This is a genomic window from Streptococcus sp. OMI750, from assembly GCF_047463895.1.
Classification (GTDB): domain Bacteria; phylum Bacillota; class Bacilli; order Lactobacillales; family Streptococcaceae; genus Streptococcus.
In genome coordinates this window covers 287,933-403,275 of sequence record NZ_JASHCZ010000002.1, presented here as the reverse complement: position 1 = coordinate 403,275, position 115,343 = coordinate 287,933, and the positions used below count along the sequence as shown (strand labels likewise).

General features: G+C 43.5%; 98 protein-coding genes and 3 pseudogenes (2 of these 101 running past the window's edge). 75 read left to right on the top strand and 26 right to left on the bottom strand.

Features of this window, described 5'->3' with window-relative positions; genetic code table 11:
- The 4 genes from QM830_RS06475 to QM830_RS06460 all read right to left on the bottom strand — a co-directional run.
- Nucleotides 1-2,190, bottom strand: partial view of a DEAD/DEAH box helicase family protein gene (locus tag QM830_RS06475; protein WP_414326031.1) — the 5' portion only. 525 nt of this gene lie to the left of the window's left edge; only the first 2,190 of its 2,715 coding nucleotides appear in the window; it begins with the start codon at nucleotides 2,188-2,190; its stop codon lies beyond the left edge, outside the window.
- 155 nt (nucleotides 2,191-2,345) lie between these two features.
- Nucleotides 2,346-3,764, bottom strand: a complete 1,419-nt coding sequence (locus tag QM830_RS06470) for a VWA domain-containing protein (RefSeq protein WP_414326029.1) — start codon at nucleotides 3,762-3,764, stop codon at nucleotides 2,346-2,348.
- Between the two features lie 270 nt (nucleotides 3,765-4,034).
- Nucleotides 4,035-4,844, bottom strand: coding sequence for a Cof-type HAD-IIB family hydrolase (locus QM830_RS06465; protein ID WP_009731623.1), 810 nt, complete (start codon nucleotides 4,842-4,844; stop codon nucleotides 4,035-4,037).
- A 12-nt stretch (nucleotides 4,845-4,856) separates the two neighbouring features.
- A complete protein-coding gene (locus QM830_RS06460; RefSeq protein ID WP_227038189.1) occupies nucleotides 4,857-5,600 on the bottom strand; it encodes a DeoR/GlpR family DNA-binding transcription regulator in 744 nt (247 codons plus the stop codon).
- 177 nt (nucleotides 5,601-5,777) lie between these two features.
- On the opposite strand from QM830_RS06460, the gene QM830_RS06455 reads away from it, so the two are divergent.
- The 10 genes and pseudogenes from QM830_RS06455 (at nucleotide 5,778) to QM830_RS06410 (ending at nucleotide 20,279) form a co-directional block, all read left to right on the top strand.
- Nucleotides 5,778-6,347: a sugar O-acetyltransferase gene (locus QM830_RS06455; RefSeq protein WP_223141625.1), complete on the top strand. Its 570-nt coding sequence runs from the start codon at nucleotides 5,778-5,780 to the stop codon at nucleotides 6,345-6,347.
- Nucleotides 6,344-7,108 (top strand): nucleoside phosphorylase, encoded by a 765-nt coding sequence (locus QM830_RS06450; RefSeq protein ID WP_009731620.1) that lies wholly within the window; start codon nucleotides 6,344-6,346, stop codon nucleotides 7,106-7,108. The genes QM830_RS06455 and QM830_RS06450 overlap by 4 nt, the downstream gene beginning before the upstream one ends.
- A gap of 32 nt (nucleotides 7,109-7,140) precedes the next feature.
- Nucleotides 7,141-8,523: a TrkH family potassium uptake protein gene (locus QM830_RS06445; RefSeq protein ID WP_414326026.1), complete on the top strand. Its 1,383-nt coding sequence runs from the start codon at nucleotides 7,141-7,143 to the stop codon at nucleotides 8,521-8,523.
- 9 nt (nucleotides 8,524-8,532) lie between these two features.
- Complete coding sequence (locus tag QM830_RS06440; protein ID WP_414326024.1) at nucleotides 8,533-9,207, top strand: potassium channel family protein; 675 nt, start codon at nucleotides 8,533-8,535, stop codon at nucleotides 9,205-9,207.
- 345 nt (nucleotides 9,208-9,552) lie between these two features.
- Nucleotides 9,553-9,648: pseudogene (locus QM830_RS06435) on the top strand (CPBP family intramembrane glutamate endopeptidase); the annotation flags it as partial.
- Nucleotides 9,649-9,794: 146 nt separating this feature from the next.
- Entirely contained in the window at nucleotides 9,795-12,026 is a 2,232-nt protein-coding gene (locus QM830_RS06430; protein WP_009731617.1) for a glycoside hydrolase family 31 protein, read from the top strand.
- A gap of 69 nt (nucleotides 12,027-12,095) precedes the next feature.
- The gene (locus tag QM830_RS06425; protein ID WP_009731616.1) at nucleotides 12,096-13,703 is read left to right on the top strand and encodes an alpha-glucosidase; all 1,608 of its coding nucleotides are present in this window, start codon (nucleotides 12,096-12,098) and stop codon (nucleotides 13,701-13,703) included.
- A gap of 311 nt (nucleotides 13,704-14,014) precedes the next feature.
- Entirely contained in the window at nucleotides 14,015-16,264 is a 2,250-nt protein-coding gene (metE, locus tag QM830_RS06420; RefSeq protein WP_414326022.1) for a 5-methyltetrahydropteroyltriglutamate--homocysteine S-methyltransferase, read from the top strand.
- A 71-nt stretch (nucleotides 16,265-16,335) separates the two neighbouring features.
- Nucleotides 16,336-17,211, top strand: coding sequence for a methylenetetrahydrofolate reductase [NAD(P)H] (gene metF / locus QM830_RS06415; protein WP_009731614.1), 876 nt, complete (start codon nucleotides 16,336-16,338; stop codon nucleotides 17,209-17,211).
- Between the two features lie 131 nt (nucleotides 17,212-17,342).
- Complete coding sequence (locus QM830_RS06410; RefSeq protein WP_414326020.1) at nucleotides 17,343-20,279, top strand: AAA family ATPase; 2,937 nt, start codon at nucleotides 17,343-17,345, stop codon at nucleotides 20,277-20,279.
- Nucleotides 20,280-20,422: 143 nt separating this feature from the next.
- On the opposite strand, the gene hutG is transcribed toward QM830_RS06410, so the two are convergent.
- The 8 genes from hutG to QM830_RS06370 form a co-directional block, all read right to left on the bottom strand.
- Nucleotides 20,423-21,415: a formimidoylglutamase gene (hutG, locus tag QM830_RS06405; RefSeq protein ID WP_414326019.1), complete on the bottom strand. Its 993-nt coding sequence runs from the start codon at nucleotides 21,413-21,415 to the stop codon at nucleotides 20,423-20,425.
- Nucleotides 21,416-21,499: 84 nt separating this feature from the next.
- Nucleotides 21,500-23,041, bottom strand: a complete 1,542-nt coding sequence (hutH, locus tag QM830_RS06400) for a histidine ammonia-lyase (protein WP_414326018.1) — start codon at nucleotides 23,039-23,041, stop codon at nucleotides 21,500-21,502.
- A 232-nt stretch (nucleotides 23,042-23,273) separates the two neighbouring features.
- Nucleotides 23,274-24,602, bottom strand: coding sequence for an APC family permease (locus QM830_RS06395; protein ID WP_414326017.1), 1,329 nt, complete (start codon nucleotides 24,600-24,602; stop codon nucleotides 23,274-23,276).
- Nucleotides 24,603-24,623: 21 nt separating this feature from the next.
- Nucleotides 24,624-25,202, bottom strand: coding sequence for a HutD family protein (locus tag QM830_RS06390; RefSeq protein ID WP_414326016.1), 579 nt, complete (start codon nucleotides 25,200-25,202; stop codon nucleotides 24,624-24,626).
- Between the two features lie 15 nt (nucleotides 25,203-25,217).
- Nucleotides 25,218-26,891 (bottom strand): formate--tetrahydrofolate ligase, encoded by a 1,674-nt coding sequence (locus tag QM830_RS06385; protein ID WP_414326015.1) that lies wholly within the window; start codon nucleotides 26,889-26,891, stop codon nucleotides 25,218-25,220.
- 52 nt (nucleotides 26,892-26,943) lie between these two features.
- A complete protein-coding gene (locus QM830_RS06380; protein WP_414326014.1) occupies nucleotides 26,944-27,573 on the bottom strand; it encodes a cyclodeaminase/cyclohydrolase family protein in 630 nt (209 codons plus the stop codon).
- A gap of 12 nt (nucleotides 27,574-27,585) precedes the next feature.
- Entirely contained in the window at nucleotides 27,586-28,485 is a 900-nt protein-coding gene (ftcD, locus tag QM830_RS06375) for a glutamate formimidoyltransferase (protein WP_006595667.1), read from the bottom strand.
- A gap of 81 nt (nucleotides 28,486-28,566) precedes the next feature.
- Nucleotides 28,567-30,597 carry a urocanate hydratase gene (locus tag QM830_RS06370; RefSeq protein WP_009731605.1) on the bottom strand — a complete coding sequence of 677 codons (2,031 nt, stop codon included), beginning with the start codon at nucleotides 30,595-30,597 and terminating at the stop codon, nucleotides 28,567-28,569.
- Nucleotides 30,598-30,797: 200 nt separating this feature from the next.
- Between QM830_RS06370 and hutI the strand changes: the two genes are divergently transcribed.
- From hutI to QM830_RS06355, 3 genes are all read left to right on the top strand, one after another.
- Nucleotides 30,798-32,045, top strand: coding sequence for an imidazolonepropionase (hutI, locus tag QM830_RS06365; RefSeq protein ID WP_414326013.1), 1,248 nt, complete (start codon nucleotides 30,798-30,800; stop codon nucleotides 32,043-32,045).
- A 294-nt stretch (nucleotides 32,046-32,339) separates the two neighbouring features.
- Nucleotides 32,340-34,724: a phosphoketolase gene (locus QM830_RS06360; protein WP_414326012.1), complete on the top strand. Its 2,385-nt coding sequence runs from the start codon at nucleotides 32,340-32,342 to the stop codon at nucleotides 34,722-34,724.
- Nucleotides 34,725-35,115: 391 nt separating this feature from the next.
- A complete protein-coding gene (locus tag QM830_RS06355) occupies nucleotides 35,116-35,655 on the top strand; it encodes a biotin transporter BioY (RefSeq protein WP_009731602.1) in 540 nt (179 codons plus the stop codon).
- 46 nt (nucleotides 35,656-35,701) lie between these two features.
- Here the strand turns inward: QM830_RS06355 and QM830_RS06350 are convergent, their stop codons facing one another.
- Nucleotides 35,702-36,040: a CHY zinc finger protein gene (locus QM830_RS06350; protein ID WP_414326077.1), complete on the bottom strand. Its 339-nt coding sequence runs from the start codon at nucleotides 36,038-36,040 to the stop codon at nucleotides 35,702-35,704.
- A gap of 425 nt (nucleotides 36,041-36,465) precedes the next feature.
- Here QM830_RS06350 and QM830_RS06345 point away from each other — a divergent pair, with 425 nt between their 5' ends.
- A complete protein-coding gene (locus QM830_RS06345; RefSeq protein ID WP_414326011.1) occupies nucleotides 36,466-38,544 on the top strand; it encodes a surface-anchored 5'-nucleotidase in 2,079 nt (692 codons plus the stop codon).
- Between the two features lie 66 nt (nucleotides 38,545-38,610).
- Here QM830_RS06345 and QM830_RS06340 read toward each other — a convergent pair whose 3' ends face one another.
- Genes QM830_RS06340 through QM830_RS06330 form a run of 3 tightly spaced genes read right to left on the bottom strand, consistent with a single transcriptional unit; the run spans nucleotide 38,611 to nucleotide 40,940 of the window.
- The gene (locus QM830_RS06340; RefSeq protein WP_414326075.1) at nucleotides 38,611-39,018 is read right to left on the bottom strand and encodes a hypothetical protein; all 408 of its coding nucleotides are present in this window, start codon (nucleotides 39,016-39,018) and stop codon (nucleotides 38,611-38,613) included.
- Entirely contained in the window at nucleotides 38,999-39,901 is a 903-nt protein-coding gene (locus QM830_RS06335; protein WP_414326010.1) for a phosphodiester glycosidase family protein, read from the bottom strand. The genes QM830_RS06340 and QM830_RS06335 overlap by 20 nt, the downstream gene beginning before the upstream one ends.
- The gene (locus tag QM830_RS06330) at nucleotides 39,888-40,940 is read right to left on the bottom strand and encodes a GtrA family protein (protein WP_414326009.1); all 1,053 of its coding nucleotides are present in this window, start codon (nucleotides 40,938-40,940) and stop codon (nucleotides 39,888-39,890) included. The genes QM830_RS06335 and QM830_RS06330 overlap by 14 nt, the downstream gene beginning before the upstream one ends.
- A 303-nt stretch (nucleotides 40,941-41,243) precedes the next feature.
- Here QM830_RS06330 and rpsF point away from each other — a divergent pair, with 303 nt between their 5' ends.
- From rpsF to QM830_RS06310, 4 genes are all read left to right on the top strand, one after another.
- Nucleotides 41,244-41,534, top strand: a complete 291-nt coding sequence (gene rpsF, locus QM830_RS06325; RefSeq protein WP_006595679.1) for a 30S ribosomal protein S6 — start codon at nucleotides 41,244-41,246, stop codon at nucleotides 41,532-41,534.
- A 20-nt stretch (nucleotides 41,535-41,554) separates the two neighbouring features.
- The gene (locus tag QM830_RS06320; RefSeq protein WP_414326008.1) at nucleotides 41,555-42,052 is read left to right on the top strand and encodes a single-stranded DNA-binding protein; all 498 of its coding nucleotides are present in this window, start codon (nucleotides 41,555-41,557) and stop codon (nucleotides 42,050-42,052) included.
- Nucleotides 42,053-42,093: 41 nt separating this feature from the next.
- Nucleotides 42,094-42,333 (top strand): 30S ribosomal protein S18, encoded by a 240-nt coding sequence (gene rpsR, locus QM830_RS06315; RefSeq protein WP_000068664.1) that lies wholly within the window; start codon nucleotides 42,094-42,096, stop codon nucleotides 42,331-42,333.
- 108 nt (nucleotides 42,334-42,441) lie between these two features.
- Nucleotides 42,442-42,963, top strand: coding sequence for a GNAT family N-acetyltransferase (locus tag QM830_RS06310; RefSeq protein WP_414326007.1), 522 nt, complete (start codon nucleotides 42,442-42,444; stop codon nucleotides 42,961-42,963).
- A 32-nt stretch (nucleotides 42,964-42,995) separates the two neighbouring features.
- Here the strand turns inward: QM830_RS06310 and QM830_RS06305 are convergent, their stop codons facing one another.
- Together QM830_RS06305 and QM830_RS06300 are read right to left on the bottom strand one after the other, a co-directional pair.
- Complete coding sequence (locus tag QM830_RS06305; RefSeq protein ID WP_414326006.1) at nucleotides 42,996-43,673, bottom strand: DUF1129 domain-containing protein; 678 nt, start codon at nucleotides 43,671-43,673, stop codon at nucleotides 42,996-42,998.
- Between the two features lie 27 nt (nucleotides 43,674-43,700).
- The gene (locus QM830_RS06300; protein ID WP_414326005.1) at nucleotides 43,701-44,645 is read right to left on the bottom strand and encodes a magnesium transporter CorA family protein; all 945 of its coding nucleotides are present in this window, start codon (nucleotides 44,643-44,645) and stop codon (nucleotides 43,701-43,703) included.
- Between the two features lie 122 nt (nucleotides 44,646-44,767).
- On the opposite strand from QM830_RS06300, the gene uvrA reads away from it, so the two are divergent.
- The 5 genes from uvrA (at nucleotide 44,768) to nusB (ending at nucleotide 50,358) form a co-directional block, all read left to right on the top strand.
- Nucleotides 44,768-47,593, top strand: coding sequence for an excinuclease ABC subunit UvrA (gene uvrA, locus QM830_RS06295; protein ID WP_414326004.1), 2,826 nt, complete (start codon nucleotides 44,768-44,770; stop codon nucleotides 47,591-47,593).
- The gene (locus QM830_RS06290; protein WP_414326003.1) at nucleotides 47,590-48,657 is read left to right on the top strand and encodes a M24 family metallopeptidase; all 1,068 of its coding nucleotides are present in this window, start codon (nucleotides 47,590-47,592) and stop codon (nucleotides 48,655-48,657) included. The genes uvrA and QM830_RS06290 overlap by 4 nt, the downstream gene beginning before the upstream one ends.
- Before the next feature lie 290 nt (nucleotides 48,658-48,947).
- Entirely contained in the window at nucleotides 48,948-49,508 is a 561-nt protein-coding gene (gene efp, locus QM830_RS06285) for an elongation factor P (RefSeq protein WP_003005479.1), read from the top strand.
- A 36-nt stretch (nucleotides 49,509-49,544) separates the two neighbouring features.
- The gene (locus tag QM830_RS06280; protein ID WP_003005404.1) at nucleotides 49,545-49,934 is read left to right on the top strand and encodes an Asp23/Gls24 family envelope stress response protein; all 390 of its coding nucleotides are present in this window, start codon (nucleotides 49,545-49,547) and stop codon (nucleotides 49,932-49,934) included.
- Nucleotides 49,927-50,358, top strand: a complete 432-nt coding sequence (nusB, locus tag QM830_RS06275) for a transcription antitermination factor NusB (RefSeq protein ID WP_003008602.1) — start codon at nucleotides 49,927-49,929, stop codon at nucleotides 50,356-50,358. The genes QM830_RS06280 and nusB overlap by 8 nt, the downstream gene beginning before the upstream one ends.
- Before the next feature lie 71 nt (nucleotides 50,359-50,429).
- Here nusB and QM830_RS06270 read toward each other — a convergent pair whose 3' ends face one another.
- Nucleotides 50,430-51,395, bottom strand: coding sequence for a LacI family DNA-binding transcriptional regulator (locus QM830_RS06270; RefSeq protein WP_049471835.1), 966 nt, complete (start codon nucleotides 51,393-51,395; stop codon nucleotides 50,430-50,432).
- A complete protein-coding gene (locus tag QM830_RS06265; RefSeq protein ID WP_414326002.1) occupies nucleotides 51,376-52,830 on the bottom strand; it encodes a sucrose-6-phosphate hydrolase in 1,455 nt (484 codons plus the stop codon). Before QM830_RS06265 ends, QM830_RS06270 begins: the two co-directional genes overlap by 20 nt.
- A gap of 134 nt (nucleotides 52,831-52,964) precedes the next feature.
- Here QM830_RS06265 and QM830_RS06260 point away from each other — a divergent pair, with 134 nt between their 5' ends.
- The 6 genes from QM830_RS06260 to QM830_RS06235 all read left to right on the top strand — a co-directional run bounded on the left by QM830_RS06260 (nucleotide 52,965) and on the right by QM830_RS06235 (nucleotide 58,132).
- Nucleotides 52,965-53,171 (top strand): hypothetical protein, encoded by a 207-nt coding sequence (locus QM830_RS06260; protein WP_070675232.1) that lies wholly within the window; start codon nucleotides 52,965-52,967, stop codon nucleotides 53,169-53,171.
- A 37-nt stretch (nucleotides 53,172-53,208) separates the two neighbouring features.
- Nucleotides 53,209-55,128 carry a sucrose-specific PTS transporter subunit IIBC gene (locus tag QM830_RS06255; protein ID WP_049507042.1) on the top strand — a complete coding sequence of 640 codons (1,920 nt, stop codon included), beginning with the start codon at nucleotides 53,209-53,211 and terminating at the stop codon, nucleotides 55,126-55,128.
- Between the two features lie 157 nt (nucleotides 55,129-55,285).
- Nucleotides 55,286-56,185: a fructokinase ScrK gene (gene scrK, locus QM830_RS06250; RefSeq protein WP_414326001.1), complete on the top strand. Its 900-nt coding sequence runs from the start codon at nucleotides 55,286-55,288 to the stop codon at nucleotides 56,183-56,185.
- Nucleotides 56,186-56,277: 92 nt separating this feature from the next.
- Nucleotides 56,278-56,688 carry a peptide deformylase gene (locus QM830_RS06245; RefSeq protein WP_414326000.1) on the top strand — a complete coding sequence of 137 codons (411 nt, stop codon included), beginning with the start codon at nucleotides 56,278-56,280 and terminating at the stop codon, nucleotides 56,686-56,688.
- 218 nt (nucleotides 56,689-56,906) lie between these two features.
- Nucleotides 56,907-57,422 carry a phosphatase PAP2 family protein gene (locus QM830_RS06240; protein WP_414325999.1) on the top strand — a complete coding sequence of 172 codons (516 nt, stop codon included), beginning with the start codon at nucleotides 56,907-56,909 and terminating at the stop codon, nucleotides 57,420-57,422.
- An 83-nt stretch (nucleotides 57,423-57,505) separates the two neighbouring features.
- On the top strand, nucleotides 57,506-58,132 hold the full coding sequence (locus QM830_RS06235; protein WP_414325998.1) for a GNAT family N-acetyltransferase: 627 nt from the start codon (nucleotides 57,506-57,508) through the stop codon (nucleotides 58,130-58,132).
- A gap of 33 nt (nucleotides 58,133-58,165) precedes the next feature.
- Here the strand turns inward: QM830_RS06235 and queG are convergent, their stop codons facing one another.
- The gene (queG, locus tag QM830_RS06230) at nucleotides 58,166-59,293 is read right to left on the bottom strand and encodes a tRNA epoxyqueuosine(34) reductase QueG (RefSeq protein WP_414325997.1); all 1,128 of its coding nucleotides are present in this window, start codon (nucleotides 59,291-59,293) and stop codon (nucleotides 58,166-58,168) included.
- Nucleotides 59,294-59,408: 115 nt separating this feature from the next.
- Between queG and manA the strand changes: the two genes are divergently transcribed.
- The 8 genes from manA to recG all read left to right on the top strand — a co-directional run bounded on the left by manA (nucleotide 59,409) and on the right by recG (nucleotide 70,992).
- A complete protein-coding gene (gene manA, locus QM830_RS06225; protein WP_414325996.1) occupies nucleotides 59,409-60,353 on the top strand; it encodes a mannose-6-phosphate isomerase, class I in 945 nt (314 codons plus the stop codon).
- Nucleotides 60,354-60,634: 281 nt separating this feature from the next.
- Nucleotides 60,635-61,375, top strand: a complete 741-nt coding sequence (locus tag QM830_RS06220) for a MerR family transcriptional regulator (protein ID WP_414325995.1) — start codon at nucleotides 60,635-60,637, stop codon at nucleotides 61,373-61,375.
- A 370-nt stretch (nucleotides 61,376-61,745) separates the two neighbouring features.
- Nucleotides 61,746-63,590: an APC family permease gene (locus tag QM830_RS06215; protein WP_414325994.1), complete on the top strand. Its 1,845-nt coding sequence runs from the start codon at nucleotides 61,746-61,748 to the stop codon at nucleotides 63,588-63,590.
- A gap of 174 nt (nucleotides 63,591-63,764) precedes the next feature.
- Nucleotides 63,765-66,284 (top strand): preprotein translocase subunit SecA, encoded by a 2,520-nt coding sequence (gene secA, locus QM830_RS06210; RefSeq protein WP_414325993.1) that lies wholly within the window; start codon nucleotides 63,765-63,767, stop codon nucleotides 66,282-66,284.
- A gap of 52 nt (nucleotides 66,285-66,336) precedes the next feature.
- Nucleotides 66,337-67,365 (top strand): 3-deoxy-7-phosphoheptulonate synthase, encoded by a 1,029-nt coding sequence (locus QM830_RS06205; RefSeq protein WP_414325992.1) that lies wholly within the window; start codon nucleotides 66,337-66,339, stop codon nucleotides 67,363-67,365.
- An 86-nt stretch (nucleotides 67,366-67,451) separates the two neighbouring features.
- Nucleotides 67,452-67,817 (top strand): holo-ACP synthase, encoded by a 366-nt coding sequence (gene acpS / locus QM830_RS06200; RefSeq protein ID WP_414325991.1) that lies wholly within the window; start codon nucleotides 67,452-67,454, stop codon nucleotides 67,815-67,817.
- Nucleotides 67,804-68,916, top strand: coding sequence for an alanine racemase (gene alr / locus QM830_RS06195; protein ID WP_414325990.1), 1,113 nt, complete (start codon nucleotides 67,804-67,806; stop codon nucleotides 68,914-68,916). The genes acpS and alr overlap by 14 nt, the downstream gene beginning before the upstream one ends.
- A 60-nt stretch (nucleotides 68,917-68,976) precedes the next feature.
- Nucleotides 68,977-70,992 (top strand): ATP-dependent DNA helicase RecG, encoded by a 2,016-nt coding sequence (gene recG / locus QM830_RS06190; RefSeq protein WP_414325989.1) that lies wholly within the window; start codon nucleotides 68,977-68,979, stop codon nucleotides 70,990-70,992.
- Nucleotides 70,993-71,751: 759 nt separating this feature from the next.
- On the opposite strand, the gene QM830_RS06185 is transcribed toward recG, so the two are convergent.
- On the bottom strand, nucleotides 71,752-72,714 hold the full coding sequence (locus QM830_RS06185) for an asparaginase (protein WP_414325988.1): 963 nt from the start codon (nucleotides 72,712-72,714) through the stop codon (nucleotides 71,752-71,754).
- Between the two features lie 62 nt (nucleotides 72,715-72,776).
- On the opposite strand from QM830_RS06185, the gene QM830_RS06180 reads away from it, so the two are divergent.
- The gene (locus QM830_RS06180; RefSeq protein ID WP_414325987.1) at nucleotides 72,777-74,177 is read left to right on the top strand and encodes a Cof-type HAD-IIB family hydrolase; all 1,401 of its coding nucleotides are present in this window, start codon (nucleotides 72,777-72,779) and stop codon (nucleotides 74,175-74,177) included.
- Nucleotides 74,178-74,364: 187 nt separating this feature from the next.
- Here the strand turns inward: QM830_RS06180 and QM830_RS06175 are convergent, their stop codons facing one another.
- Entirely contained in the window at nucleotides 74,365-74,817 is a 453-nt protein-coding gene (locus tag QM830_RS06175) for a universal stress protein (RefSeq protein ID WP_009731572.1), read from the bottom strand.
- 209 nt (nucleotides 74,818-75,026) lie between these two features.
- Between QM830_RS06175 and QM830_RS06170 the strand changes: the two genes are divergently transcribed.
- From QM830_RS06170 to QM830_RS06030, 29 genes are all read left to right on the top strand, one after another.
- Complete coding sequence (locus QM830_RS06170; RefSeq protein ID WP_009731571.1) at nucleotides 75,027-76,241, top strand: pyridoxal phosphate-dependent aminotransferase; 1,215 nt, start codon at nucleotides 75,027-75,029, stop codon at nucleotides 76,239-76,241.
- A gap of 187 nt (nucleotides 76,242-76,428) precedes the next feature.
- On the top strand, nucleotides 76,429-77,217 hold the full coding sequence (gene codY, locus QM830_RS06165; RefSeq protein ID WP_009731570.1) for a GTP-sensing pleiotropic transcriptional regulator CodY: 789 nt from the start codon (nucleotides 76,429-76,431) through the stop codon (nucleotides 77,215-77,217).
- Nucleotides 77,217-77,795: a cysteine hydrolase family protein gene (locus QM830_RS06160; protein ID WP_009731569.1), complete on the top strand. Its 579-nt coding sequence runs from the start codon at nucleotides 77,217-77,219 to the stop codon at nucleotides 77,793-77,795. The genes codY and QM830_RS06160 overlap by 1 nt, the downstream gene beginning before the upstream one ends.
- Before the next feature lie 112 nt (nucleotides 77,796-77,907).
- Nucleotides 77,908-79,131, top strand: coding sequence for a glycosyltransferase (locus QM830_RS06155; RefSeq protein ID WP_414325986.1), 1,224 nt, complete (start codon nucleotides 77,908-77,910; stop codon nucleotides 79,129-79,131).
- A complete protein-coding gene (locus tag QM830_RS06150; protein WP_414325985.1) occupies nucleotides 79,118-80,029 on the top strand; it encodes a glycosyltransferase family 2 protein in 912 nt (303 codons plus the stop codon). The genes QM830_RS06155 and QM830_RS06150 overlap by 14 nt, the downstream gene beginning before the upstream one ends.
- 1 nt (nucleotide 80,030) lies before the next feature.
- On the top strand, nucleotides 80,031-81,314 hold the full coding sequence (locus QM830_RS06145; protein ID WP_414325984.1) for an accessory Sec system glycosyltransferase GtfB: 1,284 nt from the start codon (nucleotides 80,031-80,033) through the stop codon (nucleotides 81,312-81,314).
- Nucleotides 81,311-82,804: a glycosyltransferase gene (locus QM830_RS06140; protein ID WP_414325983.1), complete on the top strand. Its 1,494-nt coding sequence runs from the start codon at nucleotides 81,311-81,313 to the stop codon at nucleotides 82,802-82,804. The genes QM830_RS06145 and QM830_RS06140 overlap by 4 nt, the downstream gene beginning before the upstream one ends.
- A gap of 119 nt (nucleotides 82,805-82,923) precedes the next feature.
- Entirely contained in the window at nucleotides 82,924-83,226 is a 303-nt protein-coding gene (gene gatC, locus QM830_RS06135) for an Asp-tRNA(Asn)/Glu-tRNA(Gln) amidotransferase subunit GatC (protein ID WP_002884769.1), read from the top strand.
- Nucleotides 83,226-84,692, top strand: coding sequence for an Asp-tRNA(Asn)/Glu-tRNA(Gln) amidotransferase subunit GatA (gatA, locus tag QM830_RS06130; RefSeq protein ID WP_009731564.1), 1,467 nt, complete (start codon nucleotides 83,226-83,228; stop codon nucleotides 84,690-84,692). Before gatC ends, gatA begins: the two co-directional genes overlap by 1 nt.
- Nucleotides 84,692-86,134 carry an Asp-tRNA(Asn)/Glu-tRNA(Gln) amidotransferase subunit GatB gene (gene gatB, locus QM830_RS06125; RefSeq protein WP_009731563.1) on the top strand — a complete coding sequence of 481 codons (1,443 nt, stop codon included), beginning with the start codon at nucleotides 84,692-84,694 and terminating at the stop codon, nucleotides 86,132-86,134. The genes gatA and gatB overlap by 1 nt, the downstream gene beginning before the upstream one ends.
- 98 nt (nucleotides 86,135-86,232) lie before the next feature.
- On the top strand, nucleotides 86,233-86,613 hold the full coding sequence (locus QM830_RS06120; RefSeq protein ID WP_009731562.1) for a hypothetical protein: 381 nt from the start codon (nucleotides 86,233-86,235) through the stop codon (nucleotides 86,611-86,613).
- 108 nt (nucleotides 86,614-86,721) lie between these two features.
- Nucleotides 86,722-87,762 carry a 2,3-butanediol dehydrogenase gene (locus QM830_RS06115; RefSeq protein ID WP_414325982.1) on the top strand — a complete coding sequence of 347 codons (1,041 nt, stop codon included), beginning with the start codon at nucleotides 86,722-86,724 and terminating at the stop codon, nucleotides 87,760-87,762.
- A 172-nt stretch (nucleotides 87,763-87,934) separates the two neighbouring features.
- Nucleotides 87,935-91,633, top strand: a complete 3,699-nt coding sequence (locus QM830_RS06110) for a pullulanase (RefSeq protein ID WP_414325981.1) — start codon at nucleotides 87,935-87,937, stop codon at nucleotides 91,631-91,633.
- 111 nt (nucleotides 91,634-91,744) lie between these two features.
- Complete coding sequence (locus QM830_RS06105) at nucleotides 91,745-92,656, top strand: DMT family transporter (RefSeq protein ID WP_009731559.1); 912 nt, start codon at nucleotides 91,745-91,747, stop codon at nucleotides 92,654-92,656.
- Between the two features lie 163 nt (nucleotides 92,657-92,819).
- Complete coding sequence (locus QM830_RS06100; protein WP_414325980.1) at nucleotides 92,820-93,908, top strand: DUF4352 domain-containing protein; 1,089 nt, start codon at nucleotides 92,820-92,822, stop codon at nucleotides 93,906-93,908.
- A gap of 146 nt (nucleotides 93,909-94,054) precedes the next feature.
- Complete coding sequence (locus QM830_RS06095) at nucleotides 94,055-95,200, top strand: amidohydrolase (RefSeq protein ID WP_414325979.1); 1,146 nt, start codon at nucleotides 94,055-94,057, stop codon at nucleotides 95,198-95,200.
- A gap of 120 nt (nucleotides 95,201-95,320) precedes the next feature.
- Entirely contained in the window at nucleotides 95,321-96,148 is an 828-nt protein-coding gene (locus tag QM830_RS06090; RefSeq protein WP_414325978.1) for an amino acid ABC transporter substrate-binding protein, read from the top strand.
- Between the two features lie 24 nt (nucleotides 96,149-96,172).
- Nucleotides 96,173-97,030, top strand: coding sequence for a MetQ/NlpA family ABC transporter substrate-binding protein (locus QM830_RS06085; protein ID WP_414325977.1), 858 nt, complete (start codon nucleotides 96,173-96,175; stop codon nucleotides 97,028-97,030).
- Nucleotides 97,031-97,102: 72 nt separating this feature from the next.
- Nucleotides 97,103-98,476, top strand: a complete 1,374-nt coding sequence (locus QM830_RS06080; protein WP_414325976.1) for a M20/M25/M40 family metallo-hydrolase — start codon at nucleotides 97,103-97,105, stop codon at nucleotides 98,474-98,476.
- Nucleotides 98,469-99,536 (top strand): methionine ABC transporter ATP-binding protein, encoded by a 1,068-nt coding sequence (locus QM830_RS06075; protein WP_195326720.1) that lies wholly within the window; start codon nucleotides 98,469-98,471, stop codon nucleotides 99,534-99,536. Before QM830_RS06080 ends, QM830_RS06075 begins: the two co-directional genes overlap by 8 nt.
- Entirely contained in the window at nucleotides 99,533-100,225 is a 693-nt protein-coding gene (locus QM830_RS06070; RefSeq protein ID WP_129299796.1) for a methionine ABC transporter permease, read from the top strand. The genes QM830_RS06075 and QM830_RS06070 overlap by 4 nt, the downstream gene beginning before the upstream one ends.
- Nucleotides 100,226-100,239: 14 nt before the next feature.
- The gene (locus QM830_RS06065; RefSeq protein WP_414325975.1) at nucleotides 100,240-100,812 is read left to right on the top strand and encodes an MptD family putative ECF transporter S component; all 573 of its coding nucleotides are present in this window, start codon (nucleotides 100,240-100,242) and stop codon (nucleotides 100,810-100,812) included.
- Between the two features lie 17 nt (nucleotides 100,813-100,829).
- Nucleotides 100,830-101,678, top strand: coding sequence for an S-adenosyl-l-methionine hydroxide adenosyltransferase family protein (locus tag QM830_RS06060; RefSeq protein WP_414325974.1), 849 nt, complete (start codon nucleotides 100,830-100,832; stop codon nucleotides 101,676-101,678).
- Nucleotides 101,679-101,691: 13 nt separating this feature from the next.
- A complete protein-coding gene (locus QM830_RS06055; RefSeq protein WP_414325973.1) occupies nucleotides 101,692-102,243 on the top strand; it encodes an ECF-type riboflavin transporter substrate-binding protein in 552 nt (183 codons plus the stop codon).
- A 138-nt stretch (nucleotides 102,244-102,381) separates the two neighbouring features.
- A complete protein-coding gene (locus QM830_RS06050) occupies nucleotides 102,382-102,576 on the top strand; it encodes a helix-turn-helix transcriptional regulator (protein WP_003005328.1) in 195 nt (64 codons plus the stop codon).
- A gap of 26 nt (nucleotides 102,577-102,602) precedes the next feature.
- Nucleotides 102,603-103,082 carry a DUF6773 family protein gene (locus QM830_RS06045; RefSeq protein WP_414325972.1) on the top strand — a complete coding sequence of 160 codons (480 nt, stop codon included), beginning with the start codon at nucleotides 102,603-102,605 and terminating at the stop codon, nucleotides 103,080-103,082.
- On the top strand, nucleotides 103,083-103,574 hold the full coding sequence (locus QM830_RS06040; RefSeq protein WP_009731547.1) for a DUF6773 family protein: 492 nt from the start codon (nucleotides 103,083-103,085) through the stop codon (nucleotides 103,572-103,574). It abuts the gene before it with no gap.
- A 150-nt stretch (nucleotides 103,575-103,724) separates the two neighbouring features.
- Nucleotides 103,725-104,708, top strand: coding sequence for a rhodanese-related sulfurtransferase (locus QM830_RS06035; protein WP_414325971.1), 984 nt, complete (start codon nucleotides 103,725-103,727; stop codon nucleotides 104,706-104,708).
- 99 nt (nucleotides 104,709-104,807) lie between these two features.
- On the top strand, nucleotides 104,808-105,704 hold the full coding sequence (locus QM830_RS06030; protein WP_009731545.1) for a DUF4299 family protein: 897 nt from the start codon (nucleotides 104,808-104,810) through the stop codon (nucleotides 105,702-105,704).
- Between the two features lie 34 nt (nucleotides 105,705-105,738).
- Here the strand turns inward: QM830_RS06030 and QM830_RS06025 are convergent, their stop codons facing one another.
- Complete coding sequence (locus QM830_RS06025; RefSeq protein ID WP_414325970.1) at nucleotides 105,739-107,019, bottom strand: uracil-xanthine permease family protein; 1,281 nt, start codon at nucleotides 107,017-107,019, stop codon at nucleotides 105,739-105,741.
- 399 nt (nucleotides 107,020-107,418) lie between these two features.
- On the opposite strand from QM830_RS06025, the gene QM830_RS06020 reads away from it, so the two are divergent.
- The 6 genes and pseudogenes from QM830_RS06020 to QM830_RS05995 all read left to right on the top strand — a co-directional run bounded on the left by QM830_RS06020 (nucleotide 107,419) and on the right by QM830_RS05995 (nucleotide 112,450).
- Nucleotides 107,419-108,192 (top strand): nucleoside phosphorylase, encoded by a 774-nt coding sequence (locus QM830_RS06020; protein ID WP_414325969.1) that lies wholly within the window; start codon nucleotides 107,419-107,421, stop codon nucleotides 108,190-108,192.
- Nucleotides 108,193-109,044 (top strand): annotated as a pseudogene (locus QM830_RS06015) (DUF3744 domain-containing protein); the annotation flags it as partial. It lies immediately after the preceding gene.
- 72 nt (nucleotides 109,045-109,116) lie between these two features.
- Nucleotides 109,117-109,872 (top strand): annotated as a pseudogene (locus QM830_RS06010) (energy-coupling factor ABC transporter ATP-binding protein); the annotation flags it as partial.
- Nucleotides 109,869-110,699 carry an energy-coupling factor transporter transmembrane component T family protein gene (locus tag QM830_RS06005; protein WP_414325968.1) on the top strand — a complete coding sequence of 277 codons (831 nt, stop codon included), beginning with the start codon at nucleotides 109,869-109,871 and terminating at the stop codon, nucleotides 110,697-110,699. The pseudogene QM830_RS06010 and the gene QM830_RS06005, both read left to right, overlap by 4 nt.
- A 4-nt stretch (nucleotides 110,700-110,703) precedes the next feature.
- Nucleotides 110,704-111,456, top strand: coding sequence for an SDR family oxidoreductase (locus tag QM830_RS06000; protein ID WP_414325967.1), 753 nt, complete (start codon nucleotides 110,704-110,706; stop codon nucleotides 111,454-111,456).
- A gap of 91 nt (nucleotides 111,457-111,547) precedes the next feature.
- Nucleotides 111,548-112,450: a carbohydrate kinase family protein gene (locus QM830_RS05995; RefSeq protein WP_414325966.1), complete on the top strand. Its 903-nt coding sequence runs from the start codon at nucleotides 111,548-111,550 to the stop codon at nucleotides 112,448-112,450.
- A 68-nt stretch (nucleotides 112,451-112,518) separates the two neighbouring features.
- Here QM830_RS05995 and rsmG read toward each other — a convergent pair whose 3' ends face one another.
- On the bottom strand, nucleotides 112,519-113,232 hold the full coding sequence (rsmG, locus tag QM830_RS05990) for a 16S rRNA (guanine(527)-N(7))-methyltransferase RsmG (protein WP_414325965.1): 714 nt from the start codon (nucleotides 113,230-113,232) through the stop codon (nucleotides 112,519-112,521).
- A gap of 70 nt (nucleotides 113,233-113,302) precedes the next feature.
- On the opposite strand from rsmG, the gene QM830_RS05985 reads away from it, so the two are divergent.
- On the top strand, nucleotides 113,303-113,863 hold the full coding sequence (locus tag QM830_RS05985; protein ID WP_009731537.1) for a LemA family protein: 561 nt from the start codon (nucleotides 113,303-113,305) through the stop codon (nucleotides 113,861-113,863).
- Nucleotide 113,864: 1 nt separating this feature from the next.
- A complete protein-coding gene (htpX, locus tag QM830_RS05980) occupies nucleotides 113,865-114,761 on the top strand; it encodes a zinc metalloprotease HtpX (protein WP_414325964.1) in 897 nt (298 codons plus the stop codon).
- A 181-nt stretch (nucleotides 114,762-114,942) separates the two neighbouring features.
- On the opposite strand, the gene QM830_RS05975 is transcribed toward htpX, so the two are convergent.
- Nucleotides 114,943-115,343, bottom strand: partial view of a transporter gene (locus tag QM830_RS05975; RefSeq protein ID WP_414325963.1) — the final stretch only. 820 nt of this gene lie beyond the right edge of the window; the window shows 401 of its 1,221 coding nt (coding positions 821-1,221); its start codon lies beyond the right edge, outside the window — the gene reads right to left on this strand; its stop codon occupies nucleotides 114,943-114,945.

The following is a 115,343-nucleotide window of genomic DNA, read 5'->3' as shown; positions in this document are numbered from 1 at the left end:
AAGAATAAGAGAAACAGTGTTCCTTCCACCTCTATTTGAGTAGTAAATAAGGTTGGCGAAAGAATCAGTCAAAGTAGCGGCCGTCAGCCAGCGAGCGAGCTTTCTGGCATCAAAAAATAGGGCCAGCGGCAGGAAGTGTTTATCCACTTGGACCTCGTTTGCAATCTCCATATTCTCAAGAATCGGAAGAGCTTTTTGCCAGCCATCCCGAAGTTCTTGACGATGAGTGGAGCGCTCTAAGGACTCTTCGTTGAGTTTCTGTAACTGTTTTTTAGTATAGCGGATATTGTCAAAGGCCAGACGCTCGATACCGGATTCGATAAAGGGTTCCTTGTAGTGGAGGCCTAAAAATTGCTTCATCCGTCTCTCTAAGAGCTCCAGATCAGGACTATATTGTTTCAGCTGATCAGTGATGGCTTCGATCTCTTCTTTTTCAAGATCGGACTTTTCATACCATTTCTTTAGGGAAAGGTTGATGGAGACCAGATGCCAGATGTTACTAGTCTTGTCTGGATCCTCAGGCCACACTCGAATGGCACGGCCTCGCATTTGGTTGCTGAGCATAAAGCTACCGACAAAGCTCGCTAGGATCAGGGAGTTGACACAAGGAGCATCCCAGCCTTCTCCCAGAAGAGACTTGGTTCCAATCACGACTTGGATGAGTCCCTCTTGAAAGAGCTGGGTCACAGCTGTCACCAAATCATGTTGAGAACCAACCAAGCGAACCTTGAGAAAGTCATCAGGAGATAATTGGCCGACATTTTGGTAAGTCAGTCGATCCGCTCCTAGAAGCTCTTCTAATCTTGACTTAGCAACTGTTGGGATGATGACGATACTACCTGTTAAGACAGCGATGGCAGGAGGAGTCGTTAGCTCTATGCTTTCCCTGCGAATGGATTCAAAATACGAGAGAACTCCCAATTGAGTGAATTGGGCGTCCGTGTCCCCTAGATGAACTTCAAAGTCTTGGCGAATATAGTCTGTTAAAACCAGTTGGCGCAGTTGGCTTCCAAGAGCCTGGTATTCCGCCTTAAAAATCTCTCGAACCGCATTGAGTTTTCCGAGGGATTGGTTCAGCAGGAGGTCTTGTTTTTTGTTGCGGACCAGTTTAACTTGTTTTCGATCGATTAAGCTCGCTGCTTTTAGTTCATGGAGGACTTGTTTCTCGTATTCCTCTGGTAAATTGTACCAGTGAGGTACCTGAAAGAGCAGGCCTTGCAGAAGAATTTCAAGCCAGTCCATGGTGAAAGCAGGTAGTTTTTTAGCTCCTAAAAGGTCCTGGAAATGGTTGGGAAAGGCGATTCCCTTGCTTCGAAGAAAGATCAGGGTAGCAGAGAGATACTTGGGCTCATTGAGCAATTCATCATCGCTGATCTGATCAGATAAGGCCTGACAGGATTGCAGGTATTGACAAAAGAGGGGATCGGAAGTCAGTTGTTGCAAGAAAGCATTCTTTTGTTGGTTAAAGGCGTCCAACTGAGCCTGCTCTTCCTTTGTTGGAAAGGCGAAGTAGACATAGTCCTGATGAGGACAAAGTGTCTCTTCCTTGACCAATTCGGGAACCGTAATTTCCTCATCAATCTCCCCACACATGCGGATATAGCGATCCCAGAGGGCAGGGTCTCCTTCATAGGGCGGGGTAGCGGTGAGGGAGATCATCTTTAAGTCAGGGAAGGCTTGACGAAAGGCATCCAAGCTCTTCCACCATTCATTGCGCAAGTGGTGACACTCATCTAAACAAAGGGTTCCGAGTGAGATGTCTTTGAAAGTAGTAAAGATATCAAAGCCTTTGAAATCAAATGTTTCAATCTCTGCTTGGTCATCGGTATCTTCAGCTTGTGATTGACCGACGACTTGGTTCATGGCGCTGTGGAGGGCCTGATAGGTAGCCACTGTAATCAGCTTAGGATGTTTGAGGTCCTGAGAGATCAATTGCTCCGCTTGGCTTTCATCTTTCAAGAATGCTTGGATAATCCGGTCCACCCATTGTTGACGAATGGTGACCGTAGGAGCCAAGATTAGGGTTGGTTGACCAAAGCGTCTGATAAATTCGATTCCCAGGGTTGTTTTTCCCGATCCAGGAGCTGCTACCAAATGCAGGTGGCCATCCGCCATAAAAGCGTCACTCTTATCGAGAACGCGTTTTTGATAGTGTCTCCATTGGCCTGTAAAGGCTAGTTCTTGTAACATTGGTTTCCTCCCTTGTACTGTCCCCATTATATCATAGCGGAGGACAAGAATCTTTTGGTAGAAGCTGAAGATTTCTACTTTCAAATGGAAATGGCAAACAGGAATCATTCGTACAGAGCTAAAAAGGCCTAATCATTTGATTAGGCTTTTTCATGTTAGTCTTTTTTTGTTTTACGAGAGAGTCCAAAGGCAGCACCCATGCTAAGAAGACCAAGACCAAGAGTTGTCAAGGCAATTGAGGTCTTGCTTCCTGTATTTGGAAGACTTGCTTCTTTTTGGGGAAGAGCTGCAGGTGCGATATAGACTGCTGTTCTGGCAGGCTCGTTTTTAGCTGGTGTGAAGACAGTTGGTTTTGCAGGAGTGACAACAGCTGGTTTTTGAGGAGTCGGAGTCGGTTTCGCAGGTGTTTGGATGCTAGGCGTTTGTGGTTTTGCTTTCGCCACACGGTGGGTTTTTGAAATCAACTCATACTTGTCTGTTTGGACTTTGAAGACACGACCTTTTTGGACAGTTTCAACCACTTTATTGGCAAATTGAACGTTCAACAAGTCACCAAAATTTTTGCGGATATCTAGGTAAAGACCATTTGTTCCATTGACCAATGGATCAAAGTCTTTTTTATCACGTGTTTCACCAACCACTGTCAAAGAGATACCAGCATCTTGAAGAGCCTTCAGTGTCGCTTCTTTGGTTGGTGTATATGGTGTAAGATCAATGTCTTCGTCTGTGATGAGGAAAGCAAAGCGATGGTTGTTTGCACCAGATCCCCAGTCGTAGTCTTTTGAAGTAGCGATGTGGTGCAATGGAACAGTTGCATCTTCAAAACCACCCCAGATTTTGATAGTTTTCAGAGCAGAAATGAAGCTTTCTGGATCACTTGTGAATTTTGATCCATTAAAATCGTGGTATTTTTGTTGTTTTGAGTCTTCATATTCAACCAACCCTAAACGAGCTTGAATATTTTTAGCAGAAAGATTACGAACAAAGGTCTCGATATTCTTCATCGTATCCTTGATGTGAGAATCCATCGAACTTGATTTATCAATGACAAAGACGATATCTGATGTTCCTTGGACTTCTTTTTTGTTGACGACATCTGCTTCTTTTGTCACTTCGACTAGAGTTGTTTTATTAACTGTTTCTGTAGTTGTCTCAGTGTAGTCAGCTGTTTCCTTAGTTGATGTAGCTGTCTTGGTAGATGACACTGGTTTTGAAGTGCCAACAGGTGTGTCTTGATCTGCTAAGCTAGTGGTTTTGATAGTTGCTGTTGAAGTAGTGATTGTGTCTGCGCCGTCTGTTTTAGCAGATGGGCCAGTTTTCTTGACGTCCACAGCGATGACATCGCCGGTTTTTGCTTTATCAGCAGGAACAACTGGTGTATTGGCTTTGGCATTGATTTCTTCTGTTGCAGCAGTGATAGGTGATTTTGTTTCTGTATAAGTTGCAGGAGCGGCTTGGGTTGTGCTAGGTGCAACCTCATCAGCAGAAGCAATAGTCGTTCCTGTGAAGATCGTTCCTAAAACAACGGAAGCTAAAGTTAAAGTTTGTTTACGTGAAATAGTATATTTTTTCAAAATACGTCCCCTTTTTAATAAACTTTTTTCTATCATACAGGTTTTTGAAAAACTTGTCAACGGTATAATAATCAAGGGTTTCACTGACTTTTATATTCCTAATTATTGATAAATAACCAAACAAGAAAAATATGCATGAAATAGGTTTAATATACAAAATATATAATAAGAAATAGGATTCCTACAAATTTGCAGGAATCCTTATTTTATCGGCATTTCTACTATATTTTTTATCATAAAAAATACTAGCTAGTCACTTTATTTATGTCTCTAAATCAACACATAGATTTCAACCGCTTGTCCAGCACCATTTTCATTGTTGGTCTTTGTCACGACAGTCGCTCCGTCTTTCACTTCTTGTGGAGCGTTGCCCATAGCGACCCCGATGCCTGCTTTTTTGAGCATAGGGAGGTCGTTGAAGTTGTCTCCCATGGTGAGGACTTCTTCTAAGCACAAGTGGTAGTGGTTGGCTAGCTCAACCAGAGCATCCTCTTTGGAGACCTGCTTAGCCGTGACTTCTAGGTAGTTGGCTTTGGAGAGATAAAAGGCGGTAGAAGGGAAGTCGTCGGCAGAAATAGTGCGATAGAGAGCTTGGATCTCTTCTGGCTCTCCAATTAAGAGCAATTTGTGGAGGGGCTTAGTCGCATCCAGCAAAGGATCCAATAGGGGAAGAATGAGAGGTTTTTCCCCTGTAATCCGGGCTTCCTCTTGACTCCATTGGTCAAGTCGGTCGGTCATCCAGTCTTTTCCACTATAGAGGTTGATCGAAACCTGAGGAAAGTGTTGGTTGACCCAGTCGATAAAGTTCCGGGCCTCCGTCTTGTTCACAGGGTGCTCGAAAAGAACCTGCTCTCCCTTTTGGATCAAGGCGCCATTGTAGCAAGCTATGGGGCAGTCTTCTATACCGAGTTCTTTGGCAATGGGAGCCATTCCTTTTGGAGAACGAGCAGAAGCCAGTACGAAAGGAATGGTTTCGCGTTTTAAATCTGGGATCAATGCTACCAACTGTGGATCGATCTGATGGTGATCATTTAAGATAGTACCATCGATGTCGCTGATGATGAGACGAATGTGAGACATAATGAGGACCTCCTAATAGAGAATAGTGGTTTCACTGCCGATTTGTTTAAGGATTTCAGGGCTTGGTTTTTGATCAGTAATCCAATAGTCAAATTGCTTGAGACGAGCGAGATAGTAGTTGGCATGTTTGTGGAACTTTGCACTTTCTGCTACCAGCACCTTGGTACGAGTCCGTTCAAAAACGAGGGACTTGACTGCAACGTCTTCAGCATCCTCAAAGGTGACTTCGCCATTGGCTAAGCTACTCGCTCCAAAAAAAGCAAGATCGAAGCGAAGATTGTCCAGTATGTGTGCTTGATTCGCGTCATAGTAGAAGCGGTTTTTAGGGTAGAATTTCCCGCCTAGGAGATGAACGTCAACCTGGGAATGGCTACTGAGCTGGATGGCATTGTCAAGAGAGTGCGAATAGACCGTGACTTCCTTATTCAGCATGCCAGCAAGCAGGGTCATCGAGGTGGAAACGTCGAGAAAGATCACTTGTCCATTTTGGATCAATTGCAGGGCCCTTTGAGCCATGGCAGTCTTTTCCTTGTTGGCTTTCTGACTGCGGTCTAGGTAAGAAGGGCCAGGTTCTTTGTTTAAGGGGAGAAGTCCACCATGGGTCCTACGGACTAGCTGGCGTTGGCTCAGAAGGGCAAAATCTCTGCGGATAGTATCTTTTGAGACCTTGAAATAATCGACCATTTCTTTAGCGGATAGCTGTTTTCGCTCTTCTAAAAGTTCTAGGATTTTTTCGAGCCGTTGTTCCTGGTACATGAATTCGCTCCTTATTGCTGTTCTTGCCTTCATTGTACATCATTTTGTAAGTGGATGCAAGTTTTATTAAGTGTATTTAAGTGTTTATGATCTTTTTCTTGTAAAACCTTATTTCTGACGTTTGTTTTAAAGGGGGAATTCTGCTATAATATGTCAAAATAACGTGGAGGTTTCCTTATGGCCAGTGAATATGAAAAAATGATTGCAGGTGACTATTATAGACCTGCAGACCCTGAATTACGGGCTTTGGCCAAAGCCTCTCGGGAGAAACAAGAGGCCTTTAACCAAGAAGTAGACCCTAAAAAAGGGGCGGCCATCATCAAAGAGTGGTTTGGCTCTACTGGCGACAACCTCTATCTAAATCGTCAGGTTCTTGTGGATTATGGGGTCAACATCCATCTGGGAGAGCATTTCTATGCCAATTACAATTTGACTATGTTGGATATATGTCCCATTACGATTGGAAAGAATGCCATGATTGGTCCTAATTGCCAATTTTTGACACCCTTGCACCCACTGGATCCAGATGAACGCAATTCTGGTCTGGAGTATGGGGCTCCGATTACTATTGGGGACAATTTCTGGGCAGGAGGAGGTGTCACCATCCTTCCTGGTGTGACGCTGGGTGATAATGTAGTCGCTGGTGCTGGGGCAGTCGTGACCAAGTCCTTTGGAGATAATGTGGTCCTTGGAGGAAACCCAGCCCGTGTCATTAAAGAAATACCCGTTAAAAAGGAGAAGGGATGATCCATAAACATGAAATTCCTATTTTAGAGTTTGACGACAACCCACAGGCAGTCCTGATGCCGACTCATGAGGGGTTAGACCTGCACCTGCCTGAAAAATGCGTTTATGCTTTTTTAGAGGATGAAATTGATCGCTTTGCCAAAGCTGTTGGAGCTGAGCAAGTGGCTACCTTTGTCTCAGCTACCAAGGCTTATCCAGTCTATGTTCTGGAGCACCAAGGGGAGAAACTCTGCTTGGCCCAAGCGCCAGTTGGATCTGCACCAGCAGCTCAATTCATGGATTGGTTGATTGGCTATGGGGTGAAGAAAATCATTTCCGCAGGCAGCTGTGGCGTCTTGGTAGACATAGAAGAAAATTCCTTTTTGATCCCGACCAAGGCCTTGCGAGATGAGGGAGCCAGTTACCATTATGTGGCGCCTTCTCGTTATATGGAAGTGGATCGTCGTGCACTGACTGCTATTGAAAGGGTTCTAAAACAAGCGTCCATTCCCTATCAAGAAGTCATGACCTGGTCGACGGACGGCTTTTATCGAGAAACGCCTGACAAGGTAGCCTATCGCATTCAAGAAGGGTGCAGTGTTGTGGAGATGGAGTGCGCCTCACTGGCAGCAGTCGCCCAGCTTCGTGATGTAGTTTGGGGCTTGCTCCTATTTACCGCAGATTCTCTTGCAGACCTGGAAAATTATGACCAGCGTGACTGGGGTGCTGAAGCTTTTGAGAAGGCCCTAGAATTGTGCCTAGAGATGGTTCATCACTTGTAGGTCTTTTCACCTTTTTATGATACAATGAAGCTATGTTAGTCAAATTATTTTTTAAACAATGGCAGGCCAAAATTAAAAGCCTGTCTCCGGCAAGGCGAATCTTTCTCAGCTTTGCCTTGGTTATCCTGGTGGGCTCCCTCTTATTGAGTCTGCCTTTTGTCCAGCAAGCAATCTCAAAAGCAGGTTATGTCGACCACCTTTTTACAGCAGTCTCCATGGTCTGTGTGACAGGGCTCTTTACCCAATCAGTAGCTTCGACCTATAATGGTTGGGGGCAATTGATTTGTATGCTCTTGATTCAGATTGGTGGCCTGGGGATCTTGACCTTTATCGGTCTCTTCTTTATGGAAGGTCGCCAAAAGCTTAGCTACAAGGACCGACAGACCATCCGGGACAGCTTTAGCTTTAGCAATAACCAGAGCTTGGCCCGTTTTGTCCGTTCTATTTTCATTACCACCTTTACCATCGAAGGACTGGGGGCCTTGCTCCTCATGATTCGCTTCATTCCTCGATTTGGTTGGGGCCATGGAATCTTTAACTCTATCTTTGTTGCGGTCTCGGCCTTTTGTAATGCGGGCTTTGATAATTTTGGGGGCGATAGTATGATGAGCTTCCAGACCGATTGGTTGGTCAATATGACCTTATCTGCCCTTATTATTACTGGGGGCTTGGGCTTCATGGTCTGGTTTGACCTGGCTACCAAGGCCCGTAATCAATCAGGACGGCGGACTCTTCGCTTCCATACCAAGGTGGTTCTCTGGTTAACAGCTGCGATCCTTCTCTTTGGGACAGTAACCAGTCTCTTGACCGAGTTTGATAACCCGTCAACCATTGGGTCCCTTCCATTAGGAGAGAAGATCTTGGTCAGCTTCTTCCAAACTGTCAGTATGCGGACAGCTGGTTTTGCATCCTTAGATTATACAGCAGTCCGGCCAGTGACGCTCTTCGTCTATCTCTTGCAGATGTTTTTAGGTGGAGCACCGGGTGGGACAGCAGGGGGCATGAAGATCACCACCTTCCTGGTCCTCTTGCTCCTGGCTCGGAAGGAACTATTGGGGCTACCACATACCAATTTAGGAAAACGTACCATTTCACCAGACATTGTTCAACGTTCCTTTGGGACGGCGGTGATTTTCCAGTTGACCTTCTTAGTGGGTCTATTAGGAATCTGTTTGGTGACGCCGGATGGCCAACGCTTTATTTATTTGGTCTTTGAGGTGGTATCCGCTCTAGCGACAGTAGGCGTGACAGCCAATGTGACCTCGACCTTAAATGGGGCGGGACTAGCCATTATTATGGTCCTCATGTTTATCGGACGGATTGGTCCTTTGACCCTTATGGTCAGTTTGAACAATTACCAAGCCAAGAAAGCAGATACCTTGCAGTATGCCAAGGCAGACATCATTATCGGATAGGAGAAACTCATGGCGAATCGAACCATTGGAATTTTAGGATTGGGAATTTTTGGACAGAGTGTCCTGAAAACCTTACAGGATCAGGATGTGGATATTATTGCAATTGACGATCACGCAGATGTGATCAACCAATATGAATCCATGATTACGACTGGAATTGTTGGAGACATTACAGAAATGGACCTCTTGGATGCGGCTGATATCGGTACCTGTGACACAGTCGTGATCGCGACGGGTGAAAACCTGGAGTCCAGTGTGCTGGCGGTCATGCACTGTAAGGCCCTTGGAGTCGAGCACGTCATTGCCAAGGTTAAAAATGAAGTGACCAAGGAAGTCCTTGAGAGGATTGGGGCTGATTTGGTCATCCTACCAGAGGTAGAAGCGGGCATGTCTCTAGCTAAGATGATCCTCTTCCAACATGGGATTGAAGTTTTCCAGTTGGATGAAGCAGTGGTGGTGGTCGAGTTTACGGTTCCAGCTAGCTGGGTAGGAAAAAGCATCCGAGACTTGGAAATCAGAGACCAATTTCAACTCAATATTATTGGCTATCGAGATGCGGAAGACCAGCCTTTGCGAAGTCAGATTGGTCCCGACTTTATCTGGCCAGAAGGGGTGCGCGTGATGGCGGTGACAGACAACCAGTATCTGGATAGAATCCAATACCTCTTAGAGGAAACAAACTGAGAGAGAGTGGGACAGAAATCGGGAATTCGTTAGAATTCGATTTCGTCGTCCCACCTCCGCATAGTTGAGTAGGGCTGTAAAAGCTGATGAAATCAGCGTAGTAGAGCCCACTCAACCACTGCGTCTTGCTCAACAGTACAAAAACAATTAAGAGGCTAGGACTTTTGTCCCAGCCTCAGAATGTTGATAACCTATTTTTTAACTAAAATAGGTGAAATGATTCTGCAGAAATATGATTTTTAATTTTTACTCCGCAGATGCCCTCTGTATCTTAATTTAGTCATGGAACTTCCTGAATTGCTGAAATCATCCACTGGATAATTTCACCTAACGTCCGTCCTCAAGGTCGTCAAGAATCTCTTGCCATTTTTCCTCATGCATGTCTTGGCAGATATGTTTGGATCGAGTCTCATGTATCTCTTGATCCATTGGGGAAGTTGATCTTATAATATTTTAGGAAAGGTTCTGTCAGGTGTTGACAGGCCTTTTTTTGAGTGCTATAGTAAAATCGTAAACGCTTACACGGTGAGGTGAAGCAGATAAAAAGCGGGCAGTCAGATGCTCCATAAAAAGAGGAGGAAAGACAAATGGCAGGATCAGTGATACAGGGAGAGAACTACCGAATCTCCGTATTAACGGAATCTTTGGTGCGCTTGGAATATTCAGAGGGTGGTGTTTTTGAAGATGGTCAGACGCAAGTTGTGCAAAATCGTGATTTTGGACCTGTTGCCTGTGAGGTCGTAGAGACAGAAGAGGTCCTCGATCTGCATACGGAGCATCTCCACCTTCATTTTGAAAAGGGACCTTTTACACCGGATCGGCTTTTTATCGAGCTCAAGGGTCAGTATGCAGTCTATGGTAGCCGGTGGCACTATGGTGATCAGCCTGAGACCTTGAAAGGGACCAGTCGGACGCTTGACGAGGTCGATGGAGCTATGGAGTTGGAAGATGGGATCTTGAGCAAGGCCGGTTATGCTCTTTTAGACGATTCCAGCTCCTACTTGTATGATGTCGAAAGCGGATTTAGAGCACGGCCATGTCCAGAAGTGGATCTGTATTTCTTCGGTTATGGGCGCGATTATCTAGGGGCCTTGAAAGATTTTTACCATCTGACGGGACAACCCCCTCTCTTGCCACGTTATGCTCTGGGAAACTGGTGGAGTCGGTATTGGCCTTATACCAGTCAGGAGTACACAGATTTAATGGATCGTTTCAAGGCTGAAGGGGTGCCTTTGGCTGTCAGTGTGATCGATATGGACTGGCACAAGACAGCGATTCCTGCTCGCTTTGGAAGTGGTTGGACGGGCTATAGTTGGAACCGGGACTTGATTCCTGATCCAGCTGCCTTCTTACATGGTCTTCATGAGCGTGGTTTAAAGGTGACCTTAAATGTCCATCCAGCAGATGGCATTCGTGCCTTCGAGGATGCTTACCCCATGGTCGCAAAACGCTTGGGATTAGATGCGGAAAAAGAAGAAGCGGCTAGCTTTGACTTTTACAGTCCAGCCTTTCGCGAAGCTTATTTCGAAGATGTCCATCATCCCTTGGAAGATCAAGGAGTCGACTTTTGGTGGATTGATTGGCAACAGGGAAGTCATGGCAAGATGGATCCCCTTTGGTTGTTAAATCATTATCATTATCTAGACAATTGTCGTACAGGTCAAGCTGGTCTTATCTTATCGCGTTATGGAGGTCCTGGCAGCCACCGGTATCCGATCGGTTTTTCAGGGGATACCATTGTGACTTGGGAATCCCTAGCCTTTCAACCCTATTTTACCAGCACAGCTTCAAATATCGGTTATACGTGGTGGAGTCACGATATTGGTGGCCATATGCGGGGTTACTATGATGAAGACTTGGCTCTTCGCTGGTTGCAATTTGGGGTCTTTAGCCCGATCAATCGTCTCCATAGTTCTTGTAATGCTTTTAACAGCAAGGAACCGTGGTTTTACTCGTCTGAGACCTGTCGCTGGATGAAGCGATATTTACGCCTGCGTCACAGCTTACTACCTTATCTTTACACCATGAATGTGGCGACGCATGAACAAGGACTGCCTTTGGTTCAGCCCCTCTATTACCACTATCCAAACGAAGAAGATGCTTATGAGGCTAAAAATCAATATTTCTTTGGTAGTGAACTCATGGTGGCCCCAATTTCAGAGGCTCTGGATCCTGTCTATCATAGTGCTTCTGTGAGTGTTTGGTTCCCAGACGGAGTTTGGTATGATTTCTTCCATGATTGGAAGTACGAAGGAAAAGGCAAGCTTACAGTCTTTAGAGCTAGCCAGGATATTCCGGTCTTTGCGCGTGCAGGAGCCGTCATCCCTATGGATGCACAACCGCAGACAGGGGTAGAGCTCCCAGAAATGCTGGACTGGCATCTTTTCCCAGGTGACAATCGTTCCTTCGTGCTCCTTGAAGGAGAAGGAGATAACAGGGTTGAAACCCGCCTAACTGTCAATTGGGATGAAAGAAAGATTAGGTTGGATTTAACAGGTGATCGAACGCTGCTTCCTGAAAAGAGACAGCACCGGTTCTTCCTCCATACCTTTGAGACAGCCCCTATCTTAGTGGACAATCACAGTCAGGAGATTGCGATGGGTGAGCTGCAATCGCGTCCTACTGCAAAAGAAGATCGGATGTTTGAGCTCTTGAAATCTGCCAACCTGGCCTACGATAGAAAGAATGAATTATTTGCGGCTTGTTCAACAGCCAAGAATTGGAAACAGTTGATGAAGGTCATTACGCCTTTAGAGGAAGGTTTGCGTCAACGTCTCTTTGAAGTGATTTATTCCAGTGAAGAGAATGAAGACTTGTAAATTCTTGCAATTTCATCCCTATTTTTGTATGATGAAAGTGATTTCACAATCATAAAGGAGAAGAAAAAAATGGAACAAAAATGGTGGCATAATGCCGTAATTTACCAAGTTTATCCAAAGAGTTTCAAGGATAGTAATGGCGATGGCATCGGGGATCTCAAGGGGATCACGAGCAAGCTAGACTACTTGGAAAAATTAGGGATTACAGCGATCTGGCTCTCACCAGTCTACAAGAGTCCCATGGATGATAACGGCTATGACATCTCGGATTACGAGGATATTGCCTCCATCTTTGGGACTATGGAAGATATGGAAGAATTGATCGCAGAAGGCCATAAACGCAAGATCAAAATCATCATGGACTTGGTGGTCAACCATACCTCTGATGAGCATGCTTGGTTTATCGAAGCACGTGAAAATCCAGATAGTCCAAAGCGGGATTTCTATATTTGGCGCGATGAGCCCAATGGTATTATTTCTGCTTTTAGTGGCTCTGCTTGGGAATTGGATGAAGCATCAGGCCAATACTACCTGCATAACTTCAGTAAGAAGCAACCAGACCTCAACTGGGAAAACGAGGAGCTTCGTCATCAGATCTATGACATGATGAATTTCTGGATTGACAAGGGGATTGGTGGCTTCCGTATGGATGTCATCGATATGATCGGTAAGATCCCAGATCAGGAAATCATCAGCAATGGTCCCATGCTTCATCCTTACTTGAAGGAAATGAATCAAGCCACCTTTGGCGATAAGGATCTGCTCACCGTGGGAGAAACTTGGGGGGCGACACCTGAGATTGCTAAGCAATATTCCAATCCAAAAAATCAAGAATTGTCCATGGTCTTCCAATTTGAACACATTGGTCTTCAATACCAACCGGGTCAACCAAAATGGCATTACGCTAAAGAATTGGATGTGCCTAAATTGAAGGAAATTTTTACCAAGTGGCAGACAGAATTGGGGACAGACGAAGGCTGGAATTCCCTCTTTTGGAACAATCACGATCTCCCACGGATTGTGTCAACTTGGGGGGATGATGGCGACTGCCGTGTCAAATCTGCCAAGGCTTTAGCAATTCTGCTTCACTTGATGAAGGGAACTCCGTATATCTATCAAGGCGAAGAAATAGGAATGACCAATTATCCATTTAAGACCCTTGAGGACGTAGAAGATATCGAGTCAATCAACTATTCCCATGAAGCCTTAGAAAAAGGTGTGCTACTCGAAGTGATTATGGATCAGATCCGCCATATTGGTCGGGACAATGCACGGACACCGATGCAGTGGAATGATGAAGCAGAAGCCGGCTTTACAACAGGTCGTCCATGGCTTGCGGTCAACCCAAACTATAAGGAGATTAATGTAGAAGCTGCTCTTGCAGATCCAGACTCCATTTTCTATACCTACCAAGCTCTCATCGCCTTGCGAAAAGAGCATCCTTGGCTTGTGACAGCTGATTATGAATTGGTGGACGCAGCCGAAAAGGTTTTTGCCTACAAGCGAGTAGAAGGAGAGCAAGCCTATCTGGTGGTTGTCAATCTCTCAAGTCAAGAGCAAGAGTTGCCACTCGTCAATGGGGTTGAAGAGGTTCTCATTGCCAATACCAAGGTGGAACAAGTCCTCGAATCAGGCAAGTTGGCCCCTTGGGATGCTTTCTGTGTCAAATTAGCCTAATGAACGTAAGAAAAATAGGAAATCACTTCCTTGTAGAAGCAGGTCTTTCTCCTTAGAGAAGGCCTGCTTTATTTCTTTGCAAATGTCATTGTAGAGCATTGACTTAAAGATGGTTTAGTGATACCAGCTTAGATTAGGGGTATAGGAAATTTTTATAAGAAGTCCTAGTTTTTGCATTTAATCTTTGCTCTAAAGGCCTATTAAATCGATGTTATAGTTTTTGGCTATATCAAGATTCGTGTAAAAGCAATTATACAAGACTGCTATCTTCTGATATGATAGTCTCAATTAGAATTTTTGGAGGACACAACATGTCAACTACAATTATCGGTTTCCCTCGTTTGGGTGAATTCCGTGAATTAAAATTTACAACTGAAAAATACTTTAGAAATGAAATCACAGCTGCAGATTTGTTGGATGCTGCAAAAGAATTGCGTGCCAAACACTGGAATATTGTCAAAGAAAAAGGGATCACTGAAATCCCATCAAATGATTTTTCACATTATGACAACTTCCTAGATGCAGCCTTTCTTTTCAACGTGGTTCCTGAGTCTGTGCAAAACTTAGAATTGACAGATCTTGAACGCTACTTCGCTTTGGCGCGTGGCTACCAAGGTGAAAAAGGGGATGTGCGTGCTCTTCCAATGAAGAAATGGTTCAACACCAACTACCACTATATCGTTCCAAAATTTGAAAAAACAACAGAAGTTAAATTGGCTGGTCACAAGATTTTTGATGAGTACCAAGAAGCCAAAGAATTGGGTCTTGACACTCGCCCAGTTGTGGTTGGACCCTTCACTTTCCTTCAATTGTCAGACTTTGAAGAAGGCGTGAAAGCAGAAGATTTCGTCGATAGCTTAGTAGCTGCTTATCAAGACATTTTTGCTAAATTGGCTGAACTTGGTGCGACTCGTATCCAATTGGACGAAGCTGCTCTTGTCAAAGATTTGACAGCAGAGGAAAAAGCTCTCTTCTTGAACCTCTACAACAAGCTCTTGGCTGACAAAAAAGGTCTCGAAGTCTTGATCCAAACTTACTTTGGTGACGTTCGTGATATCTACTCTGACCTTGTGAACTTGCCAGTAGATGCGATTGGTTTGGACTTTGTGGAAGGGAAGAAAACTCTTGAACTCGTTAAAGGTGGCTTCCCAGCTGACAAGACTCTCTATGCGGGTATTGTCAATGGTAAGAACATCTGGCGTAACAACTACGAAAAGAGCTTGGCTGTTCTTGAGCAAATTCCAGCTGAAAACATCGTTTTGACAAGCTCATGTTCACTCCTTCATGTGCCATTTACAACTGCTAATGAAGACTTTGAACCAGCTATCTTGAACCACTTTGCCTTTGCAGTTGAAAAATTGGATGAAATCCGTGACTTGGATGCTATCCGCAACGGCCAAGGAGAACAAGCTCTTGCTGCCAACAAAGAACTCTTTGCGACGGAACGTGTTGGTGAAAATGTGGAACTTCGTGCTCGTATTGCAGGATTGACTGACGCAGACTACACTCGTTTGCCAGCCTTTGCTGAACGTGAAGCTATCCAAGAAGATGCCTTCAAACTTCCAGCTCTTCCAACAACAACCATCGGATCCTTCCCTCAAACGAAGGAAGTTCGCGCTAAACGTTTGGCCTTCCGTAAGGGTGAATTGACTCAAGAAGAATACGATGCATTCCTTGCTGAAACCATCGACGAATGGATTAAATGGCAAGAAGAAGTTGGATTTGACGTGCTTGTACACGGTGAATTCGAGCGGAACGACATGGTTGAGTACTTCGGTCAAAACTTGTCAGGTTACCTCTTCTCTAAAAACGGTTGGGTACAATCATACGGTATGCGTGGGGTGAAACCGCCAATTATCTGGGGTGATGTCACTCGTCTCAACCCAATCACTGTGAAATGGTCTAGCTACGCACAAAGCCGTACGAACAAACCTGTTAAAGGGATGTTGACTGGACCTGTGACCATCCTTAACTGGTCATTCCCACGTGAAGACATCTCTATTAAGGATTCAACTCTTCAAATCGCTCTTGCCATCAAGGAGGAAGTTCTTGACCTTGAAGCAGCAGGCGTGAAAATCATCCAAATCGACGAGGCTGCTCTTCGTGAGAAATTGCCACTCCGTCGTAGCGACTGGTATGAAGATTACCTTGACTGGGCTATTCCAGCCTTCCGTTTGGTACACTCAACAGTTGCGCCAGATACACAGATCCACACACACATGTGTTACTCAGAATTTACAGATATCATCCCAGCCATCGATAACATGGATGCGGACGTGATCTCATTTGAAGCGAGCCGTTCAAACCTTGAAATCTTGGACGAACTCAAAGCTCAAAACTTCCAGACAGAAGTGGGTCCTGGAGTTTACGATATCCACTCTCCTCGTGTGCCTAACGAAGGCGAAATCGACCACACCATCGAAGCCATCCTTGCTAAAGTACCAAGCAAAAAAGTATGGATCAACCCTGACTGTGGTTTGAAAACACGTGGTATCAAAGAAACGAGAGAAAGCTTGATCCGTCTTGTAGAAGCGGCAAAAGCTGCTCGTAAAGCGCTATAAGGCAAGCAGAACTTCCTAAGCTTGCTCGATAGCAAAGAAAGAATTGCTCAATCAAGAAAGGAATACATTTGATGACTAAGCAAACACCGTCGCTCTCCTTTGAGGTTTTCCCTCCAAATCCTGAAGTAGGCAATGCCAAGCTCTTACGTGCCTTGGAAAATATGCAGGAATTAGCTCCTCACTTTATCAGTGTGACCGCTAGCAATAACAAATACAATATCAAAGAGACGACGGTTGCTTTAGCCAATCATATTCAGAATGAATTGTCTATTCCGACCATTGCCCACTTACCTGCTATTTATTTAAGCAAGGAAAAAGTGGCAGATACCCTTCATGAGTTGGATCAAGTGGGAGTTCATCGGATCTTGGCCCTTCGTGGTGACATTATTCCTGGTATTGAGCCTTTAAAAGACTTTCGTTATGCAACGGACTTGATTGAATTCATTAAAACAGAAGCTCCTCACTTTGATGTGATCGGTGCTTGTTACCCAGAAGGTCACCCGGATTCACCTAGTCAAATTTCAGACATTCAAAACCTTAAAAAGAAGGTAGATGCTGGATGCTCGAGCTTGGTGACGCAACTTTTCTTTGACAATGAGCGCTTCTATGATTTCCAAGATAAGTGTACCTTGGCGGGAATTGATGTTCCCATTCATGCAGGGGTGATGCCAATTCTTAACAGAAATCAGGCCCTTCGCTTGTTGAAGACTTGTGAAAATGTTCATATCCCACGGAAGTTCAAAGCCATCCTGGATAAGTATGAACATGATCCAGAATCCCTTCGTGCGGCTGGTTTGGCCTATGCGGTGGATCAAATCGTTGATTTGGTCACACAAGATGTTGCCGGTGTCCATCTCTACACCATGAACAATGAAGATGTGGCCTATCATGTCCACCATGCAACAAAAGCCTTATTTGAACACCAACCAAAGTTGGAAGTGATTTAATCAACAGTCTAAGTAGGAATTGTAGAGATTGAGAAAAATTTTTCTCAGTCTCTTTTTTCTTGGGCCAATCGCTTGCCAAAAGGCAACTTTTTTTTTATAGTATTAATATGAAGATTTTGGAGGCGCTTGCAATGAAGAGAGAACTCACGTTGAAGTTATTTGGACCCCCTAAGGTTATTTTTAATCAGAAAGATATTCGTTTTTCCTTCTCGAAGATGGAGGCTTTATTCTATTACTTAGCTGTAATGGGGGAGGTCAATCGTGATGAAATAGCCGGTATTCTTTGGGGAGATAAAGAAAACCAAGTAGCTCGAAAAAATTTACGGAATACAGTTTATCAAGCCAATAAAATCTTTGAAGGAGATGTTATCGTCTCTCCGACTAGGAGTAGTTTGGCTCTTAATCCTGATTTGAGACTTTCTTTGGATGTTCAGCTCTTTGAAAGGGATCCAATAGGAAATTTAGAGCTTTACCAGGGAGAGTTTCTAGAAGGTTTCTATGTAAAGGATGATGAAGATTTTGATCAATGGGCTTCTCGAAAAAAGAGCACGTATAAGCAACTCTATATCGAAAGCTGTTATCAGAAGATTGCCCAAGATGGTTTTGGCGAGCCTAGTATAGAGTCTTTACTTCACCATTTAGTAGAGCTGGATGAATTTGAAGAAAAAAACTATCAGCTCTTGATGGAGTATTATAGGATTCACCATCAGCTAGGAAAATTTTTTGAGACCTATTACAAGTTGGTCGATTTATTGGATCGTGAACTCAGTGTTCGCCCTAGTCGAGCTGTAGAAGAACTCTATCATTCTGTTTTGGAAGCCAAACGTACCCATAAACAGAGCAATCGGGTGAATATTCGAGAACTTCCCTTTTTTGGTCGCAAGCAAGAACTGTCCCAACTAGAAGAATACCTCTCACTGGTAGAGACAGGAAAAGCTGTGGGGCCCTTCCTTGTGATGGGGCAATCTGGAACAGGCAAAAAACGTTTATTGCGTCAGTTGGTCTTGATGACCAATCGGAATTTTGGTTTTGTCAAGGTCGAAGGCAGAGCGGGGAGTTCTCAGGAAGCAGGAAGTAGCTGGAGTGGTCTCATACAAGCTCTAGAGAAATTAAGCGGAGATCCAGCAAGCTCTTTATTAGGAGGGGAGAGTGATCTCGTATCTGTACGGGAGCAACTTCAAAGGCTCAGCCAAGAAAAACCTCTCCTGCTTCTTTTTGAAAATGCCCAGTGGATCGATGCGGTTTCATTGGAAAAAGTGAAGCAATTAGAGGAAAGTAGAGGACAAGAAAAATGGCAAGTAATTTTTACAGCTGAGGGGCCATTGTCAGATTTCTTGGTCAAGTTCTTAGGAGGCTTGAAAGTTGAGAGACGGTTGTCCCAGCTAGAATTGACCAATTTTAATCCGGAGGAAAGTCGGTCACTCTTGCAAGATCAATTGGGGCAGATAGAACCAGCTCTTATCGAGCAGATGATGGAGTGGAGCGAAGGCAGTCCCTTCTTGTTGTCTAGCTATATAGAAGAATGGAAAGAGAAGGAAAGTTTAGAGCCCTTGCCTGATATCATTCAGGCCTATCTATTTCAAGAATTGGGTGATATGAGCAGTGAGGAAGAAGCGCTTCTTCACTACTTGTCTTGTTTTCATAAGCCCATTTCTATATCTATCTTGGCTGATTTGACGGCTACCGATCTTTCTGCCTTGACAGAACTATTAGAGCCTTTATCTGAAAGAGCCATTATCTCAATAGTAGAAGATGGTGAGGATCTTTTGGTTCATTTTCGCAAGCAATTAGTAGCCATGTACTTTTACCAGCTCCTCTCACCTGCCAGACGGCGTCTTTTTCACCAACAAATTGCTCAAAAACTAGAAGAAACTCTAGAAGATTCGACGGATCTTCTCTTCTATAAGGAAATTGCTTACCAATACAAGCAGTCCCAAAATCACTTGCGTTCCTTGTCTTTTGAGTTGACCTACTTGGAAGAAATCCTCCAGCTGGAGCATGAACTGTTTCCAATTTACTCCAAGGGAGATGAGGGGCTTGTATCGGACGGTAAAAATAGCCATTTAGATATTTTGGCGGAGTTGACCCGCCTACATCATGAACTAGAGGAGCTTTTCTCGAGACACCAAAGAGATAGAGAATACAAATATTTACAACTACGCTATTTGTATCTGGAAGGACGCTATTTTATTCGAATCGGTGAGTACCAAAAGGGCATCCATGATATTCAAAAGGTCATCTCCTATGCAAGGGAGCTCAAACGACTGGACTTTCTCTTGGAAGGCTATCGCCAAATCATTTATTATTGCATTCAAACAGAAAATATTTCTGAAATGGCCTATTATACGGATCTGGCTTTAGAAGATGCTATCCAAGCCAATAACCATGAAGCCATTGCGATTCAGTTGCGCTTGAAAGGCTTGTACCATCTGATGGTAGGTGATGAAGAACAGGCTACACGTCATCTTTATCGCTCCATTGATTGCTTTAGTTTGACCAATAGCATGCAGGCTAAATATGCTATTCAAATTGCGGCTTCTTTGGCTTACTTGGCTGAAATAGAGCAAATTAGAGGTCATTTCCAAGTAGCCGTCACCCACTTAGAAGAGGTCTTGCGTTTGGTGGGAGATCAAGCAGTTGATTCTGTCCGTGTCGTATTTGATATTGATCTGGGAATCGCCTATTACTGGAAGGGGGATCTCGTCCAAGCACGCCTCTGTTTTGACCGAGCTCAGAAAATTTTATCCAGTGTTCGTTTCCCTTGGAAGGAAGAATTGCTAGAATTTTATCAATCCTTAATCGCCTGTCATCAGGGAGAAGATGAGAAAGTGGCGGATTACCTAGCTCGTAAAGAACTGACCATGAACCAATCTGTCAATGCAAGGGATAAGGGGATGGTTCATTATCTCCTAGCTCTCTTGACAGATCAGAAGGAAAAAGGGAAGCAACTGGATCCTGTCCTGAGCACCTTCTTAAAAGAAGAAAAGAACTACTACAAGAAGGTAGCGGAGCAACACTTGAATCCATACAGGGACCAGCAGTTTCTTAAGAAATTAAGAGAGATCTAGGGCATTTTCTCAAAAATACTGAGACAGGAATGCCCTTCTCTTACTTAGGGATCTTTCTAGTGGCAGGTCATGAAGAAAGAAAAAGGCATAGAAAGACCGTAAAGATAGGTTATTCTATGCCTTTTATGTGTGTAGAAATGTTTCTAGTTCAATGTTTGTTGCGCTAAGATTTGGGTCAGGTAAAAGATGAAGGTCGCAGCAAGGTTTGAAGTGTGGTTATCAATATCATGTGGAGGCGAAACTTCCACGATATCAAAGCCAATCAGTTTCCCACTGGCTGCAATATGTTGGATCAGCATAAGGGCCAGTTTAGGATCGACCCCCAATGATTGAATGGCACTGACACCAGGAGCAGAACCGACCGCAAAGCAGTCCATATCGATGGAGAGGTAGACGGCTGTTTGATGTTCTAAGAATCGATCGATATGTTCTAGAATGGCTGGGTGGCTCATCTGGAAGAGATCTTGACCCGTTAAGAAATCAATGCTTGGTGTTTTAGCCACGTAATTAAAGAGAAAGAGATTGTTATTGTGCTCTTGGATTCCAAGGATGAGGTAAGGGAAGTCATGCCCTTTATCTTTTGCGTGATCGGCCATTTGACGAAAACCTGTTCCAGAGTTGGGACCAGTTTGGTCATATGGGCGCAAGTCAAAATGGGCGTCTAGATTGATCACAGCTAGTTGTTCATCCTTTTTTAGGCTCGATTCGATCCCCAGGTAGTGTCCATAAGCAGTTCCATGACCGCCTCCTAGAACAATGGGTTGGATACCTAATTGGTACATGCGCTGTATTGCTTGTGAGAGACTTTCTTGGAGTTCTCCCAGCGAATGATTGGGACCGTCAATATTCCCAACATCATAAACTGTAACATTAGTCCCCCAGTGCCATGGAAGCTTGGCAATTTGAGAACGAATAGCTGTTGGGCCCTCGACAGCTCCTACACGTCCATTGTTGATATAGACGCCTTTATCACTTTTAAAGCCGATAATCCCAAAGGTCGTACCCTCAAATGGAGTGAGGGACTCATCATTTAGATCTAGAAATTTTGTGACCATGCCCCATTTGGCAGTGTAGGGATTATCCTCGATACTACCTTGGTAATAGCTATAGGTCATTGGATAGTAGTTTGTAAGCAAGGTCGTTGCCTCCCTTATATTTTTTGAAAGCATTCAGAGGCTGAGAAAATCGCCAGCCTCTGTTTTTGCTATATCTTTACTGTATCAGTATTGAATGTTTAAGTCAACTGCTTTTTCAATAGTTGCTAAGAATTCTTCACTTTCGACAACAGCAGATGCCTTATTGAGTTCTTCAAAGATTTCGATGTCTTTGTCAAATTCAATGAAGGAAACCTTGTTGCGGATCAGGTCATAGGCAGGTTTTGTACCTTTACCAAGTTCATGATTTTCTGGTTTGAGATCCAAAGCTTGGCAGGCTGCCATAATTTCAGTAGCAACGATGCGACGTGAATTCTTAAGAATTTCAGCCGCTTTACGAGCTGCTGTTGTTCCCATGCTGACGAAGTCTTCTTGGTTTTCACAAGAAGGAATAGAATCGACGCTAGCTGGGTGAGACAAGATTTTGTTTTCAGATGCAAGGGATGCACACGCATACTGCGTAATCATGAAGCCTGAGTTGAGTCCAGGGTGTTTAACCAAGAAGGATGGTAATTTACTAAGCTGGCTGTTGACCAAGCGTTCCACCCGACGTTCAGATACATTTCCGATTTCAGAAAGGGCAATCCCTAAGAAGTCAAATGGTTGCGCCATTGGTTCACCGTGGAAATTCCCACCGGAGATGACGTGGCCTTCTTTAGTAATAATTGGGTTATCTGTCACAGAGTTGATTTCGATTTCAACTTTTTCTTTTACATAAGCAATAGAATCCTTGCTGGCTCCGTGGATTTGAGGGATACAACGGAGTGTGTAAGGGTCTTGTACCCGTTGTTGGGTTGCAACGGTTGTGTTTTTGCTTCCTTCAAGGAGGTTACGGATGTTGCGAGCAGTTGCCAATTGTCCACTTTGAGGACGGATGGTATGAAGGTCTTCTTCAAATGGACTGGTAATACCATTGTGGACTTCCATTGAAAGAGCACCGGCAATATCAGAAAGTTTGAGCAGTTGGATACCGTCGTAGGTTGCAAGAGCTCCGATACCAGTTAGAACGGTTGTACCATTGATCAAGGCAAGCCCTTCTTTTGCAGCCAATTGGATCTTTTCAATACCAGATTGGTCGAGAGCTTCTTGACCGCTTAAGAGTTGACCCTTGTAGTAGGCCTGTCCAAGTCCCAACATTGGTAAAACCATGTGAGATAGAGGAGCGAGGTCTCCAGAAGCTCCGAGAGATCCTTTTTCTGGAATATAAGGAGTCACCCCTTTATTGAGCAATTCCAACAGTTTTTCAACAGTTGACAGACGAATGCCAGAATAGCCCTTCAAGAGCGAGTTGATACGGATCAGCATGATGGCACGAACGGCATCTTCTGGAAGTGGATCACCGAAACCAGATGAATGAGTTCGGATCAAGTTTTCTTGAAGTTGAACAGTATCTTCTGGAGAGATGCTGACATTACAGAGGGAACCAAAGCCAGTGGTAACACCATAGACCACTCGTTTTTCACGGACGATATCATCGACAATCTTACGAGAAGCGACGACAGCTTCTTTTGCTTGTTCGTCAAGCTCACATTGGGCACCATGGCGAGCTACGGCGATGACTTCTTCGAGTGTTAAGCTATTACCATCTAAATGAATCAATTGAGTCATATAAAACCTCCGATTATGAGTAGTTGTTCTGTAGAAGTAGGTTTGTGTACTTCAATTTGAATACCAAACATGGGCCCATTGTCTATCCAGCTTATAGGGATCTAAAGGAGGCTTAGAGAAAAGAGCTCATGTTTGATATTCGTGAAAGCATAGATGGGCTGGGGAGTAGAACCTAAGCCTACTCCCGCCAGAGTTCCCATCTAGTGTATTAAGAAAATGAGTGAAGAATGCTTTATGATTTACCTAGTTTATCTCCGTGGAAAACGAAATAGAGTCCACTGGCGATCACTAGACCGATAGCTCCCCATGCAAAGTTCATTAGATTGTCACCTGCAATCATCAAGATACTAATCACAACAGCTAAAATTGGAATAACAGGACCAAATGGCACTCGGAAGGTAACCTTTTTGTCTGGATACATTTTTCTGAGTTTGAGTGCTGCCAAAGCAGTTGGAATGTATTGGAAGAAACGGAAGACTACGCTGAAGGTTGCTAATGATTCAAAGGAACCTGTAAGCAAGAGTAAGAAAGCGAAGATACCAGAAATAATAATGGCAATGACTGGAGCATTCTTAGAGTTTGTTTTTCCAAGACCTTCTGGCAAGAGTTTTTCATCTGCTAGGGCTGCCCCGAAACGAGGAACCATAATAGATTCACCAATGTTTAGACCGGCGATTGAAATGAGGGCACCGTATGAAACGAGAGGAGCTCCGATAGGGCCAATCATTTCAACAAATGCGTCTTGTACCGGTGCACCAGTTTGCATAATGCGACCACCGAGCATAGCGATTGTTCCAGCGATGATCAACATGTAGAGAACTGAGACGATACTGATAGATCCTAAAATGGCACGGGGAACGTTCTTTTCAGGATTCCGCATTTCCCCTGCAACGATGGACATGGTTTCAAATCCGATAAATCCGTAGAAGATGTAAACAGCGGTACTCGAAATAGCACTAAAGAGAGTTGATCCGCTTTCCAATTGAAGGAAAGGTGTGAAGTTGCCCTTGCTCACGCCTCCTGAAATGAAGAAGATAGCAAAGAGTGAGAAGAGAACGATAGGGATTAATTTCGCAACAGTAGCTGTCAGTGTGAACATTTTCGATGTTTTCAAACCAGCGATGTTCATGATACTTAATAGGATTAGTAAGGCAATACTAATCTGTAGGTTGTAGCCTTCGAAGGCTGGGAAGGTAATGATGAAGATTTTAGCAAAACCAGCTAGCATAGCCGCCCAAGCGATAACGGTAACGGCCCAACCGAGAATTCCGACGTTAAAGCCGACAAAGTCTCCGAAAGCTGCTTTGGAGTATTGCATGGCTCCACCGTTTTTATCGAAGTAGCCAGCCGTTTCAGCCAGACAGGCTGATAGTAGCATAACAAGAATAGCTACTCCGAACATGACGGCTAGGGAAGCTGGTCCTAAACCGGCATAAATTTTTTGTGGCAAGAGGAAGATACCAGACCCGATCACGGCATTGATACCGTATAGAGTGGCACCGCTAAAGCTGAATTTGGCTTTTTCCTGTTCCTCAATCGACTGTTTATGTGCTCCGTTCATAATGTCTCTCCTTTTTGAACATTATTTAAGTACAGTCCAGATAGCAATCGGTTGCTCCCCAGACTGAAGGGGTGAAAACGTGATTGTCATCTCTTGAAGAGGAGATGCTTGTTCGATAACCAGGAGCTCGTGAGTTTGGAGGGTTTGAGATTGTCCTGTTTCCCATTGGAGTGTGAGAGGACAGAGAGCGTATATAAATTGATAGCGACTCTGACTCGTGGCACTTTCATATGGGGATATAGCACTCATATTCCCCTGATAGGAAGGTTTGTAGATCAGATTAAAATCTTGGCAGGTCCCTTGGCTAGATACAGGATCTCCTCCGTCAAAGAAGTAGCTTTGAAATGGATTCAAGACCACTTCTTTGTGTTGATGGGTGAGTCGAATGGAGTCATTCAAGGGCATTAAGATTCGGTGGAAGCCAGTGAGATCGCTAAAATCACTTGTTTCAACCTCTACTGTTGCAGTAGAGAGTCGGAAATCAAAGGTTCGATCCTGATAACTTCCCTCTTTTGGAGAGAGGAAGAGTTGGGTGGTTTGGCCACCGGACCAAGTAGATATCTGATAATCTGAAGGGGTAAGATGAAGGATAGTCACCATAGGACGTCCTCTTTCTTAAAAGAGACCAGTGATATTGCCTTGGGCATCGATATCAATCTTTTCACTGGCTGGAACTTTTGGCAGGCCAGGCATGGTCATGATCGTTCCGGTGAGAGCGACGATAAAGCCAGCTCCGGCTGCTACCTTAAGGTTACTGATTTTGACAGTGAAATCTGTCGGTGCTCCGATCTTCTTGGCATCATCGGAGAAGGAATATTGTGTTTTGGCCATACAGATTGGGTAGTTTGAGAAACCAAGTGCTTCTAATTCTTTTAGTTCGCGTTTGGCCGCCGGTGTTAAGCTAATGTCTTTACCACCATAAACTTTTGTGACAATCTTGGTCAATTTTGTTTCAATGCTGTCTTCTTCGTCATAGACATAAGAGAAGTGATTTTCTTCTTGAGCTAGTTGAATGACTTTTTCAGCCAGTTCGCGTCCACCAGCTCCACCATTTGCCCAGACATCTGAAATGACCACATCTACATTGCGTTTCTTACATGATTCGTATACGGCTTCAAGTTCCGCTTCTGTATCCAGTGGGAATTTGTTAATGGCAACCACTACAGGTAGACCGTAGACTTCTTGGATGTTGGCCAAGTGTTTGTCGAGGTTTGGCAGACCATCGATAACGGCTTGGACATTTTCAGTAGCCAAGTCCGCTTTGGCAACTCCACCATGCATCTTGAGAGCACGGATGGTTGCGACGAGGACTACGGCAGAAGGTTTAAGTCCTGCTATGCGGCACTTGATGTCAATGAATTTTTCAGCACCTAAGTCTGCTCCAAAACCAGCTTCTGTCACAACATAGTCTGCATATTTGAGAGCTAGTTTAGTAGCCAGCACACTGTTACAGCCATGAGCGATATTGGCAAATGGACCACCGTGGATGATAGCAGGAGTATGTTCTAAAGTTTGTACCAAGTTGGGATGAATGGCATCTTTGAGAACAGCTGCCATAGCACCACCAGCTTTGAGGTCTTTAGCTGTCACGGGTTGCCCTTGGTAGTTGTAACCGATAATGATACGATCAAGGCGTTCTTTAAGGTCAAGGATGTTTTCTGAGAGACAGAGAATAGCCATGATTTCAGAAGCCACTGTGATGTCGAAACCATCTTCACGAGGAACTCCGTTTGTTTTTCCTTGAAGGCCGTCGACAATATGGCGGAGTTGACGGTCGTTCATGTCGACTACTCGTTTCCAAGTGATGCGACGAGAATCAATGCCTAACTCATTGCCGTGGTGAATATGATTGTCAATTAAGGCTGCGAGCAGGTTGTTGGCAATCCCAATGGCATGGAAGTCCCCTGTAAAGTGAAGGTTGATGTCTTCCATTGGAACAACTTGAGCGTAACCTCCACCAGCAGCACCACCCTTGATCCCAAAGACAGGGCCAAGAGATGGTTCGCGGAGGGCAATGACGGCTTTCTCACCGATAGCAGAGAGGGCGTCCACTAACCCAACAGAGGTTGTTGTCTTTCCTTCTCCAGCAGGTGTCGGAGAGATGGCTGTCACAAGAATCAGTTTTCCATCTTCCTTATCTTTCAATTGTTCCAATTGGTTGCCATCAATTTTTGCTTTATATTTTCCGTAGAGAGAAATATCCTCTTCAGTTAATCCTAATTCGGCAGCGATTTCGGTGATGGGTTTCATTTGGACAGAATTGGCGATTTCAATATCCGATAAAACCATAGAATCCCTTCTTTCTTTGTAGGTATTAAAGTTATAACGTTGATTGGTAGGCTTAAGATAGACTTTCTAAAATAGTTTGGTAAATGCTATCTGCAAGCTCAGAACCTGTTTGGAGGAGTTCGAGACCCTTGCCGTGGTATTCTTGGACAAAGTCTTGGTCCTTGATTCCTGAAATGTTGATCAGGACATTGAGCCAAGCCCCTTGAAGGCCAGCTTTAAGGTTGAGAGCAGCCACTCCTAAGTCGCTCGCCGCATTGGTGTTGGACTTACCAACAGCTTCTTTGGTGGTTTCAAGAGCTTCAACGATGAGTTCCATCATAGAGAAAGGAGATACTGTCGCATGTTTCAAGGCTTTTTGCATGGCTTCGCGACGAGCGGCTTTCTCTTCTTCGGTTTCTTTTGGAAGATCAAAGACAGCTGATACGACGTTGAAAGCTTCTGTATCCTTGTCAATAGCTTCTAGTAATTGATCTTGGAGGTGGGCACTTTTTTCGTGAACCCCTTTGATGTGGTCTTCAAATTCAGCGTATTTTTTCTTACCAATGGTCAGTTCACAGACCATTTTTGTAAGGGAAATCCCATTCGCAGCGGATAGGGCAGCAGCAGAACCACCACCTGGAGCTGGGGCATCTGAACCAAGAACCTTGGCAAACTCAGTAATACTTAAGTCAACTAGTTTCATAGAACTCCCTTTCTAACCCAACAAGTGATTTTCCAAGACTTGTTTGCTGTAGTCAAAGTCTTCTAATTGCAAGTAGTACTCAGCAGAGTCGATCAAAGCCTTAGCTGGAGCAAGTCCGATGAGTTCTGTTCCGATGATTCGAACACCATAGCGTTGTGCTTCGAAACGAACGGTTTCAACGACGCGATACAATGGGAATTTTTCCAAGTTGACCATGTTGATAGAAACTTGGGCAATGTTGCGATCTTCTAGCATAACACCAATCGCTTTACAGTATTTGTATCCACCGCTGGATCCGCGAATGATTTTAGAAATGTTATTGGCAATTTCTAGATCATCTGTGTCAAGGTTGACATTGAAGGCAACGAGTGGCATACGGACACCGACAGCAGTAACCCCTGCAGTTGGGTGAATCTTGCGTTCACCGTAGTCTGGTTTCCAGTCTTCTTCCAACAATTTTTCTGGCATTCCTTCGAATTGGCCTTTACGAACTTTAGCGAGGTTGGTGCGTTCTGGACGGGTTGCGGCATCTTCATAGAGGAAGATTGGAATACCCAATTCACGATTGATTCGTTCTGCCACTTTATTAGCGATTTCGACACATTCATCTGTTGTGATATCTTTGACTGGAACGAATGGACAAACGTCTGTTGCTCCCATCCGAGGGTGTTCGCCTTCGTGTTTGGTCATATCGATGTTTTCAGATGCGTATTTTACCAATTGGAAAGCCGCTTCTTGAATGGTTTCTTCATCCCCAACGAGTGTAAAGACGCTGCGGTTGTGGCTAGCATCAGACGAATAGTCTAATAATGTAACACCTGGAATGCTTTTTGCAGTAGCGACTAATCCGTCGATTACAGCTTGATTGCGTCCTTCAGAGAAGTTTGGAATACACTCAACAATTTTTGCCATATGATTACCTCTTTTTATAGGAGAAGTGGGGAAGGAGGGCAATGTATTCTCCTCCCCTTTCTCAATTTTTATTTTTTTGAATTAAAACAATTTTTGAACCGCATCTTTGACCAAATCTTCGTCTGCAAGATAAGGAATAGTGATGTGGTCTGTTCCTGCATGGAGACGGTTGTATTCGATCGCTGTTTCAATAGCATGATCGTTCCGTGCCCAGTTCCGACGGGCAACCCCTCCCATGGTATCCCATGAAATAGCAGATTTGATAATTTCGTCGATTCGGTGACTACCGTCTAGAACGAGACCGAATCCTCCGTTGATAGCTTTACCGATACCAGTACCACCACCATTGTGGAGAGCAACAAGACTCATACCGCGAGCAGCGTTACCAGCGTAACATTGAACGGCCATATCACAAGTAACGTTTGATCCATCTTTGATGTTTGATGTTTCACGGAATGGAGCATCTGTACCAGATACGTCATGGTGGTCACGTCCAATCATGACAGGTCCAATCTTACCTTGGCGAATGAGTTCATTGAATTTCAAAGCAATGTTGACACGGCCCATACAATCTTGATAGAGGATACGAGCTTCTGTACCAACCACCAATTGGTTCTTTTCAGCATCGCGAATCCAGTTGTAGTTATCGCGGTCTTGGTAGCGACGAGTTGGATCAATCGCTTCCATAGCTGCATGGTCAGTTGCAATCAAGTCTTCGTGTTTACCGCTGAGGCAGACCCAACGGAATGGACCATAACCATAGTCAAAGAGCATAGGTCCCATGATATCTTCTACATAAGATGGCCAAATGAATCCGTCTTTGTCATCGAGACCATTCTTAGAAATTTCCTTGATGCCTGAGTCATAAACAGATTTCATGAAGGCATTACCATAGTCGAAGAAGTAGGTACCTTTAGCGGTCAAATCTTTAATCACTGCGAAGTGGCGAGCCAAAGTTTCATCGACGAGACGGTGGAAGGTTTCCTTGTCTTCTGCCAACAAGCGTGTCCGTTCTTCAAAGCTAATACCAGCTGGACAATAACCACCATCGTAAACGTTGTGGCAAGAGGTTTGGTCAGACAAGAGATGAACATGGACTTGGTGTTCATTGACATATTCAAGCAAGTCTACGATATTACCATGGTAGGCAATAGAAGTAGATTCACCAGCTTCCAGGGCTGCTTGAGCCAATTTCACAGCTTCTTCGGCACTGTCGGTTACTTGGCTAATCCAACCTTGGGAGTGACGAGTTTCGATCCGAGAGCGGTCTACTTCTGCAACGATGGCAACAGCTTTTGCAATTTCAGCTGCTTTCCCTTGAGCGCCACTCATCCCACCGAGACCAGATGAAATAAAGAGTTTACCGGTCAAGTCACCATCGTCAGCAACGCCGAGTTTCAGACGACCAGCATTGAGAAGGGTGTTGAAGGTACCGTGGACGATTCCTTGAGGGCCGATGTACATCCAGCCACCAGCAGTCATTTGACCGTAGTTGGTAACGCCCATCTCTTCAGCAATTTCCCAATCGTGCATGTTGTCATACTCACCAATCAATAGACCGTTGGTAATGATTACGCGAGGAGCTTCTGGTTTAGATTTGAAGAGACCGAGTGGGTGACCAGATTCAACGACCAAGGTTTGGTCTTCCGTCATGACTTCCAAGTATTTCTTGATCAAGTTGTATTGCATCCAGTTAGCACAGACAGAACCTGTTTCTCCGTAAGTGACCAATTCATATGGATAAAGAGCAATCTCAAAGCTCAAGTTGTTGTCAATCATGACCTGCATAGCCTTAGCAGCGGTGCAGTTTCCTTTGTACTCGTCAATTGGTTTTCCGTAGATGCGTTCTTTTGGACGAAAGCGGTAGCCGTAGATGCGACCACGAGTTTTTAGTTCTTCCAGGAATTCTGGGATCAACTCTTGATGGAATTTTTTAGGAATGTAACGCAGAGCATTTTTAAGGGCAATCTCTGTTTGAGCTTGCGTTAAGCGGAAGCCTCTATCTGGTGCACGACGAATACCTTCTTGAAAAGTTGCCTTTTCAGGTAGGACATCATAGTCAAGTTTGACAGACATAGCTGCTGCAATTTCTTTTTCGTCTATAAATGACATAGTGGAATCCTCCTTATAGCTGAACTATGAATTTATATTTTCTTTATTGTATCGAAGAAACGTCAATAAAGAGTCAAAAAAAAATAGAATTTTTAATAAAGCAAAAAAAAGTGAGGGGTCAACTTTTTGACTTTTTTTTGACGCTTTTTCTTTAGAATTGTAAAATGAAATTATAACGGAAATAGAAAGGAATGTTTCGTATGTCTGCTGATATTCTATTAACCCACTTTAACCAGTTGTTTTGTCCAAAGGACCTCGGCCATCCTCTTTATGGGAAGGAGATGGCAGATGCCCAAATTCTTTCCGATGCTTATATCGCCATTAAAGATGGAAAGATCCTCGCAGTTGGAACAGGTCAACCAGATCCAGAACTGATCGATGACCATACGGAAGTGAAATCCTGTGAAGGAAAGGTCGCAACACCTGGTCTGATTGATTGCCACACTCACTTAGTTTATGGAGGAAGTCGTGAGCATGAGTTTGCTAAAAAGTTAGCGGGTGTTTCTTACTTAGACATCCTCGCCCAAGGCGGTGGAATTCTTAGCACGGTTCGGGCAACACGTGAAGCATCTTTTGATAATCTCTATGACAAGTCTAAACGACTGTTGGATTATATGTTGCGTCATGGGGTGACAACTGTTGAAGCCAAGAGTGGTTACGGTTTGGATTGGGAAACTGAAAAACGCCAATTAGATGTAGTAGCAGCCTTGGACCGAGACCATGAAATTGATCTGGTTTCAACCTTTATGGCAGCTCATGCGATCCCGACAGAGTACAAGGGCCGTTCTCAAGAGTATTTAGATCTGATTATTGAACAAATGCTTCCAAAGGTAAAAGAAGACAATCTGGCTGAATTCTGTGACATCTTCTGTGAAAAGGGTGTCTTTACAGCGGATGAATCACGCTATCTTCTTTCGAAAGCAAAGGAAATGGGGTTCAAGCTACGGATTCATGCAGATGAAATCGAGTCCATCGGTGGAGTAGATGTGGCGGCTGAGTTGAAAGCAACTAGCGCAGAACACTTGATGGTCATTACCGATGAGGGCATTCAAAAACTAGCAAAAGCAAAAGTTATTGGAAATCTTTTGCCGGCAACAACCTTTAGTCTGATGGAAGATACCTATGCACCGGCTCGTAAGATGTTGGATGCTGGTATGGCTATTACCCTAACGACTGATAGCAACCCAGGCTCCTGTCCGACGGCCAATCTTCAGTTTGCCATGCACCTTGGCTGCTTCATGATGCGCCTAACTCCAGTGGAAATCCTCAATGCGGTGACCATCAATGCAGCTTATTCTGTAGATCGTGCCAAAACCATTGGATCTTTGGATATTGGAAAACAAGCAGATATCACGATTTATGATGCACCGAATCTAGATTATCTCTTCTATTTCTTTGCGACAAATCTGGTGACAGATGTTTACAAGAAAGGTCAAAAAGTCATTTAAACGGTTTCTATTTGATTGGGGACTTTGCTGGTTTGCAAGAATCAGCAAAGTCTTTTTTCTATCAGATTACCACAGTGAATGGAAGCGCTTTATTGGAGAATAAAAATTTGACCTTCAAAGAATATTTTTCTTACTTTCTGATGTACAAAAAGAGAAATTCTTGATAAAATAGAAGTTATATTGAATATTTTTTTCAATATCATCTGTTTGAACATGAAAACAGAGTGTTTAAACTATTAATAAAATGAACAGGTTTTTTTAAAATAACCTGTCTAGAAATTGTGAGGAGACAAGATGACTGTCGATTATAACAGCAAAGCTTACTTGGATAAAGTAGACGCTTGGTGGCGTGCAGCCAACTACATTTCAGCTGCTCAAATGTACTTAAAAGATAATCCATTGTTGAAGCGTGAAGTTGTTGAACATGACTTAAAAGCTCACCCAATCGGACACTGGGGAACTGTACCAGGGCAAAACTTTATCTATGCTCACTTGAACCGTACCATCAACAAATATGACTTGGATATGTTCTACATCGAAGGTCCAGGTCATGGTGGACAAGTAATGGTATCCAACTCATACTTGGATGGTTCTTATACTGAATTGAATCCAAACATCCCACAAAATGAAGAAGGCTTCAAACACCTATGTAAAATCTTCTCATTCCCAGGAGGAATCGCTTCTCACGCGGCGCCTGAAACACCAGGATCTATCCACGAAGGTGGAGAACTTGGATACGCTCTTTCTCACGCAGCTGGAGCTGTTTTGGATAATCCAGATGTGATTGCTGCAACCGTAATCGGTGATGGTGAAGGGGAAACTGGTCCATTGATGGCTGGTTGGTTGGCCAATACCTTCTTGAACCCAGTCAATGATGGTGCTGTTCTTCCAATCTTCTACCTCAACGGTGGGAAGATCCACAATCCAACAATCTTCGAACGCAAAACAGACGAAGAATTGGCCCTCTTCTTTGAAGGTCTTGGTTGGAAACCAATTTTTGCAGACGTAACGGCTATTTCTGATGATCACGAAGCTGCTCATGCTTTGTTTGCAGAAAAATTGGACGAAGCGATTGAAGAAATCAAGAAAGCCCAAGCAGAAGCTCGTAAAGGTTCTGCAGAAGAAGCAACTCAACCAGTATACCCTGTCTTAATTGCTCGTATTCCTAAAGGTTGGACTGGACCAAAAGCTTGGGAAGGAACACCAATCGAAGGTGGATTCCGTGCGCACCAAGTGCCAATCCCAGTAGATGCTCACCACATGGAGCATGTGGATGCTCTGCTTTCTTGGTTGGAATCATACCGTCCAGCTGAGTTGTTCGACGAAACTGGTAAATTACTTCCTGAGATTGCTGAAATTGCACCAAAAGGTGACCGTCGGATGGCTATGAACCCAATCACAAACGCAGGTGTCATCAAACCAATGGACACTGCTGATTGGAAGAAACATGCCTTCAAGATCGAAACACCAGGTGCTATCATGGCGCAAGATATGATCGAATTTGGTAAGTATGCAGCAGATCTTGTGGATGCGAACCCAGATAACTTCCGTATCTTTGGACCAGATGAAACCAAATCAAACCGTCTTCAAGAAGTCTTCACTCGTACAAGCCGTCAATGGTTAGGACGTATGAAACCAGACTACGATGAAGCTTTGAGCCCTGCTGGACGTGTGATTGACTCTCAATTGTCAGAACACCAAGCGGAAGGAATGCTTGAAGGATATGTCTTGACAGGTCGTCATGGATTCTTCGCATCTTACGAATCATTCCTTCGTGTCGTAGACTCTATGATTACTCAACACTTCAAATGGTTGCGTAAATCTAAGACTCACACGACATGGCGTAAAAACTACCCAGCCTTGAACTTGATTGCGACTTCAACTGTTTTCCAACAAGATCACAATGGCTACACTCACCAAGATCCAGGTATTTTGACTCACTTGGCAGAAAAAACTCCAGAATACATCCGTGAGTACTTGCCAGCAGATACTAATACGTTGCTTGCAGTGATGGACCAAGCCTTCAAGGCAGAAGATGTGATCAACTTGATCGTTTCTTCTAAACACCCACGTCCTCAATTCTACTCAGCTGACGAAGCAGAAGAATTGGTTCGTGAAGGATACAAGGTGATCGATTGGGCATCAACTGTTTCAGCAGATGAAGAGCCAGATCTTGTTATTGCAGCAGCAGGTACAGAGCCAAACTTAGAGGCACTTGCAGCCGTAACGATTCTTCACAAAGCCTTCCCAGAATTGAAGATCCGCTTTGTTAACGTTGTAGACATCTTGAAATTGCGTCACCCATCCGTCGACGCGCGTGGACTTTCAGATGAAGAGTTCGACAAGGTCTTCACCGCTGATAAACCAGTGATCTTTGCCTTCCACGGTTATGAAGGCATGATCCGTGACATCTTCTTCAACCGTCACAACCACAACTTGCGTGTGCATGGTTACCGTGAAAACGGAGATATCACAACACCATTCGATATGCGTGTGATGTCTGAGTTGGACCGCTTCCACTTGGCACAAGATGCAGCTAATGCAGCTCTTGGAGAAGCAGCAAGCGAATTTGCAGCTCAAATGGATGAAACAGTAGCCTTCCACAACGCCTATATCCGTGAAAATGGAGACGACATTCCAGAAGTTCAAAACTGGAAATGGGAAAACGTAAATAAATAATAGAAAGAGCCGGAGCAATCCGGCTTTTTTGTCTTATTTAGACCGTCTTTTACATTTCCAATTGTTTTTTTGAAACAGTTAAGCGCTGTTCCATCAGTTTGTGGAAGTCTTCTATCCACATAGAGGGTGGAATCACCTTGTGGATTGCATTGATGATGCTAGCGGTAAAAGAATTTGATATTTTTTTAAAAATATTTGATTAGCCCATCAGTAGCTAGGTGAATGATTTCCTAAAATAAAAAAGAATGCTGGAAAGTGGGATTGCTTGAGAAAGAAAATTACAAACGAATTCCAGTTTCTACAGTCAACCTGTTTTTATATCTTGGTTGACCATTAAGGGGTTGTTTGGTATAATAGGTTAACCATATTTAAAAACGAGGTTAACTAAAAAATGAAACAACATCATACTTTTTCAATTGTTCTTCCAGCTTTCGGAGCTGCTATTATTGCCACATTGGCTCAAATAGTTATCCCCATTGGTGCCGTTCCCATCACATTACAGACCTTTGCTGTGGGGCTGGTGGCCGCTATTTTTAAACCAAGAGAAGCTGCATTAGCTGGACTCCTCTATCTTCTCTTGGGAGCTATTGGTTTACCAGTTTTTGCAGGTGGAGGAGGTGGCCTTCAATCCTTCGTTAAACCTTCTGTAGGCTATTTGCTCGCTTATCCACTTTTTGCGTTTGTCACCTCTAAACTGACTCATGCTACAGCTCCTATTTGGAAAAATTTCTTAGCTTTTGTTTTAGGTGATGCTCTTGTCTTTGTCGGAGGTATCATCAGTCTTCACTTCCTTGGCAATATGCCTTGGTCTGGTGCTATAGCTGTTGGTTTAGTGCCTTTTATCATTCCTGATCTTTTGAAAGGCCTTGTTGTCGCTTTGGTGATGAAACCCATTTTAAAATCTTTAAAAAATCATAGCTACTTCCAATAAAAAAAGATTGAAGGCTCTGTTCACACGAACAATGTCTTCAATCTTTTTATTTTGCAAAATAAATGTCATAGTGCTTTGAACAAGCTGGATTAAACCGACTGTGACAATGAGAGCAAGAGATAGACTTTTGATAGTTTTCAATAGTCATCTCATGTAGACAAACACCACAGATAACTACCTTATCCTGCTTTATGTGGCAAGGATAAGCTCTAAATCTATGATCCTCTATATGATCATGACATTGATAACAGGCATAATACTTTTGACAGTCATAGCATTTTAGAGCAACAATATCTAGTGGAGAATGATAGTGTTGGCACCTACTTTCCTTATCTACCAGGAGGCCATGAATTTGTGCTACTGGTGGACAAGGAGTAGAAGCAATTGTCTTGCCCAGGACATCAGGTTCCTGATTTCTGAAAGTTTTTCTAGTGATTGTACTTTTACTATTTTCCATTAATCACATTATAGCACAAATGATTTGTATTTACAGGAGAAAAGTATAGTCGATTCACATGATTCATTGTGTCAATCTTACGCTTCTACGTAACAATAGTTTTCAGTTCTTATTTGATGAATCTTTAGGGACTGATTTTTATTTTACAATTTATAGATCTAGGAACTAAAGAAAAGACAGCTGGATATAAGTTCGGGAATCAAGCGTTTTCTAGAGAAAGATGGAAGAGTTTTCAAAGAAATATTGAAGAAAAACCGAAAAAATAGTAAAATGGAAGAGCTGATTGCAGCAAATCAATTTTTCTGTTTTCTCCTCTTTGGAGAAGTGTCCGACATTAGAAAATGGAGTATTTAATGAAGAAAAAAGTTATCTTGAAAAGCAGTATCCTAGCAGTCGCTGCCGGTCTCAGTGTTTTTGCGATCAATAGTGTCTTTGCAGACGAATTGCCCGTACAGTTCATGGGAGTCAATGACTTCCACGGTGCCTTGGAACAAACGGGGACAGCCCGTTTAGAAGGGGAGACTGTGAAGAATGCAGGAACAGCCCCACTTTTGGCAACCTATTTGAACGATTCGCAAAAAGAATTTGAAACGGAGAATGCTGGAAGTCCAAATGCTAGTATTCGTGTGCAAGCTGGAGATATGGTCGGCGCTAGTCCAGCCAACTCTGCCCTCCTTCAAGATGAACCATCTGTAAAAGTCTTCAATGAAATGAACTTTGAATACGGAACACTTGGAAACCATGAGTTTGACGAAGGACTTGGTGAATTCAACCGGATCATGAAGGGGGAAGCCCCAATACCAGGTCAATTCAACAAAATTGTGGATGAGTACCCACACGAAGCATCCAAGCAGGAAGTCGTGATTGCCAACTTGGTCGACAAAGATACTAACAAAATTCCATTTGACTGGAAACCTTATACCATCAAAGAAATCCCAGTCAATGACAAGACCGTAAAAGTTGGATTTATCGGGGTTGTTACGACAGAATTCCCAAATCTAGTCTTGCGTAAAAATCATGAACAATACCGCGTTTTGGATGAAGCAGAATCCATTGCCAAATATGCGCGTGAGTTGAATGACCAAGGGGTTCATGCCATCGCTGTCTTGGCCCACGTTGCTGCAACAAGTAAAAATGGGGTAGCAGAAGGACCAGCTGCAGACATGATCAAAAAATTAAACCAGATCTATCCTGAAAACTCTGTGGACCTTGTCTTTGCTGGTCACAACCACCAATATACAAATGGGATGGTCGGCAATACCTTGATTGTGCAAGGAACTTCTCAAGGAAAGGCCTACTCTGATGTCCGTGGAGTCTTAGATACAGATACAGCTGACTTTGTCAAAGCTCCAACTGCTAAAATTATCGCTGTCGATCCTTCTAAAGGTAAAGCTAAAGATGCCAAGGTCCAAGCGATCATCAATGAAGCCAACGAGACTGTTAAAAAGGTAACAGAAGCGAAAATTGGTTCAGCAGAAAAAGCAGAAAATATTACCCGTGAATTGAATGCGCAAAAAGAAAGTGCTGTTGGGGATCTGGTCACAGCTGCCCAATTGGATATTGCTAAAAAATCAGGCTATCCAGATGTTGATTTTGCCTTCACTAATAATGGGGGGATTCGTGCAGACCTCGTGGTGAAACCAGATGGAACTGTAACCTGGGGTGCAGCTCAAGCCGTGCAACCATTTGGAAATATCCTTCAAGTAGTCGAAATTACCGGAGACCAAATTTATAAAGCTTTGGACCAACAGTATGATGAGAAAGAACTTTACTTCTTGCAAATGGCAGGGATCAAGTACACCTATACCAAACCAGCGGATGCAACGGAAGAAAATCCTTATAAGGTCGTGAAAGTCTACAAGGCAGATGGCACAGAAATTGATCGTACCAAGACCTACAAAGCGATTATCAACGACTTCTTGTATGGTGGTGGAGATGGCTTCTCAGTCTTCCGTGATACAAAATTGATTGGGGCTATTAATCCGGATACAGAAGTCTTTATCCAATACATCGAAGATTTGAATAAGGCAGGGAAGAAGTTATCTGCTTCTATTTTAGGCAACAAGACCTTTGTAGAAAAAGTGGAAGAAGAAACTCCTGCACCTGAACCAACTCCACAACCGGAACCTCAGCCAGCACCAGTGGATCCAGCAACTCCTGTAGCTCCAGTGACTCCTGCTACCCCAACACCTCAACCTGAAAACCCAGTGAGTTCAGCTCAACCAGCTGCACCTGAAACGAAAGAAGTTGCAAGTGTTAAACCAGTCGCTGTTACCTATCATACGGGTGGTCAAGCAGAAGTAGCTGCTACGCCAGCAACTGGTCTTCCAAAAACAGGTCAAGATGAATTGGCTTCAACAGTCCTTAGCCTCTTTGGTATGACCTCACTAGCTTTGGCAGGCTTTGTAGCTAGCAAAAAACGTGAAGGTTAAGTCGTTCATACGTTAACTGACCCTAAAAAACGTCCGTTCTTTTAAGAAACGGACGTTTTTCATGTCTTAGGCTGTTGTCTCCACCCAGACACTGCGAACAAAGAAGATACTGATGAGGGCGAGGGCTAGGAAGATCCCTGCAACATAATAGTAGGGTTGGTCGAGAGTTGTTGAACGACCAGAGAGGTTAACAATGCCTCGGTAGAGGGCCCCTGCAGTTGCCGTAGCAACCGCTGAGTTCCAAAGATTGAGAGTGATTCGAGAAAGCCCCTTGACTACTAATTGTAGAGCCACTAGCAGGGCGCCACCGATCAAAGGGATCAAGAAGAGGTAGTGCATGAAGGAGGAGGTTTCGCCAAAACTAAAGTGTTCGTAGATGCGACTTCCGACAAAGAAGAAAGCTGAAATCAGAGTGTACCAGAGGATGGACTTTTTCAACCGTTGTTTAATAGGATTAGTAACCGATGTAGACAATGTCACTCACCGCCCTTTCTGAGATAGTACCATTTGTAGTTGGTTTGTTAATAACCTGGCCATTGAAGTAAAGGGTAGAAGATCCACCACCATCCAGGTTGTAGGCTGTTTTAACGCCATAAGACTTCATCACTTCCGCTAATTGGTAGAGAGACAGCCCTTGGCTTTCTGAAGTCCGTCCATCTGACACGACGATAATGTAGTGGTTTTCATCGATGATCCCAATGGCAGTTCGTGGATTAGAGGCCATGGATTGCCCCACCTCTGAATTGGTATCGACAGTTATTTCCCCATTTTCAACCAAGGAAGGTCCGAAGGCAAGGAGATTGACGACGCCATCTTCGACTAATTGATCGGCAGAGATTTCGTCTTCGTAAATAATTTTGAAGGAACCATCCTTGTAAATGGCTAAGTCGCCATTGCTAAAGTCTTCACGAACCGTATCGCGATAAACCACTCCGTTTCGGATGACATAGCCGGTGCTATTGGCTCCGTAGTAGTCTCCATTGACGGCTAGAATGGCATTATTCTCAGCTGCAGTGACAGAGGTCTTAGCCGTCACGTTTGTTCCATAGGTATTTTGGGCTAGAGCCGTCTTGAGATAGTCTGAGGAGCTAACCCTAATATCTGCAATGTAAACCTGGGTGTTTTCAACTGTTTTTTCTGTCAAGTTTACCTGGATATTGTCATCGGAGTAACTGGTATCTGTAGTGGTAGCAGTTGCTGCAGCTTTTTTGGCCGCCGTGGTATCCGATGTGGTCGCACTAACGGTTTGGATGGCATCTGATAAGACGAAGGTCTTAAGCATAGAATAGCTGAAGGAGCTTGTTAGCAGGATACCAAAACAAGCAGCATAGGTATAAGATTTTTTAAAGAATTTCATGGTGGGTAGCAGTCCTTTCTTTGAAGATCACTTTTTTCTGGATCACCCATGAGACCAGAAAGAGTAGGAAGCCAACGACAATTTTACTGATCAGGAGATTGAGCCCCAAAGCAGTATAGAAGAGTCGAATCAAGAGCGTATCTAGAATAAAGAGGCCGAGGGCTAGACCAAAGTAGCCACTTCCAGTTCGGGCTACGCTGTCTTTGTTCTTAAAGACGAGACGTTTGTTGGTCGAGTAGTTAAAGATAGAGCTGGCCACACGAGCGATCCCGTTCGCTAGGAGAATGCGAAGACTAATCGGTACGGCCATCATCACGAAAAGAAAGAAGGCGTAGACCAGGTAATCCACGATAAAGCTACTGAGGGAAGAGAGGGCAAACTTGAACATGTCCTTGTAGATCATGAGGCCGTCGCGAACAGGACGGAAGTGGGACCCTTCATTGTCATTGATGTAGACTGTTTCAATCGGAACTTCTAGGATGGGATAGGCCTTACTAGCTGCCAGCAGAACATTCATCTCATATTCATAACGCTGTCCTTCAACCTCAAGCATGAAAGGTAACATATTTGTAGTGAAGGCCCGTAAGCCTGTTTGGGTATCGCTGACCGCCACTCCGGTTTGTTGTTTGAAGAGGAAACGGGTCAATTTATTCCCGAAAGCAGAACGCAAAGGAACTTGGCCAGAAAAGGCGCGTGCTCCTAAAATAAGTGCTCCAGGATGCTCTTGAGATTGCTTAACAACTCTGAAAATATCCCAAATTTTGTGCTGACCGTCTGCATCAGCTGTAACAATGCTTCCATAGGTACCTCTTTCTAGGATGTATGCATAAGCAGTCTTGAGAGATTGCCCTTTTCCTTGGTTGTGCTCGTGGGTCAGGACTGTCGCAAGACCGTCCAATTTGTCAAAAATCACTTTCTTGTCGGCGTCACTACCATCGTCGACCACGATGATTTCAAGATCACTTTTAGCATGGACCAAGCGAACCAATTTGACAAGATTCAGATCCGGTTGATAGGCGGGGATGATAAGATAATTCATAATCGTTCCTCGTTTCTTGAGATTTGTTGTAGCTAGTATAAAGACTCAAGCTTAAAGCTAACTGATATCAGTTTTCTTTAAGGAAAAGGGATAGGAAAGGAGTATCTTTCCTTCTATAATTGTCATTTTTCAGGGGAAGCTTTCCTTTCATCTCATAGGACACGCAAAAAAATGATGTTTCAAATCCTAAAGATAATCCTTGCCTTTGTTCGAAAAGTCTGGTATAATAGTTTCTTGTGAGTAAACCTCACTTACCCCTTGCAAAGACTTGGGGTCATTAGTCCAAAAGGAGGAACATTATCAATGGCTAAATACGAAATTCTTTATATTATTCGTCCAAACATTGAAGAAGAAGCTAAAAACGCTTTGGTAGCACGTTTCGATTCTATCTTGACTGACAACGGTGCAACTGTTGTTGAATCAAAAGATTGGGAAAAACGTCGTCTTGCATACGAAATCCAAGATTTCCGTGAAGGACTTTACCACATCGTAAACGTTGAAGCGAACGACGACGCAGCTCTTAACGAGTTCGACCGTCTTTCAAAAATCAACGGTGACATTCTTCGTCACATGATCGTAAAAGTTGACGCGTAAGAAATCATCAGAGGTGACTTATGATTAACAATGTTGTACTTGTCGGTCGTATGACCCGTGATGCTGAACTTCGCTATACTCCAAGCAATCAAGCAGTTGCTACTTTCAGCCTAGCTGTCAACCGCAACTTCAAGAGTCAGAATGGAGAGCGCGAAGCCGATTTCATCAACTGTGTGATCTGGCGTCAGCAAGCAGAAAACTTAGCAAATTGGGCTAAGAAAGGTGCTTTGATTGGGATTACCGGTCGCATTCAAACACGTAATTACGAAAACCAGCAAGGTCAACGTGTTTATGTCACTGAAGTCGTAGCAGATAGCTTCCAATTATTGGAAAGCCGTGCAGCACGCGAAGGGCATGCAGGTGGAGGTTATTCATCAGGCAATGGTGGTTTTGCTGGAAATGCAACCCCAAGCTTTGGTGGATCTGAACCAAGTAATGCAGTACCTAACTTTGGTCGTGAGGAAAACCCATTTGGAGCTAATCCAATGGATATCTCAGACGACGATCTTCCATTCTAAGAATGGGTTTAACGAATTAAAACTATAAAGGAGAATTAAACATGGCTCAACAACGTCGTGGCGGATTCAAACGCCGTAAAAAAGTTGATTACATCGCAGCAAACAAAATCGAATATGTCGATTACAAAGATACTGAGCTTCTTAGCCGTTTCGTTTCAGAACGTGGGAAAATCCTTCCTCGTCGTGTAACTGGAACTTCAGCGAAGAACCAACGTAAAGTAACAACAGCTATCAAACGCGCTCGCGTAATGGCTTTGATGCCTTTCGTAAACGAAGATTAAAGAAAAGACCCTGGTGGGTCTTTTTTTCAGGTTCGGGTGGACCTCTTTGACCTTTCCCTAGCTCTAATCGTGTTATAATGTGGGAAGAAATATATCAAGGAGGGAACTATGAAGGAAGGTGTAATCATCAGGAGGATGATAAAGGCAGATATTGAGCACATCTCTCAAGCCTTTATCCACCAAGGGTGGCCGGGTAGAAAGGATATCTTGACCAGCTATTTTCAGGATCAGGAGAATGGAGAAAGGGACGTATTAGTAGTTGAGTCGGATGGACTTGTGGCAGGTTATATCACTATATTGCCTGCTGCCAAGCACGGTCCTTTCGTGGGAGTCTATCCTGAACTATCTGATTTTAATGTTTTTGAGCCATTTAGAAATCGAGGAATTGGGAATCAACTCTTAGAAGAGGCGGAAAAAAGAGTCCGGCTACTATCAGAGTTTGTTACTTTAGGGGTTGGTTTACACTCGGGTTATGGCCCAGCTCAAAGACTGTATGTTAAACGAGGCTATATCCCAGATGGATCTGGAATTTGGTTTAGGGATCAGCCCTTGGCCCCTTACAGTTCTTGTGAAAACAATGATGACTTAGTCCTCTATTTTTCAAAAAGGTTGAACAGGGAAATACAGTAAAACAAAAACGGATGAAAACTTCATCCGTTTTCTTAGCGACGAGTTGCGGGTGCTGTGCTCGAACTTTTAATATTAAAACGTTTCTTGAGGTAGAAGCGAAGGGCGAGTGCTAAAGCTCCTAAAAGGATCGCAAGGATATCTGGAATGGTTGGGTTGAGGACTTGTGGGAGTAATGAGGTGAAGGACAAGACGATGACCCAAAGGAACATGACGCCAACAAGAATCGGCATAGATTTCCAAAGAGAGGGACGCTCACTGCGATCTTTTGTGCCATCCATATACTGATAGAAGAAGTAGTACATGAGGTATAAGAGCAGAGCCCCTGTCAAACTTCCAAGAATCAAGGTGATCAAACCATAGCCAGTACGACGCGGTGCGACCAAGTTCATGAAGGCTGAAATGGCAGCAAAGACACCAAAAATAAAGAGGAAGGAATCCAAAATCATGAGAGAAGGAGCATCGTTTAATTTTGGATGCTCTTTTTCATAGCGTTCTTTCTCGCTGAAAGAGTTAGCCCAGACAGTTGGAGCTCCAAAAAGGGTCCGTGCCGGAATTCCTTTTCCTTGGTTCTCATGGATAGCTGGAAGAATTTCTTGGAGGAGGCTTTCTGCTTCTTCCTCTGTCTTTCCGTTTTCAAGCAATTGGTGTTTGGCGATCCGGATAAATTCTTGGTTTTTCTTGCTAAGTTGGCTAAGATCGATGTGAGACATAAATACTCCTTTGATATACAAGTGTTGTTAGAACCATTTTTTATGGATGAGGTAGATGACGAGGGATCCAGTCAGGGCAAAGGCGATGAAGATAATGAGCCAAAAGGCATGGGCTTCGCCGTTGAGCGGAAGCTCATTGTCCTTGAAGTTCATCCCATAGGCCGAGAAAATCATGGTTGGGATGGACATGACGATGGTCACCATAGCCAAGGTCTTCATGATATTATTCTGGTTGTTGGAGATGATCGATGCGAAGGTATCGGTCATGGAGTGGAGGATGTTTCCATAAATATCCGCCATCTCAATGGCCTGTTGAGTCTCGATCAAGGTATCTTCCAATAGATCCTCGTCTTCCAGGTATTTCTTGATGTTACTAGTGGCACTGGTCAATTTCTTGATCACGCGCTCATTGGTTTTCAGAGAGGCCTTGAAGTAGACGATGGTTTTTTCTAACTCCATCAGTTCAATCAGCTCTTCGTTACGAGTTGATTTATGGAGTTGACTTTCAATCTGTTCACTCTTGCGATCCAGGGTACGAAGCGCGGTCAAGTAGAGCTCGGCATTTCGATAAAGGATCTGAAAGATAAAGCGAGACCGCATGAAGGTATAGAAATTCCGTAAGCGACGATTGATAAAGGTATCTAGCAAAGGCAATTCTTCCAAACATGTGGTGATAATGGCCTCTTCAGTTAGAATGATTCCCAAAGGGATGGTGACATAGTAGGTCTGGTTGTTCCGCTCTTCCTTGATGGGAACGTCTACGATGATCAAGGTATACTCATCTTCGATGGTCATACGGGACATTTCTTCCGCATCGAGTGGTGCCCGTAAGTCGGCAATATCAATATTAAATGCAGAGGCGATTTCCATTGATTCACTTTGAGAAGGGTTGACAAGGTTGATCCAGCTACCGGGTTCCAGTGTCTCTATTTCTTTAAATTCAGTCGTTGTTGATAAAAAGACCTGTTTCATGGTGCCTCCCCTTGTTTTTTTACACCTTAACATTATAACAGAAAAAGCACGTTTTTGGATAAAAGAATACTAAAAAATTTGTTATAATGGAGGATAACAAAAAGGTGAATTAGAGTAAAAACATGCAAGATAAAATTGTCATTCATGGGGCACGCGCCCATAATTTAAAAAATATAGATGTGGAAATTCCACGCGATAAGTTGGTCGTGGTGACGGGCTTGTCAGGATCTGGAAAGTCTAGTCTGGCCTTTGACACCCTCTATGCAGAAGGCCAACGTCGTTACGTGGAGAGCTTGTCAGCCTATGCTCGGCAGTTTTTGGGGAATATGGAAAAACCCGATGTAGATTCGATTGATGGCTTAAGCCCCGCTATTTCTATCGACCAAAAAACCACTAGTAAAAATCCGCGTTCCACTGTGGGGACGGCAACTGAGATCAATGACTACCTGCGCTTGCTCTATGCGCGTGTAGGGACGCCTTATTGTATCAATGGGCATGGAGCGATTACAGCTTCTTCGGTTGAGCAAATTGTCGATCAAGTCTTAGAATTACCAGAGCGCCAACGCCTGCAAATTCTAGCTCCTATTATTCGCAAGAAAAAAGGCCAGCACAAGAATATCATTGAAAAGGTGCAAAAAGACGGCTATGTCCGGGTGAGGGTCGATGGTGAGATCTATGATGTGACAGAGGTTCCAGAACTATCTAAAAGCAAGCAGCACACGATTGAAGTGGTTGTGGACCGAATCGTGATCAAAGAGGGCATTCGCTCGCGGCTCTTTGATTCGATTGAAGCAGCCCTTCGGATTGCGGATGGTTATGTGGTGATTGATACCATGGATGGCAAGGAATTGCTCTTTTCTGAGCATTATGCTTGTCCAGTCTGTGGCTTTACCGTTCCTGAATTAGAGCCCCGCCTCTTTTCTTTCAATGCGCCTTTCGGATCTTGTCCAGACTGTGATGGGCTGGGTATTAAGCTAGAGGTGGACTTGGATTTGGTAGTGCCAGATGATCGCTTAACCCTTCGCGAAGGAGCCCTCGCTCCTTGGAATCCGATCTCTTCCAACTACTATCCACAGATGTTGGAGCAAGCCATGACCCATTTTGGCGTTGATATGGACCAGCCGTTTTCCGATCTTTCTCAAGAAGAAAAAGACTTGGTCCTCTATGGTTCAAACGGCAAGGAATTCCACTTCCACTATGAAAATGAGTTTGGTGGGGTTCGGGATATCGAGATTCCTTTTGAAGGGGTCGTAAACAATATTCACCGTCGTTTCCGTGAGACCAATAGTGATTTCACCCGCAACCAAATGCGCTCTTATATGAACGAATTGACCTGTGCGACCTGCCATGGCTACCGTCTCAATGACCAGGCTCTCTCTGTTCGTGTCGGAGGAGAAAAGGGGATGCATATCGGGGAAGTGTCAGATCTATCGATTGCGGACCACTTAAAAGCCGTGGACCAGCTGATCTTAACGGACAATGAAGCTACGATTGCAAGACCGATCCTAAAAGAGATTAAGGATCGCTTAACCTTCTTAAACAATGTGGGGCTCAATTACTTGACCCTGTCACGATCGGCTGGGACCTTATCAGGTGGAGAAAGCCAGCGCATTCGCTTGGCAACCCAGATCGGTTCCAACCTCTCTGGTGTCCTTTACATCTTGGATGAGCCGTCTATCGGCCTCCATCAAAGGGACAATGACCGCCTGATTGCCAGTCTCAAGAAGATGCGCGATTTAGGCAATACCTTGATTGTCGTCGAACATGATGAAGATACCATGAGAGAGGCAGACTACCTGATCGACGTCGGCCCAGGTGCCGGTGTCTTTGGGGGAGAGATCGTTGCAGCAGGAACTCCAAAGCAGGTGGCACGCAACAGCAAATCCATCACTGGCCAGTATTTGTCCGGCAAGCGCAAGATTCCGGTTCCAACAGAGCGCCGTTCAGGAAATGGCCGCTCTATTGAAATTACAGGAGCAAGTGAGAATAACTTACAAGACATCACAGTACGCTTTCCTCTAGGAAAATTCATCGCAGTCACTGGAGTTTCCGGTTCTGGAAAATCGACCTTGATCAATGGCATCTTGAAAAAAGCCATCGCTCAAAAGCTCAACCGCAATTCGGAAAAACCAGGGAAATACAAGACGATTCAGGGGATTGAGCATATCGATCGCTTGATCGACATTGATCAAAGCCCGATTGGTCGGACTCCTCGTTCCAATCCAGCGACCTATACAGGCGTCTTCGATGATATTCGTGATCTCTTTGCTCAGACCAATGAAGCCAAAATTCGGGGCTATAAAAAAGGCCGCTTTAGTTTCAATGTCAAGGGTGGGCGTTGTGAAGCCTGCTCAGGAGATGGGATCATCAAGATTGAAATGCACTTCTTGCCAGATGTCTTTGTCCCTTGTGAGGTCTGCCATGGACGTCGATACAATAGTGAAACCCTCGAAGTCCACTACAAGGAAAAAAATATCGCAGAAGTTCTGGATATGACGGTCAATAAGGCAGTCGAATTCTTCAAGCACATTCCAAAAATTGAACGCAAACTCAAGACCATCCAAGATGTGGGCTTGGGCTATGTAACGCTGGGGCAACCAGCGACCACCCTTTCAGGTGGGGAAGCGCAGCGAATGAAGTTGGCTTCTGAATTGCACAAGCGCTCTACAGGAAAATCCTTCTATATCTTGGATGAACCAACGACCGGACTCCATACCGAAGACATTTCTCGCTTGATCAAAGTCTTAGAGCGTTTTGTGGATGATGGCAATACAGTCCTTGTGATTGAGCACAATTTAGATGTTATTAAGACAGCAGATCATATCATCGATTTAGGACCAGAAGGCGGTGTCGGTGGTGGAACCATTATTGCGACCGGAACACCAGAAGAAGTAGCAGCAAATCCTGCTAGCTACACAGGACAATATTTGAAAGGAAAATTACAATGAATCAACGGATCAGCAACTTAAGAAACAAAATGAAAGCCCAAGACCTCAAAGCAGTATTGATTAACAATTTGAAAAATGTTTATTATTTGACCAATTTCTGGGGTTCAAACGGAACTGCTTTGGTGACAGAAGAACGTGTGGTACTCTTTACAGATTCGCGCTACACCATCCATGCCCATGCGACTTGTTTTCATTTTGTAGAGATTGTGGAAACCCGCGATGAGTTGACTGCAGCTGCAGAGATCGTTAAGGACCTTGGAATCAAAGAACTTGGTTTTGAGGACGAAGTGACGGTAGCCTACCATGCCCGTATGGCTTCTGTTTTCAGTGGCATTACCCTTCAATCCCTAGCGAATTTTGTCATGGAATTGCGCTTGATTAAGGATGAAACGGAGATTGCGGCCATTAAAAAAGCTTGTAGTATCTCTGACCAAGCCTTCCGTGATATTTTGGATTATATCAAGGTAGGGAAAACGACAGAGTTGGAAGCAGCAACTTTCCTCGATTTTAGAATGCGGGAGTTGGGAGCTTCTGGTGTATCTTTTGATATTATCTCGGCAGCTGGTGAACGCTCTGCCATGCCTCACGCGACTCCAAGTGATCGGGTGATTTCAGCAGGAGATGCCTTGACCCTTGATTTTGGTTGCTTGTATAACCACTATGTCAGCGATATGACACGGACTATCTATGCAGGACATGTCAGCGACAAGGAAAGAGAAATTTACGAAACCGTTTTGAAAGCCAATCAAGCCTTGATTGATGCTGCTAAAGATGGACTTGGCTTCCGTGATTTTGATAAAATCCCACGTGATGTGATCGAGGCAGCCGGCTATGGTCAATACTTTACTCATGGAATCGGTCATGGGATTGGGCTAGATATCCACGAAGAACCATACTTCAGCCAAACGTCTAAAGAAGCGATTCAAGCAGGGATGGTCTTAACAGATGAGCCAGGTATTTATATTGAAGGTCTCTCTGGTGTGCGGATCGAAGATGACCTTTTGATCACAGAAACAGGTTGTGAAGTCTTGACTCTTGCTCCTAAAGAATTGATTGTCCTTTAAAATATACGTTTCTCTTAACTTCTGTTTAGACAGAGATGTGAAGAGAAGACTATGAAATGAATTGTAGAGGAGTTCTTCTCCCTGACATCTTATTTGGAGCCCTATCCATTTTGGTATAGGAACTAACAGAACAAAACACGAAAGAAGCAAAGGGTAATTTGGATGTGGATGGATCAGGGGCGGTCCATAGCAATCCTTTCTTCTCCAAAAGAGGTAATTGCTGTTTGAGAAAAATCAAATAGTGTGTTACAATAAAGAGTAATCTATTTTTAAAAAAGAGGTAATAAAACATGATCGAAGCAAGTAAATTGAAAGCTGGTATGACTTTTGAAACAGCTGACGGAAAATTGATCCGCGTTTTGGAAGCTAGCCACCACAAACCAGGTAAAGGAAATACTATCATGCGTATGAAATTGCGTGATGTCCGTACTGGTTCAACATTTGATACAAGCTACCGTCCAGAAGAAAAATTTGAACAAGCGATTATCGAAACTGTTCCAGCTCAATACTTGTACAAAATGGATGATACAGCCTACTTCATGAACACTGAAACATATGACCAATATGAAATTCCAGTTGTGAATGTAGAACAAGAATTGCTTTATATCCTTGAAAACTCAGAAGTAAAAATTCAATTCTACGGAAGCGAAGTCATCGGTGTAACAGTTCCTACAACTGTTGAATTGACTGTTGCAGAAACTCAACCATCTATCAAAGGTGCTACAGTGACTGGTTCTGGTAAACCTGCTACAATGGAAACTGGTTTGGTCGTAAACGTTCCTGACTTCATCGAAGCTGGACAAAAATTGGTCATTAACACTACTGAAGGAACTTACGTTTCTCGTGCATAAGAGACATCTCAGGGTGTCAAATAGAAAGGAACTTCTATGGCAACTGAACAATTTGGTGACATCGTTATTGCACCACGTGTATTAGAAAAAATTATTGCGATTGCGACAGCAAAAGTAGAGGGTGTCTATTCGCTTGAAAACAAGAGTGTTTCAGATAGCTTATCCAAACGCTCCCTTGGACGTGGCGTCTACCTTCATACGGAAGAAGATGGTCAAGTTTCAGTAGACATCTATCTCTATTTGGAGTATGGAGTTGCTGTGCCATCTGTAGCAGTAGCGATTCAAAAAGCGGTCAAGTCTGCGGTTTATGATATGGCAGATGTAACCTTGGATGCTGTTAACATTCACGTTGTCGGTATCGCGACGGAAAAATCTCCAAAACCAGACTTGAAAGACTTGTTTAATGAGGACTTCCTCAATGACTGATGAAATTTTATTAGAATCACGTCGAGATTTGCGTGAGCGTGCCTTCCAAGCCTTGATGGCCTTGGAATACGATGGAGACATTGTTGAAGCTTGTCGCTTTGCTTATCTACATGACAAGGACCTAGCAGAAGACAAAGAAGTCGATCTTCCTGCCTTTCTCATGAATCTCGTGACGGGTGTCTATCAGTCAAAAGATCAACTAGACCAACAAATCGGTCAACATTTGAAAACCGGCTGGACTGTTGAGCGCTTGACCTTGGTAGAGAAAAACATCCTTCGTCTGGGAATTTATGAAATGACAGAGTTTGATACACCACAGATCGTCGCAGTCAATGAAGCGGTGGAATTGGCCAAGGCCTTTTCGGATGAAACCTCTTCACGATTTGTCAACGGTGTCCTCAGTCAATTTGTGACAGAAGAATAAGTAAAAAGAGCCTACTGGCTCTTTTTTTGGTAAAAAATATCCCCACAGTTTCTACTGAGGGGATATTGCTTTTAGACACTTTTTCCAGAGTGGAGACTAACGGGCAAGAAATAACCGGTAGTCGCTACTTTTTTTCCTTCGATCTTTTGGAGTAAAAGATCCACCATGAGAATAGCAATGTCTTCGAGGGGTTGTTGGATGGTTGTCAGTTCAGGTGTATAGGTCTCGATGAACTGGGTTCCATCATAACCAATCACTTTCAAATCCTGAGGAATCTGAATATCTAATTCTCTAGCGACTTTCATGATCAAGATCGCCGTCAAATCATCGGAGGCAAAAATAGCGTCTGGTTTGTGGTGGGTTAAAATCTGTTTGATTTCCATTTCTTTGCGAATAGGGGAGAAATCACTGGAAACATTGATGATCATGGACTCAGGTAGAACTGATGCAAATCCCGCATGACGCAAGCCAGTTGGGGAGTTAGAGTTGTCATTACCTGTGATCATGATAATATTTCGGGCTCCGGTTTTTACTAAAGTTTCTGCTGCTAGCACTCCACCAGCATAGTTGTCTGAAGAAACAACCGGAATTTCTGGGGAGAGGTTGCGGTCAAAAGCAATGATAGGAGCAGTTACCCGGTTGTAATCTTCAATGCCCAAATTATGACTTCCTGAAATGATGCCATCTACCTGGTTAGCCTCCAACATCTCAATATATTCGCGCTCTTTCTCGGAGTCGTGCTCACTATTGCAGATGATGGTTTTATAGCCATGTTTGAAGAGTTGGTGTTCTAGTTTGTCGATTAATTCAGCATAGAAAACATTGCTGATGTTGGGAAAGATCAAGCCGACTAACTTGGCTGATTTTCCTTGGAGGCTTCGAGCAACATTGTTAGGTTTATAGCCTAATTCTCGCATGGCTTCTTGGACTTTTTGAATCGTTTTCTCAGACAGGTATCCTTTTTTATTGATAACCCGTGAGACAGTAGTAGGGCTGACACCGGCGAGTTTGGCGACATCAGTTAGCTTTGCGACCATAATCAAGTTCGTAGTAAGTTCCAGTAGGGGTTCCAGACTTGATCAAGATTCCATTTTGATCTGCATGTGGGTAGACCCGACCAGAAAATACTTTTTCTCCTTTATTGATAAAGATTTCAAAAATCGAATTGTCAATGAAAATATTAGCGGTTGTTGCTTGGTTAGCGATTGTGCAGCTACGGCTCGCACCGAATTCTTGGGCATATTGCTCACCAGCCTGGCTTCGATCGACTGTGACCAATCCTTTAGCCAGATCAAATGTGAGAGCTAAGCCCTTCCCTTCTGCATCGGCAAAGAGGACGATTTCGTTCTGGCTATCCTTTTCAAACTGCAATTCCAATTCATAGCAGTTCTTGGTTTGTGCCTTGTTGGCAAATTCCTCACTCTCAGCGCGCAAGTCTTTGATGGCTTCAACTGGGTATTGGTAGAGCTTGCCATCTTTGATGGTTAATTCTTTGACCAGTGAGAGAGTTCCTTGGTAGTCATAGGAATCCGTTGGATAAGAAACGTCTGGAAGACCTAGCCAGCTAACAGTATAGGCACGTCCATCGGGAGCATTAAATCCTTGAGTCGCATAGGCTTCAAAACCATAGTCGAGATTATGCAATTCAGATACATCAACCATTTTGGCCTTTTCTGGGTCAAAGCTTGCCCCAATCTTGTACATATTTGGATAGATATTGTCATAATCGAGAACGGATTTATCTAAGCCTTGAGGGCAGTAGAGGAGAACGGGTTGGTCTCCAACAAAGACGAGGTTAGGACATTCCATCATATAAGCTGTCCGATCGTTTGCAAAATCCAAGTCACCGACTGCAACCCAGTTGGTATAGTCGTTATCTACCGCCTTATAGAGACGGATGAATCCTTTCTTCTCAAGGTCTTGACCGCCAACGATAGCGTAGAATTGACCCTTGAAATTAAAAATCTGTGGGTCACGGAAGTGATCCGTAGAGTCAGCCGGTTGATCAATCAAGATTTTGTCAATTTTTTCAATCTTTCCGTCTTTATCCATCAAAGCACCGACTTGGTAAGGATGACGAACCCATTCTGCATCACGAACATTTCCGGTGTAGAATAAGAATAGTTTGTCACCAAACTGCATGGCTGATCCGGAATAAGCTCCATGGCTATCCAGATCTGTGTCTGGAAGAAGCGTTACACCAGTTTCTTTGAAATGAACCAAGTCTTCACTTTCTGTTTGTACCCATGATTTTAACCCATGGGCTGCACCAAATGGGAAATTTTGGTAAAACAAGATCCATTTTCCATCAAAGTAGGAAAAACCGTTAGGATCATTTAAGAGACCAGCTTTTGGCTCAACATGATAGTGTGTATGCCAAGGAGATTTGGCCATATGATCTTGGATGGCTTGCTTTTCCTCTTTTGTCCAGTCTTCGTAACGTCTGTAACGACGTTCAGTTGTCCATTCCATTTTAGTCCTCCGAATTTTTTCTTACTTCCATAGTACCGATTTCCTATTAAAAATGCAAGCGATAAATGAAAGAAATGGCCAAAAAATGTCAAACGATTGACATCTATTTTGCGGCTTGAAGAAAAGAGGAGAAGTTGAAAATTCATGAAAAAATGAAAGAAAATGAAAATAAAAGACTGAATCAAAGCGCCGAAAAGCGTATTATAGGCCTATCTTTTAATGAAAATAGTTTCATACTGTCAAAAAGTGTCAAAATATCCAAAAAAGTTTCAAAAAAATCCTGCAAAACGCTTGACATATTTTCAATACGTGGTACAATTAAAAACGTAGAAACGATTTAACCGTTTACATTACAAAAAATAAGGAGATTTTTGCAAAATGTCAAATACAGAAATTGCAAAGCAGGTCATCGATGCAATCGGTGGGGTTGAGAACGTTAGCAGTGTTGCTCACTGTGCGACTCGTCTTCGCGTGATGGTAAAAGATGAATCAAAAATCAACAAAGATGTTGTTGAGAATATTGAAAAAGTACAAGGTGCTTTCTTTAACTCAGGTCAATACCAAATCATCTTTGGTACTGGTACTGTAAACAAGATCTATGATGAAGTAGTAGCTCTTGGCTTACCAACATCATCAAAAGATGAAATGAAAGCAGAAGCCGCTAAACAAGGAAACTGGTTCCAACGCGCGATCCGTACCTTTGGAGACGTTTTTGTTCCAATTCTACCAGCAATTGTTGCGACTGGATTGTTTATGGGGATTCGTGGTGCCATTGCTCAAGACCAGGTTTTGGCTTTGTTTGGCACAACAGCAGATGCATTTAAATCTACTGATTTTTATACCTATTCAACAATTTTAACTGATACCGCGTTTGCCTTCTTCCCAGCCTTGATTTCATGGTCTGCATTCCGAGTATTCGGAGGAAATCCTGTTCTTGGGATTGTAATTGGTTTGATGATGGTTAGTCCGACACTTCCAAATGCGTGGGTTGTAGCGGAAGATCCTTCTAAAGCAGCAACATACTTTGGTATCTTCCATCATGTGGTTGGATTCCAGAACTCAGTTCTTCCCGCTTTCTTCGTTGGTCTAATTGGTGCGAAACTTGAAAAGTGGCTCCATAAGAAAATTCCAGATGTCTTAGATTTGTTATTGGTTCCATTATTCACATTGACAATCATGTCATTCCTCGCTTTGTTTATTATTGGTCCATTCTTCCACAGTATCGAAGAATATGTACTAAATGTAACTAAGTTTATTTTGAATTTACCATTTGGTCTTGCAGGTCTTCTTATTGGTGGCGTTCATCAGTTGATTGTCGTTACCGGCGTCCATCATATCTTTAATCTTCTTGAATCACAATTAATTACTGCAGATAAAAAAGATCCATTTAATGCAATTATTACAGCGGCTATGACTGCACAAGCTGGAGCTACTTTAGCAGTGGCAGTGAAATCTAAATCTCAAAAAGTGAAAGCTCTAGCATTTCCTGCAACTATCTCTGCCTTGTTAGGTATTACTGAGCCTGCAATCTTTGGTGTAAACTTGCGTTATGTGAAACCATTCGTTATTGCTTTGGGAGCAGGTGCAGTAGGTGGTTGGATTGCATCTATGTTAAATCTTGCTGGTACAGGATTTGGTATTACAATTATTCCAGGAACGCTTCTCTATCTAAACGGTCAATTATTGAAATATGTATTTATGGTTGTATTTACAACTGCCCTAAGTTTCGGTTTGACTTATATGTTTGGTTATGAAGATGAAGCTTCATCAGTTCCTGCAGAGGACAAAGAAGCAGAAGCTATTATTGAAGAAGAAACAACTGGAGCTCTTCCAGCATCTCTTCAAGACGAAACCATTATCTCTCCGATCGTTGGTCAAGCTGTTGCTTTGTCTGATGTGAATGATCCTGTCTTCTCAAGTGGAGCGATGGGACAAGGAATTGCCATCAAACCAACTGAAGGCGTTGTCTATGCACCAGCTGATGCTGAAGTAACCATTGCTTTTGCAACTGGTCACGCTTACGGTTTGAAGACCGCTAATGGTGCTGAAATCTTGATCCACGTTGGGATTGATACCGTATCAATGAACGGTGAAGGATTTGATCAAAAAGTAGCTCAAGGCGATAAAGTGAAAGCTGGTGATGTCCTTGGTACATTTGATGCAGCGAAAATTGCCGCAGCTGGTCTTGAAGACACAACCATGGTCATCGTCACTAACACAGCTGACTTTGCTTCTGTCACACCTGTTGCAACTGGATCTGTTGCGAAGGGTGATGCGATCATCGAAGTCAAAGCTTAATAATATCAATAAGTTCTCAAGGACTGGTCAGGTTATCTCCAGTCCTTGAATTTTATTTCTTAAAAATGCCTGCTTTTTCTTTAGAGAAGAGAAGTAGCATTGCTATAAAATATGCTATAATAAGTACAGGAATTTTTCATTATAAAAAGGAGCCAACATGACAAAATTATTCGGAAGTTTGGAAGCTGGCGGTACAAAGTTTGTTTGTGCAGTTGGTGATGAAAACTACAATATTGTTGAAAAAGTACAATTCCCAACAACCAAGCCAATTGAAACCATTGATAAGTCTATCGAATTTTTCTCAAAATTTGAGGATCTTGCTGGTCTTGCGATTGGATCATTTGGACCAATTGATATCGATCCAAATTCAAAAACTTATGGCTTCATTACGACGACTCCAAAACCAAATTGGGCCAATGTTGATATCGTTGGTGCCTTCCGTCGTGCTTTGAATGTACCCATCTATTTTACAACAGATGTGAATAGTTCAGCCTATGGTGAAGTGGTAGCACGCAATAACGCAGGTGGCCATATCGAAAACTTGGTTTACTATACAATCGGAACAGGAATCGGAGCTGGCGTTATCCAACGTGGCGAGTTTATTGGGGGAGCTGGACACCCAGAAATGGGTCACTATTATGTGGCGAAACACCCAATGGATGTGGAAAAAGAATTCAAGGGTGTTTGTCCTTTCCACAACGGCTGTTTGGAAGGTTTTGCGGCTGGTCCGAGTTTAGAGGCTCGGACAGGTATTCGTGGAGAAAATATCGAACTCAACAGTAATGTTTGGGATATTCAAGCCTACTATATCGCACAGGCGGCTGTGAATGCGACCGTTACTTTCCGTCCAGATGTCATTGTCTTTGGTGGGGGAGTAATGGCGCAACAACATATGTTAGATCGTGTTCGGACGAAATTTACAGCTCTCCTAAACGGTTATCTCCCTGTACCAGATGTAAGAGATTATATTGTGACACCTGCAGTTGCTGGCAATGGTTCAGCTACCTTGGGGAACTTTGTTCTTGCAAAAGAAGTGAGTGAAAAGCTTAAAAAGTAAGAAGCGCTTGCCCCATAGAGGTTAAAAACAAGAGCGAAACCGAGACCGAGCTGTCTCGGTTTTGTCCTTTTCCATAAAGAAGTGAGGAAAATATGAAAAAGAGCATTGTAAAAGATGTCTTATTTTTGGGACAAAAATCAGAAGAAGCGACACCGGAAGATCGTCCTTTGGCCTTGGATTTACAGGATACCTTGAACGCCCATCTTTTTGAGTGTGTGGGTTTGGCAGCCAATATGATAGGGGTGAAAAAACGTGCGATTATCATTCGAATGGGAAATGCAAATCTGGTCATGTTTAATCCTGTTCTTCTGGATAAGAAAAAGGCCTATCAAACAGAGGAAGGGTGCTTGTCTTTAGTGGGAAGTCGGCCGACGACCCGTTATGAGGAGATCACGGTGGCTTATCGGGATGTCAATTGGCAAGCTCAAACCTTACATTTGTCAGGTTTTCCAGCCCAGATCTGTCAGCATGAAATGGATCATCTAGAAGGCGTTATCATATAGAAGTGATGGATGGAGTCAATCTGGCTCCATTTTTTACTAGGAAAAAGTGATAGAAAAGTCGATTCTTGGAGACATAAAATTGATAAAAGCAAAAAAAGGAATAGCGGTTGTATAAAAAAGAAGAAAGAAACAATAAAAAAGGAACCGTACTTGACAGGTTTTCTTAGGATCGCGTATACTAGTAGTACGAAAATCAGATGAAAGACAGGAGTTCCAAGATGAAGCGCAACCTTCAAGAATACCCGCAATTTTATCGTTGGCTAACCCTGCCTTTTGCGAGAAATCCGCGTCGTGTGCAGGTCCTTCGGCGGACAAATCGAATCCTAACTCTCGTCATGCCAGGCATCTATGGTCTGGTCTTTTGTTGGCTATGTTTAAAACAAACCACGATTGGTGGAATTTGGCCTTTTATATGGATTCCAGCTTCTGGCTTTATCTTGTTTAGTCTCTTCCGCCATTGGATCAATGTTCCAAGACCTTACGAAACATGGGACATTCAACCTTTATTAGAGAAAAATTCATCGGGACATTCTTTTCCTAGCCGCCATGTTTTTTCGGCGACCATTATCTCTATGTGTGTCTGTCAGTTGTCGCTTCCGTTTGGAATGTGCTCGATGCTCTTATCTCTTCTCTTAGCCCTTGTCCGAGTTTTTGGAGGGGTTCATTATCCCAAGGACGTTCTCGTTGCTTGGGGATTGGGACTGGCCTGGGGAGGACTTTTTTTGCTTGTTTGAATCAACATATTGTTCGAAATTGACCTTTGAATAACAGCAAGTGATAGTGTATACTGGAAAGTGGACTTAGAAGAGGAGAGAAGATGAAATACAGACAAGCAGAAAAAGCAGATCTGGATCAGGTGGTTCGAGTAGCCAGTACAGCCTTTGAGGAGTATCTATTTTTAAAAGTCATCAAGGATTTGGTGCGTGATCCCAAGCAGTATCCTGCCTTTGTTGAGGCAATGATGCGCATCTTGGTAAAGGTTTTTCTCAAGCACCATATCTGCCTTGTGGCGGAACAAAACAATGAAATTTATGCAGTGGCCTTGTTACAAAAAGGACCGATTCCTTTTCGGGCCTATCTTTTGAATGGTGGCTTGGGCTTGCTCAAGTTTATTTCCTTGAAGAATATGTTGGCCTACTTTAAATTTATGGAGGACACGGATAAGGAATTGGAGCAAAATGTAGACTTTGATTGGTATTTAATGCTTCTGGCAGTTGCCCCTAAACACCAACGGCAGGGCTATGGCAGTCGCTTTATGACAGAAGGAATTGAGCCTTTCTTGGAAGAGGTTAAAGGAGAAAAACTAGCCTTTTATACCAATACGAAGGGAAATGTCTATTTTTATACCAAAAATGGCTACAAGGAAGTCTACTCTAACGAGATTAGCTTTAACCATGTAGAAATGGGGAGCTGGTATTTCTTGAAGGAACTAAATAAACACTAAGGTTACAACCTTAGTGTTTTTTCATTATCATGGTTAGTCTATTTGGATGTCAAAATGTTTAAAAAAGGCTGCTCGCTCCTCTATAATATCTTTAGAAGGTTTTTTGATATTTAGTAAGAGTTCGATAAGTTCTGGTGTGATTTCACGTAGCAATTGCCCTAAGGACCAGATAGCAGTTGCGATATGGATCTGATTTTGCGAGGTCTCGATGATGTTCAGTAGCTTAGGGATGGCTGAGCGGTCATTAGCATTTGCTAGTGCGATAATGGCATTGCGTTGGAGGATATTCTTGCCTCGCCAGCTTCCGGCAACGTTTCCAAATTTTTCCTTAAATTGTCCGTTAGACAGTTCGATAAAAGGAATCAACTCTGGATGAGCCAGCTCAGGATCGATTTCTGTTGCCAAGGGATTATCCAGACCTTTGTTATAAGGGCAGCTAATCTGACAGATGTCACATCCATAGATGACCGTTTTAATTTTCTTGCGAAATTCTAAGTCCATCATGCCCTTGTCTTGAGTTTGGAAGGACAAGCAGCGTTTGGCATTCATAGATCCGTCTCCGATTAAACAGGAGGTTGGACAAGCATCTAAACACCTTCGACAGTCCCCACAACCATAGTCGACAGGCTGATCTGGTTCGATCTCAAGATTGGTAATCAATTCACCAAGGAACATGTAGGAACCGTATTCTTTGGAAATGACCAAGCCGTTTTTTCCGATAAAACCAATCCCTGCTCGCTGGGCAACCGCCGTGTCAACCAGTGCTCCGGTATCGACCATGCCTTTGTACTCAAAATCTTGCGTCATTTCTTCAATCCCAGCGGCTAAGCGCTTAAGCTTGTCTTGAAGGACATAATGATAGTCCAATCCCCAACTGTTGGGCGTGAATTTTCCTCTTTTATAGGCAGTCTTTTGAGGTTGTTGTTTGAGCTTATGGGGGTAGGCGACAGCGATTGAGATGATCGTCTTTGCGGAGGAGAGACTTAATGTAGGTTGGATGCGCTCCTCAATATTCTTATGCTCGAATCCAGAATTCCGTCCTTCCTCAACGGCCAAGCGGAGCGATTTTTCCAAATAAGCGAAGTCATCAGCGGTTGTAAATCCAATTTTTGAAATCCCAATAGAATGTGCCAGTTGGATAATGTTTTCTTTTAGTGTCATCTGTTCCATTATACACAAAAATGAAGATTCTGGCGAGAATGGAAACAATCAGAAAAGGCTTTCAAAAGCTTTCTTTTTTTTGTATAATAGAAACATGAAATGCTAGGAGGGTATTATGGTACAACCATTATTTTTACATTCAGTGATGCAGGAAAAAATATGGGGAGGAACACGTCTAAAAGAGGAATTTGGTTACGACATTCCGAGTGACCATGTCGGTGAATTTTGGGCGATTTCGGCCCATCCGCATGGCGTTTCTAAAGTGGCCAATGGTCCATACGAAGGAATGGGATTGGATCAGCTCTATCAAGAGCACCGAGAATTATTCGGCAATCGTAAAGAGCCTGTCTTTCCTTTATTAACAAAGATTTTGGATGCTAACGACTGGCTTAGTGTACAGGTGCACCCGGATGATACCTATGCCATGGAGCATGAGGGAGAACTTGGAAAAACCGAGTGTTGGTATGTGATTGCGGCTGACGAAGGATCAGAGATTATCTATGGACACAATGCCAAGTCAAAAGGAGAACTCCGCCAGCAAATCGAAGATAAAAACTGGGAGGCCTTGCTGACAAAAGTTCCAGTCAAGGCTGGAGATTTCTTCTATGTGCCAAGTGGAACCATGCACGCGATTGGATCTGGAATCTTGATCCTTGAAACCCAACAGTCCAGTGACACAACCTACCGTGTTTATGACTTTGACCGCAAGGATGACCAAGGAAACTTGCGTGAGCTTCATCTTGAAAAATCAATTGATGTGTTGAACATTGGTAAGCCCGCAAATAGCCATCCAGATACAGTTGTGATCGACGATCTTCGAATGACCATCTTGGTTGCCAGTGATTTCTTTACGGTTTATAAGTGGGAACTTACTGGAAAAGCTAATTTTGAAAAGACTGCTGATTACAGCTTATTGAGCGTCTTAGCCGGAGAAGGGAAATTGACGGTAGATGGAAAGGATTATCCTATTCAAAAAGGAAGTCACTTTATCTTGCCAAGCGATGTTGAATCTTGGACTTTGGAAGGGCAAGGTTTAGAATTGATCGTGAGTCACCCATAAAAAACAAAGGGTTTGAGTAAAACGCAATGGAACTACTCAAGCCTTTTTTCTGAAATAAAACTATTTTTGTGTTAAGTCTTGACTCTGACCTAAGGGGAGGGATTATACTATCCTTGTAATACTCTTCGAAAATCAAATTCAAACCACGTCAGCGTCGCCTTACTGTATATATGTTACTGACTTCGTCAGTTCTATCTACAACCTCAAAGCGGTGCTTTGAGCAACCTGCGGCTAGCTTCCTAGTTTGCTCTTTGATTTTCATTGAGTACAAGGAGGAAATTATGTACCATATCAAAGAAGCTGCAGAGCTGTCAGGTGTCTCTATCAAGACCTTGCACCACTATGATAAGATAGGACTTCTAGTCCCTGTGAAATCTGAAAATGGCTATCGGACTTACAGCCAAGAAGATTTAGAACGCTTACAGGTAATTCTCTATTACAAGTATCTAGGGTTTTCCTTGGAACAAATAGCAGAACTCTTAGCCGAAGAAAAGTCTAACTTATTGCCCCATTTGACCAAACAGTTAGATTATTTGACTCAAGAAAGAAAACGTTTGGATACCCTGATTTCCACTTTGCAAAAAACCATTCAAGAACAAAAAGGAGAAAGACAAATGACAATTGAGGAAAAATTTACTGGATTTAGCTACCAAGATACTCAAAAATACCAGCAAGAGGCGGTAGACAAGTATGGTCAAGAAGTCATGAACCAAGCGCTTGAACGCCAAAAAGGTCGAGAAGATGAGGCGACAAGAGCCTTTAATCAAGTCTTCCAAGTCTTTGCGAAAAACCTTCAAGCTGGTCTGCCAGTAACCGAATTTGAAAACCAAGAAGCAGCAGCCAAACTTTTAGATGCGATTCGAACGTATGGATTTGATTGCTCTATAGAGGTTTTTGGCCATATTGGCAAAGGCTATGTCTATAATCCAGAATTCAAGGGAAACATCGACAAGTTTGGTGCTGGTACAGCCCAGTACACTTCGGATGTCATTGCCTTTTATGTCGAAAATCAAGCAAAATAAAAAAGTGAGAGTGGGACAGAAATCGGTAATTCGTTAGAATTCGATTTCGTCGTCCCACCTCCGCACAGTTGAGTAGGGCTGTAAAGGCTGATGAAATCAGCGTAGTAGAGCCCACTCAACCACTGCGTCTTGCTCGAGAATCCAAAAATAATTGAGAGGCTAGGATTTTTGTCCCAGCCTCGTTTTTTGCTTGGAAAAAATTGAAAAGAAACTGTCCTATCTATGGGAGGTGGAAGGAAAGAATGAAAATTTTATGAAACTTTCACAATTTCGGTTGACAGTCTTAAAAAAAAGGAGTAGAATAACCCCTGTTTTATGAAAAAGAGGCAGGGAATTCCCGGCCTCATGATCTTTTTTCAAGGAGTTTTTTATGTTTTCAACATTGAAAAAATGGTTTATTGGCCGTCCGTTGAAATCTGGTGCAGAAGGTGAAGGAGGATTGCTGGGGAAAATGCAGGCCTTGGCCATGCTCTCTAGTGACGCACTTTCTTCTATTGCCTATGGTCCAGAGCAAGTTATCCTGGTCTTGATGACGGTATCAGCAGGAGCCATTTGGTGGTCCATTCCAATTGGGATTGTGGTTCTGGTTCTCCTAGCCAGTTTAACGATTTCTTATCGCCAGGTCATTCATGCCTATCCTCAAGGGGGAGGGGCCTACATGGTGACTACGGAGAACTTGTCACCCAAAGCGGGGTTGATCGCTGGTGGCAGTCTCTTGGTCGACTACATGCTGACGGTAGCAGTATCTGTTTCTTCCGGTGCAGATGCTATCACGTCAGCGATTCCCTCTCTTCATCCTTATAATCTGCACATTTCCATTTTGTTGGTCTTGCTCTTGATGCTGATGAACTTACGGGGGCTGCGTGAATCAGCTACTTCCTTGATGATTCCAGTCTACCTGTTCATTGTTAGTACGATTGCCTTGATCGGCTATGGTGTGATCCAAATTTTGACAGGGCATTTGGCCTATAACGCGACTGCTCATGTGGGTCAAACCATTTCAGGGGTTAGTGTCATTCTCTTATTGCGGGCCTTTACGAGTGGATCAGCTTCACTAACAGGGGTTGAAGCCATCTCCAATTCGGTTCCTTTCTTTAAGAAACCAAAAGCAAAGAATGCAGCCTCTACCTTGACCATCATGGCTTTGATTTTGGGGATTATGTTTGCAGGGATTACCTTCCTCAATTACTGGGTGGGTGTCGTACCAGCAAAAGGGGTAACAACTCTAGCTCAAATGGCCCAAGCTATCTTAGGAAATTCTCCGGTCGGACAAGCCTTCTTCTACGTCTTCCAATTATCAACAGCCTTGATCCTGGCAGTTGCGGCGAATACTGGGTTCTCAGCCTTTCCAATGTTGGCCTTTAACATGGCTAAAAACAAATACATGCCACACATGTATATGGAAAAAGGGGATCGTCTGGGCTATTCCAATGGGATTTTGACCTTGGCCATTGGTGCCATCGTCTTGCTCTTGATCTTTGATGGGCAAACAGAAAGCTTGATTCCGCTTTATACCATTGGGGTCTTCATTCCATTTGCCCTTTCTCAAACAGGGATGGTTATCCACTGGAAACGCCAATATCAAAAAGGATTTCTCAAGTTTTCGCTTGCCAATATCCTCGGGGCAGCTATCTGTTATGGTATTGTCTTGATCCTCTTGCTGTTCCGTCTGCGTGAAATCTGGCCCTTCTTCCCTATTATTGGTCTTTTACTTTGGATGTTCTTGAGTATCCGCAATCACTATGATAAAGTTGCGGCTCAATTGCGCTTGGGAGGTAAGATCGAAAAGACAAGTTATGCGGGCAATACCGTGATCGTCCTTGTCGGAAATGTCACTCAGGTAAGTGTGGGAGCTATGAGTTATGCCAATAGCCTAGGAAATGACGTCATAGCCATGCACGTCTCAACAGAAGAAACCAAGGTTAAAGATGCAGAGGTGGCAGAAGAATTTAAGCACTATTTCCCTCATATTCGCTTTGAAAATGTCATGACGAGCTATCGGGATATTATTCAACCAACAGTTGAATTTGTCTCTAAAGTAGCTGAGGAAGCTAAGGAAAAAGGGAATACTGTCACAGTCTTAGTCCCTCAATTCATCCCTAAAAAACATTGGCAAAATATTCTCCACAACCAAATGAGTTTGAAATTGAAGTACGCACTTCGTTGGCATGAAGAAGTGGTTGTGGCAAGCTATTCTTACCATTTATCTGAATAACTATCGCCTAAAGAAAAGATGTTTGCTCGAGCAGGCATTTTTTTGTTTTTTTGAAGTTGAAAAAATCCATTCAAAAGTCTTGTAAGAAACAGCCTTGATCTTGAAAAAATGTTAAAAAAATGCTAGAATAAAAAGAACATTTTAGATTTTTGAAGTTTCAAAGTAAGGAAAAAAATGGCAAATTTATTAAAAACAATTATTGAAAATGATCGAGGCGAAATCAAACGTCTTGAAAAAATGGCTGATAAGGTCTTTTCTTATGAGGACCAAATGGCAGCTTTGACGGATGACGAATTAAAGGCAAAAACAGTTGAGTTTAAGCAACGCTATCAAGATGGTGAGTCTTTGGATGATCTCTTGTACGAGGCTTTTGCAGTTGTTCGTGAAGGGGCAAAACGGGTACTTGGTTTGTTCCCATATAAGGTTCAGGTCATGGGGGGGATCGTCCTTCACCATGGTGACGTTCCAGAGATGCGTACAGGGGAAGGGAAGACTTTGACAGCGACCATGCCTGTATACTTGAACGCCTTGTCTGGTAAAGGGGTACACGTTGTTACCGTCAATGAATACCTGACAGAGCGGGATGCGACAGAGATGGGAGAACTTTACTCATGGCTTGGCCTTTCAGTAGGGATCAACCTCGCAGCAAAATCTCCAGCTGAGAAAAAAGAAGCTTATCTCTGTGATATTACCTACTCGACTAACTCAGAGATCGGGTTTGATTATCTTCGTGATAACATGGTTGTTCGTGCTGAAAACATGGTTCAACGTCCATTGAACTATGCCTTGGTCGATGAGGTAGACTCCATCTTGATCGACGAAGCTCGTACACCTCTGATCGTTTCTGGGCAGACAGCTTCTGATACAAGCCAACTCTATCACATGGCAGATGCTTATGTGAAGAGCTTGACAGAGGATGATTACATTATCGATGTACCATCTAAAACCATTGGTTTGTCAGATTCAGGAATTGATAAGGCGGAAAGCTACTTTAATCTTGAAAACTTGTATGATATTGAAAACGTAGCCTTGACCCACTTTATTGACAACGCCCTTCGTGCCAACTATATCATGATTTTGGATATCGACTATGTGGTCAGCGAAGATCAAGAAATCTTGATCGTCGACCAATTTACAGGTCGTACCATGGAAGGCCGTCGCTATTCTGATGGTCTCCACCAAGCGATCGAGGCCAAAGAAGGTGTACCAGTTCAAGAAGAAACCAAAACCTCCGCATCGATTACCTACCAAAACCTCTTCCGTATGTATAAGAAGTTGTCAGGGATGACAGGGACAGGGAAAACCGAAGAAGAAGAATTCCGTGAAATTTATAACATTCGCGTGATTCCAATTCCAACCAACCGTCCAATTGCCCGTATTGACCATCCAGACCTTCTCTACCCAAGCTTGAAATCAAAATTCAAGGCTGTTGTGGAAGATGTCAAGTCTCGTCATGAAAAAGGACAACCAGTCCTAGTAGGTACAGTTGCCGTTGAAACCAGTGATTACCTTTCTCAATTGTTGGTGCAAGCAGGTGTTCCTCACGAAGTCTTGAATGCGAAAAACCACTACAAAGAAGCGCAAATCATCATGAACGCCGGTCAACGTGGCGCTGTTACCATCGCGACCAACATGGCTGGACGTGGTACCGATATCAAGCTCGGTGAAGGGGTTCGCGAACTTGGTGGACTTTGTGTCATCGGGACAGAGCGTCACGAAAGTCGTCGGATCGATAACCAGCTTCGTGGACGTTCAGGGCGTCAAGGGGATCCAGGTGAATCTCAATTCTACTTGTCTCTTGAAGATGAGTTGATGCGTCGTTTCGGCTCAGAACGGATCAAAGCAGTGCTCGACCGCTTCAAGTTGAGTGAAGAAGAATCGGTGATTCGTTCAAACATGTTTACCCGCCAAGTAGAGGGAGCGCAAAAACGGGTTGAAGGAAATAACTACGATACTCGTAAACAAGTCCTTCAATACGACGACGTGATGCGGGAACAACGGGAGATCATCTATGCAGAGCGCTATGATGTGATCACAGCTAACCGCGACTTGGCTCCTGAAATCATGGCTATGATTAAACGGACCATCAAACGGATTGTCGAAGGTGCTAGCCACTCAAGTAAGGAAGAACGCGTTGAAGCGATTCTGAACTTTGCTAAATACAATTTGGTTCCAGAAGATACGATTTCTGAAAGCGATATTGAAGGAAAATCTGACAAGGAAGTTATCGATTACTTGTATGGACGAGCAGAAGAAATCTATGCCAGTCAAGTAGCGAAATTGCGTGACGAAGAGTCTGTGCAAGAGTTCCAAAAAGTATTGATCCTTCGAGTGGTGGACAGCAAGTGGACAGACCACATCGATGCTTTGGATCAATTGCGAAATGCCGTTGGGCTCCGTGGGTATGCGCAAAATAACCCAGTAGTAGAATACCAATCAGAAAGTTTCCGTATGTTTAATGACATGATTGGATCGATTGAATTTGACGTGACTCGTCTCATGATGAAAGCCCAAATTCACGAACAAGAACGTCCACGTACAGAACACAGCATTTCAACAACTGCTACTCGCAATATTGCAGCCCAACAACAAGATATTCCAGCAGAAATTGATTTGTCACAAGTGAAACGCAATGATTTGTGCCCTTGTGGTTCCGGTAAGAAGTTTAAAAACTGTCACGGACGTAAAGGTTAAGGTTTCCTCTTTAAGGAGGAAAGGTAGGGTCTAGAGACCAAAAGGAGGCCGTATGGTATTCGTTAGGAAGAGCAATAAGATTGATGAGCAAGAAATCACATCGCTTTACCGTTTGGAAGGTCCAGCCTTGGAGCGTAAAGAAGTGCGTGACCGGGAGTTGGAGGCGATTATCAAAGGAGAAGACCAACGGATCCTTCTTGTGATTGGGCCTTGTTCTTCTGATAATGAAGAAGCGGTGATGGAGTATGCCCGTCGCTTGGCAGACTTGCAAGAGCAAGTGAAAGATCAGATTTTTATCGTCATGCGGGTCTATACGGCTAAACCTCGGACCAATGGGGATGGTTACAAAGGCTTGATGCACCAACCGGATACACAGGCAGCACCAAGCTTTGTTGATGGCTTAAAAGCAGTGCGACATCTCCACTATCGTGTGATTACAGAAACTGGTTTAACGACTGCGGACGAATTGCTTTACCCAGGCAGTCTTCCTTATGTCGAAGATTTGATTTCCTACCATGCCATTGGAGCGCGCTCAGTCGAAGATCAGGAGCACCGCTTTGTATCTAGTGGAATCTCTGCTCCGACAGGCATGAAGAATCCAACATCTGGAAATCTTTCTGTCATGTTCAATGCGATTTATGCGGCACAACATCCACAAAATTTCTTGTTCAATGCCCAAGCAGTGGAAACATCAGGAAATCCTTTGGCTCATGCGATCCTTCGTGGAGGCTTGGATGCAACTGGTAAGAATATTCCAAATTACCATTATGAAGATTTGCTAGCTGCAGCAAAGCGCTATAGTGAAATGGGCTTGCAACATCCATTTATCTTGGTGGATACGAACCATGACAATTCTGGAAAGCAATTCGAAGAGCAAGTACGGATCGTGAAAGAAACCATGATGAATCGTGCTTGGAACAAGGATTTAGCAGCCTTAGTTCGTGGTTTCATGATTGAATCCTACCTAGAAGATGGTCGTCAAAATGAACCAGTGGTTTATGGTCAATCGATCACAGACCCTTGCCTAGGTTGGGAAAAAACACAGGCCTTGGTCAAAGAAATTGCAACGATGAATAAGTAAAAGGCAGGGGCGGAAGGAGTGATTCTTTTGCCCCTTATCTGTTGTCAGCCAACAGATACTGAAACAATATATAAGGATGAAACAAGATGATCAAAGGACATGGGATCGATATTGAATCGATCACTGCGATTGAAAAAGCCTATCAAAAGAATGCACGATTTGCAGAAAAAGTCTTAACCAAGAGTGAGCAAGAGCGTTTTGAGGAGTTGTCTGGAAAACGGAAAATGGAATATTTAACGGGCCGATGGTCTGCTAAAGAAGCCTTTTCAAAGGCAATGGGAACGGGGATTGGACCAGTTAGTTTTCAAGAGTTAGAAATTTTAAATAATGCCCAAGGAGCTCCCTATTTTTCCAAGTCTCCATTTTCTGGAAAGGTATGGGTTTCGATCAGTCACAAGGGAGACTTGGTGTCAACCAGTGTCATTTTGGAGGAAGTAGATGAAAGCAAGTAAACATAGACCAACTGTTGCAAGAGTCGATTTGGATGCCATTGCCTTTAATGTTCGCCAAGTCAGTGATCATATTCCAAGCCAAACCTTGAAATACGCAGTGGTGAAAGCCAATGCTTATGGTCATGGGGTGGTTGCAGTGACGAAGAAGTTAGCCGCGCAAGTGGATGGTTTTTGTGTCTCCAATCTGGATGAAGCTTTAGAAATCCGTCAAGAAGGTTTGCAAGAACCCATTTTGATTTTGGGAGTTGTACCAAGCGAAACAGTCTATTTGGCCAAAGAGTATGATATCCGCTTAACGGTGGCGAGTCTTGCTTGGTTGGATCAATTGCTTGGACAAGAAGCAGATCTTTCAGGATTGAAGGTCCATATCAAGGTGGATTCTGGAATGGGGCGGATTGGATTCCGAAGGATCGAAGACATCAAAGAGGCTGAACGCCTTCTCTTAGCAGCTGGAGCTGAAATTGAAGGGATCTTTACTCATTTTGCGACAGCAGATGAGGCAGATGATCGAAAATTTCAAGCACAATACCAGTTTTTCAAAGAAGTATTGGCTGCTCTTGAAACCCTTCCTCCCATTGTCCATGCAAGTAATTCTGCCACCTCTTTGTGGCACGCGGATACGATTTTCACAGCTGTGCGCTTGGGAGATGTCATGTATGGCTTGAATCCCAGTGGTTCTGTGTTAGCCTTGCCTTATGAAATCAAGCCAGCCTTGAGTTTGGTGAGTGAGTTAGTTCATGTGAAACAGTTAGAAGCGGGTCAAGATATTGGCTACGGAGCAACTTATACGACAGAAGAATCCCAATGGATTGGGACGATTCCTATCGGCTATGCGGATGGTTGGATCCGAGAGATGCAAAATTTCCATGTGCTGATCAAGGGTGAGTTTTGTCCCATTGTTGGTCGCGTTTCGATGGACCAGATAACGGTTCGCCTTCCCGAAGAATTGCCTCTGGGGACCAAGGTTACCCTGATTGGACGTGAGGGCGAGAAAGAAATCACGTCAACAGAGGTTGCGGATTACCGTGGGACCATTAATTATGAAGTGGTCTGTCTCTTGAGTGATCGGATTCCTCGTGACTATACAGGTGAAGAATAAGAAGAAGCAGGTGGGATTTTCCCGGATGGACCTGCTTTTTTATAAAAGAAAGGAGGAGAAATGAATCTACATCAACCCTTATCCGTACTGCCTGGAGTCGGTCCAAAATCGGCGGAAAAATTTAAAAAGTTAGGGATTGAAACCTTAGAAGATCTGCTCTTGTATTTCCCCTTTCGCTATGAAGACTTCAAAACGCGCAATGTTTTAGAGTTAGAAGATGGGGAAAAAGCTGTCATCTCTGGGGTGGTAGCAACACCAGCCAATGTCCAATATTATGGTTACAAACGAAATCGCTTACGTTTTTCAATCAAACAGGGAGACCAGGTCATTGCGGTTAATTTTTTCAATCAACCCTATCTAGCAGACAAAATCGAGGTCCAGCAGACAGTGGCGATTTTTGGAAAATGGGACAAGGCCAAAGGCAGTTTGACAGGAATGAAGCTCCTGGCTCAAGTGGAAGATGATTTGCAGCCAGTCTATCGAGTGACACAAGGAGTGAGCCAAAACAGCCTGGTGAAATTGATCAAAATAGCATTCGACCAGGGCTTGGACCAGCTTTTAGAAGAGAATGTACCCCACATCTTACGAGAGCGTTATCAACTCATGTCTCGTTCCCAAGCAGTGCAAGCTATGCATTTTCCTAAGGATCTGGCAGAGTACAAGCAAGCCCTTCGCCGGGTAAAATTTGAAGAGCTCCTCTTTTTCCAGCTGCAACTCCAAGTGCTAAAAGAAGAAAATCACGATGCCAGCCAAGGGATTTCCTTGGCCTGGGATCCAGAAAAATTAGCAGAACGAAAAAAACAGCTTCCTTTTGAGCTAACGCAAGCTCAAGAAAACAGCTTGAATGAAATCTTGACAGATATGGCCTCTCCTTATCATATGAACCGCCTCTTACAAGGGGATGTGGGAAGCGGGAAGACAGTCGTGGCCGGTCTTGCCATGTATGCAGCCTTAAGCGCTGGGAAGCAAGCTGCCTTGATGGTTCCAACGGAGATTTTGGCAGAGCAACACAAGGAAAGCTTGCAAAATCTTTTTCCAGATTTGCCAATTGCCCTTCTAACAGGAGGATTAAAGGCGGCTGAGAAACGAGAAGTCTTAGAAGAGATCGCCTCAGGAACTGCTCAACTGATTGTGGGGACACATGCCTTGATTCAAGAGGGAGTTCACTACCAAGATCTAGGCTTGGTCATTATTGATGAACAGCACCGTTTTGGGGTTTCCCAACGTCGTATTCTTCGAGAAAAAGGACAAAATCCAGACGTCCTGATGATGACGGCGACCCCTATTCCCCGGACCTTGGCTATTACAGCCTTTGGAGATATGGATGTGTCCATCATTGATCAGATGCCTGCTGGACGAAAGGAAATCATCACACGTTGGGTCAAGCATGAGCAGTTAGAAGTGGTCCTCGACTGGTTGGTGAAAGAGCTTGCGAAAGGTTCTCAAGCCTACTTTATCTCTCCCTTAATCGAGGAATCAGAAGCCCTAGATCTGAAAAACGCTCTTGCTCTACAAGCGGAGCTAGAGGCCTTCTTTGGTCAGCGGGCACGTGTTTCTCTTCTTCACGGGAAGATGAAAAGTGAAGAAAAAGAGACCATCATGCAGGCCTTTAAAGAGCACCAAATCGATGTTTTGGTGTCAACGACCGTTATTGAAGTGGGGGTCAATGTGCCCAATGCAACCGTTATGGTCATTATGGATGCGGATCGTTTTGGCCTTAGTCAACTCCATCAGCTTCGAGGCCGGGTCGGTCGGGGAAATAAGCAATCCTATGCTATCCTGGTTGCGAATCCTAAGACGGATAGTGGCAAACAGCGCATGAAAATCATGACAGAGACGACAAACGGGTTTGTCCTTGCTGAGGAAGATTTGCAAATGCGTGGTTCAGGTGAAATCTTTGGTACCCGTCAATCGGGGATTCCAGAATTTCAAGTAGCCGATTTAGTAGAAGATTATCCAATTCTTGAAGAAGCGCGGAAAGTCGCCAGCCAGATTGTAACGACGCCAAATTGGCGAGAACACCCAGACTGGCATTTGCTCTCACTGTATCTGGAGAAGCAAGAACATTTAGATTAGATCATAAAAAGTGAGTAGAGTGGAAATGTGTTGTTTTCACTCTACTCACTTTTAAGATTGCATTTTATAGGTTTTGGATCTTGATGAAATGCGACAGGACGAAGGTGGATCGATACCATCCACCTGAGGAGTTAATGAGTCGTGTAGGGAGTGGGAAAGAACTCCGATTAGTTAAAAAGAGTTCGTTTTCCCACCCCCGCAAAGTTGATTAGGCCATTTTTGGAGCTTAAAAAGCGAACAAAGATGCCAATCAACCATAGCGTCATACTGTTATTTCTATCAAACATCAAAGGCTGACAATTTTGCGCAGCCTCGTTACACGAATTGAACACGGGCTGCGGATTGTGTCAAAAAGATGAATCCTCCTAGAATCTGATGATTCTGCGTCGAATTCCCTATTTTGACTGTATCCGCCACGCCCTTTGTATCTTAGTAATTGAACACGGGCTAAATACTGTGTGATAAAACGCCAACTATATTAGTACTAACTTCAAGACGCAGTAGCTGATTGGATTCTTCTCTTGCTTTATGAGCTTGGAAGAATCCTAATCAGCCTTGTGGGGGTAGGACGACGAAGAGTCCGCCAAAGTATCGCTTCTGTCCTACTCCCTATTTTGACTGTATCCGCTATGCCCTTTGTATCTTGTTAATTGAACACGCCCTAAATGCTGTGTGAAAAAGATAAATTTTCTTGTGAGCTTCGCTCCCGGCGACAATTTCCTATTTTCACTTGGCATTTTACGGGCTTTGTATCTTATGCTACCCTTCTATATATTCTTTGAGTTCTTGTCCTTTTAAGCCAGCATTGAGGGCGATGAGGAGCTTAAGGCGAGCTTTGGGGGCATTTAATTCTTTGATGAAAAAGATACCTGTTTGATGGAGTTGAACGCCACCGCCTTCATATGCATACACGGGTTCTGCAATTCCGTTGAAGCAACGGGATACTAAAGCGATTGGAAGTCCGGCGTCTATAAATTCTTGGAGTTTAATGGCTGTTTCTTTAGGGATGTTTCCTGCTCCAAAGGCTTCAATAATGAGACCATCGATTTTTGAGCAATCCAGTAGATCTAACAGATCGGTTTTCATCCCAGCATAAGTAGTGATAATGGGAACGAAACCTTCGATTTTATCGAGATCGAAGCGCACTCGTGGCTCAGCTGTTTTAAAGAAGAGGATTTCCTTTTTCATGACCAAACCGAGTGGGCCATGAGTTGGTGTCTGGAAGGTGCCGACATTGGTGGTGTGGGTTTTGGTAACGTACTTGGCCGCATGAATTTCGTCATTCATGACGACTAAGACCCCCTTATCACGTGCTTTTGGATCGGCAGCCACTCGGAGGGCTGTTAAGAAATTATAGACACCGTCGCTTCCTAGTTCGTTGGAGCTTCGCATGGCTCCAGTAATCACCACGGAGATGTCTGGTAACTCCATGGTATCCAAAAAATAAGCTGTTTCTTCTAGCGTATCGGTCCCGTGTGTAATGACGATCCCATCGAAGTGGCTGGCTGCCTCTTTGATTCTTTGGTATAGAGCTAACATGTGATGCGGTGTCATTTGTGGACTTGGTAGATTGAAGATATCCTCAGAAGTGACTTCCATTCCTTCAATTGGAGAAGTAACTTGGGTCATGGGATTAACTTCATTGGTGATCACTGCTCCGGAGTCATCTGCTGCCATGGAAATGGTCCCTCCGGTATGTAGTGCTAAAATTTTCTTAAACATGTGAAGCTCCTTGGAATATGTGATATAATTTATTTTATCATAAAAAGAAAGAAACAGTAGACATGGAAATAAAAGCAGTCTTTTTTGATATCGATGGGACCTTGGTGAATGACAGTCGAGCAGTCCTCAAATCGACCGAAAAAGCTATCCAATCTTTAAAAGAGGAAGGAATTTATGTTGGACTTGCAACGGGTCGAGGTCCAGCTTTTGTTAAACCTTTCATGGAGCGCTATGGCTTTGATTTTGCGGTGACCTATAATGGCCAGTATATAGTAACCAAGGACCGCGTATTATTTACCAGTCCAATCGACAAAAAGAGTCTGCACCAGCTGATTGACTATGCTCAGGAGCACCGTAAGGAAATTGCTCTAGGAACCAAAGATGGTGTATGTGGTTCTCGTATTATGAGTTTTGGGATGAGTCCTATTTCGACTTGGTCCAGTCGCTTTGTACCCCGCAAGATGGCCCGTACCGTTAGTCGAGGCTTTAATAAAGTGGTCAGTAAAGTGGTTCCACAAGATCAGGAAACCCTCTATGCACTAGCGCAGGAACCCATCTACCAGGTATTGATTTTATCCAGTTCAGAAGAGACTGCAAAAATTGAAAAAGAGTTTCCGCATCTGAAATTTACACGCTCCAGCCCCTTTGCAGCAGACGTCCTCAACCCAGGAATTTCCAAACTGGAAGGAATTCGTATCGTTGGTCAGGAATTTGGCTTTAACATTGATGAAGTCATGGCTTTTGGAGATTCGGATAATGACTTAGAGATGCTTTCAGGCGTAGGTTTGTCGATTGCGATGGGGAATGGGACGACTAGTGTCAAAGCGATTGCCAAGCATACCACGACCAGTAATAGTAAGGATGGTATCCAAAAAGCCCTGCAACACTTTGGTATTCTCTCAGAGAAAGAACTCTTTCTTTCTAAGGATGATCACTTCAATAAGGTCAAAACTTTCCATGGCGTGATGGATGGGAAAACCCAGGAAAAACCGGTTGTTTGGCAGTCTCAAGATGCCCTCTACCGGACCATGTTCAAGCAGGAAGAGCTGGTGGAATTTGTCCGAGCAGCTAGCTCGAACGAAGAAGAATTTGATCACTCCTTAGCCGCTCTTCATGAAGCCTTGGACAAGGCGGCGGAGAAGGTTCGAAACAAGCATCCGGCTGAGATCTCCATGGTGGGACAGGTCGATGCCTTGATCGATACGCTCTATCTGACTTATGGTAGCTTCGTCTTAATGGGGGTCGATCCGGAAGAGGTTTTTGAGATTGTTCACCGTGCCAATATGGGGAAGATTTTCCCAGATGGAAAGGCACACTTTGATCCAGTAACCCACAAAATTCTGAAGCCAGATGATTGGGAAGAAAAATACGCCCCGGAACCTGCCATCAAAAAAGAGCTGGATCGCCAACTGAAAGCTTACGAAAAACACGCAAAACCAAAAGAAGTAACAAAAGAAAACTAAAAAGAGAGTGGGACAGAAATCGGTCATTCGTTAGAATTCGATTTCGTCGTCCCACCTCCGCACAGTTGAGTAGGGCTGTAAAAGCTGATGAAATCAGCGTAGTAGAGGCCACTCAACCACTGCGTCTTGCTCGACAATCCAAAAATAATTGAGAGGCTAGGACTTTTGTCCCAGCCTCTTTTGTTTCTTACATGGTTTTATCTTTATCACGCACCACTAGTAAGTCTACTTTAGCATGGCGAAGGATGTATTCTGAGGAGGAACCGACCATGAGACGTTCGAATGCATTGAGTCCGGTAGCCCCGACCATTATGAGGTCAACCCCTTCTTTACTTGGGATATCATTGGCCAAGAGGACCTTTGGATTTCCCATTTCTACAACAGTCGCAATATTTTGAACGCCGACTTTTTCGGCACGTTCCTTGTAGCCTTTGAGCAACTCCTTGGCTTCTTCTTGCAATTCTTCATACACTTCAGCATCAAAAGTTGAGACGCTTTGCAGGGCACGGGTATCGATGACGTGAACAATGGTCAATTTAGAGCCATTACGAAGAGAAACATTGACCCCTTTTTCAAATGCCAATTCTGCTTCATGAGAGCCGTCGACAGCGACCATAATGTTTTCATATTTTTGAGACATAATCCTACCTCCTGATAGCTTGAAAACATGGATAGAATAGAAGGTGCTTCCATTCCCTATACACTTATATTTTATCTCTTTTTAGCTGGAATGTAAAGGTAAAGTCTATCTTTTTCTATCTTATTTCTGAGGAATTTTTAAAGTCCTCAGTTTGTACTCTATTTGAACTAGTGGTATAATAGAGATAATTTCGTGAATCGAGGCAGAATATGAAAGAATATAATAAATCAAGCAAACTCGAACATGTCGCTTATGATATTCGTGGTCCAGTTTTGGAAGAAGCTATGCGCATGCGAGCAAATGGGGAAAAGATTCTCCGTTTAAATACAGGGAACCCAGCTGAGTTTGGTTTTACAGCACCAGATGAAGTGATCCATGATTTGATCATGAATGCGCGTGATAGTGAAGGGTATTCGGATTCAAAAGGGATTTTTTCAGCCCGCAAGGCTATTATGCAGTACTGCCAGTTAAAGAAAATTCCTAATGTGGATATCGAAGATATATACGTCGGCAATGGAGTGAGTGAACTGATCGTGATGTCCATGCAAGGGCTGCTCGACAATGGCGATGAGGTCTTGATTCCGATGCCAGACTATCCTCTTTGGACAGCAGCAGTCAGTCTAGCTGGTGGGAATGCAGTCCATTACCTTTGTGATGAAGAGGCAAATTGGTATCCAGATATTGAGGATATCAAGTCGAAAATTACCTCAAATACAAAAGCCATCGTTGTGATCAATCCCAACAACCCAACTGGGGCCCTCTATCCAGATGAGATTCTACTTGAGATTGTTGAGATTGCTCGTCAAAACAACTTGATCATCTTTGCGGATGAAATTTATGACCGCTTGGTGATGGATGGTGAAAAACACACGGCTATCGCGAGTCTAGCACCGGATCTCTTCTGTGTGAGTATGAATGGTTTGTCAAAATCTCACCGGATTGCAGGTTTTCGTGTTGGTTGGATGGTTCTATCTGGACCCAAGCATCATGTGAAGGGCTATATTGAAGGTTTGAATATGTTGTCCAATATGCGTCTTTGTTCAAACGTCTTGGCTCAACAAGTTGTTCAAACCTCCCTTGGAGGCTACCAATCTGTAGATGAACTCTTGCTTCCAGGTGGACGAATCTACGAGCAACGTAACTTTATCTACAAAGCCATCAATGAGATTCCTGGTCTCTCAGCAGTCAAACCAAAAGCCGGTCTCTATATCTTCCCTAAGATCGATCGGGAAATGTACCGGATCGATGATGATGAGCAATTTGTTTTAGAGTTCTTGAAACAAGAAAAAATTCTCTTGGTTCATGGACGCGGATTTAACTGGAAGGACCCAGATCACTTCCGGATCGTTTACCTACCACGTGTAGATGAATTGGCTCAAATTCAAGAAAAAATGACCCGCTTCTTGAAACAATATAGACGCTAATCAAACCGAAGGATTGAAGAGGAAGATCTTCAATCTTTTTTGATCTATTCTATAAAATTGATGTTATCTCCTTGACATTTTTCTGAATTGCGCATAATTGTAGAAAAAATAAATAATTTTCAGATAATTTGATTGAATTTCCTCCGCTTATATGATATACTTTAGCTGACTATATGCGAGGTTTATTATGGCAAACTTATTAGATAAAACACGTAAAATTACATCTATCTTGAAACGAACGGATGAGCAGTTACAAGTCGAGATGCCTTACAATGATATTGCCCAGCAATTGGCAGATATCATTCACTGTAATGCCTGTATCATTAATAGCAAGGGAACGCTGCTTGGTTATTTCATGCGTTATAAGACCAACAATGACCGGGTAGAAGCCTTTTTTGAAAATAAAAAGTTGCCGGAAGATTACGCTAAGGCAGCGAGTTTGGTCTATGATACGGAAGCCAACCTTCCAATCGAGCATGATTTGACCGTCTTTCCGGTAGAGACCAAGTCTGAATTTCCTGATGGCTTAACGACCATTGCTCCTATCCACGTATCTGGGATTCGTTTGGGATCTTTGATTATCTGGCGCAATGATAAAGAGTTTGACGATGATGATTTGATCCTGGTTGAGATTGCCAGTACCGTAGTTGGGATTCAAATGTTGAACTTCCAACGAGAGGAAGACGAGAAAAACATTCGTCGCCGGACAGCGGTCAATATGGCTGTTAATACCTTGTCTTACTCTGAACTGCGGGCGGTTTCTGCCATCCTTGGGGAATTGAAGGGGAATGAAGGACAGTTAACTGCTTCTGTGATTGCGGATCGAATCGGTATTACCCGCTCTGTGATTGTCAATGCGCTTCGGAAATTGGAATCAGCTGGTATTATTGAAAGTCGTTCACTCGGGATGAAGGGAACTTATCTCAAAGTTTTGATCCCAGATATTTTTGAAGAAATTAAGAAAAGAGACTACTAATGAGCAAAGCATTAATTTCGATTGACTACACCGTTGATTTTGTAGCGGATGAAGGTAAGCTAACGGCAGGAGCTCCCGCCCAAGCCATTTCTGAGAGCATTGCCCAGGTGACCCAATTAGCCTTTGATCAAGGAGCCTATGTCTTTTTTGCTATTGATGCGCATGATGTAGACGATTCTTTTCATCCTGAAAGCAAGCTCTTCCCACCCCATAATATCATTGGGACTAGTGGACGTGATTTGTACGGCCCTTTAGCAGATTTTTATCAGGAGCACAAAGCGGATCCACGCGTCTTTTGGATGGACAAACGTCATTATTCTGCTTTTTCAGGGACGGATCTAGATATCCGCCTTCGTGAACGTCATGTGGATACCGTTATTTTGACGGGTGTCTTGACCGATATCTGTGTCCTTCATACAGCGGTTGATGCCTACAATCTGGGTTATCAGATCGAAGTGGTGGAGCCTGCAGTGGCGTCGCTTACTCCTGAAAATCACCAGTTTGCTTTGAATCACTTCAAGCATGTCTTAGGGGCAAGTTTGGTGGACGATACACTAGCTGTATTAGACAAAAAATAAGAAACCGATGTAAAAGAGGTCATAGACACTTGTCTAGGCCTCTTTTTTGGGGCTTAGAAATTGTTTTCCTCACTTGAAAATGGTATTCTAATGAAAGAAAAAAGGGGAAGTTATGAGTAAAAAAGCTGTCGTGTTTTCAGCCAATCTATCTTATATGGAGAAGTTGGAAACCGCTATGAAGTCACTGTGTGCCCATCAGGACCAGTTGAAAATGTATGTCTTAAATGAAGATCTACCAACTGAGTGGTTTGCTATCATGAATCAGCGCTTGCGCCAGTTGGATTCAGAAGTGATCAATTGTCGGATGTCTCCCGAGCAATTCCAGTCCTTTTCGCTTCCAAGTAACCATATTCACTATGCAACCTATTTCCGTTACGCTATTCCAGAGATTGTGGAAGAAGAGCGAATCCTCTATCTGGATTGTGATATGATCTTTACACAGGATTTATCGCCTTTATTTGAGGTCGATCTAAAAGGTTATGGACTGGGTGCAGTGGTCGATAAGCCGACGACGACAGATGGTTTTAATGCTGGACTTTTGGTGATTGATAAGGCTTGGTGGCTAGAGCATCAGGTGACAGAGGTCCTCTTTGACCTCACCAAGGAGCACCATCAGCAGGTCTATGGAGATCAAGGGATTTTAAATCTGTATTTCAAAGATGCTTGGTATCCATTGCCTTGGACTTATAATCTACAAGTAGGATCTGATAAGGATCAGTACCTCTATGGGGACTTGGATTGGTATGAAGCCTTTCAAGGGATTCCTGCGGTCATTCATTACACTTCTCATAATAAACCATGGACCTCCAAACGCTTCAATCGTTTTCGTGAATTATGGTGGTTTTATTATGCCCTCTCTTGGGAGGAAATTTTGCTTCGAAAACCGATTTTGAAGCAAAACTATCAAGATCTAGTGGGAACTTTTCCTTATCATGCGGCCATTTATACCCATACAGCTGATATCCACGAGTTGGAGACGTTGTTAAAAGAGCTACCAGATGTCGCGATTCATGTTCTTGCTCATAGTCATTTTGGCTTTAACTTGGTGCAATTGGAACGCTACCCCAACCTCTTTCTATACCCTTCCTTTGATCCCTTGACTAGTCGAAAGGTTATAGAAAAATTGGATTTCTATTTGGATATCAATCCCTATGGTGAGGTCGATCAAATCACGCAAATACTCAGCCAACAAGGCGTCCCAATTTTTTCTTTTGAGGGAACCAATCATGTAGAAAATGGGGAGAACCAAGTGTTTGCTGATGACCAGGTACAGGAGATGGTGGCAGCGATTCGCGATTATTTAAAGAAAAGTGAGGACAATCATGGAAGCAAATGAAGTCGTCAGTATCATCATTCCTATTTATAATGTAGAAGCTTATTTGAGGCAATGTTTGGAGACGGTTATCCATCAGACTTACCCGAATTTAGAGATCATATTGGTCAATGATGGCTCACCAGACAATTCAGAAGCAATCTGCAAGGAATTTTTTAAACGAGATGCTCGCATTCGCTATATTCGTCAAGAAAATGGTGGCTTATCAGCTGCCCGTAATACAGGGATTGAGTTAGCGACTGGAGATTACATCACCTTTGTTGATCCAGATGACTGGGTGACGGAGGACTATGTAGAGGTGCTTTATGGTCAGCTTCAGAAGTATGATGCGGATGTCTCAGTAGCCAACTATAACCTCTATGATGAGAGTAGTAGCAAATACTTGATTAAGGTAACGGATGCTGATTATTCAGAAACCCTTTATGAGGGGAGAGGGATTTTGGAGCACGATGCCATTCAGGAGACCAGAGATATGGCCTGGGCGTGTGCTATGATGAAGCTCTATAAGCGTAACTTATTTGAAGGGCTTCGTTTTCCGGTCGGAAAAAATGTAGAGGACAACTTCCTTATGTACAAGCTTTTTTTAAAAGCCGATCGAGTGGTTCATACGGAGAAATGTATTTATTGGTATCGTGTGGGCCGTTCAGATACCCTCTCACAAGTCTGGACGGAAAAGCGTGTACTAGATGAGATGGAAGCTAAGCAAGAAAAGTTGGCACTTCTGGGTATGTTGGGTTACGATTTAACCTGGCATCGTTATATTTACAAAACGCGCTTGAAACGGGCCCTTGAAAAATTAGAAGAAGCAGGCTTACAAGGATCAGAAACCTATGAGCGCGTGGTGATGAACCTCAACTTCATTGAAAAAAGGACTAACCATCTATTGATGAGAAAGGATTAGCATGTTCATTATTGCAGCTGAACAGACTCGAGAGCTGAACCATTTGCGAAAATTATTGGACAAACTAGGTCAGCCCTACCGTGTGTTCATCACTAATTTGGAAACGGATTTGGATCAAGAGACGGAGAGTCTTGCGACCTTTTTTACCCAAACAGACCCGGCGTCAAAAATTGGGGAACCACTATTTTTTAATGATCTCTCAGTTCCTGAATTATGGGAATGTTGGACACTTGGGATCACAACCTATCTGTTTGATGGTGAGGAACGTCGTGCCAATATCGTGTTGCGAGAGGACCTTTTGTCGCGAACCGTTGATCGAGTAGAGTGGTTTGGTCAGAAAGAAGAAATCGCATCCATTGATTTTTACAACCGTTATGGCTGGAGAAGTCAGCAAAGCCTTCTCAATGAAGGCGCTCAACCTTATTTAGAGATTTATTTGAATCGTCAACAAGAAGAAGTGCTGCTCCATTTTGTCTTGCAAGGGACCTTTTTGCATCAAACTTCTAAGGGACGAGACCAGTTGTACGCTAATAAAGAAGAGTTGCAGAGAGCCGTTTTGAAACAAGTCTTGCCAGAAAAGGAAGCCATCCTTTTAATGAATCAGAGCTTGCTAGCTTTTGTGAAAGAGTTGCCTAAGGAACGACTTGCCTTGTGTAGAAGTACAGGTGCCGACCTAGAAGGAATCAAAGAGCAGGTTGAGCAGATCCTGGTGCTGGAGGCTGCTCATTTACATGAGAAAAAAGAAGGATACACCAGTCTTTCAGGATTCGTAGACGTGGACCAGGAGAAGTTTCAGCCAGAAGCACTGGTCATGACAGCTTCTCAAGAGGTTGAAGGCTTAGCAGACCTCGTTCACGATTTTCCACAAGTGACCTTTCACATTGCTGCTTTGACAGCTATGGGACCAAAATTAACAGACTTGGATCCTTGTCCCAATGTGCGACTCTATCCGGGAATTTCGATGGAAAACTACGAGGAATTACTAGCGACTTGCTCACTCTATCTGGATTGCAACCAAGGGGAAGAAGTGATGAACAGTAGTATACGTGCTCTTGAAAATGGGCAAATTTTGCTTGGGTTGCAGAGCACTGTGCACCATGAAGCCTACAAAGAATTGACTACTATTACAGCTTCGGTAGAAGAAATGAAAGCCCGATTAGGAGCATTAGTCCAACATCCAGAGTCCTATGAAGAACTCTTGAGAGAGCAAGTACGAATCTTGCAACTTCCTCAAAAAGAAGCTCTGATGGAGATCTTTAAGCAGTTAGAGGGAGGGAAAGGATGACCGTATATACCTTTAACCTATTAGTGGGGTTTGAGCCTAATGGCGTCGATGTGGCGCAGGCTTCTCGAGCTAGGATGCTCCGCGATTTGGGGGTGGCAGCTAGGTTCATCTTTACAACATGGCCTAGTCCAGAGAAATTAGCTTATTACCTTTCTTTAGGGCACCGGGATGAGGAATTGCTCTTCGCCCATCTAGCTTTTACAGATCAAGAAACGACAGTCCCTCAAAAGACAGTTGGGGCCTTGCAGATGGATTTTCAGTTGACGCGTTTGGATGTTGTTGAAAAAACAGAGAGAGCCATTCGCTATCAATTTGCAGATAACAGCGCTCTGACCTTTCATCTGGATCCCTATCATAAAGACTGTGTCCGCTATGTCGACTATCTTTCTAATGGGAGTACCCTCAAGCGAGAATATTATGGGGCTTGTAAAATTGCTACAGAGTATTTTCAATATGGAAGTGTCGTTAGACGGACCTATCACCATCAAGATGGCCGTATCGCCTTTGAAGAATTGAGGCTAAGCGGAAACTGGCTCTATAAACTAGGGCCTGAGATCCTGACCAGTCATACGGAAGTGATGAGACGTTTTTTGTTAAAACTTTCTCTAAAAGAAGAGGATTTGGTTTTACTTGACCGGGCTTCTCGCATGGATTTTGCCCGCCCTTTGATGGAGAAAGATGATCGTTCCAAGCTAGCCATGGTGTTTCATTCAGAGCACGAATTTGAAAATGGCCAGCTCAACTATGAGTACTATTATGTGTTCAAATATGCCAAACGCTTTGATTACTTTATCACTGCAACGGAGGCACAAAAAGAAGTCTTGGAACAGACACTTGCCAAGCAAGAGTGCGAAAATATTCCAATCTATAGCATTCCAGTGGGCCATTTGGAAGAATTGACAGAATTACCAGGAGATAGACGTCCCTTTAGTGTGATCACAGCTTCCCGCTTGGATCCAAGGAAATGCATCGATTTGGCCATTCGAGTGGTAGCTCAAGCTCATAAACACATACCGGCCCTTCAGTTCGATATTTATGGGAAGGGTGGAGAAGCGGACAACTTACGGCACTTGATTCAGGAGCTTGAAGCGCAAGACTATATTCACCTACGTGGTCATGCAGGTCTCAAGCAGATTTATCCTTACTACCAGGTCTACCTAGCCACTTCTCAGTGGGAAACCTTTGGCTTGACCTTGATGGAGGCGGCTGGAGCGGGTCTAGCCTTGCTTGGCTTTGATGCCCGTTATGGTAATCCGACCTTTATGAAAGAGGGAGAAAATGGCTATCTGGTACCTTATAGTGGGAAGAGACCAGAAGAAGAGTTGGTCAAAGAACTAGCAGACAAGCTGGTGCAACTCTTTAATAGGGACCTAGCACCATTTCATCAGGCTTCTTATGACCTAGCTTCCTGCTACCTCAAAACGAAGGTCCAAGAAGTTTGGAAGCAGATGCTAATAGAGATGGGCCAATTGGACAGAAAAGAAATGTAAAACGAAGAATCTGTAGCGACAAAAAAGTCCTGCAGATTTTTTCTAAGGCAAGCAAATTAGGCTAAATTATGGTAAAATAGAGGGTATTGAAAAATCATCATTTCACGAAAGGAAGCAAGATGAAAATTACGCAAGAAGAGGTAACCCACGTTGCCAATCTTTCAAAATTGAAATTCTCTCCAGAAGAGACAGCTGAGTTTGCGACAACCTTATCTAAGATTGTTGATATGGTGGAATTGTTGGAAGAAGTGGACACAACAGGTGTGGCCCCAACGACAACCATGGCGGATCGTAAGACCGTATTGCGTCCGGATGTCGCTGAAAAAGGCACTGACCGCGACCGTTTGTTTAAAAATGTACCTGAAAAAGACAATTACTACATCAAGGTGCCAGCTATCCTAGAAGATGGAGGAGATGCCTAATGTCATTCAACCATAAAACCATTGAAGAGTTGCACGACCTCCTTGTCTCTAAGGAAATTTCAGCAACGGAATTGACACAAGCGACGCTTGACGATATCAAGGTGCGTGAAGAAGCCGTCAATGCCTTTGTAACGGTGGCCGAAGAAGCTGCCCTTGCACAAGCTAAGGCCATTGATGAAAAAGGAATCGATGCAGACAACCTGCTGTCAGGAATTCCACTCGCTGTCAAAGACAATATCTCAACAGATGGTATCTTGACGACTGCGGCATCAAAAATGCTCTACAACTACGAGCCAATCTTTGATGCGACAGCTGTTGCCAATGCGAAAGCCAAAGATATGATTGTCATCGGGAAGACCAACATGGACGAGTTTGCCATGGGTGGATCTGGTGAAACTTCATACTATGGACCAACCAAGAATGCATGGGACCACAGCAAGGTGCCTGGTGGATCTTCTAGTGGTTCAGCAGCTGCTGTAGCTTCAGGGCAAGTCCGTTTGTCCCTCGGTTCAGATACAGGTGGTTCTATTCGCCAGCCTGCGGCCTTCAACGGAATCGTCGGTCTCAAACCAACTTATGGAACAGTTTCTCGTTTCGGTCTCATTGCCTTTGGTAGCTCACTCGACCAAATTGGACCGTTTGCTCCAACCGTTAAGGAAAATGCGCTCTTGCTCAATGTCATTGCCAGTGCAGATGACAAGGATTCGACTTCTGCACCTGTTCGTGTAGCAGACTTTACTTCTAAAATCGGTCAAGATATTAAAGGTATGAAGATTGCCCTTCCGAAGGAATACCTCGGGGAAGGGATCGACCCAGAAGTCAAAGAAACCATCCTAAACGCTGCTAACCACTTTGAAAAATTGGGAGCAACTGTCGAAGAAGTTAGCCTGCCACATTCTAAATACGGGGTTGCCGTTTACTACATCATTGCTTCTTCAGAAGCCTCTTCAAACTTGCAACGTTTTGATGGGATTCGTTATGGTTTCCGTGCCGAAGATGCTAAAAACTTGGATGATATCTACGTGAACACTCGTAGCCAAGGCTTTGGTGATGAGGTCAAACGTCGGATCATGCTGGGAACCTTTAGTTTGTCATCTGGTTACTACGATGCTTACTACAAGAAAGCTGGTCAAGTCCGGACCCTCATTATCCAAGACTTCGAAAAAGTCTTTGCAGATTACGACCTCATTCTTGGTCCAACAGCTCCAAGTGTGGCCTTTGATTTGGATTCGCTCAATCATGATCCGGTTGCCATGTACTTGGCTGACCTCTTGACCATTCCAGTTAACTTGGCAGGTCTTCCAGGAATTTCAATCCCTGCAGGTTTTGCGCAAGGTCTTCCAGTTGGTTTGCAGTTGATTGGTCCGAAATATTCGGAAGAGACCATCTACCAAGCTGCAGCTGCCTTTGAAGCAACGACGGATTACCACAAGCAACAACCCCTTATTTTCGGAGGTGACAATTAATGAACTTTGAAACAGTCATCGGACTTGAAGTCCACGTTGAATTGAATACAAACTCAAAAATTTTCTCACCAACCTCTGCCCACTTTGGGAACGAGCAAAATGCCAATACCAATGTGATCGACTGGTCTTTCCCAGGGGTGCTTCCTGTCTTGAACAAGGGTGTTGTGGACGCTGGTATTAAGGCTGCTTTGGCCCTGAATATGGATATCCACCAGCACATGCACTTTGACCGTAAGAACTATTTCTACCCTGATAATCCAAAAGCTTACCAAATTTCGCAATTTGATGAGCCTATCGGTTACAATGGGTGGATTGAAGTGCAACTAGAAGACGGCTCAACTAAGAAAATCGGGATTGAACGGGCCCACTTGGAAGAAGATGCTGGTAAGAACACCCATGGAACAGACGGCTTCTCTTATGTAGACCTTAACCGTCAAGGGGTGCCATTGATCGAAATCGTATCTGAAGCAGACATGCGTTCTCCTGAAGAAGCCTACGCTTATTTGACAGCTCTCAAAGAAGTCATCCAATACACAGGTATTTCTGACGTCAAGATGGAAGAAGGATCGATGCGGGTCGATGCCAACATTTCCCTTCGCCCCTACGGTCAAGAGGAATTTGGTACCAAGACGGAGTTGAAAAACTTGAACTCTTTCTCAAACGTCCGTAAAGGTCTTGAATACGAAGTGGAGCGTCAAGCAAAAATTTTGCGTTCAGGTGGGATTATTCGTCAAGAAACACGCCGTTATGATGAGGCCAACAAGAGCACGATTCTTATGCGGGTAAAAGAAGGGGCAGCGGATTACCGTTACTTCCCAGAACCAGACCTTCCCTTGTTTGAAATCTCAGATGAGTGGATCGAAGAAATGCGTACGAAGTTGCCAGAGTTTCCAAAAGACCGCCGTGCTCGCTACGTGGCGGAGCTTGGCTTGTCAGACTATGATGCCAATCAATTGACAGCTACTAAAGTCACATCTGACTTCTTTGAAGCAGCCGTAGCCCTTGGCGGAGACGCTAAACAAGTGTCAAACTGGCTCCAAGGTGAAGTGGCGCAATTCTTGAATGCTGAAGGAAAAACACTAGAAGAAATCCAATTGACACCAGAAAACTTGGTCGAAATGATTGCCATCATCGAAGATGGAACCATCTCATCTAAGATTGCTAAGAAAGTCTTCGTTCACTTAGCGAAAAACGGTGGCGGTGCGCGTGAATACGTCGAAAAAGCTGGATTGGTACAGATTTCAGATCCGGAAGTCTTGATCCCTATCATCCACCAAGTCTTCGCAGACAATGAAGCAGCCGTAGCTGACTTCAAGTCAGGGAAGCGGAATGCGGACAAGGCCTTTACCGGCTTCCTCATGAAAGCAACCAAAGGCCAAGCCAACCCACAAGTAGCCCTCAAGTTACTTGCCCAAGAATTGGCGAAGTTGAAAGAAGAGTAATAGAGAAAAACTAGCCGAGAGGTTGGTTTTTTCTATCCATAAAATTGTGTTAGAATAGGAAAGACCATTACATATCAACTAGCATTAGGAGAAGTTAAATGAACAAATTTTTAAGAGCCTTATTTGTCCTAGTTATCATCGCCATGTCTGGAGCCATTATTTTTCAGCTCTTCTTTCCATCCTATATGGGAAGTCATTCAGGATATGGTGTTTCTGTCGGTTGGCAGCGAGAGATTGGGATTTGGAATGTGGCAGTTCTTGTGATTCTCATTGCTGTCAATCTCAAATATGATTGGTTCTATCTTCGAACGGTACTATTGGCCTTGATCATTGGTGGGCTTGGGATTGGGACCAATCATTTATTTGCTTATCTCAACTATCATTTGCCAGTAAATGCTATTGGAGCTTTTGAAAATTATCTTCTTGTTCTGGGCTGGATTGTCGGTTGGAAATTAGAGTCGTCTCGGACCGATAATTAAGATATTAACTGTCTGTTTCTTCTTGACAAAGTTTGTGAAAAGGCTTACAATATGGTTGTCGGGTTTCCTGAAAGGGAATTGCAATTCATGGAAAAATAGGAGAATCATATGGAAACAATGAAAGCTGCTCGCTGGCATGGCAAGAAGGACGTTCGTATCGAAGAAGTAGAAGTCCCTAAAGTACAACCTCATCAAGTAAAGGTTGCGGTCAAATTCACGGGAATCTGTGGAACAGACTTGCATGAATACTTGGATGGGCCAATCTTCATTCCAACAGAAGAGCATGTTTATTCTGGTCAAAAAGCACCCGTTACCCTCGGTCACGAGTTTGCTGGAGAAATTGTTGAGGTTGGAAGCGATGTGACTCGTGTCAAAGTTGGGGATCGTGTGACGATTGAACCAATTTTGGCAAAACATAACTTAATCGGTGACTACAACCTTGATCCAAACTTGAACTTTGTTGGTTTAGCAGCAGATGGTGGTTTTGCGAAGTATTGTGTGCTTGATGGTGATCTTGTGCATGTGGTTCCAGATAGCTTGAGCTATGAACAAGCTGCGCTTACAGAACCTGCAGCTGTTGCTGTTTATGCCGTTCGTCAATCTGCATTGAAAACTGGGGATACAGCCGTTATCTTTGGTTTGGGGCCAATCGGTCTCTTGATCGTGGAAGCCCTTCGTGCGGCTGGTGCTTCAAAAATTTATGCAGTTGAATTGTCTCCGGAACGCCAAGCTAAGGCTGAAGAATTGGGTGCCATTGTGGTTCGTCCAGAAGAAGGTGAATCAATCGTTGAAGCGATCCATCGTTTAACAGGTGGTGGCGCCGATGTGTCTTATGAAGTAACAGGGGTTCCTGTTGTTCTTGGGCAAGCTTTGGCAGCTGTTCATAAGGCTGGTGAATGTATGGTCGTATCCATTTGGGAACGCGAAGCCAGCATCAATCCAAATGAATTCGCTATTCAAGAAAAGACCCTCAAAGGGATTATCGCTTATCGCCACATCTTCCCTAAAGTATTGGAATTGATGGAACAAGGCTACTTCTCTGCTGAAAAATTGGTTACCAAGAAAATCAAATTGGAAAATATTGTTCAAGATGGCTTTATCGAATTGACGCAAGATAAATCTCAAATCAAGATTTTAGTTGAGCCGTAATGTACCAAACTTATAGTATGAAACCAGTCCATGTGGACTGGTTTTTTTATGATCTTCATTGCTTCCAAAAAAGATAAAAGGAAGGTATGATTTTTTACGAAAACGCTTGCATAAATAATTTTTCCATGCTATACTGGTTGAACACTAATCATTTTAAGGAGATAGAATAGATATGAAACAGAATTCTTCTGTGACAGGCGATAAACAAGTCGTCTATGCGATTCGTCGGTTGAAAAATGGTGTTGGTTCGGTGGCGATTGCGACAAGCCTAGCCCTATTATCAGCCTTTGCTGGTCCGGTCAGTGCGGAAGAGGTAGTCAATACCCCCGCATCAGCTTCAGAGGTGCTGACAGCCCCTTCTAATGAAGCAAGCACTTCTTCATCTGATGGGAAAGTAGCTGCGAACACTGAGACAAGTGAAACCCCAAAAGTGGCGGATGAAAGTGTCACAACGCCTGAAAATGTAAGCGCACTCACTGAAGGAGTGGCAACTCAGAAGGCTGAGAAGGCAGAGGAGCCAATTGCTGATCAGACTATCCGGATTCACGTGAAAAAGCTACCAGAAGAAAACAAGGAAACGCAAGGTCTTTGGACCTGGGATGATGTTGAAAAACCATCGGAAAACTGGCCGACAGGTGCCCAATCTTTTAAGGACGCACAGACGGATGACTACGGCTATTATCTAGATGTCAAGCTCAAAAATGAGCAGGCGAAGAAGATTAGTTTCCTCATCAACAATGTTAAAGGGGACAATATCACAGGCGACAAGTCCATTGAATTGCTCTCGCCAAAAATGAATGAAGCTTGGTTGGACGACAAATTTAAAGTCTATTCTTATCAGCCTCAAGCAGAGGGGACTGTCAGAGTGAATTATTACCGGACAGATGGCAACTATGACAAAAAATCTCTCTGGTATTGGGGAGATGTAGAGAATCCGAGCAGTGCTGCTTGGCCGGATGGGACAGATTTTGTAGCGACAGGGAAATATGGTCGTTACATCGATATCCCCCTAAAGGAAGCTGCAAAAGAATTTGGTTTCTTATTATTGGACGAAAGCAAGTCTGGAGACGATGTGAAAATTCGACAAGAAGATTATAAATTTGCTGATTTGAAGAACCATAGCCAGATCTTCTTACGGGACGATGATCCGACCGTTTATACTAACCCATACTATGTCAACGATATCCGTATGACGGGTGCTCAACATGTCGGAAAAGAAAAGATTGAAGCCAGCTTCTCGACCTTGGCGGGAGCACAGAAAGAGGAGTTGCTCAAGCGGACCAAGATCACAGATGCTCAGGGAAATCCTGTCACCATCTCGGACCTTCTTTTAGATGAAGCAGGGAAGAAAGTAACCTATACAGGGGATTTCTCTCAGGTTGATCAATCCTATACGGTTCAATACGACAATGACCGCTTTACAACCAAAATGAACTGGCGCCTCAAGGATGAAGCTTATAGCTATGATGGAACTCTCGGAGCTCATCTTCATGAAGCTGGGAAAAAAGTGGATCTCACCCTCTGGTCACCAAGTGCAGATAAAGTATCTGTTGTCGTCTATGATAAGAATGATCCTGAAAAACTAGTTGGTCGTGTGGCTTTAGAAAAAGGGGAGAGAGGTACTTGGAAGCAGACCCTTTCTGCTGATTCAGGACTGGATATCCAAGATTATACGGGCTATTTCTACCAGTATGAAATTGAACGCCAAGGGAAAACCTTCACAGTCCTTGATCCTTATGCCAAATCGTTAGCAGCTTGGAACAGTGAATTGGCCAAGACAGATGATGTCCATAAGGTAGCTAAAGCAGCCTTTGTAGATCCAAGTAAATTAGGTCCGAGTGACTTAACCTATGCGTCCATTCCAAACTTCAAGAAACGGGAAGATGCCATCATCTATGAAGCCCATGTCCGCGACTTCACTTCTGATCCGGCTTTGGCGTCAGAGCTTAAGAGCCAGTTTGGGACCTTTGCTTCCTTTGTTGAAAAATTGGATTACCTCAAAGATCTTGGTGTAACGCACGTTCAACTCTTACCAGTTCTGTCTTATTATCATGTCAATGAATTAAAAAATAGCGAGCGCTTGTTAGAGTATGCATCAAGCAATAGCAACTACAACTGGGGCTATGATCCACAGAACTACTTCGCCTTGTCAGGGGTGTATTCAACAGATCCAAGCAATCCTCAAAAACGAATTGAAGAATTCAAGAATTTGGTCAATGAAATCCACAAACGTGGAATGGGAGTGGTACTAGACGTTGTCTATAACCACACAGCTAATGTGGATATCTTTGAGGATATCGAGCCGAATTACTATCATTTCATGGATGCGGACGGTACGCCTCGTACAAGCTTTGGTGGTGGACGCTTGGGAACAACCCACTACATGTCCAAACGGGTCTTGGTTGATTCGATCAAGTATTTAGTGGATACATATAAGGTGGATGGTTTCCGATTTGACATGATGGGAGACCATGATGCAGCCTCTATCGAAGAAGCCTACAAGGCAGCCCGGGCTCTGAATCCAAATCTCATCATGTTGGGAGAAGGATGGGTGACCTATGCAGGTGATGAAAACAGTCCTGTACAACCAGCAGACCAATCCTGGATGAAGAAAACAGATACCGTTGCAGTATTCTCGGATGATGTTCGAAACAATCTAAAATCTGGCTATCCAAATGAGGGACAACCTGCCTTTATCACCAATGGAAAACGGAAAATTGCGACTATCTTTAAGAATCTCATCGCACAACCAACCAACTTTGAGGCAGATAGTCCAGGTGATGTTATCCAATACATTGCAGCCCATGATAACTTGACCCTCTTTGATATTATCGCTCAGTCGATCAAGAAGGATCCAAGCATTCCAGCAAATAATGCAGAGATCCATCGTCGCTTGCGTCTCGGAAATCTGCTTGTCTTGACAGCTCAAGGAACACCTTTCCTTCATTCTGGTCAAGAATATGGTCGGACCAAGCAGTTCAAGGATCCAGCTTACCGCACGCCTGTTTCCGATGACAAGGTCCCAAACAAATCTCATTTGTTGGTCGATGAAAATGGAAAACCATTTGACTACCCTTACTTTATCCATGATTCCTATGACTCAAGTGATGCCATCAACCACTTTGATTGGGAAAAAGCAACCAATGAAGACCTCTATCCAGAGAATACACGCTCTCGGGCCTTCACCAAAGGGTTAATTGCCCTTCGTAAGTCGACAGATGCCTTCCGGATGGATAATATGGATGAAGTGAAGAGTCGCGTCAAGCTCTTGACGGTTCCAGGTGAGAATGGAGTCGAAGAAGAGGATCAGGTGATTGGCTACCAAATCACTGCAAGCAATGGGGAAGTATACTTGGTATTGGTCAATGCAGATACTAAGGCGCGTGACTTTGCTCTAGGAGCTGACCTAGAACGCTTTAGAAATGCGGATGTTCTAGTGGATGGGGAACGCGCAGGTATTAGCAATCTAATTGATCCAAAAGGAATCTCTTGGACAGAAAAAGGACTTCGACTGGATGCTTTGACAGCAACTGTCTTGCGTTTGTCTGCTAAGGAAGAAGCTGACAATCCAGCACTTCCGGATCGACCTGAATACCATGCACCGGTATCTCCATCTCTAGCGAAAGTTCTTCCTTCGCAAACTGCTAAACCGACGCCACAACTCCTTGCTCAAAAGAAAGAGGAGACAGAAGTTCAAGCTTTAGCTCCTCATCCTGACTCCGGGTCAGTTGAACATGGAGAAGAAACAAGTCCTACTCGCTCGCTTCCTGCAACAGGAGAAACCAGCTCCAACCTTACTAGTCTGGCTGGACTTCTTCTCTTAGGCAGTCTCGGATTTGGAATGAAAAAGAAGGGGAGAAAAGAAGATTAAAATCTTCTATATTGAGCCTTAAAAATACTTTTTAAAACCTACAGTAAATCAGCCCATTTGGGCTGATTTTTATGTTACAATTAGGATGTAAAAAATATTTGTGGAGGCAGTATGTCTACAACTCTAAAAGGGACTCTGATTACTTTAATAGCGGGAATTGCTTGGGGACTATCCGGAGTTAGCGGGCAATATTTAATGGTTCATGGATTTTCGGCTATTGGGTTAACAAATCTTCGTTTGCTGTTTTCTGGTATTATCCTCATTATTCTTTCCTACGTTGCAGATAAGGAGAAGTTTTTGGCCTTTGTCAAAGATAAATCTTCCTACCTTCCCCTCCTTGTTTTTGCCTTTTTAGGATTGTTATTGACTCAGCTGACCTATTTAGAGGCGATTGCTGAATCCAATGCTGGGACAGCTACGGTGTTACAGTATCTCTGTCCAGTGGGAATTTTAGCCTATACCTGTGTCAAGGATAGGGTGGCCCCTACACTAGCGGAAGTAGTTTCGATGCTTTTAGCGATTGGAGGCACATTCTTAATTGCAACACATGGTCAGCTCAACCACCTGGCCATCAATCCCAAAGGTTTGGCTTGGGGAGTGGTGTCTGCCTTTGCCTATGCCCTTTATATCATTCTACCTCTGAACTTGATTCAAAAATGGGGAAGTATGCTGGTGATTGGAGTTGGGATGGCTATTCCAGGGATCCTAATGCTCCCTTTTAGTGGCCTTCTCTCTTCTTCTGGAAACTACAGACTCGATACCTGGATGGCCCTTTTTGGCTTGGTGGTTATTGGGACGATTTTTGCCTATACAGCTTTTTTGAAAGGCACCTCTTTGGTCGGAGCCGTTAAAGGAAGTTTGCTGGCTTCCTTTGAGCCTATTTCGGCAGTATTCTTTGCCTTTGTCATTATGAAGGAGCATTTTTTTATGGTTGATGTGATTGGAATGGCCATGATTCTTCTAGCTGTTCTCTTGATCTCCCTCAAGGATCTCTTGATTCAAAAAGAAAAAGGAATCTTGTAAAGAAGGCCGAAAAGGATCCTTATTATAGAAATCAGAAGGTTGAGACGGAAGTCTCAGCCTTTTTCTGATCAGGGTTCCTTGTGGAGGTAGATATCACTAGATAGCGTATACATAGATGGAAAAAGATGTTAAAATAGAACAAAACTTTTTTAAGGAGATAAGGATGAAAAAGATTTTTAAATGGACCCTATTTGCTGTAGCGACTTTGACTCTAGCAGCTTGTGGGGCTGGTCCTCAAAAGACAAATTCGCAGCAATCAAAGACGGAAAAAGTAGCGAAAAGCTCAGCATCTGACGGTCAAGTAGAGCTGAGCCTAAAAGGAGGGCAATACATCAAACCGCCTGTCCTCAATGACTCAGAAGACGGCACTTATTTAGCCCTTCAATTAGAATTTAAGAATGTTGCTAAAGAATCTATTAACGTGTCAGATTCAGATATCACCATCTACGATGCGGAGAATAACAAGGTCAAATTGCAGTCAGGAATTTATGACCAAACGGAAACCTTCCAATTGCTCAAGAGTGATCAGTTGGCCCAGGATAAAAAATTAACCGGCTATATCGTCTTTCCAGTCGAAAAAGGCAAAAAATACGAAGTGCAGTATGAACGAAAAACCTATAGCTCTGATAAAAAAACGAAGCCTCTAAAATTTGCGGTGGATTCTTCTCAGTATGAGGACAAGGTGGAAGCTTCCACCCTTCTAGCTGATGAATACATCAATCAAGTTTACTTTAGTGGCCAACGAAAGGTCAAAAAGGATGATGCTTTTGTTTTGGGAACTGATTTGAAAAAGGAAGCCAGTGATTTCCGTGCGAAATTTGCGGCTGATTTTACTCGTAAACTACACGATTACCAATTCCCAGAAGAAGAAGTGACCCAGTTTATCGATGCTTATGAAAAGGAAAATGCCAAGCGTGCGAAATTAACCTATAAGGTTAAACAATATCTCCCGGACAAGGTGGTCATTAGTCTAAATCCTGAAACTGTCAGCATGGAAAAGACGATTTTAAACCACATGCAGACCTTCTATCAAGAACATCGGAAAGATTATTCGAGTATCATTGAGGCCAATCAGGCTCAAAACAAAGCCTATAGAGAGGAAATGATGGCTTCTCTTGCGGATCGCCCCTTGACGACGCCGGATCAAAACGACTACCAGTTGATCTTTGTTAAGAAAGATGGCAAATGGGAAGTGGAAAAAGCCTATAATAGTGATAGCTTTATGGAAAAATTCGAGGGAAATCTTTCTTAATCATGAAGAAGACACTCCTAGGACAGAAATCTAGGGGTGTTTTTGCTCTATAGTTTGAAACTATATCAAAACCCAAGAAACAGGAATTAGACGGGAGCCCTTCTTAGTGATAAAATAATTTCAAGTATGAAAGGAGATGAAGGTTTGTGGCTTTTTCTTATGAAGAGTTAAGAGAGATTCGCCATTATCTACACCAACACCCAGAATTATCTGGTCAAGAATACCAAACAACAGCCTTCTTAAAGGACCGTTTGGAAGGCTTGGGAATCCATGTGTTAGAGAGTGGTTTAAAAACCGGTTTGATTGCGGAAATTGGAACTGGTCATCCAGTGGTAGCGCTTCGAGCAGATATCGATGCTCTTCCAATAGTAGAACAAACCGGTCTGCCTTATCAAAGCCAGAATCCTGGTGTGATGCATGCTTGTGGCCATGATTTCCATCAAACCAGTCTTCTAGGAGCTGCAGCTCTTCTCAAGGAAAAAGAAGCCCAGCTAGACGGAACGGTCCGCTTGATTTTTCAACCAGCAGAAGAAATTTCAGAAGGAGCTACTGAAGTTTTAGCAACAGGACTGTTGGAGGATGTTCAAGGGATCATTGGTTTTCATAATATGCCTCAGCTAAAGGCAGGCCAACTCGCCTTAAATGCAGGAGCCATGATGGCAGGGGTCGAAAAATTCAAGGTCACTGTGACAGGGGTTAGTAGCCATGCGGCGAGACCAGACTTGGGAGCTGATACCGTGACAGCTGTTACGACGATGGTTCAGAATCTACAATTATTGATTTCACGGACGGTTTCTCCTTTTGAAACAGCTGTCCTGTCTATTACGCATCTAGATGTGGGTTCTACATGGAATGTTCTCCCTAAATCTGGCTATTTTGAAGGAACCATTCGTTCCTTTAACCCGAGTTTGCAAAGAGAGTTAAAGGAACGCTTCATTTCTATTATTCGCCATACCGCAAAAAGCTTGGAAGTCGATGTAACTTTTGAGTGGGGAGTAACACCTCCTGTCACCTTCAACGATGAGGAATTGACTCAGCTGGTTTGGGATGCTTCTCAAGGTCTGGCTGAAGTGATTCCAGCAACCCCATCTACAGCTGGAGAAGACTTTGCCTTTTATCAGGAGCGGATCCCTGGAGTATTTGCCTTTATCGGGTCCAATGGTGAGCCAGATGCGCCAGACCTCCATCATGACCACATGACGATTGATGATGCAGCTTTTCGAGTATCGGTTCCTTATTATGTAGAAAATGCGCAAGCCTTATTGAGGTATTTTAAGGATAAGGAAGCGTGATAGATAAAACCTATCACCTCCATAAAAAATATATAATAGTCAAGAGGCGGCGATTCTGATAAAATGGAAGAATATTTTTAAGATGGCGTTTTATGTGCCTGAAACCGAAAAGGAGATCCTATGAATCTAAAAAAAATGATTAAGTATTCTGCTTTAGGATTGGTTGCAGTCCTTGCAACCAGTGCTTTAGTAGCATGTTCATCTGGTAAATCTGCCAGTGGCAAGAAAACAATTGAAGTTGGGACTGTTGGAACAACCAAACCATTCTCTTACGAAGAAAAAGACGGCAAGCTAACCGGTTATGAAATCGAAGTTTTGCGTGAAATCTTCAAAGATTCAGACAAATATGAAGTAAACTTTAACAAAACAGAGTGGTCTTCAGTCTTTGCTGGCTTAGATAGTGACCGTTTCCAAATCGGTGCCAACAACATCAGCTACTCAAAAGAGCGGGAAGAAAAATACCTTTATCCAAATCCATATGCTCGTAATCCATTAGTATTGGTCGTACCAAAAGATTCTTCTATTAAATCTTTGGATGACATTGGTGGCAAGAAAACAGAAGTGGTTCAAGGAACATCTACTGCTAAACAATTAGAAGATTTCAATAAAAAACATTCAGATAATCCAACTGACTTGCAATACACAGATGGAACGATTCAAACCATCATGGCCAATCTAGCGGATGGTCGTACCGATTACAAGATCTTCGAACGTATTTCTGTAGATACCATCATTCGAGATCAAGGCTATGACAACTTGAAAGTGATCGAGCTTCCAAGTGACCAACAGCCTTATGTTTATCCAATCATTGCAAAAGAGGATAAAGACCTTCAAAAATTCGTTAACAAACGTATCAAGGAACTCTATGACAATGGAACCCTTGAAAAATTGTCTAAAAAATACTTTGGTGGAACTTATCTACCAGAAGCAAAAGATATTAAAGAATAATATTTATTTAAAGGAGATTTCAAAATGAAATTGAAAAAAATTCTTGGTTTAACAGCTCTTGCAGCTGTCGCAACGTTTGCTCTTGCAGCATGTGGTTCTTCAAACTCATCTAGCAAAGATGGCGAAACAACAGTTAAAGTGGGTGTCATGACTTTGAGTGACACTGAAAAAGCTCGTTGGGATGCAGTCGAAGAAAACCTCAAAGGAAAAGGCATCAAATTGGAATTCACCCAATTTACAGACTACTCACAACCAAACGTGGCTGTAAAAGATGGTAGTGTAGATATCAATGCTTTCCAACACTACAACTTCTTGGATAACTGGAACTCTAAAAACGACAATGCCCTTGTTGCAGTAGCAGATACTTACATTGCTCCAATCCGTCTCTACTCTGGTACAGAAAACGGTAAAAATAAATACACTTCTATCAAAGAAATTCCAAAAGGTGGAACCATTGCCGTACCAAATGACCCAACAAATGAAAGCCGTGCCTTGTATGTCTTGCAATCAGCAGGTTTGATTAAATTGGATACCAAAGATGGCCAATTGGCTAACGTGTCAAACATCAAAGAAAATCCAAAAGATTTGAAGATTTCTGAATTGGATGCTTCTCAAACGCCTTCTGCTCTTCCTTCAGTAGATGCTGCTGTCATCAACAATACCTTCGTTCGTGAAGCAGGGGTTGACTTCAAAAAAGCGATCTATGTTGAAAAGAAAGACAACAACTCAAAACAATGGTACAACTTGATTGCTGCTAAGAAAGATTGGGAAAAATCTGATAAAGCAAAAGCTATCAAAGAAATCATCAAAGCCTATCACAAAGACAATGTGAAGAAAGTGATCGAAGAATCTTCAGAAGGAATGGATCAACCAGTCTTTTAAGATTCGATCTCAAGTGTATGAAGGAGGTGGAGAAGCAATTCTCTACCTCTTATCGTGTATTAGGAGGAATGCATGCCTTTTGCTACAGAAGCGGAACAAATCCGTAAATTTGAAAATGATGAGGTTGCGCAACACTATTTTGAAGTGTTGCGAACCTTGATTTCAAAAAAATCCATCTTTGCCCAACAGGTTGGTCTGAAGGAAGTGGCCAATTATTTGGGAGAAATTTTTACAGCTGCAGGAGCCAAAGTGGAAGTAGATGATAGCTACACAGCTCCCTTTGTCATTGCGAAATTTTTCTCTGCAAATCCAAATGCCAAGACCATCATTTTTTATAATCATTATGATACGGTGCCAGCGGATGGAGACCAACCATGGAGCAGTGATCCCTTCACCTTATCGGTCCATTATGGAACCATGTATGGCCGAGGGGTCGATGATGATAAAGGTCACATTACGGCTCGTCTCACAGCCCTGCGAAAATACATTCGTGAAAGAGGAGACTTACCGGTCAATATCACTTTTATCATCGAAGGAGCAGAGGAGTCTGCTTCGACAGACCTGGATAAATATTTGGCCAAACACAAGAAGCACTTGCGAGGGGCAGATCTTCTAGTCTGGGAACAAGGAACCCGAAACAATCAAGGACAACTGGAAATCTCCGGTGGTAGTAAGGGAATTGTGACCTTTGATATGGTGGTGAAGAGTGCAGAAGTTGATCTCCATTCTAGTTATGGTGGCGTGGTAGACTCGGCTTCCTGGTATTTGTTAAATGCAATCGCAAGTTTACGTGATAGAGAAGGTCGGATCTTAGTGGATGGGATTTATGAGCAGATTCAAGAACCCAATGAACGTGAGTTAGCCTTGATCGAAGAATATGCCAACAAGGGGCCTGAAGATGTAGCGGGGACCTATGGCTTGACCCTCCCCATCTTGAAGGAAGATCGCAAAGAATTCTTGCGCCGTTTCTATTTTGAACCAGCTTTGAATATTGAAGGGTTTGGCTCTGGTTACCAAGGCCAAGGTGTCAAGACCATTCTTCCAGCAGATGCGTGTGCCAAGATGGAGGTGCGCTTGGTTCCAGGTCTGGATCCCAAGGATGTCTTAGAAAAGATTGGTCAGCAATTGAAGAAAAATGGCTATGATCAGGTAGAATTGGTCTACACCCTCGGTGAAATGAGTTACCGAAGTGATATGAGTGCCCCATCGATTTTAAATGTCATTCGGCTGGCCAAAGATTTCTATCCAGAAGGGGTTTCTGTTCTTCCGACAACTGCCGGAACCGGCCCCATGCATACAGTCTTTGAGGCCTTGCAAGTACCCATGGCAGCCTTTGGAATTGGCAATGCCAATAGCCGGGACCATGGGGGCGATGAAAATGTGAAAATCGCCGATTATTACACCCATATTGAATTGATAAAGGAGTTAATAGCAAGTTATGAGTAAAGCAATGATTCAGCTGGACCACATTGATGTGACCTTCCAGCAAAAGAAACGTCAGATCCAAGCTGTCAAAGATGTGACCATTCATATCAATGAAGGTGATATCTATGGGATTGTTGGGTATTCTGGAGCCGGGAAATCTACCTTGGTTCGGGTCATCAATCTCCTCCAAGTACCAAGCGCAGGGACTATCACTGTTGATGGAGATGTGATTTATCGAGATCAGGTGACCTTAAAACCAGCTGCTCTTCGGGAGAAACGTCGGGATATCGGGATGATTTTTCAACACTTCAACTTGATGGCTCAAATGACCGTCGCAGAAAATGTGGCCTTCGCTCTCAAGCATTCTAAATTAAATAAAGAACAAAAGGATGAAAAAGTTGCGAAATTATTGGATCTAGTAGGTCTAGCAGACCGTGCAGAAAATTACCCAGCCCAATTGTCTGGTGGACAAAAGCAACGGGTGGCCATTGCACGTGCCCTTGCCAATGATCCAAAAATCTTGATCTCTGATGAATCAACTTCAGCCTTGGATCCGAAGACGACCAAGCAAATTCTAGCTTTGTTGCAAGAGTTGAACAAAAAGCTTGGCTTAACGATTGTCTTGATTACCCATGAGATGCAAATTGTCAAAGACATTGCCAATCGCGTAGCCGTGATGCAAAATGGTGAACTGATCGAAGAAGGTTCTGTTTTAGATATCTTCTCAAATCCTAAAAATGCTTTGACCCAAGACTTCATCACAGTCGCAACAGGAATCGATGAAGCCATGGTGAAAATCAATCAACAAGCCATTGTTAAAAACTTGCCAGATGATTCGATCTTAGCGCATCTCAAGTATGCGGGCTCTGTAACAGATACAGCCATCATGAATGATATCTACAAACAGTACCAAATCTCTGCCAACATTTTATTTGGGAATATCGAAATCCTTGATCACACTCCTGTCGGAGAATTGGTGGTTATCTTATCAGGTGAGACTCAAAATCTGGAAACAGCTAAATCTGAGTTAGAAAATGCAGGTGTTTCCGTGACTATTGTGAAAGATGGGAGAAAAGCATGATCCAATTAATTCAAACGTATTTACCAAATGTTTATAAATTAGGGTGGTCTGGCCAGTATGGTTGGGGAACCGCTATTTACTTGACTCTTTATATGACCGTTATTTCCTTCATTATTGGTGGATTTTTAGGTTTGGTGACAGGGCTTTTATTAGTCTTGACCCGTCCAGGTGGCGTCATCGAAAATCGAATCGTTTTCCAAATTTTGGATAAGATTACTTCATTGTTCCGTGCCATTCCCTTCATTATCTTGTTAGCCTTTATTAATCCATTAACTTACTTGCTTTTGAAAAATACCATCGGACCTACAGCCGCTCTTGTTCCATTGTCCCTAGCAGTCTTTCCTTTCTTTGCCCGCCAAGTCCAAGTGGTCTTATCTGAATTGGATGGCGGTGTGATTGAAGCGGCTCAAGCCAGTGGGGCCACTTTCTGGGATATCGTCGGAGTTTACCTTCGTGAGGGTCTTCCAGATTTGATCCGTGTGACAACCGTGACCATCATTTCCTTGATCGGGGAAACCGCCATGGCGGGTGCCGTTGGTGCAGGAGGACTAGGAACCTTAGCCATCAACTATGGTAAAAATATGTTTAACAATGATGTCATCTTTGTAGCGACTTTATTGATTTTAATCCTCATTGTGTTGGTCCAATTTATGGGGGATTTCCTATCCAAGAAAATTAGCCATCGATAAAGGTTGAGAATGCCATGATACAGAAACATCAATTTAAGCAGGTTGCAGCCTTTGCAGCCTTGTATTTTCTTGCCATTGGATTAGGTGTCCTACTTGGAAGTCTGGTTGACCATCGAGGGAACATGTTTTATGCTCCAGCCTTCTCTGCCCTAGTGGGTGGAGGGATCTATCGAGTTTATGTTGAAAAAATTCAACGAACAGGGGCCATCCTAGTAGTCGCTCTTGTGATTGGTGCTTTTTTCCTTTTTACTCGTCATGGAGCTGGAGCTTTTCTGCCTGCTCTTGTTGGAGGGCTTTTGGCAGAATTGGTCGCAGGCCGTGGCCACTACCAGTCGAAGTTGGGCAATGCGGTGTCTTTCCTCCTCTTTTCCTTTACGACGACAGGGCCTATCCTTATGATGTGGTTCCAACCAGCTAGTTATCGTGCTTCTTTACTAGCACGTGGGAAGTCGATGGATTATATTGAACGCGTTATGGTACCGTCGAATATAGGAACGGTGAGCTGGTTTTTACTGACCCTTCTTCTTGGAGCTCTACTAGGTTATCTTCTTGGATCTTTGGTCTATCAAAAGCTAGATAGAAAATGATATGATGGAGAAGAAATATGCACAATAATTTACTAGTCCTTCAGTCAGACTTTGGTCTGGTGGATGGGGCTGTCTCTGCTATGATTGGGGTTGCTTTAGAGGAATCGCCAACCCTCAAGATTCACAACTTGACCCATGACATTACCCCTTACAATATTTTTGAAGGAAGTTACCGCCTCTTTCAGACGGTAGACTACTGGCCGGAAGGGACAACCTTTGTTTCGGTGGTCGATCCGGGGGTCGGTTCCAAACGAAAGAGTGTGGTAGCTAAAACGGCGAAGAATCAATACATTGTGACTCCCGATAATGGGACCCTCTCTTTCATCAAAAAACATGTAGGGATTGTTGCTATCCGTGAGATTTCAGAGGTGAAGAACCGTCGGGCCAATACAGAGTTTTCTTATACCTTCCACGGGCGTGATGTCTATGCCTATACAGGAGCTAAGTTAGCCAGTGGCCATATCAGCTTTGAGGAAGTAGGTCCAGAACTCAGTGTCGAACACATTGTGGAAATTCCAGTGGTGGAGACCATCATTGAAGAGAACTTAGTTAAAGGAGCAGTCGATATTCTCGATGTGCGCTTTGGTTCTCTCTGGACGTCGATTACTCGGGAAGAATTCAATCATTTGGAACCTGAATTTGGGGAACGCTTTGAAGTGACCATCTATAACAATGACATGCTGGTTTATCAAAATCAAGTAACTTACGGCAAGTCTTTCGCCGATGTGCGGATTGGACAGCCAATCCTTTATATCAATTCCCTCTACCGTGTTGGTCTTGCTATCAACCAGGGATCCTTTGCCAAGGCCTATAATGTAGGAGTTGGGGCTTCTTGGCATATCGAAATTAGAAAAATGGAAAATTAATAGGAGATAAAATATGAAACAAAAACAAGCTTTTACAATTAAGGATGTTGTAGCCATCGGGGTTGGAGCGGCCCTCTTTGTGGTCATTGCGATGATCCCAATTCCAGCACCAGCACCGAATACGAGTATTCAGTTGCAGTATGCGCTTCAAGCTCTTTTTAGTGTAGTCTTTGGCCCGATTGTCGGCTTCTTAATGGGCTTGATCGGTCATGCTATCAAAGATGCCATGTCTGGAAATCTTTGGTGGACTTGGATCATTTCTAGTGGTTTGTTTGGCCTCTTTGTCGGTTTCTTCCGCAAGCAAATCGGTGACCTAAAAGGAGAAGTGACCAAGAAAGAATTGCTCGTCTTTAACGTCGTTCAAATCGTAGCTAATCTTGTCATCTGGGGACTGATTGCACCGGTTGGAGATGTCATGATCTACAAAGAAAGTGCCAACAAGGTCTTCCTTCAAGGTGTTGTTGCGGGTTCTGTCAATGCTTTAGTGGTAGCTATTGCAGGTTCACTCCTCTTGATTGCCTATGCTCGTACCCAAACAAAAGACGGAAGTTTGTCTAAAGATTAATCATAAATAAGAAGAGAAAGTCTGGGGAACCAGGCTTTTTTGTTTATCGAAAATATTTTTTACAAAATGCAAGATATATATTGCAAAATAGAAAATATAGTGTATAATAGAGCTATAAAAACAAGAAAGGAAAAGCATGTGGCGAAAAATCTCAAATTAAAAATGGCCCGGGTCGAGCATGATATGACCCAGGGGGATCTTGCAGATGCCATCGGAGTGACACGCCAGACCATTGGTCTGATTGAGGCAGGGAAGTACAATCCGACCCTCAGCCTCTGCCTAGCTATTTGTAAGACCTTGGATAAGACGCTGGATCAACTGTTCTGGGAATAACAGTTTAACATAGAAAGAGGAATCATATGAAACAAAAGAAAGAACCAATTGTAAAAGATGAACGGACCATACTGATTGATGGAAAAATTGCAGGGGAACTTGTTATAGGAATGACTTGCTTTATTGGCCTATCTGCCCTTGTGAAAGCTAGTATCCTGGACTTGGACCTAATAGCCTATATTCCAGAGCTCATTCTCTTGATTGTCATGGGAGCTTATGCCTTTGTGAGAAGGATCAGTTCAGGGATTGATGTTCGAGATATGTTAGAAAAAGAGAGCTGGTTGAGCCGCATCGGATCAGGCGTTTTATTTGCCCTATTTGTGATCGTAACGGATGTAATTGGGAAGCGGGAAACGATGAGCTTTATGTTCAGTCCCAAGTATCTGCTCAAAATTGTCCTTGCCATTTTCGTCTTTGCCCTTTTGACTTATCTGTTAGAGAAACCACTAGGACTTATCAATCGGAAAAAACAGAAGAAGATCGAGGCAGAATTAGAGGAGGAATAGATGAGAGTACACTTGATGAACAAACAAATCATAGATGAACGAGAGGAAGGACTGGCCAATAAAGCTGGTGCGGAGACGGCTGGTTTTCTGTTTCTTGCCTTAACCGTTTTTAGTGTGGGGTCTATATTTACTTCTCAGGTCGGTCTGAGTCCAATCATGGTCGTAAGTCTACTCATTGTGTCAGGATTGTATTATTCGGTTCGATGTCAACGATTGGGTGTACGGTTTATCATCTATAGCTACTTCAATCTAACTGGTATGGTAGTAGTGACCTCTATTCTTTCCTTATTCATTTGGGCTCAGAATTATCAATTAAACCAAGCTGTCTATCACCATAATCCTTTTCATTCAAAATTCTTGCTCGTACTTCCTATTACCTTTTTACTGAATTTCCCAATTGTAGGGGGTGTGAATGCTGTTGTGATGCTGCTTGCAAAAGTAGAGAAAAAACGCTATGACGCCTATCTGGATCAGTTGGAAAAGGAAGAGTAGGAAGTTGAAATCTTGGTTTCATCGTGTAAAAGTCTGGAACCCCAGGCTTTTATTTTTCAGTCAAATAAATTGCATTCGTTTTCTGGGGAGAGTATACTGGTATAGTTGAATGAAAAATTCTGATAATTTAATCTTAGAAAAGAGAATCTTATGGCAAAACCTATTCGTGTTTTACTTTACTATAAATATGTTCCCATCGAAAATGCAGAACAATTTGCGGCTGATCACTTGGCTTTCTGTAAATCAATCGGGCTCAAGGGCCGTATCCTAGTTGCTGACGAAGGAATCAACGGAACCGTTTCTGGTGATTACGAAACGACGCAAAAATACATGGACTACGTTCACAGCCTTCCGGGTATGGAAGACCTCTGGTTCAAGATGGATGAGGAAGAAGAGCAAGCCTTCAAGAAGATGTTCGTCCGCTATAAGAAAGAGATTGTCCACCTTGGATTAGAGGATGATAACTTTGATAACGACATCAATCCTCTTGAAACAACAGGCGCTTACTTGTCACCAAAAGAATTTAAAGAAGCTCTTCTAGACGAGGATACCGTTGTCCTTGATACTCGTAACGACTACGAGTACGACCTTGGACACTTCCGTGGGGCTATTCGTCCAGATATCCGCAACTTCCGTGAGTTGCCACAATGGGTCCGTGATAACAAGGAAAAATTCATGGACAAGCGTGTGGTCGTATACTGTACGGGTGGAGTCCGTTGTGAGAAATTCTCAGGCTGGATGGTGCGTGAAGGCTACAAAGATGTCGGCCAATTGCATGGAGGAATCGCCACTTACGGAAAAGACCCAGAAGTTCAAGGAGAATTGTGGGATGGGAAAATGTACGTCTTTGACGAGCGGATCGCAGTCGATGTTAACCATGTTGATCCAAGTGTTGTCGGAAAAGACTGGTTCGATGGAACACCATGTGAACGCTATGTCAACTGTGGAAATCCTTTCTGTAACCGTCGCATCTTGACTTCAGAAGAAAACGAAGACAAGTACCTCCGTGGCTGCTCCCATGAGTGTCGTGTTCATCCACGCAATCGCTATGTAGAAGAACACAACTTGTCACAAGCAGAGGCTGCTGAGCGTTTGGCCGCTATCGGTGAGACACTTGATGGAGAGCTTGCATAAGAGAAAAAAACAGTCTGAAAGCTCAGGCTGTTTTTATATGGAAATTGATTGAAAATTATGCTATACTCTAAGTAAGCGATTTCACAAAGGAGCAAACAAATGACTATTGTGTTTTCAATCAAGAATAAAAAGAGCTTGTTTGGCTATCAGAAAGTACTCGCAGCTAATGAAGTCCTCAAATTAGTGGAAGGTTTGATCAGTTACAACTATGACCCCAGTAGCTTGCATCGTTCCTTGAATGATTTTGAAAGCCTGAACTGTATCCTATTTGGTAAGAGTGGTCTTCCCTTGCAATTACGCTATGTTGATGCGGAAAACGCTTATCAAATCCTAGTTTCACCTTTCGCCATTGAGGAAGATTGGCAGTTGGCTCTTCGATGGATGAGTCGTCTAGCTGAGCTATTGGGAACAGAGATCACATCCAGCGAAGGCGGGAACTATAGTCCAGATTCTATTTTCCATTTTGATTACGAAGTCATTATCCTAGAAACACTTGGGAATCTGACGAAGGAAAAAGATCTAGAAGAGTTTGAAGTACAAGGCTTCGCCCATCCAGTTTATTTAGATAGGGAGACCGTTCAGGAAGTCTTGAACCATGTTCACCCACTAGAAGCCTACTCTGCCTTTATCAAGAAGATTCAATACAGTGCTGCTTATTTTAGTCAAGTCCGTTTTTACCAACAGGAGGAGACAAGAGACTTCTTAGCTAGCTATAGCTTGACAGAAGAGACAGATACCGTCTTGCCACGCCGACCACATGTTCCTGCAGAATATGTAGAAATTGTGGGCTTGGCGGGTGTGAGTGATTGGCGGGTTCTTTTGGTAGCGATCGATGGAGATCCTGACAAGCAAGAAAATTACCATCCACTTGCTTCCGTTCCTTTGAAGGCACTCATAGAAGCCTTAGAGCCGAATGAATATCAGCTTCTAGATGCCAATCAAATTGAAATCAAAAAATTGTCCAAAGAACGCTTGTTGCAATTGGCCCAACTCTAATAAAAAAAGTTCTCAGTGTTGAGAACTTTTTCTTTTAGTTTGATTCATGTGGCAAGATCAAGTTAAGGATGATTCCTGTCATAGCTGAGAGGGCTGTTCCTGATAGGGTCACTGGACCAAGTTTCAGAATTGCTCCACCAAGTCCAAGAACCAACATAGCACTTGCAATAATCAAGTTACGCATCAAGCTGAAGTCAACGCGTTCTTTGATCAAGACTTTCAAACCATTACTTGCGATAACCCCGTAGAGAAGGATAGACATGCCACCGAGAACAGAGTTTGGAATGGTAGAAATGAGAGCAGTAAATTTACCAAGGAAGCTCAAGGAAATAGCGATCAAGGCTGCATTTCGGATAACGGAAACAGAAGCGATGCGAGTCATCCCAATAACGCCTGTATTTTCACCGTAAGTGGTATTGGCTGGACCACCAAGGAAGGCAGATACAGATGTTGCAATCCCGTCACCAAGAAGGGTACGATGAAGTCCCGGTTGTTTTAAGAATTGACGGCCACAGATTTGGCTAAGTACCGTATGGTCACCGATGTGTTCTGAAATCGTTACGATAGCGATTGGCAAGATGGCAATGGTTTCAGGCCCAAAATACAAGTTGTATTGTTTGAAGGCCCCACCCGTATTGAAAGGAAGATAAAAACCAGGAATCTCAAACCAGTTCGCCTTGAGGACCGGATCAAAGTTCACCAAGCCCAAGCAAACTGCGAAGACATAACCACCGATAATGGCAAAGAGGAAAGGAATGATTTTGAAGAAACCTTTTCCTTTGGTGTTGATGAAGGCAGCGATCAGGAAGGTCACGACAGCGACAAATGCATTTTTCCAATCTCCCCCTTCGACAAAACCAGCGTTCTTAACGGCTGATCCTGCAAGCCCTAGACCAATGACGATGATCATAGGTCCAATAACAACGGCAGGAAGCAATTTGTCAATCCAGCGAGTGCCTGCTACTTTAACCCCTGCAGCGACTAGCACGTAAATCAGACCAGTCAGGATAACCCCTGTTTGGGCTGCATCGACTTTTCCGCCCATTTCCTTCATCGCCAAAGCCATGGCTGTGATGAAGGCGAAGGAAGAGCCAAGGTAGACAGGGACTTTAAAGCCGGTACAAGTCATATAGATCAGTGTCCCAACACCTGATGCGAATAGGGCAACAGATACGGGCATGCCCAAGATGAGTGGTACCAAAATGGTTGCCCCAAACATGGCGAAAACGTGTTGGAAACTTAATAAGATTCCTTTAAGGGGTGCCGGACTTTGGTCGACATCCAGGAGCAAATCAACAGTTGATTCTTCTTTCATAATAACCTCACTTTTGGGCACCAAAAAAGAGCCCATGATTTTTTTGCATAGCAAGGGCCCTCAGATTATTCATATTCTGTGTCTTTGTCACCTCACGGGATGACATTAAAAACCTTTGCTTCTAAGAAGTATAGCAGAAAAAATTCGTTTTGTAAACGAATTTTTCCCGAGCCTAGAAATAAAAAAGCGAGGCAGGAGTTATCTATTTTCATCAGGAAAGAGGTCAACAGTAGACGCAGTGGTTGAGGGATCCCCCTTTATTATCTTTTGGAGGACAACTGTTTTGTTTCTCATCACAAAAGGCGAACAAGTGGGGTTGCTTGCCCCTTTGTTAGAAGGAAAGAGGCCGGTTTTATGGTATAATAGGGGCCTAGAAGTAGAATGAAAGAGGTGCACGAAGTGCTGTTAGAAGAATTTGATGCCAATCGACAGGCGATTATCAATCCACAAGACTTACACGAACCAATTGAAGGATTTCCCAAAGTAGTCATCTCTTGCTTTTCAAGAGTAACTTTTGCGCGTCTCCTTGAAAATTATGAACATGAGGTCATTACAAGAACTTCCATGGCCAATTTTGAAGTCGTGGTCTATGGGATCACTATTGGAGACCAAGAGATTGGTGCCTTTAATGCACCCGTTGGGGCTGCTTCCTGTGTGGGGATTATAGAGGATTTGATTCAATTTGGGATGGAAAAACTAGTGCTCTTTGGGACCTGTGGGGTTTTGGACCAAGATATTGAGGCGACCTCCATCATCATTCCAAAAGCAGCTCTTAGAGACGAAGGGACCAGCTATCACTATCTTCCGGCTAGTGATGAAGTGGAAGTAAATAAGGAAAGCCTTCCTCTCTTCCAAGCTTTTCTGGACAGTCACAAGGTTTCTTATCAGTCAGGAAAAGTGTGGACAACCGATGCTCCCTACCGGGAAACCATCGACAAGATGAAGCGTCGAAAGGAAGCAGGAGCCATCTGTGTAGATATGGAATGTTCGGCAGTGGCAGCTTTAGCAGCTTTTCGGGGCTTTGAGCTCTGCCATTTCTTCTACGCAGCAGACCACCTCTCGGAAGAAAAATGGGATATCCGAACCTTATCTAGTCATGAGGATTTAGATAGCAAGGATCGAATCGCGGATTTAGCTATCCAATTTGCGCTCTTATGGGAAAAGGCAAACTAAATGAAAGAAGCAATGATTGAACTGAAGGATTTTTCCTTCCAATACAAGGCACAGTCTGAGCCAACTTTGAAAAATCTCAACTTAACCATTTATAAGGGGGAAAAGGTCCTAATTGTCGGGCCATCTGGCTCTGGAAAGTCAACCATTGGCCAGTGCTTAAATGGGATTATCCCTAATATCTATAAGGGAACCAGTAGTGGGCAATTTCTCATTCAGGGGAAAGAAGCCTTTGATCTCAGTATTTATGAGAAATCTCATTTAGTCAGTACGGTCTTGCAGGATACAGATGGTCAGTTTATTGGTCTCAGTGTTGCAGAAGACTTAGCATTTGCCCTTGAAAACGATATGGTGGATCTGGAAAGCATGAAATCCCGGGTCCATACCTGGGCGGAGCGCTTAGATTTGAGCAAGCTCTTGGACCATCGGCCTCAAGATTTATCCGGTGGGCAAAAACAACGGGTCAGCTTGGCGGGTGTCCTGATTGACGAAAGTCCGATCCTGCTCTTTGATGAGCCACTGGCTAATCTAGATCCCAAATCGGGTCAGGATATCATTGATCTAATCGATCAAATTCATGAAGAGCAAGGGACAACAACCATTATCATCGAACACCGTTTGGAGGATGTGCTCTATCGTCCCATTGATCGGGTCATCTTGATCAATCAAGGGCAAGTCCTCTTTAATGGGGAGCCAGATGAGTTGTTGAGAAAGACACTGCTGGCTGAAAATGGGATTCGGGAGCCCCTCTATTTAACAACTCTTCGCCAGTTAGGCCAGGATATCAGCAAGCTAGCGAATTTGGACAACGTTGAAAAAATACCACTTGAAGATTTATCAGTGGAAATTCCAACTCCACATTTTGAAAAAGGTGCAGAGACAGAGACAATCCTAGAACTTGGTCATTTGAACTTTGCCTATCGAGAAGGCCAGCCCATTCTAAAAGACCTTTCTCTAACCATTCCAAAAGGCCAACGGTTGGCCATTGTTGGTAAAAATGGGGCTGGAAAATCAACCCTTGCTAAGGCGATTTGTGGCTTCATCCAGACGGAAGGAACCTATTTCTCAAGGGGAGAGGATATCAAGGGTGATAGTGTCAAGGAGCGGGCAGAGCGCGTGGGATATGTCCTGCAAAACCCCAACCAGATGATCTCGACCAACATGATTTTTGACGAGGTGGCCCTGGGTCTTCGCTTGAGAAATGTTCCAGAGGATCAGATTGAAAGTCGTGTCCATCAAGCCTTGAAGACCTGTGGTCTCTACGAATTTCGTAAGTGGCCGATTTCTGCTCTATCTTATGGTCAGAAGAAGCGGGTGACCATCGCCTCTATACTGGTTTTAGGACCAGAAATTTTGGTCTTGGATGAGCCGACAGCAGGTCAGGACCAGCGCAATTACACTGAAATCATGGAATTTTTGGATAGTTTGCAACAAAAAGGCCATACCATTATCATGATTACCCATGATATGCAGCTCATGCTGGATTATTCGGACCGGGCAATCGTGGTGACAGATGGTCGGATCATAGCTGACCTGTCTCCTGCAGAATTGTTTACTCGTCCAGACATTTTAGGCCAGGCCAATTTGAAAGAAACGTCTATTTTTGCCTTGGCCAATCGCTTAGGTGTTGATCCTTTGGCTCTCACGCAATTTTACATGAAACAGAAAGGAAGCAGGCCATGAATCATCGATTAGTCGGCTACCATGAGGGAAGTAGTTTTCTTCACCGCCTTTCAGGGGCGAGTAAGTTGCTCTTTCTTCTTTTAGTCTCTCTTGCAGCCATGCTGAGTTATGATACCAGGCTCCTTTTAGGAATTGGTCTGGGTGCTCTGGCCTTGTTCTCTACTGCCCGCATTCGTTTTCGGGATATCTCTTTTGTACTTGGATTTGCTATTGTTTTTGCTATTCTAAATGTGCTCATGGTCTATCTCTTTGCTCCTCAGTACGGGGTAGAGATTTATGGAGCAAAAACAATACTCATCAAAGGCTGGGGATCCTACAGCATTACTTCTCAGGAGCTCTTTTATCTCTTTAATCTAGCTTTGAAGTATGTTTGTACCATTCCGCTGGCTCTCATTTTCCTAATGACCACCCATCCCAGTCAATTTGCATCGAGTCTCAATCAGATTGGGGTGTCCTACAAGATTGCTTATTCAGTGAGCTTGACCCTGCGCTATATTCCAGACGTGCAGGAAGAATACCAGACGATCAGATTGTCACAGGAAGCCAGAGGATTGGAGTTATCCAAAAAGGCCAAGCTCGTTCAGCGAATCAAAGGCAATTTGCAAATCATTTCGCCCTTAATCTTTAGCTCACTTGAGCGGATTGACAGTATTTCTACGGCCATGGAATTACGTCGCTTCGGTAAAAATAAAAAGCGGACCTGGTATTCATACCAAGCCATGGAAGGGAAAGATTATGGAATGATTCTAACTGCTTTGGCTGTTCTCATCTTAAGCGTTCTGTTAATTTTTCTCAATCAAGGGCGTTTTTACAATCCATGGAGGTAATCACATGTCAGAAACGATTTTAGTAACAGGAGCTTCAGCTGGCTTTGGTCAAGCGATCTGTCGTCGCTTAGTAGCAGATGGATACCGCGTGATCGGATCGGCTAGACGCATTGAAAAATTACAGGTCCTTCAAGAAGAGCTAGGAGAAGGGTTTTACCCCCTTCAAATGGATGTAACAGATCTCCCTCAGGTGGATCATGCACTTACTAGTTTGCCAGCTTCTTGGGAGAGAATTGATGTCTTGGTCAATAATGCTGGCTTAGCCCTAGGCCTTGCTCCTGCTTATGAAGCAGAAGTATCAGACTGGCTGACTATGATCCAGACCAATATTGTTGGCTTGACCTATCTGACAAGGAAAATCTTACCCCAGATGGTCCAGCGAAATGATGGTTATATTATCAATTTAGGATCTACAGCAGGAACAGTACCTTATCCAGGTGCCAATATCTATGGGGCGTCAAAAGCTTTTGTTAAGCAATTCTCCCTCAATCTTCGGGCCGATTTAGCAGGGAAGAAGATCCGTGTCAGCAACATCGAACCTGGACTCTGCGAAGGAACGGAGTTCTCTTCTGTTCGCTTCAAAGGCGACGAAAAACGGGTAGAAGCCCTTTATAAAGATGCTCATGCTATTCAGCCAGAAGACATTGCTAACACTGTCGTTTGGTTGCTCCAACAACCTAAGCATGTCAATATCAACCGCATTGAGATCATGCCAGTTTCCCAAAGTTTTGGACCGCAACCGGTTTACCGTGATTAAAAAGAGAGCAACCCATATAAGTTGTATGGGTTGCTCTTTTCTGTTTCTCCAAGATTTTTGGTATAATAGGAGGCAAAGTAAGGAGAAGAAGATGGCAGCTGCGTTAATTATTGGTTCAACCGTTTGTGATGTGATGATCTATTTGGATCGTTTGCCAAGTCGAGAGGGCGATGCTCACATTGATCACCAACAATGGTCTGTTGGTGGATGCGCCTTTAATGTCGTCAACATCCTCCATTTTTTATCGCAACCCTATCAGTTTATCTCGCCCATAGGTTCTGGGATTTACGGCGATTTTATTAGGCGAGAACTAAAGCAATTAGGGATTCCCTCTTCCATCTCATTAGACGGGGCTAATGGTTGCTGTTACTGCTTTGTAGAGTCTGATGGTGAAAGAACCTTTTTATCGGACCATGGTGTGGAGTATAGCTTCCAAGCAGAGTGGCTACAAGAAATCGCCAGGGAAAACTTTGATTACATATACTTATGTGGTCTAGAAGTTGAGGAGTCAACGGGTCTAGAATTAGTCCAGTCCGTTTCGCAATTAGAGGGCCAGGTGATCTTTGCACCAGGACCACGAGGACGCCTGATTCCGAAGGACCGACTGGAAGCGATTTATGATCTGCATCCAATTCTCCACGTCAATGAGGTCGAAGCACTAGAATTTTCAGGGTGTGAAGAGATCCACCAAGCAGTCGAAGGATTGTATCAGAGAACGGGCCAATTGGTCATTGTCACCTTGGGAGAAAAAGGAGCGATCGCTTACGATGGCAACTGGTATAAGGCAGCAGGAATTCCGACAAAAGTCGTCGATACAGTGGGTGCTGGGGATAGCCACGTAGGCGCTTTTATTGCAGCTCGTTTAGAAGGTTTAGACATTGCGAAAGCTTTAAGCTTTGCCAACAAAGTCTCTAGTCGCATTGTTGCAAGCAAGGGCGTTCATCTGACAAAAGAGCAGCAAGAAGCTTTGCGAACAGAATTGAAACAAAAATAAAAAAAGGGTTTAGAACAAACAGTGAATAGCTCACTATCGTTCTATATCCTTTTGATTTTTTCTTGATCTTATAACGGACGCTTATTGGGCAGGCCTGCCTTTCTTGGGTATTTGTTGGGCGTTTCTTTTTTCTTTTCCACAACAGTGATATAGCGTGGATCCCCATTTGGCAATTCATAGTGTAGATTGTCTTCAACCTTGCTAAATAGCAGATTCAGGGCGTTTTTAGCTTCTTCCAACTCTTCTGGAGCATTGCTAGCCTTGAGAGCGAGGAGGCGCCCCCCTACTTTCAAATAAGGAATGGTCAGCTCAGAAAGGACCTGCATCCGAGCAACGGCACGAGCAGTCACCACGTCAAATTGGGCACGGAAGGCCTTATCTTGCGCAAAATCCTCAGCCCTCCCATGGTAGAAATGAACTCCATCCAAGTCCAATTCTTCAGCCAGTAAATGAAGGAAATTGATCCGCTTATTGAGGGAATCAATGATGGTCACATCCAACTCAGGGAAAAGGATTTTCATTGGAAGGCTTGGAAAGCCAGCACCAGCTCCGATATCCAAAAGACGGATGGGTTGGTTTTCGATCAATCCCTGCAAGATGGGGGCGATTGAATCATAGAAATGCTTGAGATAGACGTCGTCTTTTTCGGTGATGGCAGTGAGGTTGATCTTTTCATTCCATTCCACGAGGAGCTCGAAATAGTGTTCGTATTGCTCTTTTTGACGATCTGTTAATGGGTAGCCGAGATCGGCTAAATGGGCATAAAATTCTTCTGGTTTCATGCTATTATTTTACCACAAAATAAGAGAAATTTGATATACTGGTAGAAAGAAATGAAAGGAATTCAATAAAATGATTTGGATTATTCTTGGGATCCTTGTGGTCCTTGTGTTGATGGTAGTAGGAGTTTACAACGGTTTAGTGAAAAGTCGGATGCAAACTCGCGAAGCTTGGAGTCAAATTGACGTGCAATTGAAACGTCGGAACGACTTGATTCCAAACTTGATCGAAACTGTTAAAGGCTATGCGAAGTACGAAGGAGATACACTAGCAAAAGTAACTCAACTTCGTCAACAAGTGGCTCAAGCTACTTCACCTGCAGAAGCAATGGCAGCCAGTGATGCTCTTTCACGTCAAGTAGCAGGCATCTTTGCGGTTGCCGAAAACTACCCAGACTTGAAAGCCAACACCAACTTCATGCAATTGCAAGAAGAATTGACCAACACAGAAAATAAAATTTCTTATGCTCGTCAATTGTATAACAGTGTCACAAGCAACTACAATGTGAAATTGGAAACTTTCCCAACAAATGTGATTGCTGGAATGTTTGGCTTCAGACAAGCTGAATTCCTTCAAGTGCCTGAAGAAGAAAAAGCTGTACCAAAGGTGGATTTTAGCGGATTAGGAGACTAATATGCTGTTTGACCAAATTGCAAGCAATAAAAGGAGAACTTGGATTCTCCTTATTGCTTTTTTCATACTCTTGGCCCTCATCGGAGCAGCCGTTGGCTACCTCTGGTTAGGCTCCTCTCTTGGTGGTGTCATCCTAGCTTTGATTATTGGTGGAATCTATGCGATTAGTATGATTTTTCAATCGACAGAGGTAGTGATGCGGATGAACGGGGCGCGTGAGGTGACGGAAGAGCAAGCCCCTCAACTCTACCATATTGTCCAAGACATGGCCATGGTAGCTCAAATCCCTATGCCTCGGGTCTATATTGTAGATGATCCATCCATGAATGCATTTGCGACGGGGTCTAATCCTCAAAATGCTGCTGTTGCAGCGACGACAGGTCTTCTAGCTGTGATGAACCGTGAGGAATTGGAGGGAGTCATTGGACACGAAGTCAGCCATATTCGCAATTACGATATCCGCATCTCCACGATTGCAGTTGCCCTTGCTAGTGCCATCACGATGCTCTCGAGCATTGGTGGCCGGATGATGTGGTGGGGCGGTGGCCGTAGACGGGATGATGATCGAGAAGGGGGCAGTGGTTTAGAAATTATTATTCTAATCCTTTCCTTGATTGCCATCGTATTAGCTCCATTAGCGGCGACCTTGGTCCAGTTAGCCATTTCTCGTCAACGGGAGTTCCTAGCGGATGCCTCAAGTGTCGAATTGACACGGAATCCTCAAGGGATGATCAATGCTCTTTTGAAACTCGATAACAGTGCACCCATGCAACGAGAAGTTGATAGTGCAAGTAGTGCTCTCTTTATCAACGATCCTAAAAAAGAATCCGGATTTCAAAAGCTCTTTTATACCCACCCACCCATTGCCGAGCGGGTAGCTCGCCTAAGAAAAATGTAAAGTAAGAGGCTGGGACAAAAGTCCTAGCCTCTTAATCATTTTTGGATTATCGAGCAAGACGCAGTGGTTGAGTGGGCTCTACTACGCTGATTTCATCAGCTTTTACAGCCCTACTCAACTGTGCGGAGGTGGGACGACGAAATCGAATTCTAACGAATTACCGATTTCTGTCCCACTCTCTTTATTTGCTAGATAAGAGGACGGTAGTGAAACCAAGGATGGCAAAGATTCCCCAAGTTAGAGAGAGGTTCCAGATAGCTAAACTAGAAAAAAGGGCTGTTCCAAGAGGCATGGCAAAGCTGACCATCAGACCCAAAAAGCTAGAGGTAGAGGCTAATTTCTCAGCTGGCAGTTTGCTCATTAAAAGACTGGAAACTTTTGGGTTGATTTTTGCAACAAGATAACCGAGGAAAGTGATGAGTAGAAGGGAAAGGATATCCCAGTGGACCAGAGTATTTGTGAGGCCAAGCATGGTCAGACCACCTGCAATCCACAGTAGAGTATGGTGGAGGGTTTGTTTGGAAAAATAATCGTGAGGTGTCAGGCTAGCCCAGACCATGCTTAAAATAGTTACTGCTTCTA

Bases quoted from the DNA above. Each gene is read 5' to 3' on its own strand.
- manA (WP_414325996.1), top strand. From the start codon at position 59,409: ATGGTACAACCATTATTTTTACATTCAGTGATGCAGGAAAAAATATGG.
- QM830_RS06145 (WP_414325984.1), top strand. From the start codon at position 80,031: ATGTTCATTATTGCAGCTGAACAGACTCGAGAGCTGAACCATTTGCGA.
- QM830_RS06265 (WP_414326002.1), bottom strand. From the start codon at position 52,830: ATGGAATGGACAACTGAACGTCGTTACAGACGTTACGAAGACTGGACA.
- rpsF (WP_006595679.1), top strand. From the start codon at position 41,244: ATGGCTAAATACGAAATTCTTTATATTATTCGTCCAAACATTGAAGAA.
- QM830_RS06335 (WP_414326010.1), bottom strand. From the start codon at position 39,901: ATGAAATTCTTTAAAAAATCTTATACCTATGCTGCTTGTTTTGGTATC.
- QM830_RS06450 (WP_009731620.1), top strand. From the start codon at position 6,344: ATGATCCATAAACATGAAATTCCTATTTTAGAGTTTGACGACAACCCA.
- QM830_RS06380 (WP_414326014.1), bottom strand. From the start codon at position 27,573: ATGAAACTAGTTGACTTAAGTATTACTGAGTTTGCCAAGGTTCTTGGT.
- QM830_RS06205 (WP_414325992.1), top strand. From the start codon at position 66,337: ATGGTATTCGTTAGGAAGAGCAATAAGATTGATGAGCAAGAAATCACA.
- QM830_RS06035 (WP_414325971.1), top strand. From the start codon at position 103,725: ATGGCAAAACCTATTCGTGTTTTACTTTACTATAAATATGTTCCCATC.
- QM830_RS06395 (WP_414326017.1), bottom strand. From the start codon at position 24,602: ATGAACGGAGCACATAAACAGTCGATTGAGGAACAGGAAAAAGCCAAA.
- hutH (WP_414326018.1), bottom strand. From the start codon at position 23,041: ATGACTCAATTGATTCATTTAGATGGTAATAGCTTAACACTCGAAGAA.
- QM830_RS06170 (WP_009731571.1), top strand. From the start codon at position 75,027: ATGAAAGAATATAATAAATCAAGCAAACTCGAACATGTCGCTTATGAT.
- QM830_RS06005 (WP_414325968.1), top strand. From the start codon at position 109,869: ATGAATCATCGATTAGTCGGCTACCATGAGGGAAGTAGTTTTCTTCAC.
- gatA (WP_009731564.1), top strand. From the start codon at position 83,226: ATGTCATTCAACCATAAAACCATTGAAGAGTTGCACGACCTCCTTGTC.
- alr (WP_414325990.1), top strand. From the start codon at position 67,804: ATGAAAGCAAGTAAACATAGACCAACTGTTGCAAGAGTCGATTTGGAT.
- QM830_RS06425 (WP_009731616.1), top strand. From the start codon at position 12,096: ATGGAACAAAAATGGTGGCATAATGCCGTAATTTACCAAGTTTATCCA.
- gatB (WP_009731563.1), top strand. From the start codon at position 84,692: ATGAACTTTGAAACAGTCATCGGACTTGAAGTCCACGTTGAATTGAAT.
- QM830_RS06410 (WP_414326020.1), top strand. From the start codon at position 17,343: ATGAAGAGAGAACTCACGTTGAAGTTATTTGGACCCCCTAAGGTTATT.
- QM830_RS06440 (WP_414326024.1), top strand. From the start codon at position 8,533: ATGGCGAATCGAACCATTGGAATTTTAGGATTGGGAATTTTTGGACAG.
- QM830_RS06115 (WP_414325982.1), top strand. From the start codon at position 86,722: ATGGAAACAATGAAAGCTGCTCGCTGGCATGGCAAGAAGGACGTTCGT.
- QM830_RS06065 (WP_414325975.1), top strand. From the start codon at position 100,240: ATGATACAGAAACATCAATTTAAGCAGGTTGCAGCCTTTGCAGCCTTG.
- QM830_RS06310 (WP_414326007.1), top strand. From the start codon at position 42,442: ATGAAGGAAGGTGTAATCATCAGGAGGATGATAAAGGCAGATATTGAG.
- QM830_RS06110 (WP_414325981.1), top strand. From the start codon at position 87,935: ATGAAACAGAATTCTTCTGTGACAGGCGATAAACAAGTCGTCTATGCG.
- QM830_RS06080 (WP_414325976.1), top strand. From the start codon at position 97,103: ATGCCTTTTGCTACAGAAGCGGAACAAATCCGTAAATTTGAAAATGAT.
- efp (WP_003005479.1), top strand. From the start codon at position 48,948: ATGATCGAAGCAAGTAAATTGAAAGCTGGTATGACTTTTGAAACAGCT.
- QM830_RS06085 (WP_414325977.1), top strand. From the start codon at position 96,173: ATGAAATTGAAAAAAATTCTTGGTTTAACAGCTCTTGCAGCTGTCGCA.
- codY (WP_009731570.1), top strand. From the start codon at position 76,429: ATGGCAAACTTATTAGATAAAACACGTAAAATTACATCTATCTTGAAA.
- rpsR (WP_000068664.1), top strand. From the start codon at position 42,094: ATGGCTCAACAACGTCGTGGCGGATTCAAACGCCGTAAAAAAGTTGAT.
- QM830_RS06140 (WP_414325983.1), top strand. From the start codon at position 81,311: ATGACCGTATATACCTTTAACCTATTAGTGGGGTTTGAGCCTAATGGC.
- QM830_RS06045 (WP_414325972.1), top strand. From the start codon at position 102,603: ATGAAACAAAAGAAAGAACCAATTGTAAAAGATGAACGGACCATACTG.
- uvrA (WP_414326004.1), top strand. From the start codon at position 44,768: ATGCAAGATAAAATTGTCATTCATGGGGCACGCGCCCATAATTTAAAA.
- QM830_RS06185 (WP_414325988.1), bottom strand. From the start codon at position 72,714: ATGTTTAAGAAAATTTTAGCACTACATACCGGAGGGACCATTTCCATG.
- QM830_RS06220 (WP_414325995.1), top strand. From the start codon at position 60,635: ATGTACCATATCAAAGAAGCTGCAGAGCTGTCAGGTGTCTCTATCAAG.
- QM830_RS06370 (WP_009731605.1), bottom strand. From the start codon at position 30,597: ATGTCATTTATAGACGAAAAAGAAATTGCAGCAGCTATGTCTGTCAAA.
- acpS (WP_414325991.1), top strand. From the start codon at position 67,452: ATGATCAAAGGACATGGGATCGATATTGAATCGATCACTGCGATTGAA.
- QM830_RS06255 (WP_049507042.1), top strand. From the start codon at position 53,209: ATGTCAAATACAGAAATTGCAAAGCAGGTCATCGATGCAATCGGTGGG.
- QM830_RS06270 (WP_049471835.1), bottom strand. From the start codon at position 51,395: ATGGTCGCAAAGCTAACTGATGTCGCCAAACTCGCCGGTGTCAGCCCT.
- QM830_RS06155 (WP_414325986.1), top strand. From the start codon at position 77,908: ATGAGTAAAAAAGCTGTCGTGTTTTCAGCCAATCTATCTTATATGGAG.
- ftcD (WP_006595667.1), bottom strand. From the start codon at position 28,485: ATGGCAAAAATTGTTGAGTGTATTCCAAACTTCTCTGAAGGACGCAAT.
- QM830_RS06025 (WP_414325970.1), bottom strand. From the start codon at position 107,019: ATGAAAGAAGAATCAACTGTTGATTTGCTCCTGGATGTCGACCAAAGT.
- QM830_RS06330 (WP_414326009.1), bottom strand. From the start codon at position 40,940: ATGAATTATCTTATCATCCCCGCCTATCAACCGGATCTGAATCTTGTC.
- scrK (WP_414326001.1), top strand. From the start codon at position 55,286: ATGACAAAATTATTCGGAAGTTTGGAAGCTGGCGGTACAAAGTTTGTT.
- secA (WP_414325993.1), top strand. From the start codon at position 63,765: ATGGCAAATTTATTAAAAACAATTATTGAAAATGATCGAGGCGAAATC.
- queG (WP_414325997.1), bottom strand. From the start codon at position 59,293: ATGACACTAAAAGAAAACATTATCCAACTGGCACATTCTATTGGGATT.
- QM830_RS06290 (WP_414326003.1), top strand. From the start codon at position 47,590: ATGAATCAACGGATCAGCAACTTAAGAAACAAAATGAAAGCCCAAGAC.
- QM830_RS06070 (WP_129299796.1), top strand. From the start codon at position 99,533: ATGATCCAATTAATTCAAACGTATTTACCAAATGTTTATAAATTAGGG.
- QM830_RS06090 (WP_414325978.1), top strand. From the start codon at position 95,321: ATGAATCTAAAAAAAATGATTAAGTATTCTGCTTTAGGATTGGTTGCA.
- QM830_RS06300 (WP_414326005.1), bottom strand. From the start codon at position 44,645: ATGAAACAGGTCTTTTTATCAACAACGACTGAATTTAAAGAAATAGAG.
- QM830_RS05995 (WP_414325966.1), top strand. From the start codon at position 111,548: ATGGCAGCTGCGTTAATTATTGGTTCAACCGTTTGTGATGTGATGATC.
- QM830_RS06150 (WP_414325985.1), top strand. From the start codon at position 79,118: ATGGAAGCAAATGAAGTCGTCAGTATCATCATTCCTATTTATAATGTA.
- QM830_RS06430 (WP_009731617.1), top strand. From the start codon at position 9,795: ATGGCAGGATCAGTGATACAGGGAGAGAACTACCGAATCTCCGTATTA.
- hutI (WP_414326013.1), top strand. From the start codon at position 30,798: ATGTCTGCTGATATTCTATTAACCCACTTTAACCAGTTGTTTTGTCCA.
- QM830_RS06120 (WP_009731562.1), top strand. From the start codon at position 86,233: ATGAACAAATTTTTAAGAGCCTTATTTGTCCTAGTTATCATCGCCATG.
- QM830_RS06060 (WP_414325974.1), top strand. From the start codon at position 100,830: ATGCACAATAATTTACTAGTCCTTCAGTCAGACTTTGGTCTGGTGGAT.
- QM830_RS06180 (WP_414325987.1), top strand. From the start codon at position 72,777: ATGGAAATAAAAGCAGTCTTTTTTGATATCGATGGGACCTTGGTGAAT.
- QM830_RS06055 (WP_414325973.1), top strand. From the start codon at position 101,692: ATGAAACAAAAACAAGCTTTTACAATTAAGGATGTTGTAGCCATCGGG.
- QM830_RS06360 (WP_414326012.1), top strand. From the start codon at position 32,340: ATGACTGTCGATTATAACAGCAAAGCTTACTTGGATAAAGTAGACGCT.
- QM830_RS06040 (WP_009731547.1), top strand. From the start codon at position 103,083: ATGAGAGTACACTTGATGAACAAACAAATCATAGATGAACGAGAGGAA.
- QM830_RS06280 (WP_003005404.1), top strand. From the start codon at position 49,545: ATGGCAACTGAACAATTTGGTGACATCGTTATTGCACCACGTGTATTA.
- QM830_RS05985 (WP_009731537.1), top strand. From the start codon at position 113,303: ATGATTTGGATTATTCTTGGGATCCTTGTGGTCCTTGTGTTGATGGTA.
- QM830_RS06240 (WP_414325999.1), top strand. From the start codon at position 56,907: ATGAAGCGCAACCTTCAAGAATACCCGCAATTTTATCGTTGGCTAACC.
- QM830_RS06465 (WP_009731623.1), bottom strand. From the start codon at position 4,844: ATGTCTCACATTCGTCTCATCATCAGCGACATCGATGGTACTATCTTA.
- QM830_RS06385 (WP_414326015.1), bottom strand. From the start codon at position 26,891: ATGGTTTTATCGGATATTGAAATCGCCAATTCTGTCCAAATGAAACCC.
- QM830_RS06355 (WP_009731602.1), top strand. From the start codon at position 35,116: ATGAAACAACATCATACTTTTTCAATTGTTCTTCCAGCTTTCGGAGCT.
- QM830_RS06445 (WP_414326026.1), top strand. From the start codon at position 7,141: ATGTTAGTCAAATTATTTTTTAAACAATGGCAGGCCAAAATTAAAAGC.
- nusB (WP_003008602.1), top strand. From the start codon at position 49,927: ATGACTGATGAAATTTTATTAGAATCACGTCGAGATTTGCGTGAGCGT.
- QM830_RS06215 (WP_414325994.1), top strand. From the start codon at position 61,746: ATGTTTTCAACATTGAAAAAATGGTTTATTGGCCGTCCGTTGAAATCT.
- QM830_RS06235 (WP_414325998.1), top strand. From the start codon at position 57,506: ATGAAATACAGACAAGCAGAAAAAGCAGATCTGGATCAGGTGGTTCGA.
- metE (WP_414326022.1), top strand. From the start codon at position 14,015: ATGTCAACTACAATTATCGGTTTCCCTCGTTTGGGTGAATTCCGTGAA.
- QM830_RS06105 (WP_009731559.1), top strand. From the start codon at position 91,745: ATGTCTACAACTCTAAAAGGGACTCTGATTACTTTAATAGCGGGAATT.
- QM830_RS06345 (WP_414326011.1), top strand. From the start codon at position 36,466: ATGAAGAAAAAAGTTATCTTGAAAAGCAGTATCCTAGCAGTCGCTGCC.
- QM830_RS06245 (WP_414326000.1), top strand. From the start codon at position 56,278: ATGAAAAAGAGCATTGTAAAAGATGTCTTATTTTTGGGACAAAAATCA.
- rsmG (WP_414325965.1), bottom strand. From the start codon at position 113,232: ATGAAACCAGAAGAATTTTATGCCCATTTAGCCGATCTCGGCTACCCA.
- metF (WP_009731614.1), top strand. From the start codon at position 16,336: ATGACTAAGCAAACACCGTCGCTCTCCTTTGAGGTTTTCCCTCCAAAT.
- htpX (WP_414325964.1), top strand. From the start codon at position 113,865: ATGCTGTTTGACCAAATTGCAAGCAATAAAAGGAGAACTTGGATTCTC.
- gatC (WP_002884769.1), top strand. From the start codon at position 82,924: ATGAAAATTACGCAAGAAGAGGTAACCCACGTTGCCAATCTTTCAAAA.
- QM830_RS06100 (WP_414325980.1), top strand. From the start codon at position 92,820: ATGAAAAAGATTTTTAAATGGACCCTATTTGCTGTAGCGACTTTGACT.
- recG (WP_414325989.1), top strand. From the start codon at position 68,977: ATGAATCTACATCAACCCTTATCCGTACTGCCTGGAGTCGGTCCAAAA.
- QM830_RS06175 (WP_009731572.1), bottom strand. From the start codon at position 74,817: ATGTCTCAAAAATATGAAAACATTATGGTCGCTGTCGACGGCTCTCAT.
- QM830_RS06320 (WP_414326008.1), top strand. From the start codon at position 41,555: ATGATTAACAATGTTGTACTTGTCGGTCGTATGACCCGTGATGCTGAA.
- QM830_RS06160 (WP_009731569.1), top strand. From the start codon at position 77,217: ATGAGCAAAGCATTAATTTCGATTGACTACACCGTTGATTTTGTAGCG.
- QM830_RS06030 (WP_009731545.1), top strand. From the start codon at position 104,808: ATGACTATTGTGTTTTCAATCAAGAATAAAAAGAGCTTGTTTGGCTAT.
- QM830_RS06075 (WP_195326720.1), top strand. From the start codon at position 98,469: ATGAGTAAAGCAATGATTCAGCTGGACCACATTGATGTGACCTTCCAG.
- QM830_RS06305 (WP_414326006.1), bottom strand. From the start codon at position 43,673: ATGTCTCACATCGATCTTAGCCAACTTAGCAAGAAAAACCAAGAATTT.
- QM830_RS06000 (WP_414325967.1), top strand. From the start codon at position 110,704: ATGTCAGAAACGATTTTAGTAACAGGAGCTTCAGCTGGCTTTGGTCAA.
- QM830_RS06390 (WP_414326016.1), bottom strand. From the start codon at position 25,202: ATGGTGACTATCCTTCATCTTACCCCTTCAGATTATCAGATATCTACT.
- QM830_RS06455 (WP_223141625.1), top strand. From the start codon at position 5,778: ATGGCCAGTGAATATGAAAAAATGATTGCAGGTGACTATTATAGACCT.
- QM830_RS06460 (WP_227038189.1), bottom strand. From the start codon at position 5,600: ATGTACCAGGAACAACGGCTCGAAAAAATCCTAGAACTTTTAGAAGAG.